Consider the following 115,343-nt stretch of genomic DNA (forward strand, 5'->3'; position numbering starts at 1 on the left):
AATATGCTGGATGCCAACTTCCGAAGAGAAAATTCCTTTTCAGAATTCATCGTTACCGATAGTCGTGTTTATCTACAACCAAGAACCGTTCTTTTGAAAATCGCTTATAAGCTGTAGCCCGTTGCGCTGTTAGATTTTAGGCATGAGACCGCTTCGCTTTTAGGTATTAGAGTCTAGACTAGAGAGAATAGATATTTTTTATGTTGAATTTTGATTACAAAAACTTGTCACTTCGAGTGATTGCGAGTTTAGGAGCAATTGTATCGAGAAGTGGATCTTAGTCAGAATTTCAAAAAGAATGAAATTCAAGATTATATAATTTAGAAGTTAATTTTCGCTGAAAGCTGAACGCTAATAGCTAAAAGCTGTCAACAGTAAACCGTGAACTTTTCGTCATCTCGACCAAGCCTCGCCGCAGGCAGGCGTAGTGGAGAGATCTTTTTCGAAACTATATCTAAATAGATTTCTCCATTGCGCTACGCTTCAGTCGAAATGACACTCTTCTTCAGGATAAAATCCAGCCAATAGCTGATCGCTTGAAGCTGACAGCTAAAATAACTGTAAACCGTGAACTGTTAACTCAAAACTATATTCAAAACAAAAGAAAAAACCGCTATAAATATTACGTTTTCTTTAATTCGGTTTTACCATTAGATTAAAATTCCTAAGAATGGGTAATTTAAGCAGATACCGACCGCTGTTTTAGCAAAATTCCTTATTTTCGCACATCATTAGAAATTTTGAGGAAATGAGCACAAAGTTCCCTGAATATAAAGGACTTGACTTGCCAAAAGTTGCAGAGGAGACATTAAAGTATTGGAAAGAAAACCAAATATTTGAAAAGAGCATAAATTCACGTGAAGGTGAAAAGCCATTCATATTTTTCGAAGGGCCACCATCGGCTAACGGATTGCCGGGGATTCACCACGTGATGGCAAGATCTATCAAAGATATTTTTTGTAGATATAAAACTCAAAAAGGATTTCAGGTAAAACGTAAAGCAGGTTGGGATACTCATGGTCTTCCGGTAGAGCTTGGCGTAGAAAAAGAACTTGGGATCACCAAAGAAGATATTGGCACTAAAATTAGTGTAGAGCAATATAACGAGGCTTGTAAAAATGCGGTAATGCGTTATACAGATATCTGGAACGACCTTACCGAGAAGATGGGATATTGGGTAGATATGGACGATCCTTATATTACCTACAAGCCAAAATATATGGAGACGGTTTGGTATCTTTTAAAAGAGATCTACAACAAAGGTCTTATTTATAAAGGCTATACCATCCAGCCATATTCTCCAAAAGCGGGGACAGGTTTAAGTTCTCACGAGCTTAACCAACCGGGGACGTATCAGGATGTTTCAGATACTACGGTTACCGCAATGTTTAAAACTAAAAAAGAAACATTGCCGGCTGGTTTAAGCGAGCATGCAGAAGATGTTTTCTTTATTGCCTGGACAACTACTCCTTGGACGCTTCCATCAAACACCGCACTTACTGTTGGGCCAAAGATCGAATATGTAACGGTTAAAACTTATAATCAATATACGTTTGAGCCTATTACGATTGTTGCGGCTAAGGAATTGGCACGTAAACAATTCGATAAGAAATTTAAAGAAGTAGAAAGCGAAGAAGAGCTGAAAGCTTATAAAGAAGGAGATAAACATATTCCGTTCTTAATCGGCGAAACTTATATTGGAAAAGATCTTGTAGGTATCCAGTATGAGCAATTATTGCCATATACCTTGCCTTTCGAGAATCCTGAAAATGCATTTAGAGTAATTTCCGGAGACTTTGTAACTACAGAAGATGGTACCGGGATCGTACATACTTCGCCAACTTTTGGTGCAGATGATGCTATGGTTGCAAAACAGGCAACACCGCCGGTTCCGCCAATGTTGGTGAAAGACGAGAACGATAATTTAGTGCCTTTAGTAGATCTTCAGGGGAAATTTAGACCAGAAATGGGCGAATTTGCCGGCAAATATGTGAAGAACGAATATTATGATGATGCTGAAGTTCCAGAGAAATCTGTAGATGTAGAAATCGCGATTAAGCTGAAGGAGGAAAACAGGGCTTTTAAAGTTGAAAAATACGTACACAGTTATCCAAACTGTTGGCGTACCGATAAGCCAATTTTATATTATCCATTAGATTCTTGGTTCATTAAGGTGACCGATGTTAAAGATCGTATGCACGAGCTGAATACCGGAATCAACTGGAAACCAAAATCTACGGGAGAAGGGCGTTTTGGAAACTGGCTTGCCAATGCGAACGACTGGAATTTATCCCGAAGCCGATATTGGGGAATTCCGTTACCAATTTGGAGAACCGAAGATGGTAGAGAAGAAAAGATCATTGGATCGGTAGAAGAATTAAAAGTAGAGATCACCAAAGCTGTTGAAGCCGGAGTGATGGAAAAAGATATTTTTGCCGATTTCAAAATCGGTGATATGAGTGAAGAAAATTACGCTAATGTAGATCTTCACAAAAATGTGGTAGACACGATCACGTTGGTTTCTGATGCCGGGAAGCCAATGAAGCGTGAAGCAGATCTTATCGATGTTTGGTTCGATTCTGGTTCTATGCCGTATGCACAATGGCACTACCCATTCGAAAATAAAGAAAAAGTAGAAAAAGACTGGCGTAAAGCCGATTTTATTGCTGAAGGTGTCGATCAAACCCGTGGATGGTTCTATACTCTTCACGCGATCGCGACCATGACCTTTGATGATGTTGCTTATAAAAATGTAGTTTCAAACGGACTGGTTTTAGACAAAAACGGGCAAAAAATGTCCAAACGTCTTGGAAACGCCGTAGATCCATTCGAAACTTTATCGGTTTATGGTCCAGATGCTACGCGTTGGTATATGATTTCTAACGCGAATCCCTGGGATAACCTAAAATTCGATATTGAAGGAATTGGTGAGGTAAGCCGTAAATTCTTCGGTACACTTTACAACACCTATTCGTTCTTTACATTATATGCAAACATCGATAACTTTACCTATGCTGAAGCAGATGTTGCTTTAGAAGAACGTCCGGAAATCGATCGTTGGATTCTTTCAGAATTACATACGCTAATTCAGAAAGTAGATAAGTTTTATGCTGAATACGAACCAACAAGAGCCACAAGAGCAATTTCAGAATTTGTTCAGGAAAACTTAAGTAACTGGTTCGTTAGATTAAGCCGAAGAAGATTCTGGAAAGGCGATTACGAGCAGGATAAGATTTCAGCATATCAAACTTTATACACTTGTTTGGAAACTGTAGCTAAGCTTGGTGCTCCTGTTGCTCCATTTTTTATGGATGCCTTGTATAAAGATTTGAATAACACGACGAAAAAAGAGAATTACGATTCGGTTCACACCGCTTTATTCCCAGTTTTCGACGAAAAATTTGTAGATAAATCTTTAGAGCGTAAGATGGAAAAGGCGCAAACAATTTCAAGTTTGGTGCTTTCTTTACGTAAAAAAGAAATGATAAAAGTAAGACAGCCACTGCAACGAATTATGATCCCAATCTTAGATAAAGAGCAGGGAGAAGAGATTTTAGCAGTACAGGATCTTATAAAATCTGAAGTAAACGTAAAAGAAGTCGAGTTAATCGACGATGCTTCAGGAATACTTGTTAAGCAGGTTAAACCTAACTTTAGGGTGCTTGGTCCACGTTTTGGAAAAGAAATGAAACCGGTGGTAAACAAGATCAATCAATTTGATGCGGGAGACATTGCTATCCTTGAGAAAGAGGGTAAAATAAATGTCGAAGTAAATGAAAAAATGATTATTTTGTCCATCGATGAAGTTGAAATTTCTTCTCAGGATATCGAAGGATGGCTTGTGGCAAGCAGTGGCAATATAACTGTTGCACTAGACGTTAATATCTCGCCAGAGCTCAAAAAAGAAGGAGTGGCGAGAGAATTGGTAAATCGAATCCAGAATATGAGAAAAGATAATGGATTTGAAGTGACAGATACTATTAATGTGACCCTACAAAAGGACGGCATTGTCGAGGATGCTGTGAATAACAATATAACCTATATCAAAACCGAAACTTTAACTGCAACGCTCGAACTTGCAGAGGTAGTAAAAGATGGAGTAGATGTCGAATTTGACGATGTTACTACAAAATTATTAATCACAAAAAACTAAGCAGCTTATGTCAACCGAAGTAAAAGAGCGTTTTAGCGATGCAGAATTGGCCGAATTTAAGGAGCTAATCCAGGGCAAGATCGCCAAAGCCAAAGAACAACTAGAGATTTACCAAAATGCTTATAAAAACGACGGGAACAACGGTACAGACGATACGTCCCCAACGTTCAAGGCATTTGAAGAAGGTAGTGAAACCATGAGTAAAGAAGCAAACTCTCAATTGGCAATTCGCCAGGAGAAATTTATTCGTGATCTTAAAAACGCTTTAATGCGTATAGAGAACAAAACTTATGGCGTATGCCGCGTTACCGGAAAATTAATTAATAAAGAGCGTTTAAAGCTGGTTCCCCATGCCACTTTAAGTATCGAGGCTAAAAATATGCAACGATAAAATATTTTACGCTTTAACCAGGCTTGTTTATTTATTAATAAATAAGCCCGGTGTAACAAGAAATTATTTAATCGAAAATTAAACGCTCCCATTTTAAGGAGCGTTTTTTGTTCTATAAATAGTATGAAAATAGCTAATCGATATTCGATGTTTTTAATGTGTTTTTTTATAGGCACGCTTTTTATGCTTGCTCAGAAAGACACGCAAAATATCTTAACTTCAGATTTTAATGAAGTTGTTATCGATGCAGATGAGGTTTTTAAAATCAATATCATTAGTGAAAATCGTGAGACTTTACAATACAAAACCCATTCTGAAGGTGAGTATTTTAATGACATTAGGTTAAAAACCAGCCTTAAAAATGATAAGCTTTTTATCGAAACTCAGTATCCAGAGCAATTAGTGGGAGGATTTGATAAACTAAGTGCTCATAAGGTGTTTTCGCTAGAATTAGATCTTTATTTGCCTGAAAATAAGTTACTGATTATTAGCTCTAATTCGGCTTCTTTGATTGTTTCTGGAAAATTCGAGAGTTTTTCAGCTAATTTGCAGCGTGGTTATTGTAATTTGAAGGATTTTGAAGGAAATGCAAGAATAAATACCTATAAAGGTGATATTGATGCTGAAGTTGTTTCCGGAGAAATAATAGCAAATAGCAGGCATGGTAAAGTTTTGGTGGATAAAAATCTCTACGGAATGCATCAAATTAAACTAACTTCAATTAATGGTGACATAAGCGTGCGAAAAACTAAATAATATTAGTATTTTTGGTGCGTTTTTAACAAAAAAAGAAATGTCTTTAAAGAAAGCAGGCCTAATAATATTTATAGTTCTTTTAATCGATCAGATTTCTAAAATTTACATCAAAACACATTTTAAACTTGGTGGCGAAGTTGAAGTTTTTGACTGGTTTAGAATCCTTTTTGTTGAAAACGAAGGTATGGCCTGGGGAACCAAAATTCCCGGACAATACGGTAAACTAGCGCTTACCCTTTTTAGATTAGTGGCAATTTTTGGTATTGGTTACTGGTTGGTAGATTCGGTTAAGAAAAATGGAAGCCGAATTTTAATTACCTCTATCGCGTTAATTTTTGCCGGTGCTTTTGGAAATATCATCGATTCTGTTTTCTACGGAATAACTTTTAGCGACAGTTATAACAAAATAGCGACCTTTTTACCTGAAGGTGGTGGCTACGGAACACTTTTTCACGGAAAAGTGGTAGATATGCTTTATTTCCCTTTATATGAAGGTTACTTGCCAGACTGGATTCCTTTTTGGGGCGGTAAATTCTTTACATTTTTTGAGCCCGTTTTTAATATTGCCGATTCTTCGATAAGTATTGGAGTGGTTTTACTACTGTTATTTAATAAAAGAGCTTTCCCGAAAGAAGAGAAAGAGTAGTTAGTTAGCATTGAGCGGTGAAGAGTTTACAGATATGCTAGTCTTACTAGCTGTAAGCTTTTAGCGGTCAGCTATCAGCCTTATGAAATGCTGAATTAAGCTTGCTGCCGGCTGCATGTTCGAAATGATAAGAATTCTTCATTAAAAATTTATATTGATATTTCAATCCTGATTTCTTCTGCTGTATCCTATTTTCTGAAAAGAAATTGATACAGAATAATAGCAATTATCAAATCATCACATTACCACATTTTCAAATTGAAGAATTCTAAAAGCGAAGCGGTCTATATTCTAAACTCTAAAATCTATACACCTGTTTGGGAGTAATGCAATAATCAAGCGGAATGTCACTGGTGTAAACATCTTCGAAAGCCTCTTCAGCTTCAAAAAATGAGAGTCCTATTTTAATAATATCGGGTTTGCAGGTGCTTAAAAATTTATCGTAATAACCTTTTCCGTAACCAATTCGATGGCCATTTTTATCGAAAGCAAGTAAAGGCACAAAAACCACGTCTATTTTTTCTGAAGGAATTTCAATGCCATCTACAGGTTCGGGAATATTCCACCTGTTTTTTTTGATTTTGGTAGTTTCGGTAAGTAAATAATTGATCAGGTTATTGTGTTCAATATCAGTTCTGGGAATTACCACATTTTTATCCTTCCCCTGAAGAATATGTAAAATAAATTCGGTGTCCACCTCTTTTTGTTCAGCAATACTTAAGAACAGGTGATAAAAATCACCCTCCCAAACATCTAATTTCAGCAGATTATTAGCGATCTCTAAACTGAATTCTTCAATAGCTTCCGTAGAAAGGGCGGTACGTAAAGCCTTGTATTTTTTACGCAGTTCGGTTTTATTCATCGGTCACTTTTGAAGCTGTTGAAATATGAAAAATAGCATCACCCTGATACACGATAGGAGCTTCGTTCACATTAATAATATAACCCTGGTTTCTGGACTTTATTTTATGCCTAAATTTTCCATAAGGATCTGTGATCGTTCCAATATATTCACCTTTTTCAACAAACTTTCCGCATGGAATTTTAAGATGTAATAGTCCACTATATTTTGCACGCATCCAGGTGGTATTCTCAATCAAAATTGGCTCGGTATGCGCATTTGGAAGTTCAAATCTAGACTTTAACATATCCAGGTGGTCCAAGATTCTCATAGTGCCTTCAACTCCCTGTCTTGCGATTTCTTTGTTGCTATCCTGAGATTTCCCACCTTCAAAAAGTAGAATAGGGATGCCCATTTTAGAACAGGTTTCACGATAGGATTTTGTAATCGTCGTAGAAACGATGGTAAACGGCGCTTTAAAGATATTCGCTAACTCGATACTATGTTTATCTCCTTTTTTAACGCGGATCTGCGCTACGTTAAAACGGCTTGCACCACCGGTATGAAAATCCAGACAAAAATCTGCAATTGGTAAAATTTCCTGAACGAACTGAAATGCAAATCTACCGGCAAGCGATCCGTTTTTTGTTCCCGGGAACATACGATTTAGGTCGCGACCATCGGGAAATTCTCGCGTCATATTTAAAAAACCAAAAACGTTCACCACCGGAATACAAATAGTGGTGCCGCATTTAGGTTTATTGATTTCTTTACTTATTAATTGTCTTACGATTTCTACCCCGTTAAGCTCGTCACCGTGAATACCCGCAGTAATTAAAACCACAGGTCCCGGATTTTTAGAGCGCTCTATAATCACAGGAACTTCAACAGAAGTTGTGGTATAAAGTTTCGCCATATTAAGGTTAATTGTGGCGCTTTTACCGGGTAGGATCTTTTTTCCCAGAATTTCCAGGACGTTGTCTTTGGTGATTTGAGGCATAAATTAAATTAGGCGTGTTTTTCGATATATCGAATAATGGTTTTAGCGATATCTTTTCCGGTAGCTTTTTCGATGCCTTCTAAACCTGGTGAAGAATTTACTTCAAGGATTAAAGGTCCACGAGAACTTTGTATCATATCTACCCCGGCAACACCAAGCCCCATGGCTTTAGTAGCTTTTACCGCTGCGATTTCTTCTTCGTCACTAAGCTCGATAGATTCTGCGCTACCACCACGATGCAGGTTAGAGCGGAATTCTCCTTCTTTACCCTGTCTTTTCATCGCGCCAACTACATGACCATCTACTACAAAAGCTCTAATATCTGCACCTTTCGCTTCTTTGATAAACTCTTGTACAATTACACGAGCCTGTAAACCATTAAATGCCTCGATAACAGATTCGGCTGCATTTTTGGTTTCAGCAAGAACAACACCAACACCTTGTGTTCCTTCTAGCAATTTAATAACTAATGGTGGCCCGCCAACCTGACTAATAACTCCTGAAACATCTCTGGAATAATTAGTAAATACTGTTTTTGGAAGACCAATTTTAGCGCGAGAAAGTACCTGTAAACTTCTTAATTTATCGCGACTTCTAACTAAAGCCTCGCTATCTGTGGTTGTAAATGCACCCATCATTTCGAACTGGCGAACTACCGCAGTACCATAAAAAGTAACCGAAGAACCAATTCTTGGGATAATAGCATCTACATCTTTTATATATTTTCCCTTAAAATAGATGTTAGGGTTTCTCCTTTCAATCACAATATCACACTTTAAAGGGTCTACAACCTCTACGGTGTGTTTGCGTTTCATGGCCGCTTCAACAAGTCGTTTTGTTGAGTATAGTTGCGAATTTCTGGAAAGGATTTTAATGTTCATTTGTTTGGTGTTGATTGTTAAATGATAAATCAATTAGTTGTGGATCCACAATAAATTTGTTGCTTAAAAATTTTCGTCCTAAAAGAACAGGGAAACGCATTTCCTGGCGTGAAGACAAAGAAAGCGAAATTTTATAAGTTTTATTAAAAAGCTTAATCTTAGAATCGATCTGGTAGCGCTTCTGGATCATCCCATTGCTGCTGCGAACAAAAATAATATCGTAGTCTTTAAAAATGAATTCTTTACCGTTGTATTGCTCGTGCTCTTCATCTAGAAATTTACAGTATAAAACTTCATCTTTTTCTACAATTTCGTCACAGTGAATCGAAGATGTGTAAGCGCCGGTATCGATTTTTACCGAAATTCCTTCGAGATCTAAAACAGGGAAATCTGCTTTATCAAAACGTCCAATAATTGTTTTTTTGCTCTCGCTCATATACCCAAGATAGCCAAAATAAATGTTTTATAGTTTTAAGGAATTATAAAATACCTTTAAAACTGCGAATTTCAGTAATACAATCGAGATTCAGAAATAAAAATTGATCGAACTAAGCGTATAAAAATTACCTCAATTTTTATCGAAAATCTTCTCATTAGCCCCAAAGATATTTTAAATTTGAAGTGATGGAAATACCTGCTCTGGATGTACAATTAAAGACTTTGCCCGATAGTCCCGGTGTTTATCAATATTTCGATAAAAACGGGAAGATTCTTTACGTGGGTAAAGCTAAAAACCTTAAAAAACGAGTAACTTCTTATTTTACAAAGCGCCACGATAGCCATCGTATTGGTGTGATGGTAAAAAAGATTCACGAAATACGGCATATCGTTGTTTCTTCGGAAACTGATGCGTTGCTGTTAGAGAATAACCTAATTAAAAAACTTCAGCCGCGTTTTAATGTAATGCTGAAGGATGATAAAACCTATCCTTGGATCTGTATAAAAAATGAGCGTTTTCCACGTGTTTTTCCTACCCGAAGATTAGTAAAAGATGGGAGTGAATATTATGGACCGTTTACCAGTTTTAAAACGGTAAACACTTTGCTGGATCTAATTAAAGGATTGTATAAACTGCGAACCTGTAATTATGATCTTGCTGAGGATAAAATTCGGGAAAACAAATTTAAGGTTTGCCTGGAATATCATTTAGGGAATTGCATGGGTCCTTGTGAAGGCTACCAGGGCGAAGCAGAGTATAACCGAAATATCGATCACATACGGCAAATCGTAAAAGGAAATTTTAAAGATTCGCTTAGCCAGTTTAGAGAGCAAATGCAGGAGCATGCTGCGAATATGGAGTTTGAAGATGCGCAGCGAATAAAAAATAAGATTGAAGTTTTAGAAAATTACCAGTCGCGATCTACGGTTGTAAATCCTAAGATTAATAACGTAGATGTGTTTTCTGTAATTAGTGATGAGGGTTATGGATATGTGAATTTTCTTCAGTTAATGCATGGTTCGATTATTAGGTCGCATACCATAGAAATGAAGAAGAAATTAGATGAAACAGACGAAGAATTACTGGAACTTGGTATTACTGAAATTAGGCAGCGGTTCAATTCAAAATCACCTGAAATTTACGTTCCTTTTAAAGTAGATGCCGGCGATGAAGTAAAAGTCACCGTGCCCAAGCTTGGTGATAAACGAAAGATTGTAGAGTTATCTGAGCGTAATGCCAAATATTACCGCCAGGAGCGATTTAAGCAGATGAAGATCGTAGATCCAGATCGTCATGTAAATCGCGTAATGGCACAAATGAAGGAAGATTTACGTTTAAGTGTAGAACCACGCCATATCGAATGTTTTGATAACTCGAATATCCAAGGGACAAATCCGGTGGCCGCCTGCGTAGTTTTCAAAAATGGGAAACCAAGTAAAAAAGATTATCGTAAATTTAATATCAAAACTGTTGAAGGTCCTAACGATTTTGCTTCGATGGAAGAAGTGGTGTTTAGGCGATACAAACGTCTTTTAAATGAAGGTGAAGAACTGCCGCAGCTTATTATTGTAGATGGAGGTAAAGGACAGTTAGGTAGTGGCGTGAAAGCCCTAGAAACTTTAGGATTGCGAGGCAAGATTGCGATAGTAGGTATTGCTAAACGTCTAGAAGAACTGTTTTATCCAGGAGATCCAATTCCATTGTATTTGGACAAAAGATCGGAAACCTTAAAGATCATTCAGCAGTTAAGAGATGAAGCGCATAGATTTGGAATCACTTTCCACCGAAATAAACGTAGTAAATCTGCGTTGAATACAGAGCTGGAGTCCATTAAAGGAATTGGAGAAAAAACGGTGGTAGAGTTGTTGAAGAGCTTCAGATCCTTAAAACGAGTAAAAGAAGCTTCAGAAAAATCACTGGCAGATGTTGTGGGAAGTGCTAAGGCTAAAATTGTTTACGATTATTATCATTCAGAATCTTCAGAATAAATGAAAAAAATCTTTTGCATCCTGTTCTTCTGTAGTTCACTTTTTAGTTTTTCTCAGGAAGAAAAATTAAAGGTTGGGCTTGTTTTGAGTGGAGGAGGAGCAAAAGGTTTAGCGCATATAGGTGCCATAAAAGCTATAGAAGAAGCCGGTGTGCATATCGATTATATTGCTGGTACCAGCATGGGAGCAATTATTGGTGGATTATACGCTTCAGGTTATACTGCGACCGAATTAGATTCGATCGTTAAAAATACCAATTTCAATATTCTTATTCAGGATGAAATTCCACGAAAATCGATGACGTTTTATGAAAAGGAGAATACAGAGCGGTATGCGCTTACGCTTCCTTTCGATCATTTTAAAGTAGGATTTCCTTCGGGATTAAGCAAAGGGCAAAATATTTATAATTTGATGTCTGGTTTAACCGTGCATCTGGAAGATGAAAAGGATTTTTCAAAATTACCCATTCCTTTTTTTTGTGTGGCTGCAGATGTAGAGACCGGTGAAGAAATTATTCTTGATAAAGGTTCGTTGGCAAAATCTGTCGCAGCCAGTGGTGCGATTCCGTCACTGTTTGCTCCCGTAAAAATTGATGGCAGGTTGCTTATCGATGGCGGAGTGGTAAATAATTACCCGGTAGAGGAGTTGCGCCGCCGCGGTGCCGATGTGGTGATTGGTGTAGATGTTCAGGATTCATTACTTAATCGTAAAGATCTAAAAGGAGTTTTCGATATTTTTACGCAGGTAAGTAACTTCAGGACGATCAATGATATGAAGCATAAGATTCCGCTTACCGATATTTATATTCGTCCCGATATTGGTCGTTTTTCGATCATGTCTTTTGAAGAAGGTGCGGCGATTATCGATTCTGGAAAAGTGGCCGGAAATAAGCGAATTTCAGCATTAAAACAACTTGCTTTAAAACAAAAATCGCATCCAAAACCTTATAAACGCAAAATTATTGATACGCTTAATTTAAGCCGAATTCAACTTGCCGGAAATACTAATTATCCACGCTCCTTTATTATTGGGAGGCTTAGATTACAAACCCCAGGAAAATTTAGCCTTTCACAAATTAATGAGGGTATCGATTTTTTATCGGCAACAGGAAATTTTGATAAAATCAATTACTTTCTTACTCAGGACGATGTAGAAACTTATGCTTTAAATATTAATTTGGATGAAAGCGAGAATAAAACTTTTTTAAAGCTGGCTTTGCATTACGATGAGTTGTATCGTAGTGCAGCACTGGTAAATTTAACCCGAAAAAGTTCGATTTTTACCAACGATGTTACGTCTCTAGATCTAATTGTAGGAGAAAATGTTCGGTATAACTTTCAGTATTATATCGATAAAGGATATTATTGGAGTATCGGTATAAAATCCAGGTTTAATTCTTTTGATACACCGGTAGATTATGCGCTGGTAGAAGATCAAATTAACGGGAATGATTTCAATATTAATCGAATAGATATCGATTTTAAGGATTTTACCAATCAATTTTATGTCGAGACTTTATTTAAGCAGGTAGCTTCATTGGGAATGGGAGCCGAACATAAGTATCTAAAAATTTCTTCGGAAACTATTAATAGTAGTGAAGAAGGTGTGGATGTTCCTGGAACCGAGTTCGAGAATAACCATTATTATAGTGCTTTTGGGTATTTAAAGTATGATTCTTTCGATAATAAATATTATCCCAAACGTGGATTTTATTTTCATGGGGATTTTCATATTTACCCATTTTCTTCTATCGACGATTTTACTGAATTCTCTATCGCAAAAGGAAAGATTGGATATGTTTTTACGCCAATTAGAAATCTTAGTTTCAGGCTTTTTTCTGAAACCGGTTTTAAAATTGGTCCAAGCGATCAGCGAACACTCGATTTTCTTTTAGGTGGCTACGGAAATAACCTTATTAATAACATGGTTCCTTTTTACGGGTACGATTTTATTAGTCTTGGCGGGGATAGTTATATAAAAGGTCTTGTTGAAGCAGATGTAGAAATTTTTAAAAATAATCACATCACTTTAAGCGGTAATATTGCGAATGTAGAGAACGATCTTTATTCTTCGGGAAACTGGTTGTCGATGCCAGATTATACGGGTTATGCTTTGGGTTACGGGATGGAAACCTTTCTTGGTCCTATGGAAGTGAAATACTCGTATTCACCAGAAATAAAAGAAAGTCAGTGGTTTTTTAGTTTAGGTTTCTGGTTCTAATGCGCTTCTCTCTAAAATACTTTCTAACTGCGTTGGCACTTTTTATAACCGAATTTTTAATCGCCAGGTTTATCAATGGTGGTTTTATACGGAATGTTCTTGGTGATTATCTGGTTGTTTTTTTGATCTATTATTTCCTGCTCAGCTTTTACAAGTGGCAAAAAATTAAACTTGCCGTTTTCGTTTTACTTGTAGCATATCTTATCGAGATCTTGCAATATGTACAAATTTTAAAGATTCTTGGAATCCCAAAATCTACATTTACAGATATGATTTTAGGATCTTCTTTCGATTGGCTGGATATGCTGGCCTATACTTTAGCATTTTTAAGTCTTGTTTTTATGCAAAGAATCTGGAAGAAAAAGAATGCTTCAAAAAAGGCTATTCATTGAAAAAGCTTCAGCAACCAACTCAAAACTTCGCAAGCGCAATTCTTTATTAAAACTCATCGTAGAAATAATTACTTCATCTACATCAAAATCCTTCGCTAAATTGACGATTTTTTCCTTTACACGATCTGGAGTTCCAGAAATAATTCGACCGGCATTATAATGTAAGCGCTGTTTTTCGAAAGAGGTGAACTGGTGATTTCGAATATCCTCGAAAGCTGGGAGATTTTGGTAATTTCCTTTATCGAATTGCAATAAAATATAATCGATATACTTGCGCATTTGGTTTGCTTCATCTTCGGTTTCACCACACATTACAAACGAAGAAATTAGCGCTTTGGGTTCTGGGCGATCTTCCGTAGGCGTAAAATGTTTTCGGTAACTTTCTACCACATTAGGAGAAACACTTCCGTTTATAAATTTGGCCACAGCAAGATTTAAACCTAAGTCGGCCGCGATTTTTGCACTCCCGCCACTACTGCTTAAAATCCATTGCTGCGGAATTGTTTTAACCTGCGGAATCGCATAAATAGGAGAAGCATTAACCTGCGCGTTATCCTTAAAAAAGTGATCTAAATGCTGAAGTTGCTTAATATAATCTTCCTCCTGAAATGTATTCGAAGGATTTAAAAGGCTGGCGCTAATGCCATCGCCACCGGGTGCGCGACCAATTCCAAGGTCTATCCTTCCCGGATAAAGCGCTTCTAACATTCTAAAATTTTCAGCCACCTTAAAAGCACTATGATTGGGCAGCATAATTCCGCCACTTCCTAGTCGAATTTGTGAAGTTTCAGCCCCTAATCTTGCCATTAAAACTTCTGGAGTAGAGCCGGCGATGAAGGTAGAGTTATGATGTTCAGAAATCCAAAAGCGATGATACCCTAGCTTTTCAGCAAGAATAGCAGTTTCGATGGTCTCCTGAACTGCTGAAATAGCAGAGGAATCTGTGCGAACAACAGATTGATCTAAGATTCCAAGTTTAATATCACTCATGCGATGGCTTTAATAAATTATTCGGAATTGGAGCTTAATGCTTACAGGCTAATTTAAGTTATTGGTGTTTAGTTTTACATTTCATTTAAGAAAGAATACGTTTATTTTCTATAAATTTATTATTAGTTAATTTTATATAGTTTTTATTGATAATTTTATAATTTTAACTACCAGAGAAGTAGTTTAATTAAATATTTAATTATGCCTTTTTATCATAAGTTAGGTAAGATTCCACATAAAAGACATACGATCTTCAAAAAGCCAGACGGAAGCCTTTATTACGAACAGGTTTTTGGAACTATTGGTTTTGATGGAATGTCTTCGATATCTTACCACGAGCAGCGACCTACGCAGGTTAAGGAAGTAAAAAAAAATTATAGCGTAAAACCTGTAATTTCAAAAGAAAATAATTTAAAATCTTATCGTCTAAAAGGTTTTCAGGTAATGCCAGAACGGGATTATTTAGAAAGTAGAAAAGTTATTCTAACTAATAGTGATGTCGATATTATTCTGGCAGCGCCACAAAAATCTACCGATAATTATTTTTATAAGAATGCCGATAGTGATGAGCTTTTGTTTATTCATAAAGGGAGCGGGAAATTAAGAACACATTTAGGGAATCTCGATTTTAAATACGGTGATTATTTGCTAATCCCGCGTGGTACGATCTATAAAATTGATTTTGATACTGAGGAAAACCGACTATTTATTGTGGAATCCAGGCGCCCAATTTACACGCCTAAAAGATATAGAAACTGGTTTGGGCAACTATTGGAACATTCGCCATTTTGTGAACGCGATCTTAGGCAGCCGTACGAGTTAGAAACCAATAACGAAAAAGGCGATTTTCTAATCAAGATCAAAAAGCAGGGCGATATTTTTGATACGGTTTACGCTACACATCCATTCGATGTGGTGGGTTACGATGGATATAACTATCCTTATGCGTTTTCAATCCACGATTTTGAACCTATTACAGGTAGAATTCACCAACCGCCACCGGTACATCAAACTTTCGAAACCGATGCTTTTGTAGTTTGCAGTTTTTGTCCGCGTAAATACGACTATCACCCAGAAAGTATTCCGGCGCCGTACAGCCATAGTAATATCGATAGTGATGAGGTGCTTTACTATGTAGATGGCGATTTTATGAGCCGAAATGATATTGAAGCGGGACATATTTCGCTGCACCCGGCTGGAATTCCGCATGGGCCGCACCCGGGAGCCGTAGAACGAAGTATTGGTAAAACCGAAACCGAAGAATTAGCAGTAATGGTAGATACGTTTAAGCCTTTACAACTTACCGAAGATGCGATGGCCATTGCAGATGAAACCTATTATAGATCCTGGCTAGAAGACCAGGAGAAATAAAAAACATTCAAAAAATAACGAATATTAAGATTATGTCTAAAGATAATTCATCCTTACAATTAGAAAAAGTAATTCCTGAAGCAGAAGATTTTCTTCCCATCTTGGGGACAGATTTTGTAGAGCTTTATGTTGGGAATGCAAAGCAGGCTGCATATTATTATCAGCATGCCTGGGGATTTCAGCCGGTGGCTTATTCTGGTTTAGAAACCGGAAGAAAGGATAGCGTATCCTATGTGTTGCAGCAGGGAAAAATCAGGATCGTACTTACTTCGCCGCTACAACCTTCCGGAGAAATAAATGCGCATATCGATAAACATGGTGACGGGGTAAAATTTGTGGCACTTTGGGTAGATGATGCAAGAAAAAGTTATGAAGAAACCACCAAAAGAGGAGCAGAAAGTTATGTAGAACCTTATGAGCTGGAAGATGAACATGGTAAAGTAGTGATCTCTGGAATTCATACTTATGGAGAGACTATTCATCTTTTTATTGAAAGAGGTGATTATGAAGGAGCTTTTTTGCCGGGTTATAGAACTTATGCTCCGCTTGCAAAATCTCCAGAAACCGGATTGAAGTATATCGACCACATGGTAGGTAATGTAGGTTGGAACGAGATGAATAAATGGTGCGAATTTTATGCAAAAGTGATGGGGTTTGCGCAAATGGTTTCTTTTGACGATAAAGACATCTCTACAGATTACACGGCTTTAATGAGTAAGGTAATGAGTAACGGGAATGGGCGAATTAAATTCCCTATAAACGAACCAGCAGAAGGAAAAAAGAAATCACAGATCGAAGAATATATTGATTTTTATAATGGCGCTGGGGTACAACATATCGCTTTAGCTACAGATAATATTATAGAAACAGTAACAGCTTTGCGTGATCGCGGGGTAGAATTTTTATATGTTCCAGAAACTTATTATGACGATCTGTTAGATCGTGTTGGTGAGATCGATGAAGATCTAGAACCGCTAAAGGAACTGGGAGTATTGGTAGATCGTGATGATGAAGGCTATTTATTACAGATCTTTACCAAGCCGGTTTTAGACAGGCCAACTATGTTTTTTGAAATAATACAAAGAAAAGGAGCGCAATCTTTTGGAAAAGGGAACTTTAAAGCCTTGTTTGAAGCTATCGAAAGAGAGCAGGATTTGCGAGGAACGCTAAATTAATTAGAATTTATTAAGGTTTACCGAAATTAAAAGCCTCTTCTTTGTCTAAAAATCAATGTTTTAGTTAAAGTTTATTTTTGGCTTTTTTTAATTGGATTAAATGCAGAATTTTGCGCTCGCATTTTTGGAGTGGTTACCAAATTTGTTTTTTCATAATTTAAGTTTTAGTTGGTTAATAAGACAAAAAACCTCGTCATTAATTTGATGGGGTTTTTTGTTTTGATACATTTGGAATAGTAATTGTAAATCTACTTAAAAGATAGTCATTTAAGAAACACTATTTCAAATTTAAACCAATGATTAAAAGACTTACGATTACATTAATTCTCTTCTTTTTTGCGCTTACTTCGCACGAAGCTCAAACTGCTTATGATGCGGGTGAGTGGTTTAAATTCAGGATTCATTACGGGCCTTTTAATGCAAGCTATGCGACACTTCAGGTAAATGAAGAATATTTAAATAGTAAGCCTGTATTTCATGTGGTGGGAGAAGGTAAATCTACCGGGATGTTGCATTGGTTTTTTAAAGTAAACGATAATTACGAAACTTACATTGATCGTAAAACCGGGCATCCTTATAAATTTATACGTCAAATCGACGAAGGTGGGCATACTAAGGATTTAGAGATCGATTTTGATCATAAATCGAATACGGCCTATGTTCATGATAGAAAGCATAATAAGAAAAAGACCTACTCTACGAAGGAAAATATCCACGATATGTTGTCTGCATTTTACTATCTTCGCAGCAATATAAATGAGGAGGCGCTGCAACCTGGTCACGAAATTTTCCTTAACCTTTTTATCGATGATGAAAATATGGATTTTAAGGTTAAATTTTTGGGTAGGGAAGTGATAAAAACCAAGTTTGGAAAAGTAAATGCGCTTAAGTTTAGGCCTTACGTGATGGCAGGTAGAGTTTTTAAAGAGCAGGAGAGCCTTACCTTTTGGGTAAGTGACGATAAAAATAAAGTGCCTTTAAAAATCGAAGCCGATCTTGCAGTAGGATCTCTCGATGCAGATCTTGATGCTTACAAAGGGCTAAAATATCCCTTCAGGATTATCGTAGATTAACATGGAAATTAAACCAGAAATAGCCGAGAGAATAGAATTACTGGAAGAGAAATTCAGAAATTCTGGTCAGGATATGGGTTCTTATCTGGATGGTTTGCTATACGATCGTTATTTAACCTACTGGGATTATATAAGTTTGGATACATTACTGAGTTTGCAAAAACCAGAAACACATTTTCCAGACGAAGAAATTTTTCTAACCTATCACCAGATAACCGAGTTATATTTTAAGCTCATTATACACGAGCAAAAGCAGGTAATCGAAAATCCTAATTTAACCGCTTCTTATTTTATTGAGAAGCTGAATAGGATGATTCGTTATTTTAGAGTACTTATCAATTCTTTTGATGTAATGATTAAAGGAATGGAGCGCGAACAGTTTTTGCAATTCCGAATGGCCTTATTACCGGCAAGCGGTTTCCAGTCGGCTCAGTTTAGAATGATCGAGTTTTATTCTACTCCGGTTGAAAATCTTGTAGAGCATAAGATTAGAAAACATTTCAATTTAGAAAATTCGGTAGAAGAGTTATTTGATAATATTTACTGGAAAAAAGGTGGTATAGACCTAAAAACCGGTGAAAAAACCTTAACCTTAAAACAATTCGAAAAAAGATATACGCCCCGCTTTTTAAGAATTGCTAACGAGGTTAAAGGAAAGACGTTGTATGGCCGTTATCAAAGCCTGGCTGCTTCAGAAAAAAACAATCCAAAATTAATTAAGGCATTACGTACTTTTGATAGTAGCGTTAACGTTAACTGGTTGTTGATGCATATTGGTGCAGCATACAGGCATCTTGATAAAGGAAACAAAACGATAAAAGCAACTGGAGGAACAAACTGGAAAGAGTTTTTACCACCAGGATTTCAAAAAATATCTTTTTTTCCTGAATTGTGGAGTGAAGAAGAGCACGAAGAATGGGGCAAAGAATGGGTAAACCACATGTTTAATACTGAAAATAAGAATTAGAAATTGAAGAAATTTAGTTTTTTATTCCTGCTGTTATTAGTTTTTGCGGGATGCAAGGAAGACACAAAAGAACAAGCTGTAGCAGAAACTAAGAAACCAGCACCTAAGCCGGTCGTAAAAGAATATGGCTTTGTTCTGGATGATTTTGATGTTGTTGTAGATACGATAGAGCGAGGGGATAATTTTGGGTACATCCTAGATCGTCACGGTGTAGATCGTGGTAAAGTTTTTGAAATTTCAGAAAAAGTAAAAGATACTTTTAATCCGGCTAGAATTACGGCTGGTAAGAAGTATCTTATTTTAAAAGCAAAAGATTCAGCCAAAACTCCGCTTCATTTTATATACCAAAATGATAAGATCAATTATACGGTTTTAAATATTGGCGATAGCATTTCAGCGTTTAAAGCTAAAAAGCCAGTTTCGATAAAAAGAAGGGAAGTTTCTGGAGTAGTAACTTCATCACTTTCTGAAGCCATGCAGGCACAGGGATTAAGTAATTTACTGGTTTATCAATTGTCAGATATTTATCAATGGAGTATCGATTTCTTTAAACTTCAGAAGGGAGATCAATTTAAAATGATCTATCACGAAAAATATATTGACGATACTATTTTTGCTGGAGTAGAAAGTGTAGAAGCAGCTGTTTTCAAACACTCAGATCGTCCTTTTTATGCGTTTAATTACGAAACTGATACGATAACCGGCCAGGCAAGTTTTTATGATGAAGAAGCAAAAGCTTTGCAGAGCTTTTTCTTAAAGGCTCCGCTTAATTATAGTAGAATTTCTTCCAGATATCAGCGAAGAAGATTTCATCCGGTACAAAAGAGATGGAAAGCGCATTTAGGAACAGATTATGCTGCACCCACCGGGACACCTATTAAAACTACGGCAGATGGTGTGGTAATAGCCTCAAGTTATACTTCTGGAAATGGTAATTATGTAAAAGTGCGCCATAATGGAAAATATACAACGCAATACCTTCACATGAGCAAACGAAATGTAAGAAATGGCCAGGCTGTTAAGCAGGGAGATGTGATAGGTTTTGTAGGGAGTACAGGATTGGCCACAGGGCCGCACGTATGTTATAGGTTTTGGGTAAATGGGAAACAGGTAGACCCTTATCGCCAAAACTTACCAACAGCTAAGAAAATTGAGGATGCTAAAAAAGATGATTATTATGCTTTTATAGAGCCGCTAAAAACAGAACTTGATAGTATACCTTATAAAAATATCTAAAACCAAGATTAATGTGTAAGATTTGGTGGTTTTTTCTACTAAGTTTTTCGCAATAAAAAATTGAAAAATGAAAAACATTAATCCAACCAAAACCGAAGCCTGGAAAAAATTAGAAGCTCATTATAACGAGACTAAAAACCAGTCTTTAAAATCACTTTTTGAGAACGATAGGGAGCGTGCTGCAAAATTCACCACTAAGTGGGAAGATTTTTATGTAGACTTTAGTAAGAATAAAATTACTGAAGAAACGAAGTCACTTCTTTTAGAACTTGCTAAAGAGTGTGGTTTAAAAGAAGCGATGGATGCTTATTTTGGCGGCGAGGCCATTAATCAAACTGAAGGAAGACCTGTTTTACATACTGCTTTAAGAGCTTCTAAGAATGCGGAAATTAAAGTGGATGGTGAAAATGTAATGACCGAAGTTGAAGAAGTGAAAGCAAAAATTAAAGCTTTTTCTTCTGAAGTTATTCAGGGAATTAGAAAAGGATATACAGATAAAGCATTTACAGATGTTGTAAATATTGGTATTGGAGGCTCAGACCTTGGGCCGGTAATGGTAACTGAAGCATTAGAGTTTTACAAGAACCATCTTAATGTTCATTTTGTTTCTAATGTAGATGGTGATCATGTTCACGAAACTATCAAGGATCTTAATCCTGAAACTACACTTTTTGTAATTGTTTCTAAGTCTTTTACTACTCAGGAAACTTTATCAAATTCAACCACAATAAGAAACTGGTTTATGAAAACTGCTCCAGAGGAAGCAGTTTCTAAACATTTTATAGCAGTGTCTAGTAACGTGCCAAAAGTAAAAGATTTTGGTATCGATGAAGACAATATTTTCCCAATGTGGGATTGGGTTGGTGGTCGTTTCTCACTTTGGAGTGCTGTTGGACTTTCTATTAGCTTAGCGATTGGATACCCTAATTTTGATGCTTTGCTAAGTGGAGCTCAAAAAATGGACGAACATTTTAAAGAAACTGAGTTCGAAAATAATATTCCGGTATTAGCTGGTCTTTTAAGTGTTTGGTATAATAACTTCTACAAAGCAGAAAGCGAAGCAATTATTCCTTATACACAATATCTGCATAGATTACCTGCATATTTACAGCAGGCAGTAATGGAAAGTAACGGTAAGAGTACAGATCGTAATGGCGATAAGGTAGATTACCAAACTGGTGCAATTATTTGGGGTGAACCTGGTACAAACTCTCAGCATGCTTTCTTCCAGTTAATTCACCAGGGAACTAAATTGATTCCTGCTGATTTTATAGGTTTTAAAGTGTCTTTATTTGATGACAAAGATCACCATAATAAACTAATGGCAAACTTCTTTGCGCAAACTGAAGCCTTGCTACAGGGAAAAACCGAGGAAGAAGTAAGAGAAGAACTTTCTGCTAAAGGGACAAGCGAAGAAGAGATTAAAGAATTATTGCCATTCAAATTGTTTGATGGAGATAAACCTACTACTTCTTTCCTTATAAATAAACTTACACCAGAGAGTTTAGGAAAGTTAGTGGCTATGTACGAACATAAGATTTTTGTACAGGGTGTTATCTGGAATATCTTTAGTTATGACCAATGGGGAGTAGAATTAGGAAAGCAATTAGCAAGTACTATTTTAAAAGATATCGATAGTAAAGAGGTAGATAATCATGATTCTTCAACAAGTAGTTTACTAAAGTTCTTCTTGGATAAGTAATTAACATATTTTTAAGATAATTTAAAAAGCACTTCATTTTGGGGTGCTTTTTTGTTTTTTTTGAAGAAATTGTGTTAAAATTTAAGTTTTGTTAACTATAACCTTTTCGTTATTTGCTGTTTATTTCATTCCTATTCAAATTATTATAATTTCGCCAGCGATTGTTAAAAGAATTAATTCTTAACATTGGGTTAAACCACTGCAATCAAGAATTAATTTCTTTTGCTTCATAACTCAAAATAAAAACAAACAAACTAACTCATGAGGAAATTATTTACCTTATTGACGCTGTTATTTGCAGCAACAGTTTTTGCACAGGGGACTATTACTGGAACGGTAATAGATGCTGAAATGAATTCTCCTTTGCCAGGAGCAACTGTAATGGTAGTAGGAACTAACAATGGTACAACTACCGATTTTGACGGAAACTTTTCTATTGATGCTGAAACAGCTACCGGAACTTTAAGAATTACCTTCGTTGGTTACGGAAGAAAGGATGTGAAATTTGATGTTTCCGGAGGGGATTTAGACCTTGGGAATCTTACCATTGCACCAGATGCAGATGCACTTTCAGAAGTAGTAGTTATTGGATCTGGAGTAATCGACTTAGAAGACGATAGACAAACTCCTATCGCTGTATCTACAGTAACCAGAGCTGAAATTCAGCAAAAATCTGTTGGTAACGTAGAATTTCCACAAGTATTAAAAAATACTCCAAACGTATATGTAACTGCTGAATCTGGAGGATTTGGTGATTCAGAAATGTTTGTACGTGGTTTCGATCAAAGTAACACTGCATTCCTTTTAAATGGTCAACCAATTAATGGAATGGAAGATGGTAACATGTACTGGTCTAACTGGTCTGGTATTACAGATATCGCTAATGCGGTACAGGTACAAAGAGGTTTAGGATCTTCTAAATTAGCAATTTCTTCAGTAGGAGGTACTGTAAACATCGTAACTAAAGCTACTAACAGAAAAGAAGGTGGTTTTGCACGTTTCTTAGTAGGTAACGGTAGTTTCGTAAAAGGTACTGCATCTTATGATACAGGAATGAATGATAATGGATGGGGATTCTCTTTCTTAGTTGATTACTGGAGAGCGCACAGCAAATGGGCAGATGGTACTAAAGGAGAAGGACAAAACTATTTCTTCTCTGTAGGTAAAAAAGCAGGAGATCATACGTTCAACTTCTTGATTACTGGTGCTCCTCAATGGCACGATCAAAACTACTCTAAAGACACAGAACTTTATGATGAGTATGGTTTAAAATACAATAATAACTACGGTTTTAGAAATGGTGAGTATTTATCATTTAGAAGAAACTACTATCATAAACCAGTTATCAACCTAAACTGGGATTGGGATATGAGTGAGGTTTCAAACCTTTCTACCGTATTATATGCTTCATTTGGACGTGGAGGAGGAACAGGAACTTACGGTAATGGTCCTGGATATATTGATAATGGAATTGATTCTATGCCAGAAGGAGCATATACAAGAAATGGTCTTGTAGATTGGGATTATATCGTAAACGAATCTAACGGGTCTGTAGCTGATGGTTACCAGTCTGGATACGATGGTACGATCCTACGTGCTTCTGTAAACAACCACGCATGGTATGGTGGTGTAACTAACTACGAATTTACAGGATTAGAAAACTTCACAATAAACGTAGGAGCAGATATTAGATTTTACAAAGGAGATCACTTCCGTCAAATCGTAGATCCTTTAGGATTAAACGGTGTTAGAGAAAACTTTGGTGGAAATGCAAACAATGTTGTAACAGCTACTTTTGATGCAAATCCATGGAGTGCTTTATTTGATTATGCAGATGAGGGTGAGCGTATCGATTATGATTATTCTGAAGATATCAACTACCAAGGTGTTTTTGGACAATTTGAATATGCAAACGACGTATTTTCTGTATTCGCTCAGGGAGCAATTTCAAATCAATCTTACAAACGTTACGATCGTGGAAACTTTGCTGCTGAAAGAGCGTCTGAAACTGAAAACAAATTTGGTTACAATGTAAAGGCTGGTGCTTCTTATACTTTTGCTGAAGGACATACTGTATTTGGTAATGCTGGTAAATATTCTAGACAACCATTCTTGGATAATATTTTCCCAAGTTATGATGATAATACAATGTTTGCTGATCCTGAAGTGGATAATGAAGAAATTACCGGTTTTGAAGCTGGATACCGTTTTGAAACTAATGACTTTACTGTTAGCTTTAATGCTTATCATACTACATGGGAAAATCGTTTCTTAAACTTTGGTGGTAATTATGAAGGAAACGGTAATAATATTGAAAATGCTGCTTTCTTATTTAGTGATATCGCACAGGTTCACCAGGGATTAGAATTAGATTTAAAATGGAAGCCAATTACAGATCTTACAATTCGCGGTTATGCAACAACTGGTAACTGGGAATATGATGGTTCTTCTCCTGTAAGAATCCGTAACAACGATAATTCAGAATTTGTAGATCAACTTAATGTAGATCTTTCTGGAACTAAAGTTGGAGGTGCTCCACAAAACTCTGCTGGTTTAGGAGTAGATTACGATGTGATTTCTAGAAAATTCAGTTTATCTGCTAACTGGAACTATTATGACAACTTATACGGTTTAGTAGATGTTGAAGATGTTGCAGAAACTTCTTTAGCTGGGGAAACTTATCAGCCAGAACAATTAAATTCTTACTCTTTAGTTGATTTTGGAGCAAGTTATACTTTCGATTTAGGAAGTGATAAAATCCAGGTGTTTGGTAACATTTATAATGTTTTAGATCACGAGTATATTACTCAAAGAGATAACTACGGTGTATTCTTTGGTAATGGTACAACTTGGAACATGGCTGTAAAATATAGCTTCTAAGAAATAAAAACATATTTTATTCTATAGAGCCCCCCTAAAAATAGGGGGGCTTTTTTTGTTAAAGCTAATGTCTGATAGTGAGAGAACAACAAAAATTTGTTAACATTGCGTTAACGTAAGATTAGGAGTTATTAACTTTTTTTGCGTCGAACTAAAATCAAATCAAACAAATTTAAAACATGAGGAAATTATTAGCTTTAGCGTTGTTTTTTGCAACGGCTACAATTTTTGCTCAGGGCACCATTACTGGTAAAGTAATGGATTCTGAAATGGATGGGCCGCTACCAGGAGCAAATGTTATGGTCGTTGGTTCTACTTCTGGTACAACTACCGATTTTGATGGGAATTTTTCATTAGATGTGAAAAGTTCAACAGGGACATTAAAAATTAGTTTTATTGGGTATATTACCAAAGAAGTACAATTTAGTCTTTCTGGAGGATCTCAGGATATAGGAGAGATTGTTCTTAATCCAGATAACAGTGCTTTAGATGAAATCGTTATTACAAGTTTTTCTCTCGCAATCGATAGAAAAACACCAGTTGCTGTCTCTACTGTAAAAGCTGAAACTATCGAAACTAAATTAGGAAACCAGGAATTCCCTGAGATTCTTAAAAGTACTCCTGGTATTTACGCTACTAAACAAGGTGGTGGATTTGGTGATGCGGAATTGAGAATGCGAGGTTTTAACTCTGAAAACATTGCGGTGATGATTAATGGTGTTCCAGTAAACGATATGGAAAATGGTCGTGTTTACTGGAGTAACTGGGCAGGACTTTCTGATGTTACCAGAACAATGCAGGTACAAAGAGGTCTTGGTGCTGCTAAAGTAGCTGTACCATCCATCGGGGGTACTGTTAACATTGTAACAAAGTCTACCGATATGGAAATGGGTGGTAACTTTATGGCAATGACCGGTAATGATGGACTTCAGAAATACGGTGCTACTGTTTCTACCGGAAAGTCTGAGAATGGCTGGGCCGCTACCGTTTCAGCATCTAAAACAAGCGGAAGTAGATTCGCAGATGGTCTTGAATTCGAGGGATATAACTACTTCCTTAATATCGCTAAAGAGATTAATGAGAATCATGAGATTTCTTTAACTGCTTTTGGTGCACCACAGGTACACGGACAAAGAGAAACTCGTCATAGATTAGAAGATTACGAAAGAAGTGATCGCGGAATTAAATTTAATGGTGACTGGGGTTACTTAAATGGAGAAGTTAAGCACGTTCAGGATAACTTTTACCATAAACCACAAATTTCATTGAATCACTATTGGACGATTAACGATAAAACAGATTTATCTACTGCTGCTTATGTATCTTTTGGTACTGGTGGAGGTGGAGGTTACTCTGGAGACGCTAACCTAAGAAGTGTAGATTCTCCTTACAGAGCTGCTCCTTACGAGCCACTAAACCTTGATATGGTAGTAGAAGAAAATGCTGCTAATGGAGCAGATGGTTCTGGAACTATTCTTTACAACTCTCGTAACGACCATTTCTGGACAGGATTGCTTTCAACTTTATCTTCAGAGGTTGCTGAAGGTTTAGAAGTAATGGGGGGTGTAGATTTAAGATACTATAAAGGAAAGCACTTTCAGGAAGTTAAAGATCTTTTAGGAGGTCAATACTGGGCAGATGATAGTAACGAAAATGATCCTACTAACTTAGCCAGAGTTGGCGATAAAATTAACTACTGGAATGATGGTTTAGTACTTTGGGAAGGAGCTTTTGCTCAGGCAGAGTATTCTAACGATATTATTTCGGCTTTTGTAAATGTTGCTGCATCCAACACTTCTTACAAAAGAATTGATTATTTTAACTATTTAGATAGTGATTCAGAGCAGGAAACTGACTGGCAAAACTTCTTTGGGTATAGTGCTAAAGGAGGTATCAACTATAACATTACAGAAAAGCATAATATTTTTGCTAACGTTGGATATTTTGAAAAAGCACCATTCTTTGATGCAGTTTTCCAGAACTATCAGAATGATATTAACGCAGATGCTGAAAACCAAAAGATCTTTAGTGCAGAGTTAGGATATGGTTTTAGAACTCAGCAATTAAGAGCAAACATCAACGTATATAGAACTTCTTGGCAGGATAGAACATTCGTTCAATCTTTTACAGATCAAGATGGTACCCCATTCTTTGCTAACATCTTAGGAGTTGATGCATTACACCAAGGGATTGAAGTAGATGTAGATTACCGTCCATTCGATAGACTTACTCTAACGGGTATGGTTTCTATTGGTGATTGGACATGGGATAACAATGTAGAAAATGTAGCCGTAGTTGATGAAAATCAAAATCAGGTAGACGAAGTGAATATTATAATCGATGGAGTTCCTGTAGGTGATGCTGCTCAAACTACAGCTGCTTTAGGAGCTAGTTTTGAAGCTTTTCCTGGAACTTTCTTAAGAGCAGATTATAACTATTACTCTAGATACTATGCAGATTTCGAACCAACTGAAAGAGGTGAAACTGGATTACCAGATCCATGGGAAATTCCAGATTATGGTCTTTTAGATCTTGGCTTAACTCATAATTTCCAATTTGGTCCTTTCGATGCTAGTATTAATGCTAACGTATTTAATGTGATCGATACAGAATACGTAAGTGATGCTCAGGATGGTTCAGGGTACAATGCAAGAACATCAACTGTATGGTATGGCTTTGGGCGTACCTATACTGTAGGAGCAAAAATTAAATTCTAAAAAAGTTAGAAAATGAAAAAATTAATATACTTATTTATAGCTTTTATTGGTCTTGCAATTACTGGTTGTGAGCCTATGGAAGATGTTCAGGATGAGATTAATGCAGAGCTGGACAGTGAAAGAGCAGTTGCCGATAGAGAATATACACTAACCGAAGATGACTATTCGGCTATAGGTCTTAATTTTCCCAACTTTAATAGCGAGGATGATGCCAGAGAGTTGATTCCTACTTTATTGGAAACACAATATCCAAATTATGGTGCCGGTTCTTCTGTAAGCGTAACTTTCGATATTTATGATCCTATGAATATCGATGAATATGCTGTAACATCACAGGATTATGAAGATGCCGGAGTAACTTATTTTCCTCAGACTTCAGCTATCAGTTCTTTTTTAGTATCTAAGTTCCCTTCTGCTGAGAGAGGAGATATTATAGAATTAACTTATCAAGGTGTAGCAGCTAACGACACTATTGAAATCACTAGTAGTAGTGATTATGATTTAATTGGTGAAGAATTCGCTGCAGATTATCCAGATCCAGCAGAAAATGTTGCAGATCACCATAGTTTCGAAATTCGAAGTGATCGTAACACTGGTTGGAGTGAAAGCATGATAAGAGAAGCTTTAACTTATATCTTATCTACTAAAGATGCCGGAGTTTCAGGTATGATCTACGAAGTAGTCTATAGAACTTATAATGGATCTTCAGGTAGTTCAAGTATGAGCTTTAGGTATGATGGTAATGCATATGTAGCGGTTACTTATGGTGAAGAGTATGTATTCCAGGAAAGTGATACAACTGCTGTTGAAGCAGCCTTAATTTCAGATTATCCAGATGCTGTGGGTAATTTAAATAGATATGGTAATTTTAACTTGAATAACTGGGATAAAGGAATGATAATAGAAGCAGCAGGTGCAGTTTTACTAGATAAATTCCCAGATACAGAGACTGGAGACAAGTATTTGTTTAGATACGAATATTACGATGGAGATTATGGAGACGATTTTGTTTCTGTAGTTTATGATGGAGAAGAGTTTGTAGAAGATATTGCAGTTTCTGTAATAGAAATGACAAACCCATTTTACTATAATAATAATGCCTGGATGATGCCATTAATACTAGAGTCTGAAGATTATACGGCAATGGGGCAACGTTATCCTAATTTCGATGATTCTGATGAAGCACTTTACAAAATAGCAATCTTTTTAGGATTAGAATATCCTTATGCTATGGAAGGCGATTTTGTATCTGTTTCTTACCAATTTTATAGTGGTTCAACTTCTACAAGATATACCAACTTCGAATTTGTTGATGGTGCTTTTAATCCAATTTCAAGTGTTAGAACATCTTCTCTTCAATTTGGTAATGTAGATGGTGAATGGGTTCCAGACAATACAATTAGATACAGTTTAGTAGGTTCTGATTATACTACTATTGCAGATGCATTAGAAGAATCGTATCCTGGTCCTGTAGATAGTATGGCTCGTTATAGCAACTTCGATCGTAGATCTAATAATAGTGCTTATTGGAGTGACGAGATGATCTTAGAAGCAATGCAAATTCTTTTAAATAGGATAGCTCCAAATGCAGAAGTTGGTCAGAAATATGTACTTACTTATGAAATTTACAACGGTTCTAATGGAACTGAAGATATTAGCTTAATTAAAAATGAAGCTGGAGAATGGGTTATTAATGAATAATCTTAATTCTTAGAATATGCTAAAACCTTCTGTCACAAAGCAGAAGGTTTTATTTTTTTAAGCTTTTTTATTTATGATATTTGTGAAACTAGAGTCAAATTAGAATTTAAATCAAGATTTAATGAAAAAGAATTTCTTTTTTGCATTCCTTTTGGGAAGTTTCTTCCTTGGATGTAGCAGTAGTGATGAGGGAACACCGAATGAACCTGGTAATTCTCAGGAAGAAAATCCAGTAGCCGTAGATGATAATTTTAGTACCATAGAGAATGTTGAAGTTACTTTTAGTGCAAACGATATCCTTCAAAACGATGAAATTGTAGATAATTCACGTATATTTTCTATAGATACAGAAAGTAGTGAAGGTGGTACAATTTCAGATAATCGTGATGGGACCTATACATATACGCCACCGGCAGATTTTCAGGGAGAAGATACTTTTATGTATTCACTTTGCGTTCCTGGGGATTCCGATAGATGTTCAGAAGCTACGATAACAGTTCAGGTAGATCAACCTGGTCCTCCAACAGCTAATGATGATAGTTATAATGTTACTGAAGATGGTACTTTAACAATTCGTAATTACGGTGAAAATGATGATCTGGTAGGTAATGCAATAATTACTGCCGTTGAATCTACAAGTGGTAATGCTACAGTTTCTATCGATAGTGAAAACAATATTGTATACGTTCCTAACGAAGGTTTTGCAGGATCAGATTCTTTCACTTATACGATCTGTAACGATGATGAGGAAACTTCTTGTGATACCGCAACCATTACCATTGAAGTGGAGGATGAAGGTAACCCTACAGCCAATGATGATGAGGTTCTTGCAAATACAGATGATGCTGAAACAATCTTTACAAATCTACTGGCTAATGATAATTTAATCGATGGTGCTACGCTTACCAGTGTAGATGATTCTTCAAGCGAAGGTACTGTAACATTAAATGACGATGGCACAGTAACCTATGTTCCGGCAGCTGGATTTACTGGCGAAGATACTTTTGAGTATTCGATTTGTGATGACGATCAGCCAGAAGCTTCCTGTAGTACCGCTACAGTAACTGTTCAGGTTGTAACTCCAATTGCCTTTAATATTCCTGCAGATTTACAGGATTATTATGCTGAAGTAACTTTTACTGAAAATTCAGATTTCTTAAAATTAGCGCTTTCCAACTTTACAGTAGCTGCACACGAAACGATCTTAGCGTATACAGATCGTCATAATTATCTGTACAGCGCAGATGCAGATCCAGACACTCCCGGAAATGTAATTTTAATGTATTCCGGAGAAAGTCGTCCAGATGACGAATATCAAACTCAGGAACCTCCAGGAGAAGGTGAAACTTTTAATACTGAGCATATTTATCCGCAATCCAGATTAAGCGCTGCAGATGCTATTACAGATCTACATCATTTAAGATCTGTAGATATTCAGGTAAACCAGGCAAGATCTAATTATTCATTTGCAGATGGAGATGGTGATTATGGAAGTGTTGGGGACGACGAGTGGTATCCTGGAGACGATTGGAAAGGTGATGTAGCCCGAATGGTTTTCTATCTTAATATTCGTTACGGAGAAAATATCGAAACGGTTGGTGACTTAGATCTTTTCCTTCAGTGGAATATAGAAGATCCGGTTTCAGCATTCGAAATGCAAAGAAATAATGTGATCGAAGCTGCACAAGGAGTACGAAACCCGTTTATCGATAATCCATATCTTGCAACACTTATTTGGGGTGGTAGTGATGCTGAAAATCGATGGGAATAACCTACTTTTGTAAAAAAAGAAAATTATGTACCAAACTGTTCAATTTATACATTCTTACTGGGCCTATTTAGTAGTTGTAATGCTAACAATTGCTGCAATAAGCGCAATTATTGGCTGGGTTTCTGGTAAAGAATATAGTGCCGGAAATTTTAGAATTTCACTTTTTACGCTTATAGTTTCTCACATTCAGTTACTTATCGGTATCGTTCTTTATTTTGTGGCTCCTTATTTTAAAATGTGGGGTGAAGTTGGAATGAGCGGAGTAATGGGCGACGATACGCTAAGATTGTATAATATGGAACATCCTCTTATGATGATTATCGCTATTGTTTTGATTACCGTAGGATATTCAAAGCACAAAAAGAAATTAACCTCTACGCCAAAATTTAAAACGCTGGCGATATTTTATACGATTGCTTTGGTGGTACTTCTTTCAAGAATTCCTTGGAATGCATGGCTATAAAAAATAGTCTTCAAAATATCAAAAATCCCCGTTTTTAGCGGGGATTTTTCTTTTTTATAAGATAAAGATATACCGGAAAATGATCGCTATAACCGCCTAAATAGCCATTATATCCATAACTTCGGAAGGGATATCCTTTATACTGTCCATTTGAAGTGATTAAATAGTCTTTTTTAAAAATCCCGGCTTTGTAATACTGAAAATGATTATAATTTTTAGTCGTCATAGTGCCTGAAACAAGGATTTGATCAAACAAATTCCAATTATCGCGATAGGCTAAACTTCCAATGCCATTTTTATACAATTTCAGCATAGGATTATAAAACTGAAATTGATTCGCTTTTTCTGAAGTTTTAAGCACATTCTTCACATTTTTGTTTTTAGGATCATCATTAAAATCTCCCATATTCACAATTTTTAAAGAAGGATCTATTGCCCAAAGAGAATCGCAAATTTTTCGGTTTACCGTTGCAGCCGATTTTCGATAATTTCGGCTTGCTTTTTCACCACCACTTCTAGATGGCCAATGATTTACTAAAAATGCAAAGTTTTCATCTTCAATTTTTCCTGTAGCCACCAAAATATCTCTAGTATAAATTCTTTTTCCTTCTTCATTCTGAATTAAGACGGCAATAGCTTTTGATGTTTGCGGTTGAAACACCTTGGGATTATAGAATAGGGCATTATCAATACCGCGGCGATCTGGCGAATCAAAATGAATAATTTCATAATTTTTATCTTTCAATTGTTCTGTATTCAAAAGATCTTCAAGTACAGTATAATTTTCAATTTCGCTTAAGCCAATAATTTCAGGACTATTGCCTGATAGATCAACTCCAATTTCTGAAATTACTTTACCGATATTGTTTAATTTCTGAAGGTATTTTTCTTCCGTCCAGGCATCTTTTCCATCAGGAGTACGATCATCATCGAAAGTGAAATCGTCATTTTCAGTATCAAAAAGATTCTCGGTATTATAAAATGCGATTGTCAAAACTTCGTAAGTAGCTTCATTTTGTCCAAATCCAATTCCGCAGTAAAAAAGAAAAATTAGTTGTAAGATTTTCATTATCAGAATCTTAAAATTGTTGTGAGTTTGCGTTAAAGTTATCCTATTCTTTCGGATAAAATAAACGGTTTCGAATGCTATTTTCTAAATTGAAGCTGTAATTTATTGATTTTCAATGAAAAGTGTGGTTTTTATTTGGGTGATTTCTATTTCCTCTGGTCTTTTGCAGGCGCAGGAAATCATTATATCCGGAAAAATACTACATGCTAATTCTCAAAATGTTATTGGTGGCGTTAGTGTTCGTTTAGAAGATCATTTTACGGAGGCCAGCACTAATGCCGAAGGAGTTTTCATACTAAGTTTTACAGATCTCGAAATGGGAAATTATATTTTAAATATTTCAAAACTTGGTTTTCAGTCACTGCGTTTACCAATTCTTATAGATCGCCCTACTTTAGATTTGGGTGTGATTACGCTAACGCCTGATATTGCAGAACAGCAGGCGCAATTAGGAAGCGTAAATCTTAGTGAAAATGAGTTGGATGACGATCAAATAGATGCCGGTTTTTCTTCGATTTTAAATGCTGGGAAGGATGCTTTTTTAAATGCAGCCGCTTACGATTTTAGTCAGACCTATTTTAAACCTCGTGGTTATGATAGTCAGTATGGTCTGGTAATGATCAACGGAATTGCGCTGAATAAAATCAATAATGGCCGGCCGCAATGGAGTAATTGGGGTGGTTTAAATGATGTGCAGCGCAATCAGGATTTTAATTTCGCCGTAAGCGCTGTAGATAATAACTTCGGAAGTCTTGCCGGTTCTACCAATTTCGTGATGCGTGCCTCAAAATTTTCTAAAGGTGGCAGGCTTACTTTATCGGCTGCCAATAGAAGTTATCGTTCCAGGATCATGGCCACTTATAGTTCAGGAGAATTAAAAAATGATTGGTTTTATACCGTTTCGCTCTCCGGAAGATTTGCTGAAGAAGGCTATATGGAAGGAACCTCGTACAACGCAAAATCGGCTTTTCTTTCCGTAGAAAAAAAGATAAATGAAGATCATAGTTTAAATTTTGCAGCAATTTATACACCCAATATTCGTGGAAAATCGGCGGCGATCACCGATGAAGTTTTTGAACTAAAAGGAAGAAAATATAATAGTTACTGGGGATATCAGGAAAATAAAATTAGAAATTCCCGGCAAAGACGGGTAGAAGAGCCTATCTTGATGTTGAATCATTTCTGGGAACTTTCAAAAGACATCCAAATAACAACCAATATCGCCTATCAGTTTGGAAGTATTGGCAATACCCGAATCGATTATGGGGGAACAAATTTAGTTCGGTTTAACGATCAGGTTTCTTACGATGGTGGCGGCCAAAATCCAGATCCCGCTTATTATCAAAATTTACCGAGTTATTTTTTACGATTTGAAGGGAGTGAAAATTATGAGGCCGCTTACCGAAGCGCCGCTGCATTTCGGGAAAATGGACAATTAAACTGGGATGCGATCTATGAAGCGAATATAACTGAAGCCAATGCCGGAAATAATGCCGTTTATGCTTTAACCGAAGATCGAAACGATGATCGTTCGGTTTTTTTGAATACGACTTTCGATCATAAGCTAAATTCAAATTTGAAGCTAAATGGCGGAATTAATTTTCAGCAGCTAAAAAGCCATAATTATGCAAAAATCGATGATCTTTTTGGTGGAAACCGGTTTCTGGATATCGATTTTTTCGCTGAACCAACCAATGATTATTCACTGGAACAAGTAGCGCAGAGTGATTTGCAAAACCCAAATCGGCTGGTGGGTGAAGATGAGATTTATAAATATAACTACGATCTAAATTCAACGAAATTTGAAGCATTTTCCCAGCTTCAGTTTATTGCCAAAAACATCGAAACTTACCTTTCAGCAAAGATCAGTTCAACAAATTATGATCGGTTTGGTAATTATCAAAATGGTTTATTTCCTGATAATTCACTTGGGAAAAGTGCAACATTGCATTTTATCGATTTTGGTTTAAAAACGGGGATAACTTATCATTTTACGGGGAGACATTCTATTTCTTCAAATTTATTTCTAGCCAGTAATCCGCCAACTTTGCAAAACAGTTTCGCAAATCCACGACAAAATAATACCCTGGTTCAGGATTTGGATAGTGAACAAATTTATAGTGCAGATGCCACGTATCGCTATCGTTCGCCGAATTTCAATTTAAAAATTAGCGGCTATTTTACACAATTTCGTAATGTAACCGACGTCTCTTTTTATTATGTTGACGGACTTTCAGGCCTAGGCAGAAATACAACCACTGCTTTTGTTCAAGAGATTTTATACGATGCCGAAAAGCAGCATTTGGGAATGGAATTTGGTGCTGAAGCGCAGGTAACTTCTACGATCAAATTAAAGTCAGCTTTAGCGCTTGGCCAATTTATTTTTTCCAATAATCCCAATTTGTATTTAACCAGCAATAGTTTTGCCGGCAATGTGAATTATGGGGAAACTCGTTTACAAAATTACCGTTTGGCAAACGGGCCGCAGCATGCAGCACAAGTAGGTTTTGAATATCGTGATCCCGATTATTGGTGGTTTGGTTTAACGGCTAACTATTTCGCGAACGCGTTTATTAATGTGAGTCCGTTACTACGAACTTCAAATTTTGCTACAGATACAGATGGATTACCGCTAGAAAATTATGATGCGCAAGTTGCCAGGGATTATCTAAAACAAGAGAATTTAGGCGACTATTTTTTGCTGAATGCCATAGGAGGGAAATCCTGGAAACTGGGAGATTATTATGTTGGGCTTTTTGTTAGCCTGAATAATATTCTGGATCAGCTTTACAAAACCGGCGGTTACGAACAATCCAGAAATGCCAATTTTACCAGTTTGCAGGAAGATCGCGAACGTGAAATGCCTGTTTTTGGCAATCGCTACTGGTACGGTTACGGCACCACTTATTTTGCTAATTTATATGTTCGGTTTTAATATGAAGAAATTTGTAGCCCTTTTAATTCTTATTTTGATCAGCTGTGTGACGGCAGACGATTATGATGTTCCACAAACTCAACTCCCGGCAAATGTGAGCATAGAAGGCACGCAAATTAGTCTAAGAGCCGTAAAAAATAATTATGATGAAGAAACCGGCGATATATTTACATTTTCGGGAGACCAGTATTTTGAAGCTTATGTGATTTCTTCAGATAGGGCAGGTAATTTTTATAATGAATTGATCCTTCAGGATCGTCCAGAAAACCCGGAAGCGGGGATACAAATTTTAATTGATGAAAATGCCCTTTATCAACGCTATAACTTCGGAAGAAAAGTGTTTGTGAAATTAAACGGATTGAGTATTTCAAAAAGCAATGGATTAATTCAGTTGGGAAAACAGAATAGGGGAGATCTTGATCCTATAACACCTTCAGAAATCGATGAATATCTGGTTCGTTCAGAAATTATAGAAGAGATCATTCCGCAGCAAATCGATATTGGTGATTTTTCACCTGAATTTTTATGCACTTATGTGCAGTTAGATAATATTCAGTTTAATCGAAATTTATTTACCCAAACCAACAGCACTTTTGCTGCTGAAACTTACGATCAATTTGATGGTTTTCGTCAAATCGAAGAATGTGGCAGCGATGATACGGCTTTGCTAAGCACCAGTACTTATGCCGATTTTAGGTCGGTTAATTTACCGGCAAGCTCAGGTACGATATTGGGTGTTTTAGGACGTGATTTTTATGATGATTTCTACGTGGTTCAGGTAAATTCAACTGAAGATCTTTCTTTTGGAAATGAGCGCTGTGACCCTGAGTTTTTTAACTGCGGAAATAATACTGAAGAAGGTGACACGATTTTGTTTGAAGAAAACTTTGCTGAAATCACCAATGAGAATCGATTAGATCCATTAGGCTGGACTAACGTCAATATAAATGGTGGCGAAGAGCGATTTGTTGATGCTACCTCCAACGGAAACAGAACACTAAGGATTTCGGCTTACAATACCGGGGAAAATCCTTTAGAAGCCTGGCTGGTGACGCCGCCCATCGATCTTTCGCAAACTCAAAATGAGGTTTTGTCTTTCGATATTCGGGCGTCTTATGATAATGGTACTATTTTGCAGGTATATATTAGCGAAGATTTTAATGGTGATCCAGAAACTGCAAACTGGCAATTGCTCGAGGCGAATATTCCCATGGGACCATCAAATCAAAATGCTACGATTTTTAGGAATTCAAAGATCGATATTTCCTGTTTTACTGCTGAAGTTTATGTAGGTTTTCGATACCAGGGAAGAGATCCTTCCCGAACCACAACTTATGATATTGATAACATAAAAGTCACAGCTGAATAATTATTTTCGTAAAACCTACTAACCAAATCTACTGTAAAATGAAGCTTAAATTATGCCTGATATTTGCTGTTTTTGGCAGCTGTTTTATGAGTGCCCAGGATCTCGAAGGTTCCTGGAGATGGACGTCTCCAGATGGATCTAAGCAATTTGAAATCCAACTTGAACAAATTAACGAAAAAGAATATCGTGGGAAGCATTGTGCTGTTTTTGATAATGGCGAGCAAATAGATTGTAAAAGCGAAAGCGACACCTTTTCTATTGTAATGCTTGAAATTACTGATGGTAATTTTGCCGGAACAATCGAAAGCAGCTACCAGCGATCACAAGGAAAAATAAAAATGCAATATCATACACAACAGGATTTGTTGCATTTTAATCTTACTAAAAATCCAGAGGGCGTTTTTTATTTACCTACAGAGGCTATTTTAACCCGATAATTATTAATCTGTAATAGTTTCTTCAGGTTTATAAGGAGACCATATTTCGTTGATTGGCTCTCCGGCAGAACTTTTGCCACGATGATTCCATTCCTTGTTCATTATTTGGTAATCGAAAGTTAAGCTGGCGCCTACGCGAAAATCGTCTTTAGAGAAAAACTCTATATTTTCTATATATCGGCCATATTTTGCAAGGTAAGAACCACCGCCAGTAGCAAAGAACTGCCCTGTGGCCGAGTTATATGCGATCCATTGAAAACGTGTGCCGCTAAGGATTTTTATTGTTTTACGATCTCCAATTTCCCGTCGTTGCATTTCGCCATTGCGCTCGCGACCTGTAATAATCCAAACGCCAGAAAGATCATCCTGAAAATCGCCAATCTTAAGCCAGATTTGTGAAATCTCATCATTCCATATTTTTAAGGTGTCTCCTTTAACACCAAAATCATAATTTACCGTAGTCCCTACTTTTAAAGAGTCATCAGAATTAAATTCAAATTTTTCGGTATAAATGGATTCTCCTTGTTTATAAAACCCGCCTTTTGCATTTTTAAAATCGTAGTCACCTTCTTTAGTTCCTTCAGCAAAAAAACCGTCCTGGTAAATCCTAACCGTAGTGAGTGATACAGGTGTTTCATTTTCTGAAATTAATTCCCAGGATCCTTCTAAACCTGCTAAACTTTGCGCATTTACAAGCTGAAATATACTGAACGCTATAAATGAAAAAAGTATCTTCATAACCTCGATTTTTAAAATGAAGATACTAATTTTAGTTCACAATCAAACTGAAGTTTATTATAGTTGAATCTTTATGGCAGTTCCAACAAATAAGAAAGAGTTAATAAACGATATCAAAACAACCTATTCTAAATTGAAAAAAGATTTAGAAGATATCCCATTGAAATCAACTAAAACTAAAGAGCTTGAAGGACATGCAAAACACACCAATATGAGTGTTTGTAACCTAGTCTCTTACTTAATTGGCTGGGGAGAACTTGTCTTGAAGTGGGATAGAAAAATGAAAAATAATAAACAGGTTGATTTTCCCGAAACTGGTTATAAGTGGAATGAATTAGGCAAATTAGCTAATAAATTTTATTTGGATTATGAGCATCTCTCGTATTTGGAACTGCTCGAAAAATTAGATAAAGTTTTTGTAGAGATTCTAGAAATTATCGAAAATGATTCGAATAAGGAATTATATCAAACAGCTTGGTATGGGAAATGGACAAAAGGAAAAATGATACAGTTTAATACCGCTTTACCTTATAAAAATGCAAGGACTAGAATAAGGCGTTGGAAGAAGTCTAAGGAAATTACATAATAAAAACAGCGAGTTAAAACGATAATTTACCCGCTGCTTTATATTGATGGAATAATTTTTAACTACTTCTCTTCGCCGTATTTATCGTATTCAGGATATAGAAAATTATTATATGGAAAACGTGTAATATGAATTTTACGCACCGCTTCGTATACTTTCTTTCTAAAGTGCTCCATATTTTCTTTTTCTAAAGCCGAGATAAACAATACTTTGTCGCCTAGACGATTCATCCAGGTTTGTTTCCACTCGGTTAATGTGTAATGGGCGCTGGTTTTTTCAGTAATAAGATCGTCTTCTGCAATTTCTTCAGGAACATATTGATCGATCTTGTTAAATACCATAATTGTTGGTTTATCGACACTTTTTATTTCATCCAGAATTTGATTCACGGAATCGATATGTTCTTCGAAATTAGGATGAGAAATATCAACAACATGCAATAACAAATCTGCTTCTCTAACTTCATCTAAAGTCGATTTAAAAGACTCTACCAACTGCGTAGGTAATTTTCTAATAAATCCTACCGTATCACTAAGTAGAAATGGCAGGTTGCGAATCACCACTTTTCTTACTGTCGTGTCCAGTGTAGCAAAAAGCTTGTTTTCAGCAAAAACTTCACTTTTACTAATCGTGTTCATTAGTGTAGATTTTCCCACGTTAGTATAACCTACCAAAGCAACTCTTACTAACTGCCCGCGATTGCCACGCTGTATTTCCATTTGTTTATCGATGGTCGCAAGTTTCTTCTTTAGCAAAGAAATTTTATCTCGAACGATACGACGGTCGGTTTCGATCTCTGTTTCCCCAGGACCACGCATACCAATACCACCACGCTGTCTTTCAAGGTGCGTCCACATCCCGGCAAGTCTTGGTAGTAAATACTCATATTGGGCAAGTTCTACCTGCGTTCTTGCATAACTGGTTTGAGCGCGCTGGGCGAAAATATCCAGAATAAGATTGGTTCTATCTAAAACTTTACATTTCAGGATCTTTTCAATATTCTTTTGTTGTGCAGGAGAAAGCTCATCGTCAAAAATGGCAGTACCAATTTCGTTATCAGATACGTAATTTCGTACCTCTTCCATCTTTCCAGTTCCGATGAAAGTTTTTGGATTTGGAAAGTCCATTTTTTGCGAAAAACGTTTTGCAACTTCTCCGCCAGCAGTATAGGTAAGGAATTCCAGCTCGTCTAGATATTCCTCTAATTTATCTTCGTTTTGATCCTTAGTGATGATCCCAATAAGAACCGCTTTTTCGTAACTTAAATCTGTTTTTTCAATCATAACTACAAAGGTACACAATAGATTAGTATTGTGATTTAGCGTGTTATTTTTTCAAATTATTTTAACCAAAAAAAGCCTGTAACTTAATTACAGGCTTTGGATTTTTATATTTTTTAGGTTTTAGAAGCTGTAATTAAATCCTAAACCAAAAACTTCTCTTACCTGAAATGCTCCTACGGCATTATCATCATAAATCGTCTGGAAAATGAAGTTTGTAGATAATAACTCATTAATTTTCATTTTAATGTTCATCGTGTAATCAATATCTACATTTTGTGGATCTTCCAGGTAGTTAGAGTATAGGTTAAGAATGTTCTCCATCTTTACGTTTTCGATGATATCGAATTTCGCATACGCTGAGAGTGAAGCACCAAGCTCGAATCTGGAAGAACTTCCTTGATCTACACCAAAATAATCACCGTCTTCATAACCTTCTACACTTGTAAAATAAGAATCTACAAAGATAAACCTTGCTGTAGCCGGGGCGATGTTTACATAAAAGTTTTCGTTTTTCTTCCAAAGCATACCAGGACCAAATTGCAGGTAGGCGGGAGAGAAAAAGCTGGTGCGTTCGGTACGAATAGTTTCGCCAGTTTCAGCATCTTCACTAAATGTATATCCTTTAGTAACCTGTGTTCTAAAATTAGTAAAGAATGAATAAAACCAGTTTGAATCTTCCACTTGTTTACCGGCAACCGAGTTAAATTCTAAACGGTCACTGGTCTTTCTTGGAAAATCATCACCATTTTGTTTTGTAAGTCCATAGTCTACCAAAACTTTGGAATCCCAAGTAAAATCGTCCTTCAGGTAATTAAAATCATAATTGAAGATTAAGTTTCCAGAGATGTTAGAAGTCCCTCCACCAGTCCATTCAGCATTAAAAGCCGATTGGTTAAAAAGGAGCTGGATGTTTCCTTCTGTTGTCCATCCTTCTTTTTGCTCATCGCCATCGTCTTCTTGTGCCTGTAGGCTAAATGCTCCTGCTAACGCAAGTAGGCTAAGTAAAATCTTTTTCATAGGTTAGTAGTTGTATTTGGGTTAGTTTTTTGGCTTTTTGTATAACGGAACTGAAGAGCAGGCCTCTCCATACATTATACTTTTTGCAATAGGTTGTAGTTTGTTTATTAATAGTAAATAAGCATTTTTAGGTACAGGTTTGTTTGCACAACCTTTAATGATTACCGGTTTATCTTCTAATTCTGAAAGATCCATTTGCTGAATAATTTCAGTATAAAGAATATTTTCTAAATCTTCCAGATTACCATTTACGGTTTTTTTAGCGAATGGCTGAAGATAAGTAGCAATAAGCATATAAGCCCAGGCCGGGATTATGGCATCTGTACTGCAATGTAAAGCCACGTAACAATCTTTGTACTGGCTCCAATCATGATTTTTGGCTTCTTCTCTAAATGTACCTTCTCGTAATACAAAACCTTCTAACAACCAGCTTGAAATATCAAAAGTCACTCTTTGGCCTTTTGGATAATAATCTTCCAGGTTAAAAGTGACTAATTTACTGTTTGCTACTCGATTTACAATTTCTCCTGTAGCCATACACTTTGTTTTATAATAGTCCTAATTCTAATTTTGCGCCTTCACTCATTAAGTCCTGGCTCCACGGTGGGTCAAATGTTATTTCAACCTCACAATCGTTCACAGCATCTAAAGATTTTACTTTTTCTTCAACTTCCTGAGGTAAAGTTTCAGCAACCGGGCAGTTAGGAGTAGTAAGTGTCATTAAGATTTTCACATCATAATCTGTACTTACCATTACATCGTAAATAAGTCCTAGCTCGTATATATCTACAGGGATTTCTGGGTCGTAAATAGTTTTAAGCACTTTTACGATTTTTTCTCCCAATTCCTGAGTGTCGATTTCCTGTTCCATTTATTTTAATTGGGTTTGATATGCTATTGCATACATTTTTAGTTGTTTGATCATACTTACCAATCCGTTTGCACGGGTAGGGGATAAGTGTTCTTTTAATCCAATTTCGTCTATAAACTGCGTGTCTGCTTCAAGAATATCTGAAGGATGATGTCCTGAAAAAGCTCTAATTAAAATAGCTACAATTCCTTTGGTGATAATTGCGTCACTATCTGCAGTAAATTCAAGTTTCTCACCGTTTAACTCGGCATGAACCCAAACTTTACTTTGGCATCCTTTAATTAGATTTTCTTCGATTTTATATTTTTCGTCGATTAAAGGAAGCGATTTTCCAAGTTCGATCATGTATTCATAACGTTGCATCCAATCGTCGAACATCGAAAATTCATCTATAATTTCCTCTTGTATTTCTTGTATAGATTTACTCACTTTTTTCGGTTTTTATAAGGCTAATTAACACCTGGTTATCCTTTGATAATAACTTAAGCTCTTTTTCAGAAAAATTGAATTTCTCTACTTTCCGTAATACTTTAGAGATGGTGTTTTCGTTATCCATCGCACCCTGGCAAAACTTCCTGGTACTTATGGTGTTAGAAAATGTAAGCGTATTTTCGCTAATCTTGTATTCGGCGCCAATAGAATTACAATCTGTTGTGACTGCAAGTCTTTTATTTTCTGAATTAAAGTCAAATATAAGATTCCCAAGATTTTCAGTGTTATTATTCAGTGTTTTAACCGAATATTTACCTGAAATTTCAGAATTATTTAACGTTTTTTGTTCACTTTCGCTAAGATTGGGTGTTTCTTTAGGCTTATTTTCCTCTTTACACGCGCTTAAAAAAATGAAGCTGAAAATTGCTAAAATCGCCAGTACTTTACGAGAGCATGGTTTTAGCTTTGATAACGGCTTTAATAAATGCATCTATTTCTTCTTTTGTATTATAAAACGAAAAAGAAGCGCGAACCGTACCCGGAATTTTATAAAAATCCATAATTGGCTGTGCACAATGGTGCCCGGTTCTCACTGCTATCCCCAGTTTGTCGAGAATTGTGCCAATATCATACGGATGCATTCCATTAATATTGAAAGAAATTACGGCTGTTTTTTCTTTTGAAACTCCGTAGATCTCCATCCCGTCGATTTCCAGAAGTTTTTTAGTGGCATAATGAAGCAATTCTTCTTCGTAGGCAGCGATCTTTTCGAAACCAAGTGCATTCATATAATCTAATGCTGCTCCAAAAGCGATCCCGCCGCAAATGTTAGGAGTTCCTGCTTCAAATTTATGCGGAAGATCGGCGTAAGTAGTTTTCTCGAAAGTTACCGTTGCAATCATCTCACCACCACCTTGATAGGGAGGTAATTTGTTAAGCCATTTTTCTTTTCCGTAGAGCATTCCAATACCAGTTGGTCCACACATTTTATGAGCAGATACTACATAAAAGTCTACATCTAAAGCCTGCACATCTGCTTTGATGTGCGGTGCTGCCTGAGCTCCATCAATTAAAACCGCTGCATCATATTCATGTGCTTTAGCGATAATTTTTTCGATGGGATTTACTGTGCCCAAAGCATTAGACACATGGTTTACAAATACGAGTTTGGTGTTTTCTGAAAGTAATTCTTCAAAAGCAGGATAGATTAATTCGCCTTCCTGATTCATTGGGATTACTTTTAAAATCGCCCCGGTTTTTTCAGCAAGAATTTGCCACGGCACAATATTAGAATGATGCTCTAAGGCAGAAACGATAATTTCGTCACCTTTTTTCAGCAATGAAGCAAAACCATTTGCTACCAGATTTATACCATGTGTTGTTCCAGAAGTAAAAATGATCTCGTGAGCCTTTTCTGCATTAAAATGCTTTTGAATTATATGGCGAGCCTGTTCGTATTTATCTGTAGCTTCTTGTGATAACGCATGTACACCACGATGAATATTGGCGTTATAGTTAGAATAATACTCTACAATCGTATCTATTACCTGTTGTGGTGTTTGCGACGTTGCAGCATTATCAAAATAAACGAGAGGATAACCGTTTACTTCTCGTTTAAGAATAGGGAAATCCTCTCTAATTTTTTCTACGTTATATTCTAATGCTTCAGTAGCTGTACTCATATCTTAAAATTTTTGCTGAATAAAATGTGCTACTTAAAAACTAGCTTTCTATAAGTTGAAACCTAATTCAACACCAAGTTTTTCAGCAATAAGATTGTTGATTCTTTTCTTGATCTCTGGGATCTTTACACTTTCTAATACGTTGTTGGCGAAAGCGTACATTAATAATCCACGTGCTTCTTTATGCGGAATTCCGCGTGATTGAAGATAAAATAAAGCATCTTCATCTAATTGTCCAATCGTGCACCCGTGGCTACAACGTACATCATCTGCAAAAATCTCTAGCTGAGGTTTGGAGTTGATGGTAGCTTTATCATCTACAAGAATGTTGTTGTTAGATTGATACGCATTTGTTTTTTGCGCCTCTTTTTCTACAACCACTTTCCCGTTAAAAACACCTACAGATTTATCTGAGAAAATTCCTTTATAATCCTGGTGGCTCTCACAATTTGGATAAATATGATGAACCAGTGTATTATGATCTACGTGTTGCTTTCCTTCAATAATGGTAACTCCTTTCATGGTAGAGTCGATTCGCTCTCCTCTTTGATAGAAGTTTAAATTATTTCTGGTAAGATTTCCACCTAAAGAAAATGTATGAACAGAACAATTACTTTCATCTTTTTGCTCGATAAAAGTATTATCGATTAAAGAAGAGGTTTCTTTATCATTCTGAATTTTATAATAATCTACAATCGCACGACGATCTGCAAAGATCTCGGTAACCGAATTGGTTAATACCGGGTGATCTGTTAAGCTTTGATGTCTTTCGATAATTTGAACATGAGAATTCTCATCAACCACCACAAGATTTCTAGGCTGAAGCAATAAAGAAGATTCATTTCCTGTAGAGAAATTAATAATCTGGATTGGCTTATCTGCCATGATATTCTTGTGAATATGAATATAAGCACCTTCTTTGGTAAATGCAGTATTTAAGGCATTAAGACCATTTTTTGGCGCAAGCTTATTAAAGTAATTATCGATTACCGGCTTATACTTGTCTTTGTTTAATGCTGAAGACATTAAGCATACATCGATTTTATCGTGAGTTGTAGTAGATAAATGAGAAGAATAAATACCGTCGATAAATACCAAATCGTAAGTATCAATATCATGAATAAGATATTTTTTGATTTGGCTATATTCTATAGCATCTTCTTTTTTAGGGAAAATGCTATAATCGTGTTTTAAAGCAGATTTTAATGAGGTATACTTCCAGGCTTCTTCTTTTTTACTTGGGAAACCAAAGGTTTCAAAGTCTTTTATCGCCTGACTTCTTATTTGCTGTACATCATCATCTACCTGATATTGCTCGTCGAAAGCTAAAAATGATGATACTAATTTATCTTTTAATTCCATTGTCTTCTGTTTATCAGTTGTAATACAAATTCTTCTTGAGTATTCTAAAAGACCACTCTTTTTTATCGAATTTTGATATTAAACTGCTTTTTCCTGCTTAATCCAGTCGTAACCTCTTTCTTCTAGTTCGTAAGCAAGTTCTTTACCACCAGTTTTAACGATTTTACCGTCTATTAATACGTGTACTACATCTGGTACGATATAGTTTAAAAGTCTTTGGTAGTGGGTAATAACAAGAACAGCGTTCTTTTCAGATCTTAGTTTGTTTACTCCGTTAGAAACGATTTTAAGTGCATCGATATCTAAACCAGAGTCAGTTTCATCTAAAATCGATAATTTAGGCTCTAACATTGCCATCTGGAAAATCTCATTTCTCTTTTTCTCACCACCAGAAAAGCCTTCGTTTAAAGATCTTGATAAGAATTTACGGTCTATTTCAAGTAGTTCAGATTTCTCACGAATAAGCTTAAGCATTTCGTTGGCAGGCATATCTTCTAAACCATTTGCTTTACGATGTGCGTTGATCGCAGTTTTCATAAAGTTGGTTACAGATACTCCTGGAATTTCCACTGGGTACTGAAAAGAAAGAAAAACACCTTTGTGAGCTCTTTCTTCAGGATCAAGTTCAGCAAGGTCTTCGTTTTCAAAGATGATTTCACCCTCTGTCATTTCGTATTCTTCTCTACCTGCAATAACAGAAGACAAAGTACTTTTTCCAGATCCGTTAGGACCCATTATAGCGTGTACTTCGCCTGGATTAATCTCAAGATCGATTCCTTTTAGGATTTCTTTTCCTTCAATATTAGCGTGTAAATTCTTTATCTTAAGCATAATTGTTTGGTATGCATTTAGGCTGTGCCCAAATTATGTTTGTTATTCCTATCTTTTAATTTTTGTGCTATCGGCAAGGATAGCTACAATTTCTTTTAATTCTATGTTTCTTTTGATGCCAGATTGTCTGGGGCTTTGCTTTAATTTCCCTCTTACTTTTACCGGAATCATTTCAAAATCATCAGTTTTATAAGCTTCAATTTGTTTTCCTAAAACTCGGCTTAAACTATCGATTTCTACATTATATATAAAGTCGTCACCTCTTAAAATGGCGTCATCTTCTGTGAAAACGAATTTCCCTATTACTGTAGGTAAAGTATCCTGTTCAGTTTCGTTTGCTTCAGGATTATCCTTAATCGCTTTTTGACTCTTCTCTTTACAGGAAGCGACCATGATAATCAGCAAAAATATGAACAGAATTTTCTTCATTTTCAAAAACTAAATAGCTTATCCTACAGATCCTTCTAAAGAAATTTCTAATAGTTTTTGAGCTTCAACAGCAAACTCCATAGGAAGTTTGTTTAATACTTCTTTACTAAAGCCATTTACAATTAATGCGATAGCTTTTTCAGTATCAATTCCTCTTTGGTTACAGTAAAAGATCTGGTCTTCACCAATTTTACTGGTTGTTGCCTCGTGCTCTACTTTTGCAGTTTTGTTTTTCGCTTCGATATACGGGAAAGTGTGTGCACCACATTCGTTACCCATTAAAAGAGAATCACATTGTGAAAAGTTTCTTGCGTTTTCTGCACGTGGGTTAATTTGTACTAAGCCACGATATGAGTTTTGAGATTTTCCTGCTGAAATACCTTTAGAAATGATCGTACTTTTAGTGTTTTTACCAAGGTGAATCATTTTTGTACCGGTATCTGCCTGTTGGAAATTATTAGTTACAGCGATTGAATAAAATTCTCCAACCGAGTTATCTCCTTTTAATACACAAGAAGGATACTTCCAGGTTACTGCAGATCCTGTTTCAACCTGTGTCCATGAAATTTTCGCATTTTTCTCACAAAGACCTCTTTTGGTTACAAAGTTGAAAACTCCACCTTTACCATCCTTTGTTCCAGGAAACCAGTTTTGTACGGTACTGTATTTAATTTCGGCATCATCTAAAGCGATAAGCTCTACAACGGCAGCATGTAGCTGGTTTTCATCTCTTGTTGGTGCAGTACAACCCTCAAGGTAGCTTACATAACTACCTTCATCAGCAACTACCAAAGTTCTTTCAAACTGGCCGGTCCCGGCCTGGTTAATCCTAAAGTATGTAGAAAGTTCCATAGGGCAGCGAACGCCTTTTGGAATGTAACAAAAAGATCCATCACTAAATACAGCCGAATTTAAAGCGGCGTAAAAGTTGTCTTTTTTAGGAACTACAGAACCAATATATTTCTTAACTAATTCTGGATGTTCTTTTATGGCTTCTGAAATTGAACAGAAAATAATTCCTTTTTCAGCTAAAGTCTTTTTAAAAGTTGTCGTTACAGAAACTGAATCCATTACCACATCTACAGCAACTCCGGCTAACTTTTTCTGCTCGTCGATAGAAATACCCAGTTTTTTGAAGGTATCCAATAATTCTGGATCAACCTCATCTAAACTATCGTATTTAGGTTTTTTGTTAGGAGCAGAGTAATAAGATATGTTTTGGAAGTTTGGCTTTTGGTAGTTAACATTAGCCCATTCTGGCTCTTCCATTTTTTCCCAAGCTCTGTATGCTTCCAATCTCCATTCTGTCATCCATTCTGGTTCCTCTTTCTTTTTAGAGATTGCTCTAACAATATCCTCGTTTAAACCAACAGGCAGTGTGTCAGATTCTATATCAGTATAAAATCCGTACTCATATTCTTTGGTTTCGAGTTCTTTTTTTAAATCGTCTTCAGTATATGCCATTTCAGTATTTTATAATTCAAGGTTCAAAATTCAAGCTTATTTAAATTTTGTTCCTTTAAAATCACTCTTTTGCAAATAATTTATAAAGCCATTTATTTGTTTGCTTAATGAAATAACTTTGCTTGTAAAGTTATCAAAATCGTCTTCATTTAAATATCCACGATCATAAGCTCTATAAATTTGTGATCGAGTTTCTCCACACGACGCTTTTGCAATAGAAAGAAATTGAATAAATTCCCTATTTCCATTTCTTTCAAATCCTTCTGCTATATTATACATTATTGAACCTGATGATCCATTTAATTGATTATATAGTTTAAAATCATTTTTAAGATTAGTGTTCTGTTTTGCATCATAAACCATTCTACAGATTTCTCTGGCACTTTGCCAAATTTCTAAATCTTCAAATTGTTTGATTTTTGTCAATTTTGAATCTTAAATCTCTAATTTTGAATTTATAATTTACAGCGAAAAACTTTCACCGCAACCACAGGTTCTTTGGGCGTTAGGATTATTAAAAACAAATCCTTTCCCGTTCAATCCGCCAGAATATTCTAAGATTGTTCCTGCCAGATATAAAACACTGCGCTTATCTACTACAATTTTAATATCGTTGTCTTCAAAAAGTTTATCATCTTCAGCCTTAGATTTATCGAATTTTAGCTCGTACGATAAACCAGAACAGCCGCCGCTCTTCACGCCAACACGCACATAATCCTGAAGGCTGTTAAAACCTTCGTCTTCCATTAGAGCAGAAATCTTTTTTCTTGCGTCTTCACTAACTTTTATCATAGCTTAAAAAGATCTTTTTAAATCGCGTACAAATATACATTAAAACAAGCGTTTTACCATAGCGGCAATATTTGTTTTAAAAATGTATAAATAAATGTATTCAATTGTTATTAAAAGCCTTTTTTTTACCGGGTTTCAAAAAGGCTAAGTTGTTTTTATTCAAAATCCTCCGGAGGATTTAATTTTTAATTGTTTCTATAGTATTAGTGGAATATTCTCGCAAACCTTTCAGTTTAAATGATAAAATTGATTTAGTGTATGTTGTTGAGATAATATTCATTTATTTTGCATAAAATTTATTTGTGATGTTTGATAATAGTGAGCCTACCAAAACAAGTTTGTCTGAATTAGGAGAGTTTGGATTAATCGATCATTTAACCAAAAACTTTTCTCCAAAGCATTCTTCTACAATAAAAGCCATTGGTGACGATGCTGCGGTCTTAGATTTTAAAGATAAACAAACCCTCGTGAGCACAGATATGTTGGTAGAAGGCGTTCATTTTGATCTTGCTTATATGCCATTAAAACATTTAGGTTATAAATCTGTAATGGTTAACGCATCAGATATTTATGCCATGAATGGGAAAGCTACGCACATCACAGTGTCTATTGCTCCTTCTAATCGATTTCCTGTAGAGGCTTTAGAAGAACTTTATGCAGGTATACAATTAGCAGCAGATTTATATAATATCGATGTGATTGGGGGCGATACTACATCTTCAACCTCTGGATTATTTATAAGTATTTCGGTTTTTGGTGAAGCTGAAAAAGACGATGTTGTGTATAGAAGCGGTGCAAAACCCAATGATCTTTTAGTGGTGACCGGTGATCTTGGGGCAGCCTATATGGGATTGCAGGTTCTAGAACGTGAAAAACAGGTTTTTAAAGCCAACCCAAATGCACAGCCAGATCTAGATCAATATACTTATTTAATAGAGCGTCAATTAAAGCCTGAAGCACGTAAAGATATCCCACCTTTGCTTAAAGAGCTTGGTGTAAAACCAACCTCGATGATAGACGTTAGTGATGGTCTTTCTTCTGAAGTGATACATCTTTGCAAAAACTCTAAAACCGGAGTTAATCTATTTGAAGAAAAAGTACCACTGGATCCTGCCGTAATTTCTGTTTGTGAAGAATTTGAATTAGATAGCACAATGATCGCTTTAAGCGGTGGCGAAGATTACGAATTATTGTTCACCATTGCACAATCAGACTTTGATAAAATAAAAGGGAATCCAAATCTTACAATTATTGGCCACATGACCGAAGAAAGCGCAGGGATGCATCTTATCACACGTGCTAACCAGGCAATTCCATTAGTTGCTCGTGGATGGAACTCTATGAGTAGCGAAGAGTAAAGCCTAAGAAGCTTTGGCGTAATGACGAACGCGACGGTTTTTTCGCCTTCTGTGTATTTTGGCGATGTAGTTATTAGTTTCCTTGAATTTTTTAGTTAGGGGAGCTAAAAATCCATTTGCTGTATCTGTCATTTCCTGTCCGCAGTTTGCACATTTGTACTCATGCACATGGTCAGTAACATGTTTGGTGACTTTTAATTTATGCCCAAAAACATTACAGAATACTTTAGCGAAAGAAAAATTATTGGGGGTGTCTTCCATAAAAGCTTGATTTTTAATTTTTTGACAGCTTAAAGTTAAAAAAGCCTTATGAAATTCCCAAAAAATAGCTAATTTTTTGTTAAAAGTTAATTTTTAAGATTTTGATTGAAATATTTATAATTTCAGATGTCATATTTCATCAAATAATCAGTGTTTTGCGGAAATTAGATATTTTTTATTCTGAATCTTTTCTTGATCTGTAACGTTTTAGCTGATTTTTAGTAGAATTTTCTTCAGAAGCAAGCTTAATTTTCTAATTTTCAGGATTTATTTGGCATATAATATCAACTTTTTCATCTCAAATTTGCTTTTTCAGGTATTTAGGTTGTTTTGGGTGGGGTTATTTGTTTGTGTGCCCTATAAAATTGGGGGTTGAAGTGTTTTCAAATATGAAATTTGATAAAATTTCAATCAATTTATGGCGGTTATATATTTTCTGAAAATTTGTATAAACTACGAAGCCGATTTTAGTGCTTTTGAAACTATATTTTTAAACTTCTGAAGTTTCAGAAAAAGCATTTTTAATATTTCCCTGTGGTAAGATGTTAATAAAAGAATAGTCCTGAATCTACGAGTGAATTTATTATAGACTCAGGACTGAAAACTAACTAAAACTAGCCTGCATTTCTGTTTTTTGCAAATACTTGGATTACTTATTCTTGTTCTCCTTCAAGTTCTTGCGCTTCTTCTAGGGCTATTTTACGAAAGCGGTGATTGGATTTATCGCCAATATAAAATGCTTTTTCTTCTTCGTTATAGGCAATTCCGGTTGGCTGATCAAAACGAGCTTCTTCTCTAAGGTCACCGTTTACGTAGCCCCAAGGATCAGGGTTTATACTGGAACTTCCTCTGCCGGCAAATGTGGTAACGCTACCTTCAGGAGTTAACTTTCTAATATCATGGTTGTGTTGTTCAGTAAAATAAAAGTCGTATTCATCTGGTTTACCAGCTTCAACATAATCTTCATTCTTTACAAAGACTCCTTGGTAAGGATTTCTTAACCTAACGCTAGATCCTACCCCGTCTTGATAGCCAGGGCTTTTAAGTTGTCCACAAACTAAGTAGGGTTGGTTAAATTGTTCTTTTTCCCAGTTGTAATCTACCCGTAAGATATAATGCTGATTTATAACGATAATATATGCGTAGTTACCTGATGGATGTATAAAGGTTTTGTATTCCCATTGTGGATCGTGAACTACAAATAAGGTTTCGAATTCTTTATCGCCAAGACCTTCTTCAAAATATTTGTTTAGATCGAACCTAAAAAACTGGCCTTTCTCATAGCTGTTAAAATACATTTCTCCATTTACCGGATGTATCGATGCACCATTAGATTGTTTATATCTGGTTAAAACTTCTCTATCCTGCCAGTCTTTGTCACGCGATAAGCGATAGGTGGCACGATCGTTTTCACCTCCTCGATCTTCAGCGATAATCATGTATTCACCGTCAAGCGTGAAATCGATACTTCTTGGACGATCAAAGTCAGATCGTACTTTAACAACTGTACTATCGGCAAAATCTATTTTATAAAGTCCGTTATTAAAATCGAAAACAACCCATAGGTGGTTAGAGTTTACCGGGTCGAACTTCATAAAAGAAGGTTCCCAAAATCCACTAGCCCTGTCATTTGGATTATCGGCTTTAAATTTACCGTCCTTCCATGGCTCATCTCCACGATCGTTTTTATAGCCAATTAATGTAGAAACAACCATTTTACGTTGGTAATCGAAAGCATTTTCAGAATAACCACTAACTTCTCTTTCTTCTCCTCCAATACGTACTTCAATATCACCGCCAAAAGCCTGTTGTGGTACTAAGCAATAAAGGGATTCTCCATTAACATTAATTACTTTTGCTTCTTTGCCTCCTATTAAAACCTTTACAATACTGGGATCTGTTCCAAAGTTTTTTCCGTAGATAACAAGGCGTTGTCCTGCACCACCAGACTCTGGTGTAAAGCCAGAAACTTCTACAGGTTTTGAAGGATCAAATGCCTGGGAAATGATATCTTCTTCATCATTATCCTGGCAGCTGTAAAAACCAACACTTAAAAACGCTAATATCAAATAAAGGATATTTAGCCTCCTTTTATTATATAGTATATTTGAATACATAGTTTTATATTTTAAAATTCGAGATTTTTGTTTTTTATATTAAATGGTGTCATTTACCATTCTATTTGCTGATCTTCATCTGGAATCTGGGTATTTAATTGACGTTCTAAGATTAGTGATCCAGATACCTTATAGTTAATATCTACATTTGGAACCATTGTGTAATCTGAAAATTGATAATCGATATTATTAATGGTTAAATATCTGTGTAGAAGATAAGGTCTAAGTTCGTCCATTTGTTCTGTGATGGTGTAGCTGGCACTTTTATTTACCTGAAATTCCATTTCTGGATTATCTGCGCTAAAAGTTACGCCACCATTGCCATCAAAGCTTGCGTACACTTTATAATTACGGCGATCCTGGCGATCTTCATCTATATTCCCTGCATAGAAAAATATAGTGTTCTCGTCTACTACGTAAGATTTTATTTCTGAATTTACGATTGGCGTTTCATCTTCGTAGCCTTCCATAACTGTTTTTAAAGCAGTACCACTGTACGTCCCAGAATAATCATTAAATGGATTAATACGTAAAAGCGCTTTTCTATAATTTTTTCTAGGATTTGGCGTGTAAGATGGACCGTCTAATATTGTTAATGGAAGCACCCACTTTTCTACCATATCGATATCTCTTAGAGTAAAGTCGATGTTCATTAAAGAGGTGTTTTCTCCTGCTTTAATTTCTACTTCTGAAGGAAAAGAATAGTATTTACTCTCTAATTCTTTGTAATAGAAATCTTCTCGGGTTTGAAATCTTTCATAGTTTAATACCTCTAGTGTGTCTGGATCTAATGCTACATTTATCATCGCGTTTTGCGAATTAGTTTTAGATCCGCTTACAATTAAAGGAAGCTGATATGTTGTTTCTTCTTCGCTTTTATAGCGCACATAAATATCTGTAACACCTTCAGAATTGGTGATTGGCGCTTTAAAGGAGATATAATTTTCAAATTGTTCTTCGGTCCACTCATCATTACATGAGGTGAAAATTATAAGCAGCAGTATAATAGGTATAAATAGTTTATTCATAATCATGATTATTAGTCGTTATAATTCCATCCTGGGTTTTGTGTAAGACGCTTATTACGTTTAAGTTCGGTATGTCCAATTGGCCAAAACCACATTTTGTCAGAAAAAGTTGTTTCAAGCGCCCAAATAGCAACGGGTTGATGAAAAAGCTCTCTTTCTTCTCTATTCATAAGAATATTGCAACCATAAATTGGTAGGGATTCTTCTTCTGCAGCATCCATCCATCTACGAAGATCGTAGTAGCGTTGGCCTTCTGCCAGTAGCTCGATATAGCGTTCTCTCTTTAGTCTTTTTCTAAGTTCATCTTTGTCGTTATATACATTGGCAGGATAATCTGGGACACCACCGCGTATGCGAACCGGATGAATTCCTCTTTGCATTTCAGGAATACTACGAGAGATACTATGGCTGCCACCATTCCAGCCATCAATATTGTAAGAGCCATCTAGTTCGTTTAATGCTTCTGCGTACATAAGTAAGATATCTGCATATCGAATTGCAGGCTCTGGCTTAAATACGATATTGCTCATATCTCCACCTTCGTAAGTGTCACTTGGGTGAACATATTTTTTCATACCAATTCCTGTTCTTAGCCAATAAGCATTAGAAGAATTGAATCCGTTTCCGTTTGGATTGTCACGGTAGTAAAATACCTGTTGATTACGATTACGTTCCTGTGACTCGTTAAGTAAAGGCCAAAAACTTCCATTAAAAGCTACAGATGCGTAGAATCTAGGCTCTCTATTAGCATATTGTAAAGAAACGCCTGGCATTAATGGTTTGTAAAGTCCTGCTTCATAGTCTTCTTGAGTAACAAACCCCTCTACGCGGTTGGAGCCGTTGCCACGACCAATTTCTAAATCTTTTCCAGGTACATCTTCGCCGTCGTTCATATAGTAAGCGTCAACAAGTTTTTGAGTTAACCCGTGTGTATTCCATCCGGTAGCAGACCTTGGTAATTGATGCGCTACCATTGCCCGTATACTTTCGTCGTTTTGGTTGTTTCCTCTGGTAAAGATTAATTCTGGATTACCGGAAGCTGGTAGTGTACCATCAAAAACCTGAGCATAAGATTTCTCTGGATCTATATCTGCCCAACCATCTGGCCATGATTTTTCTGAAAAATTATTATCTGCAGGAGGGGTAATTGTAGCGTTATCTCCTGTTTCCTGAACTGGCACGGTATATAATTCATATATCCCAAGATCTATAACGTCTTTAGCAGCAGCGGCGGCTTTTGCCCATTTTTCTTCCTGATAATCTGAAGATAATAATTGATTCCCCTGGTCGTCTACCAATTGTGCGGCATAGCCAGAAGTGTTTCCGTTTGCTAAGGGACTGGCTGCATAAATTAGCACTTTAGCTCTAGTCGCTAAGGCTGCGCCAACAGATGGTCTTGCTGAACCATCTTGCCCACGAACCATTCCTAAAGCTTCCATTTCCTGTGCAGCAAGTAATAATTCATTGCTAATAAAATCTGCACATTCTTCGTAAGAACTGCGGGGAATTGCCAGGTCGTCGTAGCTATCAGCATAATCCAGGCCATCGTCTGGTAATAGTGGAATAGGGCCGTATTTACGAAGTAATAACCAGTAAAGGTAAGCTCTTGCAAAACGAGCCTGCCCGCGATAATCGTTAATTTCCTGCTCAGACATTTCTGTATTCATGTGGATATTGTGAATAAAGGTCGAAGCATTTCGAATTCCGCGATAGCTTTGCGTCCAGGTACCCTGCTTATCATTCTCGTTATATTGTCCCATTTTGAACATGTTATAGGAGAGTTCATTTTTAGAGGGATCATAGTCACTGTCCCTATCTCCATAATACATGTCATCGGCAAAATTGTGAGGTGTTACACCTTTACTGGCAACATCTGCATTAATGCCTCTAAATTCTTCAAATACATTAGCAAGCCATTCTTCAGAATATACTTTGCTTTGAAATACTTTTTCTTCTGTTAGACGATCTTTAAAATATCTACTAGAATCTAGATAGTCGTCACTACAAGAGGAAATGATTGCTGAGAGAAACACAAGTAATAATGTGTTATATAGTATATTTTTATTCATTTCTTTTTGATTTACAGGTTAAGACTAATTCCTAATGTTATAGATTTAGCAGGCGGGTAATCCTCTCCGCGAGGAGTTGCCAGTTCTGGATCCCATAGTTTGAATTTAGACCATGTTACCAGGTTAGTCCCTACCAAATACAGTCGTATGTTTTCCATTCGAACTTTGCTTGTTAAGCTTTTTGGAAGGTTATATCCAAAATCAAGCGTTTTAAGACGTAAATATCTTCCGTCTCTTAGCCAGAATGTAGATTCTCTAAAATTGTTTGGGTTCTCTCCATAACTTAAACGAGGATAGGAGGCATTTGGATCTTCAGTAGAAGGATCGCCAGAAATATCTGCGTCTATCCATCGATTATCACCCATAACACCTTTCATAACCTGTCCCCATTCGCCTTCGCTAAAAGCATAAACGGTTTTTCCGTAGGTAGAAAAAGTTGATTTTCCGGCACCCTGAAAGTGTACTCCAAGACCAAATCCCCGCCAGTTAACAGAAGCTCCTAAACCATAAATTAAGTTAGGGCGTCTGGTAGCACCTATAGCTACACGGTCGCCGTCATTAATAACCCCGTCCCCATTTACATCTTTGTATTTAATGTCTCCTGGTTGATATGTACCAAAAGTTTGAGTAGGGCTGTTGCGTATATCATCGTAATCTTCAAATAAGCCCAAAGCAATCAAACCTCGTGATTGGCCTACCCTAAAGCCTTCTTCATTTTGATAGGGATAGACATTGTTTTCTTCGTCTCTTTCAACAATTTCATTTTTGCTATAGGTGATGTTACTTCTGGCGCTAACTGTAAATTCTCCAAGTTGTTTTGTGTATTGAAAACGTCCATCAAATCCTCTAGATTTAACCTCACCAACATTTGCCCTTGGAGTACTTTCTAAACCAACCATAGCTGGTAGAAAATTTCTAGCCATATAAATACCTGTTCTTTCCTCGCTGAAGAAATCGATATTTGCGGTTATGGATTTAGTTTCTATATCAAAACCGAGATTTTGTTTTGTAGCAACTTCCCAGGTAACATAAGAAGAGGCAACCTGAGAGTAAATCATTCCTCCAAAGTATCTGTCTGAACCAAAATCTGCCCATTGATAACCTCCGGTAGGGCCAATGATGTTCCCGTCCTCGTCATAACTAAATAGTTCAGATATGGTGTATAAATAAGGAAAGCGTTCACCATTCATTAATTGATCGTTACCGGCTTTACCATAAGAGTATCTTATTTTGAATAATCTTAGCCATTTAAGATGCTCTTTAAAGAATCGTTCTCCGGCAATGTTCCATGCGCCTGAGATAGCAGGGAAAAAGCCGTATTGTTCTCCTGGAGCAAAGTTTTCTGAACCGGTATATCCAAAATTGAAATTGACAAAATATTTGTTTTTCCAGTTATAAAATACACGTCCTGCCAGGGCTTGATTTCTTCTGGAAATACCATTTTTAATATCTCCTCCTAGATCTACCGTTTGTACAAATGCATCACGAGTTAATCGTATTGCTCCACCAAGATTATGATCTTTTATATTTCTATCATAATTAAGCATAAGGTCGTAAAACTCAAGTCGGTTTCCAGAAGACGAACTAGATTGAAATAATTCACTGGGATCTGAAATATGAGTAAACACTAAATCACCATTTGCATCACGTGCGCGTGCAGCTCTCCACTGTTCTGGCCATTTACGACGTTCAATGTTATTAGAATTCTCGATATCGTAACCAACAATACCTCGCATACGAAGACCTTTTGTGATAAAGCCAAAATCCTGTTCTATCGTAACATTAGTTTGTACTTTGTTAACCCAGTTTTCGTTAAATCCAGTTTGGGTTGCCATTACCCATGGATTGGTTTGATTCCCTGTTCCTACAGAAGGTACATAGCCATTGGAATAAAGAATAGGAGTACGAATGGGAGAATAGCCAAACAGTGAACCCCAAAAATCTGCATCACCTAAACCAGGGCTGTTTCTTTTACTAAGGGAACCGGCAACACCAACTTTGGCAATAGTTGTTTTACTAATATTAAAGTCGGCATTAAGACGATAATTCCAACGTTTATAATTCGCGTTAGTATTGTAATCATCTTTAAGTGTTTGGTCTATTTCATACATTCCGCCTTCGTTAATGTAGCTTCCAGATACATAATAACGGGAAGTCTCACCACCGCCACTCATATTTAAATTGGCACGGTATGTCATAGCGCCATCTCGTAGTAATTGGTCTTTCCAGTCTACATTAGGATATAGATCTGGGTCTAACCCTAATCTTAAAATCTCTAATTCTTCTGGTTGATAAATAGGAGCTTCATTACGGGTAATTCTGGCTTCGTTTAAAAGATTAGCATAGGTAACCCCATCTACAAAATCTGGAGTGATCGTCCTGGTGTTGTAAATAAATTCATCTTTAAAATTGATATTTATTTTTCCGGCACTACCTCTTTTGGTGGTGATCAAAATAACTCCGTTTGCGCCACGGGATCCATACATTGCAGTTTCTGCAGCATCTTTTAAAACAGAGATAGACTTAATGTCCTCTATGTTCAATTCGTTTAAGTCTCGTTCTATATTATCTACTAAAACTAAAGGGTTAGTACCACCACCAAAGGTGGATATTCCACGAATCCAGAATTCTGAGATGTTTCTTCCTGGTTGCCCAGATTGCATCATTCCCATAATTCCTGCTACATTTCCTGCAAGCGCGTTAGAAATACTAGATGTTGGGTTTTGCTTCATATCTTCAACATCTACTGTAGATACCGCACCGGTAACAGATATTTTTTTCTGCCTACCAAAGCCTACAATAACAACCTCTTCTAAACTGTCTGTATCTTCTTCCAAAACAATATTAAAATCTGTTTGGCTGGATACTTCAATTTCTTTTGTTGCGTAACCAACATAAGAAATAACCAGGATAGCGTTTTTGTTGGTGACATTTATAGAAAATTCACCATCAAAATTGGTGACTACACCATTCATGGTTCCTTTTTCGATAATACTCGCGCCGGGTAAAGGCAAATTATCGCCGGCTGTGATAACCTTACCTTTAATCTCGGTTTGCTGCGTTTGCACTATTACATTTGGAGTATTTTTTTTCCTAATTGTAATGGTATTATCGACATTTTTATGAATGAAAACGTTTGAGTTTTTACTAATACGATTTAGCAAAATGTCAATGTTTATCTCTCCTTTTTGTAGTTGAATTTCAGGTGTATCCTTAAAAAGTTTTTTCGAATAGATAAAGGTATAATCGGTTTGCGCCCTAATGATATGAAAAACATCATCTACGCTAGCCAGTTGGTCTTGTGAGATCACTATATTTTCCTGAGAGAAAGAAGTTTTTGTAGAAAACCCGAATACCGTGGTACAAAGTAAAAATATTAATGTTTTCATAAGTAAGAGCAACAGGTCCCGATATCGGAAGCCTGAGTTGAGTAATTTAATTTTCATAAATTTGTTAGGTATTTGTTAGTTAAATTATCTAATATTTACGCCTAAGAGAGACGAAGTTGAGTCCATCGCCAAATGTTTCACTTCGCTCTCTTTCTTTTTTTATTCTATAGTTATTTCATTGTTCTTTATTTTATAGTTATTTATTATTCCAGAATTCTTTATTTGTTCCAATATATTTTCGATGTCTTGATTTTTGCTAAGAATGCCAATAAATTGTTCTTCCTTTAATTCTTGGTTAGAGAAACTAAACTCAACATCATACCATCTAGATAAAACTTTCATGATATCACTAAGCGGCTTATTATCGAAACTGAAAATGCCGTCTTTCCAGGAAGTTTCATTATAAATATCAATCGTTTTCGTAAGGATACTGTTCTCTTCGAAATTATATAAAGCTTGTTGGCCTGGAGACAGGATTTTCTTATGATCCTGATATTTTAAAGATATTTTGCCTTCTACTAAAGTAGTAAAAGTATTTATTTCATCTTTATAAGCCTTTAGGTTAAATTCAGTTCCCAACACCTTAACTTCCTGCTCTTTATTAAGAACACTAAAATCTGCGCCTTTATTTTTATTGGCAGGAGAAACATCAAAATAAGCTTCTCCGTAAACAAGTTCTACCTTTCGGGAATCACCTTTCTTAAATTTACTTGGGTATTTTAATTTACTATCTGAATTAAGCCAAACCTGTGTGCCATCAGATAATACGATTGTAAATTTTCCGCCGCGAGGAACGGTTAAATAGTGATATTCTATATCTTCAGAATTTTTAGCGTCATCGTTTTTAAAATATTCAAGTATACTTCCGTTGCTGCTAAATTCATCTTCTTCATATTTCTCTTGCGCTCCTAATTGAATTTCAGCGCCATTGGCAAGAGTTAATATCGCTTTATCTGTTCCTACTTTAATTTCTTTAGTGATTTCCTGAGATAAATCTTGCTGAAAAATATTTTCTCTAAACAGGTAAACTCCCGTTAAAATTACCGCCGCGATAATGGCGGCCACATATTTAAATGAATAATTTGGCTTTTTAGGGATAGTTAGTTCTTTTCGTTTTTTGATAGATGATAATAATTTATTCACCGCAAGATCTGTGTGAGAATCGTTAATGCTATACTCAATTGCATAATAATCTTTAATAAAAGCTTCTAATTCTTCTTTGTTAGATTGTTTTTTTATCCAGTTAGAAAGCATAGTAAGATCCTTGGCCGTTGCAGTGCCAGTCATATATTTTACTATGGCTTCTTCAATATTCTTGGTCATAATTTAAAGGGGGTATTTATAATAATTACAACTAAAATTTATAAACCCCTTGTTTTATTTTATATTTTATTTAGTATTTATTAAATTTAAGTCGGTTTTTTTGACTATTATAGAATTTATGTACAAGGATAACTACGATCTTATAGAAAGCCTGAAAAATGGAGAAGAGTCGGCCTATTCTTATTTATTAAGATTGTACCATAAGCAATTATTAGTGTATGTGATAACATTAACGCACAATCGTAATCTAGCAGAAGATATTATACAGAATGTATTTTTGAAGCTTTGGGAATATAGAAATAGGCTTAATCCAGATTATTCTATTAAAAATTTTTTATACCGAAGTTGTTATAACGAATTTGTAAATAATTACAAGAAAAATAAAGGCATTACCTATTTTGATAAAGTTTTTTTAGAAACTACAGAAGCTGTTGCGCTTAATAACGATTTTGGTGTTCTTGAGCGAAAAATGGAGATCGTTTTTAAAGGAGTCTCTTTATTACCCGATAAATGTGCAGAGGTTTTTTTGCTTAGTAAAAGAGAAGGCTTAACCAATGTTGAAATTGCAGATTATTTACATATTTCTTTAAAAACCGTAGAAGGGCATCTTACAAAAGCCTATTCGATTTTGCGGGAGCGCTTAGGAGCTAAAATAGAAAGTTTTCTTCTTCTGCTTTTTCAATAATCATTACTACTGAAAAAAACTAAAGCTAATATTATATAAATTAAGACCTGTTTTTTATACTGAAAGCGGACTTTTAAACTTTAGATTTTCGATTGAAGAAACTGTAGCAATAAATCCCTATTTTCAATAAAGGATAGATGCCCATCTGGAAATTCGATGATTTTCGAGTCTGTTTTTTCCCCAATTTCTATAGTGTTTTCTACATCCAGCACCGGATCTTGCATTCCTAAAATTATAAATTTATCGCCTTTAAAGCTTTTTAGTGTTTCAACACGGTCTAATCTATTTTTCATTCCTAAAGTGGCAGCAATAATACTTTCTGAAGTCATTTTTTGAGCTTCATTTTTAAGAATCTCGATTTCAGGCTTAAATTTTTTATTGTTTTCGCTAGTTAAGAGGTTCGAGATTGCCATACTTACAAAAGCCGATTTGTTTTTTGCCACCAAACTGGCAACACGATCACGATTTTCTTTCTTTTCTGGAGTATCTTCAGCAGGGGTAGAATTTATAAGGCCGATTTTGGTTATTTTTTCGGGATATTTTTTTAGAATTTCCATAATTACATAACCACCCATAGAATGTCCTGCGAAACTTGCTTTTTCTATTTTAAGGTGGTTAAGAACTTCAATAACCCCATCTGCCATATTTTCCATAGAGTGGACTTCAGAAATGTTACCAGTTTCTCCATGTCCCAAAAGATCTATAGTAACCACCTGTCTTTTTTGGGAAAGTAATTGCTGGTAGTCCCTCCAAATTTGCTCAGTTTCTAAAAATCCATGTAAAAGGATCAAAGGATTGTTTTTTCCCTTTGTTATAAACTTTATTTGTGTATTTTTATGCTGTATTTTCATAAGCATTACATTAAAAAAGGCCGCAAAATCGATTTAAAATCAATTTCTGTGGCCTTTTTATATTTTTTTATGAATTCATAATCTCCTCAATCTCATCAGCTTCGATTGGGATGTTACGCATTAAGTTAAAAGGTTCTCCTTTTTCCTGAATTACAACATCGTCTTCTAATCGAATTCCAAAACCTTCTTCTGGCAAATAAATTCCTGGTTCTACAGTAAAAACCTGGTTCGCTTTCATAGGTTCGGTTAAAATTCCGTAGTCGTGAGTATCCAACCCAATATTATGCGCTGTTCCGTGCATAAAATATTTCTTATAAGCCGGCCAATCTGGATTTTCATTTTGTACATCGGCTTTATCAAGTAGGCCAAGATCTAACAATTCAGAAGTCATTAATTTTCCAACCTCTTTATGAAATTCGTCCCACATCGTTCCCGGAATTAGCCATTTTGTAGCTTCGGTTTTTACTCTGTTTACGGCATTATAAACCTGTTTTTGGCGATCTGTGAATTTCCCAGAGGCCGGGATGGTTCGGGTCATATCACTAGAGTAGTTTGCATATTCAGCCCCAGTATCCAATAAAATTAAGTCGCCTGGTTTACATTGTTGGTTATTTTCAGTGTAATGTAAAACGTTGGCACTGTTTCCGCTGGCGATAATTGGTGTGTATGCAAAACCTTTTGAGCGATTTCTAATCATTTCGTGCCAGTATTCGGCTTCAATTTCATATTCCCAAACACCAGGTTTGGTGAATTTTAGCACTCTTCTAAATGCTTTTTCGGTAATATCACAAGCCTTTTGCATAAGATCCAGTTCAATAGGATCTTTTACAGCACGTAATCTTTGTAATATAGGATTACTTTTTGCAACGCGGTGGGCAGGATATTTTTCTTTACACCATTTTATAAAACGATCGTCACGAGTTTCTGTTTGGATACTTCCCTGAACTCGATAATGTTCATTTTTGTTGAAATAAATTGTTTCTGCCTGGGCCATAATTTCAAAAAACTTTTTTTCAAAATCCTGTAGCCAGTAAACAGTTTTTATTCCGCTAACCTCAAAAGCTTTTTCTTTTGTAAGTTTTTCACCTTCCCAAACGGCAATGTGAGGATTGGTTTCAGTAAGAAAAAGAATTTCACGATGTTCTGGTTTTGGTGCTTCTGGAAATAAAACTAAAATAGCTTCTTCCTGGTCTACACCACTTAGATAAAATAAATCTCGATTTTGCTGAAATGGCATTGTACTATCGGCGCCAATAGGAAAAACATCATTGGCATTAAAAACAGCTAGGCCTCCGGGAACCATTCGTTCCATGAAGTTTTTACGGTTTTTAATGAATAATTTTCTGTCTATTTGATCGTATTTCATAATTGTAATTTCAAAATTATCCCCAAAACTAAAAAACAGTCTTTACAAAGCCTGTTAATCCAAGGCTAATATTTAATAAACAGGCAATGCTTAGTAAAGGCACAATGAATAATTACGGAAGCTTTACTGCTGAAAAAAATTCGTTATATTTATACTTCGTAAATTTGATTATTTAATCTTATTTTCAAAAAATTATTTACAAATGTAACTGAAATAGATGTTGTGACTTTTTTAATGAAATGTTTATTCGATATTTGTTTCATCTTTAATACTTAAAATTTTAAAACTGTGTGTGGAATTGTTTGTGCGTTCGATTTAAAAGAGAAGTCTGATGATTTAAGACCTCAATTATTAGAAATGGCCAGATGTTTAAGACATCGTGGTCCGGACTGGAGTGGGATTTACAGTAATGATAATGCAATTATGGCGCACGAGCGTCTTGCCATTGTAGACCCAATTTCAGGAGGACAGCCTTTATTGTCTAAAGATGGAAAATTAGTTCTTGCCGCTAATGGCGAAATATATAATCATAAGAAATTAAGAGAGCAGTGCCCAGATTACGAATTTCAAACGGCATCAGATTGTGAAGTTATTCTTGCTTTATACAAACAAAAAGGAGCAAAGTTCCTTGATGATCTAAACGGAATCTTTGGTTTTGCTATTTATGATGTAGAGAATGATGAATATCTAATTGCCAGAGATCATATTGGTATTATTCCTTTATATATTGGATGGGATCATAACGGAACTTTTTATGTAGCATCAGAGCTTAAAGCTTTAGAAGGAAAATGTTCTAAAATTGAATTATTCCCTCCTGGTCACTATCTTTCTAGTAAAGAAGAAGGTTTCCAGAAATGGTATGAGCGTGACTGGATGGAGTATGATGCAGTAAAAGATAACGCTACCAGTATCGAAGAACTTAGAGAAGCTTTAGAAAAAGCGGTACACCGCCAGTTAATGAGTGACGTTCCTTACGGGGTATTACTTTCAGGTGGGCTGGATTCTTCAATTACTTCAGCAGTAGCTAAAAAATATTCAGAAAAAAGAATAGAAAGTGATGATAAAGATGCTGCATGGTGGCCAAGATTGCATTCTTTTGCGATTGGTTTAGAAGGTTCTCCAGATCTTGCAGCAGCGCAAAAAGTAGCCGATCATTTAGATACGGTACATCACGAAATTAAATTTACTATTCAGGAAGGTTTAGATGCGATAAAAGATGTGATCTATCATTTAGAAACTTATGATGTGACCACGATTAGAGCTTCAACACCTATGTATTTAATGGCCAGAACCATCAAGTCTTTAGGGATAAAAATGGTACTGTCAGGAGAAGGCTCAGATGAACTTTTTGGAGGATATCTTTATTTCCATAAAGCGCCAAACGCTAAAGAGTTTCATGAAGAAACAGTACGTAAATTGGATAAATTGCACCAGTACGATTGTTTAAGAGCAAACAAATCGCTTTGTGCTTGGGGTATAGAAGGTCGTGTGCCATTCTTAGATAAAGAATTTATGGATGTAGCGATGCGTATTAACCCGCAGGACAAAATGATTAACGGCGAGCGTATCGAAAAATGGGTACTTAGAAAAGCCTTTGAGGATTACCTGCCAGAAAGTGTAGCCTGGAGACAAAAAGAGCAATTCTCTGATGGTGTAGGATATAGTTGGATTGATACTTTAAAGCAACTTGTAAATTCTGAAGTTACAGATGAGCAACTTAAAAATGCTCACTTTAAATTCCCAATTCAGCCTCCAACAAGTAAAGAAGAATACTATTATAGAACGATCTTCTCTCAGCATTTCCCAAGTGATGCAGCAGCATTGTCTGTACCATCAGTTCCTTCAGTGGCTTGTAGTACACCAACTGCTTTAGAATGGGATGAGTCTTTTAAGAATATGAACGATCCATCTGGTAGAGCAGTAGCAAATGTTCATTCAGATGCATATAAAAAAGATCTTGTAGAAGGTTAATTCTGAATAAAAATAAATGAAAGAGCTATCTGAAATTCGATATTTTGGGTAGCTTTTTTTATGGTATAAAAATGGTGCGAATTTTTTATAATTTGTAGAATTTCAATCGATTGAAAATTTTTTTAATTCCTTCGTTTTTCTTCTTTGAAGTATGATAAATAAAGGCTTTTAGCTATTTTCTGCTTAAATTTTTAAATTATTTGAGATTAAACAAAATTGCGGCTTACTTATACTTATTCTAAATAGCCTTATAAAGAAGCATTAAAGTTTGTCCATAAGTTAATTGGAGTGTATTTTTGCTGTTAAAATTCTATAAATAATCAAACCAATGGGTGGATTTTTAAAATCATCTATCGCAAAAAAAGTTGCGATGGCCTTGTCGGGACTGTTCCTGGTCTTATTTTTACTTCAACACTTTACTATCAATTTAACTTCAGTTTTTAGTGAAGATTTATTTAATGAACTTTCTCATTTTATGGGAACCAATTTTCTGGTACAGGCGGTACTTCAGCCAGTACTAATTTTTGGAGTAATCTTCCATTTTGTTATGGGATTTGTTCTTGAAGCTAAAAACCGTGGGGCTAGAAATGTAAAGTATGTAAAGTACAATGGTGGCGCTAATTCCAGCTGGATGTCTAGAAACATGATTTATTCTGGATTGGTAGTTTTAGCCTTTTTAGCACTACATTTTTATGATTTTTGGGTGCCAGAAATTGTACATAAATATGTAGAATCTCATCCAGAAGATGCTTCAAGATATTATAGTGAAATGATCGTGAAGTTTGAGGATCCAATTAGGGTAGCAGCATACTGTTTATCTTTTGTATTCTTAAGTTTACACCTTCTTCATGGTTTTTCTTCATCGTTCCAATCTATGGGATGGAATAATAAGTACGCTAAAGGAGTAAGAGGCCTTACAGTGGCTTATGCTATAATCATTCCGTTAGGCTTTATTTTTATAGCATTGTTTCACTATATCAATAACCTTTAATTCGCAAGATCTATGTCAATTTTAGAATCAAAGATACCAGAAGGGCCGCTTAAAGATAAGTGGACTAAGCATAAGAATGATATTAACCTGGTAAACCCCGCCAATAAGAGAAATATCGACATTATTATTGTAGGTACTGGTCTTGCAGGAGGTGCAGCTGCAGCTACACTGGCAGAGTTAGGGTATAATGTAAAAACATTTTGTTATCAGGATTCTCCTAGACGTGCACATTCTATCGCTGCACAGGGAGGTATAAACGCTTCAAAAAATTATCAGGGAGATGGTGATTCAGATTACCGTCTTTTTTATGATACTGTAAAAGGAGGAGATTATCGTTCGCGTGAAGCGAATGTTTATCGACTTGCTGAGGTATCTGGAAATATTATCGACCAGTGTGTGGCACAAGGTGTGCCTTTTGCACGTGAATATGGTGGATATTTAGATAACCGTTCTTTTGGTGGAGTTTTGGTTTCCAGAACTTTTTATGCGAAAGGACAAACTGGTCAGCAGTTATTATTAGGAGCATACTCTGCAATGAACCGCCAAATAAATCGTGGTAAGATTCAATCTTTTAACCGCCACGAAATGATGGATCTTGTTTTAGTTGATGGTAAAGCGAGAGGTATTATTGCCAGAGATATGGTTACAGGGGAGTTAGAGAGACACTCTGCTCACGCTGTAGTTTTAGCTTCTGGAGGTTACGGTAACGTATTTTTCCTTTCAACAAATGCGATGGGAAGTAACGTGATGGCAGCATGGAGAGCTCACCGTAGAGGAGCTTATTTTGCTAACCCTTGTTACACGCAAATTCACCCAACGTGTATTCCGGTTACAGGAGATCATCAGTCTAAATTAACTTTGATGTCTGAATCTTTACGTAATGATGGTCGTATTTGGGTTCCGAAGAAAAAAGAAGATGCAATTGCGATTAGAGAAGGAAAGAAAAAACCTACTGAACTTTCTGAAGAAGAAAGAGATTATTATTTAGAAAGAAGATATCCTTCATTTGGTAACCTTGTACCTCGTGATGTAGCATCACGTGCAGCAAAAGAGCGTTGTGATGCAGGTTTTGGAGTAAACAAAACAGGGCAGGCAGTTTATCTGGATTTTGCAAGTGCAATTAAGCGCTACGGGAAAGAAGCTGCTTTTACATCTGGTCACAAAAACCCATCTGAAGCTGAAATTATTAAATTAGGTAAAGAGGTTGTAGAGTCTAAATATGGTAACCTTTTCCAGATGTATGAAAAGATTACAGATCAAAACCCTTACGAAACTCCAATGATGATCTATCCTGCGGTGCACTATACTATGGGAGGTCTTTGGGTAGATTATAATTTACAAACAACCATTCCTGGATGTTACGCAGCAGGAGAAGCTAACTTCTCAGATCACGGTGCTAACAGATTAGGTGCATCTGCTTTAATGCAGGGACTTGCAGATGGTTATTTTGTATTGCCTTACACTATTGGAGATTACCTTTCAAAAGATATTAGAACAGGAAAGATTCCAACAGATTCTCCAGAGTTCGAAGCAACCGAGAAAGAAGTGAAAGACAAGATCGATCGCTTAATGAATGCGGGTGGAAAACATTCTGTAGATACTTACCATAAGAAATTAGGTAAGATTATGTGGGAGAAGTGTGGTATGGCACGTAACGAACAGGGACTTAGAGAAGCTATCGAAGAGATTAAAGCTTTAAGAGAAGATTTCTGGAAAAACGTTAAGGTTACAGGAAGCGCTACTGCAAAGAATGCTGAATTAGAAAAAGCTGGTCGTGTGGCTGATTTCCTTGAATTAGGAGAGCTTTTTGCTAAAGATGCATTGCATAGAAATGAGTCTTGTGGAGGTCACTTTAGAGAAGAATATCAAACCGAAGAAGGTGAAGCTTTAAGAGATGATGAAAACTTTAGATATGTGGCTGCCTGGGAGTATAAAGGAGAACCTAGCGATGCTGCTCTTCACAAAGAAGAACTTATTTTCAATAATATCGAATTAAAAACAAGAAGTTATAAATAGATGCAAGTGTTGAGATATGAGCTGTTACAAATTAGCGACTCAAGACTCAATACTCAATACTAAAATCTAAAGAATATGAAACTTACATTAAAAATATGGCGACAAGAAAACGCTAAGGCTACTGGAAAGATGGTGTCTTATCCAATCGATGGAATCGAAGGAGATATGTCTTTTCTTGAAATGTTAGACGTTTTAAATGAAGAACTTGTTGCTAAGGGTGAAGATCCGGTAGAGTTTGATCATGATTGTCGTGAAGGGATTTGTGGAACTTGTTCGCTTCAAATTAATGGTGAGCCACATGGCCCAGATAGATTGATCACTACCTGCCAGCTACACATGAGAAAGTTTAACGATGGTGATACTATCGTTATAGAGCCTTTTAGAGCCAATGCTTTCCCGGTGGTAAAAGATCTTATTGTAGATAGAAGTGCTTTCGATCGTATTCAACAAGCAGGTGGATATGTTTCCGTAAATACTTCAGGAAACACCATCGATGCAAATAGTATTCCTGTAAATAAACACGATGCAGACGATTCTTTCGCTGCAGCAACCTGTATTGGTTGTGGTGCGTGTGTTGCAGCTTGTAAAAATGCAAGTGCCATGTTATTTACTTCAGCAAAAGTTTCACAATATGCATTACTTCCGCAGGGACAGGTAGAAGCTACAGATCGTGTTATGAATATGGTTCGCCAAATGGATTTAGAAGGATTTGGTAACTGTACTAACACTGGTGCTTGTGAAATTGAGTGTCCTAAAGGAATTTCTTTAGAGAATATCGCTCGTATGAACCGTGAATATTTATCTGCAAGCACAAAAGGATAAAAAATATTTTTTCTGAATAAAACTGATCCCGATTTCTTTTTAGATTTCGGGATTTTTTATGCATATTATTTAAAAATTTTTATGGCTTTTTCTGAATCTCATGTATCCAAACTTCCTGGCTCACCTGAAAACATTTTTTCTAAAATGAGCGGTATGGCAAATCGATATAATACCATAAATATGTCTCAGGGATTTCCCGGTTTTCAAACAGACGATTATCTAAAAGAATTGGTGTATAAAGCCATGAAAGATGGTTATAATCAATATGCGCCTTTAGCAGGAGTTCCAGAGCTTCGAGAAGAAATTGTAAAAAAAATCGAAGCGCTTCACGGTAAAAAATATCATCCAGATTCAGAAATTACTTTAACTGCGGGAGCATCCCAGGCAATTTATTGCGCAATCTCAGCCTTTGTGCATCCTGGTGACGAGGTTATCATTTTTAAACCGGCTTATGATATTTATGAACCCATTGTAAAAACAAATGGAGGAATTCCGGTTCATATTCAGCTTAAAGGAAAGGAATATACAGTAGATTGGAACGAAGTAAAAGCTAAAATTAGCGATAAAACGAGGATGATTGTGATTAACACACCTCACAATCCCAGCGGAACTATTTTGTCTAAAGCAGATATGCTGCAATTAGAAAACTTGCTTAAAAACACCAATATCATCCTTTTAAGTGACGAAGTTTATGAGCATATTATCTTCGATGGAGAAAAGCATCAAAGTGCTTCATCTTTTCCAGAATTATCTGAAAGAGCAATCGTTTGTGCTTCTTTCGGTAAGACTTTTCATAATACGGGTTGGAAAATGGGCTATTGCGTAGCGCCAGATGTTTTGATGAAAGAAATCTGGAAATTTCAGGAGATTATTGTTTTCTGTGTGAATCATCCAATTCAGCGTGCTTTTGCTGAGTATCTTAAGGATTCGGAAACTTACTTGAGTTTGCCTAAATTCTATCAAGAAAAAAGAGATTATTTTCTTGAACAGATTAAAGACACAAAATTTAAGATTATTCCATCTGCTGGAACTTATTTTCAACTTTTGGATTATTCTGAAATTACAAGCGAATCTGATATCCTCTTTGCTGAAAAATTAGTGAAAGAATATCAATTAGCATCGATTCCGGTGTCGGTTTTTAATATCAATAATCAGGATCTAAAGCAATTGCGTTTTTGTTTTGCGAAGGAAAATGAAACTTTAGATAAAGCAGCTGAAATATTACTCAAAATTGGTTAATTTCGACCTTCTTTTTTTGAGTTCTAAAAATGAAAATCACAATCCAAAATAACCATTTTCAGCTGGCGTGTAGCGGCGTTTCCTATTGGGAAGAGCAAAAAGCTTTGCTGGTGGCCGATGTGCATTTGGGAAAGATCTCTCATTTTAGAAAATACGGTAGCGCGGTGCCACAATCGGCAATTCAGACAAATTTTGATCGGTTAGATGAAGCGGTAACCGAGTTCCAACCGCAAAAGATCATCTTTTTAGGTGATCTTTTTCATAGTGCATTGAATGCTGAATGGAATTTATTCGAAAACTGGCTTCAAAAGCAACAAGCTGAAATTATTTTAATTGCCGGGAATCACGATATCATTTCTCCGATTCATTATGAAGAACTAGGAGTGAAAATTCATCAGGAATTACAGATCGGGAACTTCCGTTTAACGCACCATCCTGAAGAAAAAGAAAGTGATTTTAATATCTGTGGGCATATTCATCCCGGTTATCGATTGGTTGGTTTGGCAAAACAACATTTAAAGCTGAAATGTTTCTTCCGAAGGAAAAATCAATTGATTTTACCCGCTTTTGGTGAATTTACCGGAGCATTTTTAATGAAACCTGAAGAAGAAGATCAGGTATTCGTTTGTGCACAATCTGAAGTAATTCGAGTAAACTAAAATTAACTCCATTTTCATACAAAATCAAACTTTAACCTAACACTAACGTTGGTTTATTCAGGCGTTTGGTAATTTCATTTGAAATTTGCATCATCCTGAACCTGTCCATCCGGCAGAATCAGAATGACAACTTAGCTCAAATACTATGAAACCAAAAATACTTGCTGTTCTCAATTTTATTTCCGTAGTGATCACACTTTTTGTGAGTTACTATACGCAGGCCGTAAAACTCAACGGAAATACGATGGGAAGTCTAAGTCACGAATACTTCAATTTATTTACGCCGGCAGATTATGCTTTTGCGATCTGGGGAATTATTTACCTGGGATTGCTGGCATTTTCAGGCTATCAAATTTATCAAGCCTTTGGCCCTAAAAAGGATTTGAAATTTCTTCAGCAAACAAAATTCTGGTTCATTTTAGCGAATCTCTCCAATGCCGCCTGGGTTGTGGTTTGGTTATACGAATACACCGGTTTATCGATCTTTTTGATGCTGCTGATTCTCTTTTCACTTATCAAGATCATTCTAAATACCAATATGGAACGTTGGGACGCGCCTTTTAAGATCATTGCGTTTAGCTGGTGGCCAATTTGTTTATATTCAGGTTGGATTGCGGTAGCAACTATCGCCAATATTGCCGCTTATTTAGCCAAGATAGGATGGAATGGAGGTATTTTTTCTGAAGTACAATGGACGATCATTATGATTGTGATTGTTGCAATTTTGAATATTGTAATGATTTATACCCGAAATATGCGCGAGTTCGCTGCCGTTGGAATTTGGGCCTTATTTGCGATCTATATGCGACATTCTGAAGATCAAACTTTAATTGCTTATGTCGCTCTTGGCGCTGCAATTTTAATCGGAATCAACACCGCTTATCACGGTTTCATCAACCGAAAACAAAACCCAATGTATCGAATGATGAAGTAGTAGTTAGACCGGCTTCGCCTGTTAGATAATAGATTTTTGATCGCTTCGCTTTTGGAGTTTTGAAAATTGAGTTGTCTTATTTCGTCATCCCGGACTTGATCCGGGATCTCATCACTCCTATGAGATTCTGAAACAAAATTCACCAACCAAAGTCAAAGTCTATTCTCTACAATCTAGATTCTAATATCTCAAATCTCACCTCTCAAATCTCAATTCTAAAACCTAAAACCTGATAAATATCATATTTTAAACGGTGGCTACTTTTCATCTTTGGTGATTAAACCTAAAACAAATGAAAAACGCCATATCCCCACATCAATTTCATATTCCGGTGATGGGCATTGCTTATACTATCGATACGCCGGTGAAAGTGGCGCATTTTGGGATAAATTCTTCCATTTCGATTATCGAAGATCACCTTATCGAAAAAATGCGCGAGTATTATTATAAACTCAACAACGAGACTTTTCAGCCTATAACCAAAAAAGAACCAAACTTCAGGGCCAAGCGAATTACAGATTATCTTAATTTGATTAGCGAGGAAGTGAAAAAGAAAGTAGAAGAGGTGAAAACCGCTGCTTTTTCTAGCACTTCAGAGATTACCAAGTATTTCGAAATGCTCCCTGAAGTTTCAGAATTAAAACAGAAATACCTTAAATTTCTTCAGCTTAATGATTCTTCGGAAAAAGAAAATCTGGAATCTGAACTTCGCGAGGAAGTAAAACCCGGTGCAATCGAAGTCAATATTATGACGAAGATTGATAACGATCAGCTTGACGAAAACAAAGAACCGGTAGAGAATGGTTCTGATGCTTTGCAGGCGTTAAAAGGTTATGCTGAAAGTGATTTAGAAAATTCAACTTTGGTATTTTCTGCTGGGATGAATCCAAGATTGTTTAATTATCTGTCTTCTTTTAAAACCTTCAGTCCAGATAAAAACGGAAATTTTCAGAAGGCAATTGCTATCAAAGTCAGCGATTATCGTTCGGCATTAATTCAGGGAAAATACCTCGCAAAACGTGGAATCTGGGTTAGTGAATTCAGAATCGAATCTGGCTTGAATTGCGGCGGACACGCTTTCGCGACCGATGGTTATTTGCTGGGGCCGATTATGGAAGAATTTAAGCAGAAAAAAGACGAATTACAGTCAGAATTAGCTTCTTTATACCGAAGTGCTGTTGCTGAAGAAACCGAAATTTCAGCATTACCAGAAATTAAGATCACCGTTCAGGGCGGGATTGGTACGTTTGAAGAAGACACTTTGCTAAAAGACTATTTCCAGGCCGATGCAACCGGTTGGGGTTCGCCATTTTTGTTGTGTCCTGAGGCAACCAATGTCGATAAAGAAACCCTCGAAAAACTTCAAAAAGCTAAAGAAAAAGACATTATTTTAAGTCATAGTTCGCCGCTTGGCGTTCGGTTTAATTATTTGAAAGGCGCGAGCGGAGAAGAATTCCGAAGAAAAAATCTTTTGCGCAATAAACCCGGCAGCTCGTGTCCAGAGAAACTTTTAGAATCGAATACCGAATTTACCGAAAAGCCTATTTGCACCGCTTCGCATAAATATCAAAAATTAAAACTGAAGCAAATTCAGCATTCAGATTTATCAAATGAAGAAAAAGCGAAGGAAGCCGAAAAGTTGTTTCAGAAAGAATGTTTATGTACCGGTTTGTGCAATAGTGCCGCTAAAAATTACAATTTCAGCTTTGTAAAGAAAATGGATTTTGTGACCGTTTGTCCCGGGCCAAATTTGGCGTATTTCGATGGTGAATATTCTTTGCAGGAACTTACAGATCATATTTATGGGCGTAAAAATGTGTTGGATGGTTACCGCCCGCATATGTTTATTAAAGAGTTGCAGTTGTACATCGACTATTTGAAGGAATTGTTAGATACCACAGATTTTTCGAATAAGAGAGAGGCAAAAAAATTTACACGATTTTCACAGAATTTGGATGAGGGAATCAATTATTACAAGAATCTTTTCTTCGGGAATGTGATAAAAGAGCATCAATTTTTAACGGATTTATTGATCTGCGAAAGCAGAATTTTAGAAATCACTCATCAGGCGGAAGTGGCTTAATTTGATAGATCGCTAAGCTGTTAGATTTGAGATTTTATATCGGCTTCGCCTTTTAGATAAAAAAAACTAAGGTTGAAAATGTTGAATTTTGAATGCTGAAATTTGAATTTAAAAGTGATGTCATCTCGACCGAAGTGGAGAGATCTCTCGTGTTCCGTATTTTTGAATATTAAGATTTCTCCATTCCGCTACACTTCAGTCGAAATGACATTGTTCCCAAATAGGTTTTCTATTGATTTCTCGATACCATTTCTCCTCCCGATTGTTATCTAGAGGAGAAATCAATCGAAGTGATAATTCTTGGTTTTTGTCTCTCTAGTCAATATTTTATTTCCTCATTTCTTGCCAAAGACTTGTTTCGAAAAATCTAAAAGCGCGAGCGATCTAAATTCTAAAAGCGAAGCGGTCTAAAATCTAAAATCACGTCATTCCTTTAATATCATTGCTCCAGGTCGGGTAGGCAAAGATCATTGCTTTTAGATCCTTACAGGAAAGTCCGCCACACATTGCCATCACAAACATATTGATCATTTCTCCGGCTTCGGGACCAACCAAATGGGCACCGAGAATTTTTTCGGTTTTTTTATCTTTAATCACTTTAAAAGCATAATGCCGATTGGCAATGCGTTTAGAATTAAACCAGTTTGGAGCCGACTTGTGTTTTACCACATAATCGAAACCTTTTTCCTTAGCCTGCTGTTCTGAAAGTCCTACGGAAGCCACATTGGGAAGCGTAAAAACTACCGAAGGTTGCGGCGGATAATGGGCTTCGGTTTTATTGTATTTGCCTATAAGATTTGCTGAAACCACGCGCGATTCTTGGGAGGAAAGAGGCGTAAGCGGCAAACCTTCACTATCTGAAACATCTCCGCAGGCATACACATTTTTATTGGTGGTATTTTGCAAATGCTCGTCGACAGCAATTCCTTTATTACTATAAGCAACATTTCCTTTTTCTAAATCTAATTCATCTATCGAAGGAATGCGCCCGGCGGTATTAAAAACCAATTCGGCTTTTGCTGAAACTTCTTCTCCGTCTTTGGTTTCCGCAGTTACTCGAAGATATTTTCGAAGCTTTTCAACTTTAGAAGCTTTCGCATTGAAGATGAATTTAATTCCGATTTTCTCGGAAGCTTCAGTTAGATGAGCTACCATATCTTCATCAAAATTAGATAGCGGTCTTGGTTCTGTATCGATCATTGTGACTTCAACGCCAAGACGAGCAGCAATGTGCGCAAATTCCATCCCGATGTAACCGGCGCCGATAAATATCATTGATTCTGGTAGTTTTTCCAATTCCAGGAAATCATCACTATTCAGCATTAATTCTGCTCCCGGAATTTTTAGCGGCATTGGTTTATTTCCGGTAGCGATCACGATTTTTTTCGCTTTTACCGTTTTTCCTTCTACTGAAAGTGTGTTTTCGTCTAAAAACTTAGGGGACTGGTGGTACATTTTAATACCAAGTTCTGCCAGATCTTTTTCGGTAGCTGCGGGAATCGCTCCAGTGAATTTAAGCTTGAATTTCTGGAGATCTTGCCAGTTAACTTCCGGCATTTTTGAAATTCCCAGTCCCATCATATTTTGGGAACGCTCGATAATTTCTGTAATACCAACCAAAACTTTTTTAGGATCACAACCGCGATTTGGACAGGTGCCACCGTATTCCCGATTATCGGCAATGGCAACTTTACAGCCTGCTTCAGCACAGTCTTTTGCCACGCCTTTTCCGGCAGTTCCGGTACCGATTACAAAAACATCAAATTCTTCTATTCCCATATTTTGTTTTTTAGATTTTAAATCGCTTCGTTTGTTCGATTCTAGAATTTAGACAGTTTCACTTTTAGAGATTAGAGCATAGATTTTGTGAATTAATCTCTCGTCATCCCGGACCTGACTGCCGTCGAGGCAGGCTTGCCCCGGGATCTCATCACTCATATGAGACCCTGAAACAAGTTCAGGGTGACGATCGTCTAATTTGTTCTAATATCTCACATCTAACGTCTCAATTCTAACTACTCACTACTCTTCTTTACTGCCCAAACTTCGTATTCCAGATTTTTCAGTAGAAAAAAGATGAATAGCGCATACAACATTTGTGTCCCTACTGCGCCCCAATCTTCTTTAAAAGCACAGCCGGTAATGAGCATCATTACAAAAATGGCCGTTGCCGCGAATGATTTTTTACTAGCAATCCCGAAAATGATAAACCCACCCAAAATCACTTCAATGAAAGGAATCGCGTAAGCAATCATTTCAACTAACGCCAAAGGAAGCATAGTGCCTTCAAAACCCTGTGTGAGTCCACTGGCAAAAGCTTCCAACTTCGGGATTCTAACAAATCCGTGCAGAAAAAAGTTGATTCCCAAAGTGATTCTGGCGAGCAGAAAAGCGAGTTGGTGGTTAGACATTGCAATTTTTCTTTGAAATTACATTCTTTGAGACGGAATCGCTGTTATGAAAATTGTAAAATATTTATACGATGTTTTGCTAATTTGTGGCGTGAAATTAAAAGTTAGACCGCTAAAGTTGCTAGAGAATGAATTTTAGACAGAAAAGAAGAGTTGTAAGAATTTCACATTTAAAATAAAGCGAATGCTAATTCATACGTTAAAAATTTCATAGCCAGTTGTGAAGCTTTTTTTTAGCAATTATCTTTGCAGCAATGAGTACATCTACAATCGCCCAAAGTTTTGCACAATCCCCGCAACAGCAGGAATTGCGGGACGCTATTGCCGTTTCTGAAAAAAATACCGATAAAATTCATCTAAAAGGCCTTGTTGGCTCCTCACTTTCTTTTGTGGTAGCCAATGCTTTTAAAGACGCCAAGCGCCCGTTTTTGATGGTTTTAAATGATAAGGAAGAAGCTGCTTATCACTTAAACGACCTCGAACAGTTAGTTGGCGAGGACAATGTATTGTTCTATCCCGGTAGTTACCGTAGGCCTTACCAGATCGAAGAAACCGATAATGCGAATGTACTTTTACGTGCTGAAGTTTTAAACCGAATCAATTCTTCGGAACCTGCCGGCCGGCAGGCAGGAAAACCGGCCGTGATCGTAACCTATCCCGATGCGCTTTTTGAAAAAGTCGTTACGCGGAAGGAACTCGACAGAAGTACGCTAAAGATCAAGGTGAATGACGAACTTTCGATCGATTTTGTAAACGAAGTTTTGTTTGAATACAAATTTAAACGAGTTGATTTTGTGACCGAACCGGGCGAATTTTCAGTACGTGGTGGGATTATCGATGTGTTTTCTTTTAGTAATGACGAGCCCTACCGAATCGAATTTTTTGGGGATGAAGTAGATAGTATTCGGAGTTTCGATGTAGAGTCGCAATTGTCTACCGATAAGGTGAACAAGATTTCCATAATGCCGAATGTCGAGAATAAAAAGCTAGATGAGGTTCGGGAGAGTTTCTTAAAATACGTCGCCGATAATACATTGATATTCGTTAAAAATCTCGACCTTTTTTCAGCGCAGATCGATAAGCTCTTCAGTAAAGCAGAAGAAGCTTTCGAAAAAATTTCAGGAGAAATTAAACAAAGTGAGCCAAAGGAACTTTTTTGTACTTCAGAATTAATAAAAAAACAACTTCTTGACTTTTCGGTAGCCGAATTAAGCAATCAGGCATATTTAAAACCGAAGAAGGAGATCGTATTTTTTGTGACTCCGCAGCCATCTTTCAATAAGCAGTTCGATTTATTAATTACTAATTTAATTGAAAATCAGGAAAGAGGATATTCCAATTATATTTTCTGCGGAAGTGAGCAGCAGGCAAAGCGTTTCCACGATATTTTTAAAGATCAGGAGAAAGAGGTAAAATACAAGACGGTGGTACTTTCCCTATTTCAGGGATTTATTGACGAACAGGCCAAAAATGTTTGTTATACAGATCATCAGATCTTTGAACGTTACCATAAATTCAGCTTAAAAAATGGTTATGCGAAAAAACAGGCGATAACGCTAAAAGAATTGACCAATCTTACGGTTGGCGATTATGTAACCCATATCGACCACGGGATTGGAAAGTTTGGCGGACTGCAAAAAATAGATGTTGAAGGTAAAAAGCAGGAAGCGATCAAATTGATCTATGGCGAGCGCGATATCCTGTATTTAAGCATTCATTCGCTACATAAGATTTCAAAATATAACGGAAAAGACGGGAAGGAACCGAAGATCTTTAAGCTGGGTAGCAATGCCTGGAAAAACCTAAAGAAAAAGACTAAAGCCCGCGTTAAACACATCGCTTATAATTTAATTGAATTATACGCAAAACGCCGTTTACAGAAAGGTTTTGCTTATGGGCCAGATTCGTATTTGCAGCACGAGTTGGAAGCTTCGTTTATTTATGAAGACACGCCAGATCAAAGCACCGCGACCGAAGCGGTTAAAAAAGATATGGAAAACGAACGCCCAATGGATCGATTGGTTTGTGGGGATGTTGGTTTCGGGAAGACAGAAGTTGCGATTCGTGCAGCTTTTAAAGCGGTAGATAACGGCAAACAGGTAGCAGTTTTAGTGCCGACTACGATTTTAGCTTTTCAGCATCATCAAACTTTTTCTGAACGTTTAAAAGATTTGCCGGTAACGGTCGATTATTTAAACAGGTTTAGAACTGCCAAAGAACGTCGTGAAACCCTTGCTGATCTTGAAAAAGGAACTGTAGATATTATTATTGGGACGCATCAATTGGTGAATAAATCGGTTAAATTTAAGGATCTTGGATTGCTAATTGTTGATGAAGAACAGAAGTTTGGAGTAGCGGTAAAAGATAAGCTGAAAACCATCAAAGAAAACGTCGATACGTTAACCTTAACGGCAACGCCAATTCCGCGTACGCTTCAGTTTAGTTTAATGGCAGCGCGAGATTTATCGACGATTACAACGCCTCCGCCAAACCGTTACCCGATCGAATCGAATGTGATTCGTTTTTCCGAAGAAACCATTCGTGATGCCGTTTTATATGAAATTCAGCGTGGCGGGCAGGTATTTTTTATTCATAACCGAATCGAAAATATTAAGGAAGTTGCCGGAATGATTCAGCGTCTCGTTCCCGATGCGAAAGTGGGCATTGGTCACGGCCAAATGGACGGGAAGAAATTGGAGAAATTAATGCTAAGTTTTATTAACGGAGAATTTGACGTTTTGGTTTCGACTACGATTATTGAAAGTGGATTAGATGTCACCAATGCGAATACGATCTTTATTAATAACGCGAATAATTTCGGACTATCAGATCTGCACCAAATGCGTGGTCGGGTAGGGCGAAGCAACAAAAAGGCGTTCTGTTATTTTATCACGCCACCATATTCTGCAATGACCGAAGAAGCGCGCAAACGAATGACAGCTTTGGAGCAGTTCTCAGACCTGGGAAGCGGATTTAATATCGCAATGAAAGATTTGGAAATTCGTGGTGCGGGAGATCTTTTAGGTGGTGAACAAAGCGGATTTATTAACGAAATTGGGTTTGATACTTATCAGAAAATTCTGAATGAAGCCATCGAAGAGCTGAAAGAAAACGAGTTTAAAGATTTATATGCCGATCAGGAAAATGCAGAAGAAAAAGATTACGTAAAAGAAACGCAGATCGATACCGATTTTGAAATTCTGTTCCCAGATGATTATATCAATAATATCGCAGAACGACTGAATTTATATACGAAGCTGAATGAGCTGAAAACCGAAGAAGAGTTAGAGAAATATGAAGCTGAATTAGTCGATCGTTTTGGAGAATTACCAATTCCGGCGGTTGATCTATTAAACAGCGTTCGTATAAAATGGATCGCTTCGAAAATAGGACTCGAGAGGATCATTATGAAACAAAATAAACTGATTGGTTACTTTATTGCCGATCAGCAATCAAGTTTCTACCAAACCAATACGTTTACCAAAGTCTTGCAATACGTGCAAACGCATCCTAATGCCTGCAAGATGAAGGAAAAGAAAACCCGAAACGGTTTACGTTTATTGCTGACTTTTGAAAGAATTAATTCTATCGAAAAAGCTTTAAAAGCTTTACAGCCTTTGGATTTTAGAAAAAAAACCGCTGAGGCGGAAGCTTAAAATTTATATAATTCGCTTTAATAATGTCATGCTGAACTTGATTCAGCATCTCATGCTGCTTAGGATGAGACCCTGAATCAAGTTCAGGGTGACGGAAATACAAGAATTATGATAAAGCGGATATACAATGTGCTTAAGATTAATAACATCTAAAACCTCAAATCTGATATTTAAACTCAAAACCAATTTCAGCTAAATTCTTCGAAGAAATTATTTTCCCTTTAGAAGGTCGATTTTGGTCATATTCTGGGGCTTTTATATTTCTTGATTTCGCTTCTTTGGCGTAGTATTCAGATTTTTTTGGATGTTCGGGATAGGCGGCATTAAAAACAGTCCCGAATTCATCATTTTCGATGATTTTGGATAATAATTCGATGCAATCTTCACGCTGAATCAAATTTGCAGGCGCATCTGCATTTTTGAGTCCGCTTTTATTACTTAGCATCGTTACCGGATGGCGATCTTTGCTAATTAAACCTCCAAATCTTACGATCGTAGCATCAAAATTAGGATTATCGATCAATAAATTTTCGCAGGCGATAAGTTGTTTTGCAGCTGCAGATATTCCGTTGGGTTTGCTTTTTTCAGTATATTCAGGGAAGCTTTCCTGATCCTCAAAAACACTCGTAGAACTAACGAATATTAGCTTTTGAATACCAGATTTTTCGATAAATGAGATGATATTGGTGATTTTTCCGGTAAAATCTGCTTCTGGATTTCTTCGTAGCCCAGGCGGAATATCAATGATCAAAACATCTGAATTCGATAAAAAAGAACTCATATCACCCTGAACTCCGTTATCATAAAGTTCGAGTTTATACGGCGTGATACCTTCCGAAGAAAGTTCTTGCATTTTGCTGGCTGTGGTGGTAGATCCTTTTACAGAATAACCGTCTTCGACCAGCTTTTTTGCCAGTGGAAAACCTAACCATCCACATCCTAATATTGAGATTTGCATATTTAATATGGTTTACAGTTTACAGTTTACAGTTTACAGTTTACGGAAGAGCTCTAATCTTTCAGCAGTCAGGGATTATTTGAATTCAAAATTCAGCATTTAAAATTCAATATTTTTATTTTTAAAACTGCTCACTGCGACTGCCTACTGATTCAACTTAATCTTTTTCTTGTAGATCACTGCATCGTTTAAAACAAAAGGTTTTGGCATCATGTTTTCTGCTCGTTTTGGGACGTTTAGTTCTTCATTTTCCAAAAGATCGTAGCTAGATTCGTATAAAATGAATTCGGCCGACTTTGATTTGTCTAAACTGAAATTCATTCGCAGCGTGTCTTTACTCGAAATGTAATAACTTAATAGTCGGTTGCGCCATCTTCGGGTAAACATATTAAAAGATTCTTCGCCAAGCTTTACATCTTCAGGAGTACGACCATTAACTTCAAATTTGCTGAAATCTGTTAAGTTTTCAGTATAAATTTCCATGCGTTTTGCGTCGCGATTTGGTGCGATTTTTAATGAATATTGATATTCGTTATTTGAGCTATCAATTTTTTGAAGTACAATCCCGGGTGCGTCGATATTAATCTTTGGTGCATCACTTCGCCAGGTAAAACCAGAATTATATTTACTGCTGAATTTTGTTTCAGAAGTTGCTAATTTCATCGGTTCTTCTCCAAAATATTCCGCGGTCCATTCATCGATCACGCTGTCGTAAGAAAACCAGTTGGCTTTATCTTCATCGGCATCAAATAAATAAACCAGACTGTTGGGTTTTGGTTTTTCAGAAGTGAATTCTGATGTAAAATGGGCGTAAAATATCGTTATGTTGAATCCTAAAAATAGAAATACTGCGAGAGTATTTTTTTTACTGAAATAACCGAAAACAGGTAAAAATAGCGTAAATAATAAAATGCTGAGAATAGCTGCAACAAAAAGGATTTTTAATCCTAAAGCCACCGGAAACATTTGAATAAATGGAAATAAAATAAATAAAGCCGGTAAGCTTAGAATAGTGTTTAAAATCAAATTTGGTTGCTTTTGGCGAAGCATTAAGAATAATTGGATGATGCCAAAATAAGCTGGAATGATAAAGTAGGCCGCTCCTTTTAAACCAATAGCCAGAAGTGCACAAATAAGGATCCAGAAAAATAGCGGCGCTACAAATTGGGAAGCCGGATGTTCTTCAGAATAAAACTTGTGATAAACAAAAAAAGCTACACTTAAACCAAGTAATATTGCTGCAGTGATATAGCTGTAACCATTGTAAGTAAAGCCGTGCAACATTTCAGGATATTCAGGATAGATAAAGAGACAAAATTTCCAAAGCCCAAAAACTAAAAGTCCGCCAACAATAAGACTTAAAAAATAAGGCCCAAAACCTTTGAATATCGCCTTAATATTGAGTTGCCTTTTAAAGATCCCAAACCCAACAACAATGAAAAATAATATGAACGCCAAGACAAGCATGGGCGTGATCCAGCTAAAAGGATAAGTTATAAACTGGCCAAAAGGCAAATTGAAGTATAAAAGATCTCGATCTGAATTTAGTTGATTTAGATCTGTATCTTTAAAATAGTGGAGTAGCGGCATTAAATAATCTCCCTGATGTGCCAGCGTTTCTAAATCTAGATTTTTAGGAAGGTCGTTAGCGGTATGATAATCGAAATGATCTCCAATAAATGCGAAATTAAAGCCATTGATATTTCCAAATTCTCTAAGAACTGTGAGATCTGTATCGTTTGGTAAAAGCTTGTAAACACTATAGGCTAAAGAATTTGTGGTAGGGAAAGGCACGTTAGCCTCTTTAAAAGCTTTAATAAGCTTGGCGTTTCCGGCATTGGTTTCTAACAGCATAAATGAGCTGCCACCGCTGCCACGAGCTTCAAAATTTAAAGCAAGTTTTGCGTCTTTCGCCCAGGGATGTTCTTTGATGAATAGTTCGGCTCCCATAAGTCCAATTTCTTCAGCATCTGTAAATAAGATGATAATATCGTTTTTAGGAGTATTTCCTTCAGCAATAAAGGCGCGTAAACCTTCAAGAATAGTTGCAACACCGCTACCAGCATCGCTGGCCCCGTGCGAAGAATGTGGCTGGCTGTCGTAATGAGACATTAGAACGAGGGCATCTCCGTTGCCACTCCCTTTGATTCGAGTTAAAATATTTTGTGGACGGCTAAGAATTGCGGCATCATTTAGCACGAAATCCTCTTGGGTTTGTACTTCTAAGCCTAGGTTTTGAAGCTCGTTAACGATATAATTTCTTACAGAGCTATGTGCGGCACTACCTAGGTAATGTGCCGACTCTCCAATTTTTTCTACATGCTGAAAAGCTCTGTTTACTGAAAATTCGTATTCTGGAACTTCCTCAGGAATACTGGATGGTTTTAGGCTATGATAGCTTAGCCAGCAACTAAAACTTATAAGAAGTAAAGCAATTAAAGCTTGAAGATTTTTAGACATTAATGCGCATTTAATCCCTCATTGAGGGGTTAATTCCCCGAGGCTCGCCTCGAAACTTAAAAAAAGCTTTTTATTCACACTTCCCGAGCGTACTCCGAGGTTCTAATTTTTCTGAAAAATAAAGATACTATAGTTCTAAAAACTAACCAGCTAAAATAGCTTTTTTCAAAAGATATATAAATTTGTTATATTTAAGTTATTAGTAATCAAAATTTTACAATTATGGGAATCAAAAGTTTTCAAGGGAGGCGTGCGGCTCCCGTTAAAGTTGAAAGCGCACCAATTTTAGTAGAGGATTATATGGCAAGCACTTTAATCACTTTTAAAAAAGAGCAATCTGTAGCCGAAGTTATGGAAGCTATGATCAAAAATAAAATATCTGGAGCCCCAGTGGTGAATGATTTTGGAGAATTAGAAGGAATAATTTCAGATGGAGATTGCATGAAGCAAATTTCTGAAAGTCGTTATTTTAATATGCCTATTGGAGATATGAAGATCGAAAATTATATGGAAACCAATGTGGCTGTTATCGATCGTAAGCTTAGTATTTTTGATTGCGCGCAATTATTTTATAACCATCATTGCAGGAGATTTCCGGTAATCGAAAATGGAAAACTAATAGGTTTAATTAGCCGAAAAGACATCCTTTGTGCTGCTTTAAGATTAAGAGGGCATTATTGGAATTGTTAATTGCGTTTAACCAGTGCATAAAACTCCTCATTCTCTAAAGGTAAATACCCCTGATTGTAAATAAAAAAATACGTTTTCCCCGCCTGAGTGGTATAAATACTGGTAAAATATTGAAAATTGAAACCTTCAGCCAGCAACTTTGTTTTGCTGGTTTTTGTTTTCTCATCGGGATTTAATTTTTCGAGAATCCTATAGTTTTTGCGCAAAATGTTATTAATGTTACGCATTAAATTTTTGCTGTCTTTATTCAGTTTATTGTGATAAGAGTTTCTGCAGTGATCACTACAAAATTTCTTATCGATTCTCCCAACAAGCTTTTCGCCACATTCTAAACAAAACTTATCCATTTTTTAAGTTATTGAAAAGATTAAGAAGTTAAAAATCAATAGCTTAATTTTTATTGCTAAAAGGAATAAGCGTCTTAGATTTTAACTTTGTAATAAAGATTCTACAGTAGTTTGGGTGTTAGAATTGTATATTCCGTCTACAGTTAACTGATTATTTGCCTGAAGCATTTTCAAGGCATTTTCAGTTTTGGGTCCAAAATCACCATCAACATCTCCGCAGTTATATCCTAGGAAGTTGAGTAATTTTTGAAGTTTTATGACCTCGTTTCCTTTATCTCTTCGTTTTAAAGTAGGTTGGGGTACACTTAATGTCTCTACTTGCGATATTCGGCGATAAGAAAGCACTTTTTTAGCATCATAGCCTAAAATGCTTACCGCATTATTTTGGTTGCCTCCAAGACAATAAACGATACTGGCATCATTATTAAAACCGGTAAAAAAGCCAACATGGCCTTTCCAGCTAAGCGGGTCTTCGCGCCAAAAGACAACAATATCTCCAGGTTTAGGATCTGTAACCGCAATACCAACATTTGTCCATGATCTTGCAGCTGCACTCCCAGAGGTCTGGAGTCCGGCCTTTTTGGCACACCAATTCACAAAAGTGCTACACCAGGCAATTTCGTCGTTTGTTATGCCTGTTATACCAGATTCTTCTGCGTATTTTACGATTTGAGGATTATCCTCGCTGCCGCTAATTTCCTTTGTTCCTAATTGCGATGCAGCAATTTTCAACAAGTCCATAAAACTTAAATTTAAGTCTTTTGGTCGGCTAAGTTTTTGGGTAGCTTAAAGTTACGTAAAATAACTGCATAAAAAATACCCCAAGGCGGGGTATTTTATCAATATTTTAGTAAAATTTAGTAAGATTTGTCAAGTTCAGCTTGTCTCATAGGCATGCTATCAATTTTTTCGAAGATTTCGTTAGCAGGAGTGTATTTTATTTTGCGCAATTTTGTGCCACCGTCTAAGCCAATAAGTATAAGTTCAAACCCAGAATTCGAACTTTTAAATTTTTCATAGAAATTATCACCTTTATTCCAATCTGGCTTATCACTTGTACCAGTAGCATACTTTTTTGGAGTTACCTGGTAAACTACAATTTTACGATCTTCCAGGTCTTTTTCCTGATTTCTAAATTCGCCTAATTGTTGCTTAAAATCACTATTATCGATAGAATTTGTAAGCAATAAGACCAATCTGTTTTCCCATTGGTGAGCCTCTTTTTCTTGTGCATCTATATTTCCTAAAGCCATAATACTAAAAAATGTGATTACTAATAATTTCATGCTCAAATGTAGAAATGAATTCAAAAAAGCAGTTTTAATTAGTTGTTAAAGAGTCCTTTATTTAACTAATTTTAAAGGTGAATCTCTTTCAATTTTATTTTATTTAACGAGAATTCTTTAAAATTATAAGTTGATTTTATTGAAATTACGGTGTGAATTTTGTGATTAGGTTTTGACGATTTTCTTCTAAATTTAAGCTTATGAGAAAACTAAAACTTTTAATTTTTGTAGTTCCCGTAGTAGTATTATCCTGTTATCAGGATATGGATGATAATATGCCAAGGCAGGAAAACACTCCAGATCCTATAAATGATAACCAGTTTATTACTGAAGATGGTGAAGTTTTCTCAACCGGGTTGGAATGTACAGGAACTGGTGATTTCACTACAGGGAATACACAGGTTTTAAACGATCTGGAAATCCCTGAAGATCTACCAGAAGAATTTGATCTTTCAGAATTTTTACCGCCAATTGGCGACCAGGGGCAATTAGGATCCTGTTCTTCTTGGGCGGTAAGTTATTATTTAAAGTCGTTTCAGGAGTTTTTAGAAAGTGGGGAAGAATATTCCGAAGCAACAACATTTAGTCCGTCATATACTTACAACCAGTTAACAATGGGCGAATGTGGCGGTACCAGCATTGCAGAAACTTTAAATCTTGTGCTAGAGCAGGGTGTAAGTTCCTTAGAAGATTTTCCTTACGATGAAAGTGGATGTTCAGAGCAGCCAAATGAAGCGCAGATTGCAGCTGCAGCCGCAGCCAGAATTTCAGAATTTATGAGCTTAAGTGGTGAAAATATGTTAGCCGAAATGAAAGCTTTAATTACCCAGCAACAACCTATTGTGATTGGAGCATTTTTGTCTACCGAATTTGGAACGACAGATAGTTTTGGGCTCACCGCTTATCGTGAGCACGTGGTAGATTATGGTGCTGGCGGTTGTCACGCGATGTTGGTTGTAGGATATTCAGACGAATATAATGCGTTTAAAGTTGTGAATTCCTGGGGAGAAAATTGGGGCTCAGGCGGGTTTGTATGGATCGACTATGCTGCTTTCGAAAATGTGAACGATCAAAGCGCCAACTTCAGAGTAATTAATAATGCGTATATCGCTTATGATGCTGTTGATGAGGTTGACCTTATATTTTAATTTTTTTGCTGAACTAATTAATACTGAAATTATTGAATTGGGATCCAAATTTTTTCTTCGGAAGTAGGATCGTTGTTCTTATACTTCTCTCCCATGATTGCAAGATGTGGCCTGTTGTCTAACAGAAATCCGGAAGATGGTAACCATTGCTGAAATATTCGCTGATAAAATTGTGGCGCTTCACTGCTACTTCCTTTGTAATTAAAAATTGCGTATTTCCCTTTAGGGATTTCTAATATTTCAAATTCTGAAGGTACTTTTTCAACTTCCTCCTTTCTAATGGCAGCCCATTTTGTAAAGTTTGCGGTAGGATTAAAATTCGAGAAAAACGATAGATCTTTATAAACTTCAACAGAAAATAAATCGATCTGTTTTTTGCCCAAAATCGACATTTTTAGAGGGATAAATTTTTGCCATAACTGGCCGGTTTTATTTTCAGCAAAAGACATTTCCGTAGAAATTCCGATTAAAGAAAAACCTTCAGAAATAAGGATTTTAGGTTCAGGTAGTAGCATTATAAGAGAATTAAGCTCCTGCGGCAGCGGCAGCTTTTAAACGATTATTAATTAGAAAAGTGCTTATGGCGATAAGAAGATTTAAATCTTCATTTTCCTCGTTGTTTTCTATGTGTAGTAGAAAATCTGGATGAAATTTTCTCCAGTTACTTTTTGCATGGATTCTAAGAACCTCATTTTCGCCAGATTTTACCAAATATTTAGAGTGCCAGATAGTTTCCTGCTCTAGCTGATAAGGTTTTTCTTTAGATTTTAGGATGATTACTGCATCTTGTTTCCAATTCAGTTTAATATTCCCAATTTCTCGATGATTCGAAGTAATAATAAAGTTGTTTTGCCAAAAGCCTTTTGCTTTAATTTCAAATTGTTTGCCCAGATATCGAAATTCGGCATTATTAGACCACCATTTTGGATAAGAAAGTTCCAAGATGATTTTATGATTTTCAAGAATCTGAAATTTACGCTGATTGATGACTTTTATTTCCATAGTTTAAAATTGATAAGTTGCGGCATGCCGAATGGGAAAATTACAAGAATTTGCGATAAAACAGAATTTATTTGCTTCTTTATGTAGATTTTCGGCTTTTTCGAGCATGGTTTTATCAGCCAGCCTTATTTGTGGATAAAGCGTAACTTCAGTAAATTTTCCACTACCATCTTTGTTTTCAATCATTTCACCGCTTGGTTGATCCTGATACTCTAAAACAATGATTTTGTTGGAAGCACATAGATGAAGATACCAAAGCATGTGGCAGGAAGCGATCGAAGCGAGCAGAAGTTCTTCAGGATTATAGAGTTCAGGATTTCCCAGAAAAGCGGGATCTGAAGAACCCTGAATCACAGCTTTATCTTTTGCCTGTATCGTATAATCGCGAGTGTAATCTTTGTAAGTTTTTGTGCCAACACCTTTGTTGCCAGTCCAATTAAGGTTAATGGTGTAATTATGAGTTTTCATTTTAGGAGTTAATTTTGGTCACTTGGTTTAGTTGAATGTAAATGCCTATAAATAAGTATATAATTAAGAAAGGAATAGCAAAATAAGTGATTAGAAGAAATGGGAATATCCAGATTATCGAAGTGATTAGAAATATGATCGTAACCCATTTATTAATAGACTTTTCAATTGCATAATAAATATTAGTGACTGCATTTAGAATTCCGAAAAACCAAAAAACATATAGCATATAATCTTTCGTTTCATAAGCATTGCTGTCCATCAATAGATAAAAAACTAATATAATGTAGGCGATTGCCAGCGAAAAACCAGCTGTGATTTTGAGTTTACCCATTTCACTAAACTTAGCTTTAAAAATACAAAAAGCCGGTAAATCTTAGATCTACCGGCTTTTCTATTTTTTAATTCAGAAGAAATTATCTTCTTCTTGGCATTTCAATTTTAAAGTTTTTTGGATGCTCTGCGCCCATAAGGTTTTCTACAAAATAATCCCATCTTCTTCTGGTCATATAATAACTATCCATTCCGTAGCCGTGGCGTGCATTTGGGAAAATGATCAAATCGAAATCTTTATTCGCTTTAATTAGCGCATCAATCACCAGATACGAATTGTAAGGAGGTACATTATCATCTAAATTACCATGCGCAATTAACAAATCTCCCTGTAGGTTTGCAGCATTGTATTGATTGGCTTGTAGCTCGTAGTTGGTTTTTCCATTTTCGGTTTCTTCAATTAAACCAATGTATCTTTCTCCCCAATCATCTTCATAGTTTCTGTTATCGTGGTTTCCAGATTCAGAAATTCCAACTTTATAAAATTCAGGATAAGAGAACATCGCATCTGCAGTCGCAAAGCCACCACCGGAATGTCCCCAAATTCCGACTTTATCTAAATCCATATACGAATATTTTTCAGCTAATTGCTTAATTCCGCTTATCTGATCTTCCAGCGTGTTGTCGCCCATATTACCATAGCAGGCATCGTGGAAAGATTTAGATCTTCCCGGGTTACAGCTACCGTCAATCACCACAACGATAAATCCAAGTTCTGCTAAAGCCTGGTGATCACTACGTGAAGGTGAAAAATAACGACCGCCAACACCACCACCCTGCGGGCCTGGATAGATATAGTTCACTACCGGGTATTTTTTAGATTCATCAAGATCTGTAGGCGTAAACATTAGTCCGTATAAATCCCATTTCTTATCTGCAGATTTAACTTTAATTGGTTTTGGTGCCTGCCAGCCAATAGCTTCTAAATGAGAAATATCTGCTTTTTCAAGATCCATTATTTTTCGGCCTTTAATGTCTCTAAGCACGGCAACATTAGGAACATCTGGTTGTGAGTAGTTATCTACAAAATATTTGTTGTCTGGAGATGGTGAAACGCTGTGCATTCCGTTTTCTGGCGTTAATAGTTTAAGTCCTCTACCATTAAATTTTATGCTGTAAAAATGTCTAAAATAAGGATCGCGACCATCTTCTTTTCCCTGCGCATAGAAGTAAAGCATTTTTTTGTCTTCGTCTACTTTGGTTAAGCTGGTCACTACAAAATCACCTTTGGTAATTTGGTTTTTTAGTTTTCCGCTTTCAAGATCATAAAGGTATAAATGTCCCCAGTCGTCACGCTCAGAATACCAGATAATTTCGTCTGATTCTGGTAAATAATGCCAGTTTATAGAGCCTTGTCCAGATTCGAATTGCGTCTCTGTTTCTTCAGTAAAAATATCTCTTACTTCGCCGGTTTCAGCATTCGCAACACGAAGGGTAACTTTTTTATGATCCCGGGAAACCGAAGCAAAAGCCAAAGTCTCTGAGTCTGGCCCCCATTCGTTATCACCAAATGTGCCATCGCAGGCAATATCGTCGCAAAGTGTACCACGTCTTGCATCTGCCGGAATATTAAGTTTGGTGATCTCATTATCTTCAGTATCGATAATTACACGCTCGATTTTAATAATAGCTGAATCCTGCGGAATTGGATATTTCCATTCCTGAAGTTTTGGTTCACCAACTTTGGTTTCTACCAAATACATATCGCTTACATGACGTTGATCTTGTTTAAACGTAGCGATCTTTTTAGAATCCGGACTCCAAAGTACGATTGGCTTATCACTATGTTTCCAACCTGCATTATCTGTTGCGTAGCCATAATTTTTTTCTCCGTCCTTGGTAAGTTGAGTTTCCTCGCCAGTTTCATTATCACGCATCCAAAGATTCCAGTCTTTAATATAAACTGTTTTAGAACCATCTGGAGAAGCAACTTCTGTCCAGGATCTTCTTTGGCCACCTTCAGGTTTTTCGCCCAGTAATTCTTCAAGGGAAGTAGAGGTTTCTTTCGACTTTTTCTTTGGATCTACAAGTACGTATTGGCGTTCTCCATCAACCGAAATTTCATACCAAAAACTTCCGTTATCTAACCAATTAGGGCTTACGTTAGCTTTGTCTACCAAAGAATATGTATTGAAGCCTAAAAATTTTGCGGCTTGCTCATAATCTTCAGTAGTTAATTTTTTTGGGGACTGTTGTGCCATTCCTGAAACAGAAATTGCCGCGGCACATAACAGCGTAAATACTTTTTTCATCATGAATAGTTGCTTTAGCGGGTAATTTAGTAAGAATTTTTAAATGCTTGATTTTTTTAAAAGTTCAATTTTTAAAGTATTGCCTAAAGCTTTTTAAAATTGAAAAATTAGATTTAGCCGATATTGTATAAATTAAGGAGCAATTTTATAAAAGATAAATCGATTAAACTCCCTGGCTCTTATAGTTAGGGGTAGAAATAAAATTTTTACATCAGGACAAAAAAGTGAAATGCCAGGGAAGTTAATCTGGTTTTTAGACTAGCAAAAAGCTAAATGGTTTAATTCGGTTTGTTTTTTAACATTTCAGCCTCAGTAATAATCTGTTTTGGAAAGTCGTAAAGTGCCAAGATCTTTATTGCATTTTTGGTTTTAAGCGGTCCTTTTTTTAATTTGTGATTAAAATTTAATTCCTGATTTTGGATACTTTCACTAAAATGATACAGGTCAAAATCGTTTTGCGTTAGCATTTCGGTAAGTTCGATATCGTGGGTAGAAACCATCACAATATTTTGCGTGGTATTTAGATAGGACAAAATGGATTTTCCGGCAGCGATGCGTTCTTCAGTATTTGTTCCTTTAAAAATTTCATCTAAAACAAACAATTTGGGTGTATCTTCTTTTGAAAAATCCAACAGCTTTTTGATCTGTAAGACTTCTTCCAGATAATAACTGGTATTTTTACTTAGATTGTCGGTAATTCTTATTGAAGAATATAGTTTTAGAAAGGGAGCAGTAAAATCTTCAGCAAAACAAATATTTAGGGTTTGTGCTAGCAGCGTATTTATAGCGACCGTTCTTATAAATGTACTTTTTCCAGACATATTGCTACCGGTAAGGAGCATGCTTTTTTCTGAAAGATCTAAATTATTAGTAACACAGTCTTTGATTAATGGATGCCGAATTTCGCTAAATCTAATCTCCTTTTTATTGCTGAAATAAGGTTGGCAGATGCGATCTTGATATTCGGTTTTAATAGAAGCCACTGCAATAGCCGTATCGATCTCTCCTAAAAACCGAAATAACTTTTCTATATCATTTCGTTTATGCTGAATGTCTTCAAGAAAGTTAAAAAACAATAAAATTTCGATATTAAATGTAATTTTAAGCACCTCGAAGAAAAACCAGCCAAAAAATGCAAACTCATCATTCATCTTATTCTCGAAGCCAATAAGTGAGGTTTTAAACTGAATTTTCCTTACAGATCCAAGAAAGCTTAAGTCCTTGAAATAGGTTCTAATATTGCCGAAATTCGATATTTTATTGCCGGCTTTTATTGCGATACTAAGTTGATGAACCGCATTTAGATAATAGTTGAGGTTATTTTTATTGCGATAATGCAAAACCATATTGGTCATAAAAACCGGAAGCATGATTAGGAATAAAACTGGATAAAAGAAACCACCAAGGAGGCTAAAAATAGATAAAAAACTAAGAATATATACCCAAACAATCCATTTTGGACGTTTCATGGGCTCATCTGTAATCAAGCGAACAAAATCGTACGCATTGTAATGATTCAGTTTCGATAATTGCGACTGAATTTTTAAGCGTTCGTTTTCAGCTTCTAAAAATGTATCTGAAAATGTCGAAAATCGCTTTAATTGATTTTCAGTATTAATATTCCGTAGGTGATTGTAGAAATATTGTTGTCCGGGTTTGGAAGTTGTTCGATCTAAAAACGCGAAAAGCGCTGAGAAATCCAGGTCTTTTGCCGATTGATCATTTATTTGATGAAAATCGCCAAGATGAAGTTGGGCGGCATAATAGCTTTTAATCTGGTCGAAGTTAAATTTTTCGGTTTTAGCTTTAGCCCAATTATTTTTGAGTTCTTCAAAATGTCTTTTGGCCGACCTTTTCTTTAAAAGTCTAAAAAGTAAATAGAGAACGATCCCAATTATGGCAAGATAAGAATACAGCTGCATCAAGAAAATTTAATTGCAAGATAGCCAATAATCGCAGCCAGACCTATCCAAAAAATTATCCCGAAAATGATGAGTTGATTGGCTTGTTTTAGTTTGGTGTCGTAGCCGTACTTTTTAAAACGGTCCAGCTGAGATTCGCTAAAATCATCTAACGATTTATGTCGCGCTCTTGGAGTAATGAATGGTAAAATGAAAAACTCTAAACTTTCCATTTTACTTAGCGTCGCTTTTGCACGTTTCCTTCTATTTTCCTCTTCTAGATCCATTTAATAGAATTGCCTAATCTAATAGGCTTATAAATTCTTCCTGTTTAGATGGTTGTGGCGAATTGGTAGAAAGAATAATACTATCGTTCTTAATAACAGTGTATTTAGGGATAGAATATCTGTATTTGGTTTTACCTAATTGCAGGAAAACACGAGCTAAATTTGATTTTTTAAAGTCGGCAAAACGATAATGTTGTTCTTTATTCGTATAGTTTTCAAGCTGGTTTACTGTTTCTTCCCATTTTTCCAAATCCTCGTCGACAGAGATATACACGCTAGAAATATCATTTTCCTTAAGCATCGGGTTGTATTCATCAGACTTTTGCATTTCAGCAATACAAGGGCCGCACCAACTTGCCCAATTATCTATTAATTTAAATTTTGATGGATCATTTTTAAAAATATCTCTCAGTTTTATCGAATCTCCCTTTATGTTGATCAATTTTTCATCGAGAAGTTCTGCGTTAAATTTAAAATCCATGCTGTTTAGATCGAAGATAATTTCATTCACTTTGCTTACGTAATCTTCTTTTTTAGAGAAATCTTCGCGATAATCGTTAATTAAATCTTCAATTAAAGCTTTTCCTTTTTGTCCAAATGCCAGTCCGGCTTCATGATAATTGTAAATAAGTTTAGCTATAGCAAAGTTTTCGAGTTCATTATCAAGATTGCTTTTTATAAAGTCACGTTCGTTTATAAAATTATCGATGGAATATCCAGGAACTTCAGCATTTGCAAAAACACTGTGTATATATTTTGAAAGAGATCTCTTAAAGTAATCGTTATATATTAATTCTGGCCTGTTAAAATCATCTTCAAAATTTATCGTGTCAAAATATTCTTGCGCATCAAACATTGCTATTTCACCATCAAACTGCATTTTGTTAATAACTTGATCCAATTCAGATCCCTGATAGGTGCCATTTGAGAGTTGATGATCTCTGGGGGTAATTAAATGGAAAAGATATTCGTATTTTAAGGCCGCATAGGTTTGCTGCTTAAAATCTTCGCTTACTTCTGGATGAGCTTTTGTGTAATTCTCGAGTATTTTCTTTTTCTGATTATAAAACTTAGTATTATCGTTTTTGTATTGATCGAAATTGCCTTCAAAAATGCCCCATTTTTCATGTAGGGGATCATTTAATTCCTGAAAAAAATTATAATGAGCCGCATTTTCACCAGAAAATCTAATTTTATGATTTTTAATTTCCATAAAAATACGGTCTCCGGGAGTAATGTAAAATCGCGAAAAAAGTGGAGGTAAACCACCTTCCTCAAAAGCTATAAGGTCGATTATTTGTGGCTTATCTAATTTCTGGATTTCGACATAAAGCGAATCTCCATGATTTTCTTTTTCGATGTTTGAAATTTCGTTAGATAGACCGGTATGAACTAAAAGATTAAAATATTTAAAGTTATAGGGAGAATCTGTTTTACCAATTAAAATAGCTTTAGCGTTAATGGTATCAATTGGGGTGTATTGCAGAGTAGGAATCGGTTCTTCTTCTACGGAAGCGCTTTCAGCTAAATTTTTATCTGAATTTTTGCAGGAAATACTAATAAATATAATTAATGCGATGAGGTAATGATACTTTTTGAAAGACATATTTCAGTTTTATTTTATGTCTAAAAGTTAGTTTTTTTATACAAGAATGTTGAGATTTCCAATAGATTTTTATTCAATTCGATTTCAAGACTTTTTTGTAAAAGGAGGAGGTTATTAAAGTTTGGAGTTTCGATTAAAACTACTTCTAAAACTGAATATTTTGGCATTTCTACGCGATTTTTATTCCATTTTGTTTCCTTCAAAAATGTCCAGTATTTTTTCTGAATTTCAGCAGTATTACCCAAAAGCCATAGTTCGAATCGCATTTCGAGGTGATTTAAGACCAATCCGAATTTTAGTTTTTTGCTTTTCAGAAAATCATTAGAAAAGTAGAAATAGGTATAATCCAGATAACCATGTAAAATTCCGGTAACCGAATAATCAAAAGAAGGATTTCGCTTAAGATCAGTTCTCAGTTTCATGACGAATGAAACCAGTTCTTTGTAAGCAATAAGAATATCGCCTTCTTGAAGTTGAGCCTGATAAACGGCAACATAATCGTTTAGATTTTTCATAAAAAGGGAAATTGTCCTGCTAAAATAATCTTTTGAAAAAGTAGCCAACTCGTCTAAACACATTCATTTTCTTTACGATAACAACTTCCCCCATTAGTACAGTTTCCATTTTTAATTTAATATCCAAATTTGTAGATTTTTCGTTGATATCTAGAGTACTGGTTTCATAACTAATGGATTGAAGTTCTAATTTGAGATTTTTTGCGGTATTTTTTTCCGGGAGAACAATCTTGAAATTCCCATCAAAATCGGTTTGCGTTACAATTTTAGAATCTATGAGCTTAATGTGTACGCCAGGAATAGGAAGATTCTCTTCATCGGTCACGGTGCCAGAAATTACAATACTATCTTTAGCCGAAATTGGATGTTTTTCTTCGGAATTTTTTTCTGAAGTTTTCTCTAGTTGTTCGGTTTTAGTTGAAGTTTTTTGGGCATTTGCCGGCGTAGCGATTGCCAAAACTGAAGTGAATCCTGCAGCTACAGCTAGTTGTTTCCAGTTGCTTTTAGAGTTGTTAGGTTTTAAATCTCGAGAAAGCTGAGATTGTTTAAAACGGCCGCAAATTTTTTGTCCGCTTTTTATTTTCTCAAGTAATTCGGCATCTGTAGTTTTAGTGAAATCGATCACTTCTTTTTCACAAACCTGGCAAAATTTTCCCTGCTGTGAAGTGGTCATTTTTTCCCAGCTTTCGCCACAGGTTTCAGGAATGTGTACGCTATACTTCATAAATTTCGAGTTTTCTAGTTGTACCAGGGTTTTTTAGCGCAAAAATTGGCAAACCATATTAAAATGATACAAACCAGAGTTACAATTATGGGTAAAATCAATGCCTGATTTCCGTAGACTTTTAAAGCGTTTGCAACAAAAAGGCTATGTCCCATTTGTATAATTACAGCCAAAAGCGAAACAATAAATAATGTTCTTGCCCAGCCTGTTTTTAAAAGTAAACCTAAACTGCCTAAAAAACCTGCAATTACAGCTATAAAATAAACAAGATATGTCCAGCTGGGGTAAGAGTCATATAATTCTCTTTCGGCTTTTGGGAGCGCTTCAAGAGCTTCCGGCGTCATTAAAACCTGGGCAGCAAACGAGCCAATTCCCATTAAATTCCACAACAAAAAAATGATGCTTAAAATCCAAAACCATAGTGGTGTTTTTGTTTCCATAGAAATAAGATTAAAAATAGATAAAATCGCCCGGCATTCTATAAAAACTATATTTCTCTTGCTTAGTTAAGATAAGCAAATAATCTGGAATTTAGTAGTTTGCAAGTGCACCAAAATTTTTAGATTGCATAACTTCGCTATGTTCTATATCTTCAAGCTTAATTTGGTAGACGCTATTTCTTGGTAAAAAGTTGTAATTGTAGCTACTTACGCCACCTATTAAAATAAGTTTATTCTCGTAAATATGCATAGCAGAAGCTTGTCGCTTCACCGGGATGTGATATTCCTTCAGGCTTTTGGTAATAAGATTGTAGGTGCAAAGTTTACCCTCGTCGTATACGTAAAGTAAATCACCAGCACTGGCTAAAGCCGGTTGCGCCATTCCCTGAAAAAGTACCGCTTCACGTTGCCATTTTCTGGTATTTAGATCGTAAGATTCTATGCCCGTAAGTTTTTCACCAGCAAAGCCTCCCACCATGTAAAATTTATTATCTACTAGGATTCCCTGGGTTTCCTTTGCTTCTGGCATATTGCCAAGTTCGTACCATAAACCGGTTTCCAGATCCTGTAAATGAACTTTGTTGGTGTACTCTTTGGTATCTCGTTCTCTATTCTTTTTAACCGAGCCGCCCATAATTACCAAATTGTTTTGGTAAACAAAAGAAGCCGCATTAACCGCCATGTGAGGATTGGTTTCGTCTACCAGAATACTGTCGGTTTTGGGATCATAGATCTCGATGGTGTTATCTAGATATTCGAATTTGCCATTTCTGGATAAAGTTTTTCCTCCAAAAACATAGAATTTCTCCTTGTAAGCAAGCATACCATTCATAGCACGTTCAGCAAACGTATTTTTTAATTTCTTAGTCCATTGATCTGCTTCTATGTCGTAAACCAAAAGGTCACCTCTAAAATCATCAAAATTAATGGAGAAACTGTTTTTAGAAAGCTGTTTTAGCATCGCATTGGGATCAGACATGTTTTCGTTATTAATCGATAATCTATGGTTTAGATCGTCTGTACGAGTGGTGGCATTCCCTGCGATGATATAAATTTTGCCATCTTTTAAGACTGAACCGAACTCAAACAATCCATAAGGCAGGTTTTCTAATTTTTTATACGGAACATTTTTGAAATGCTTGGTCTGGCTAGAGATGGTTACTTCGGTTAAAGATTCTGTAGTTTGTTCGAGTAGAATCGGACTTTTTCTTGATATTAAATCCCGAAGGCTTATCGCTGTTTTTTTATAGTTCAGAATAGAAAAATGAATGCTATCATCAAGATGCTCTTTTCTATATTTTATGCTGAAGTTCCCTTGTTTATCGGTTATTTCTACTGCTTCTTGTTTGTTATAATAGATATGAACACCTTCTAAAGGATTATTAGTATCTGCATCCAGAACCTTTCCTTCTAATTGCTGAGCAAAACTCTGGCTGCAAAAAATGATGACTAAAGAAAAGAAAATGAAGTTTTTCACGATACGAATTTTTGATGAATGGCTATAACTAGACTAATGAATCTTTAAAATAAACATAAATACTAAGAATCTTAGGTTTTTAATATTAATTTTTGAGTATCGGTTGCGTATATAAGGTTTTAAGGGAATAGAGAAATCTTCTTTTAAACTAAAATTTACTAGAACTTATTTGTTGATTTTTGCCTCTTTTTTCAAATGAAATAATTGTGGTTTTCTAATAAATGAAGCAAATATTGTAGCCATTACAATCAAAATCGTTACTTCGTAGGCTTTGCCTTTGTACAGATGAATAAGCACAATAAAAGTCATATAAAGCGCTAGGAGAGAAGTGCCAATAAGTATTGTCTTGTGGTAAAGAAATAATCCGGTTGCGATTAAAAGAAATATTCCTGTAGCGATCATTATCGCGCTATTGGCGAAAATTTTTTCTGTTTGATTTGAGTTTAAAATTTTGTCTAAAGCATTCGGAATATAAAACAATGTAATGATCGCAGATGGCATCCATCTTAGCAAAGAGATTAAAGTTTTGTGCATATCATAATTGTTTTTCGGATTTAAATTGCTTCCGAAGTCTCTAATTATATAAATTATTCAAATAATCTTCTTTTTCTGTCAATCTCTTTAAATCGATCATCGCAGGAATCGAATCATTCATCACGCCATTAATTGTTAAATTTTCTTTATCCAGACGCCCAATGATCGAATTGATTTTGTTTACGGGAGGATCAAAATACATTCTAATTTCTCTTTTATAAATTGAATATCTTCCGTAGTAAATAGAATCATTCATAGAAATTATTGCCTGGTGAGTGTGTTCTAAAAATAACATTGGGCTAGATCCCAATTTTCCTTTGGTAATTTCAAGATCTTTATCGTCAATCTTAAATTCTTCAATCGTATAACTTCCTGTCACCGTATCGTCTACTGTAGATTTTAGGTTGTATGAAAATATGCCATAACCAATAGGAAGTATTAAAACATATAGAAAGGGCAGTTTATGTAAAAATCCCTTTTTCTGCGGAAGTAAGGATCGTTTAATTCTGCCACTATTCAGAATAAAAAATTGATAGAGATCTTTCCTATATTCTAAAAGCAATAGAAAGCTTAGAACGAAATCTAAAATAATATGAGAAAGCGCAAAGTAGATCTCAAATTCGATATTTAAAATCAAAATATTTAGACAAACTCCTATTGAAATTAATAAAGCAATTAATCGCGTTCTTTTAAAAACGATTAAAATTCCTATCAAAAGTTCAGCAAGGCCAATAAAAATATTGTAGTTGTAAGATCTTCCAAAGAAAGACCACATGTGTTGGTATTTGGATATTTCGGCTAAAGGTAAAAATGATTCGTAATGCAGAATTCTAAACTGCATAAACAGCAATTTTGGAATTCCGAAGCAAATCATTTTGATAGAAAGATAATAAATGGCCAGGTACTTAATAATAGAAAGTAGCCTCTTAGTGATGTTTGATTTCAATTGAAAATAAAATGGTTGATGGGAATAAAACGCATTTATGTTAAAACTATTGTTAAGTAAATGGAATACTGTTGTTTATAATGGAAGTAAGCAGAATATTATCAATTCTAAATATTGAATGTTTTGTGTTTTTAAACGATTACAATCATTTACAAACGAATTTATACGAAAACAATTAGTTTACAGACGAATAAGGCTTTTTTGGCGCTCTATGTTTGCAGCGTTGAAATGAACGAATGATTTTCAATTACAATTAAATTCTATAGTTATGAGTACTTTACGAAACAGCGTTAAATTGATTGGCCATGTAGGCACAGAGCCCGAAATTGTAAATTTAGAATCAGGTAAAAAACTGGCAAAATTCTCTATTGCAACCAACGAATTTTACAAAAATTCCAAAGGAGAAAAAGTTTCTGAAACGCAATGGCATAATTTGGTGGCCTGGGGCAAGACGGCAGATATTGTAGAGAATTATGTGCCTAAGGGAAAAGAAATCGCAGTAGACGGAAAACTTACCAGTAGAAGTTACGAAGATAAAGCAGGAAATAAACGTTATATAACCGAAATCATTTGCAACGAAATTCTGCTTTTAGGCAAGTAATTTTTTCGCTGAGGTTTTATATAATGCTGAAAAACTCCGTTTCCTATGTTTTAAGAAAACGGAGTTTTTTGTTTTTTATTGGCATCGCCAGAGGATATAATACCTCGAAATTAAAAATTTACTTTTAACGAATGCCTTTCAGGCTTGTCCAAAAGTACTTTACTTAAGGCTGAAATTCGATAATTTGAACCTAAATTTTTAGTGCATTTGAGCTTCACCAGCACCGCTTGGGATTCTAATATCTTCAACGATTTGCTGCACATTCTCTGGTGGAGCAGGAGTAAGTCTTGAAATTACTATTGCCAGGATAAAATTAATGAGCATAGCGATAACGCCAAAACCTTCAGGTGAAGTGCCAAACCACCATTCACTTTCCGGTAACGGATCCATAATGCCTATTAATCCGGTTTTAAACCTAATCATATAAAATAGCATTAAGCTTATTCCCGCGATCATTCCGGTAACGGCTCCCTGGCGATTCATTCTTTTATCAAAAATCCCCAAAACGATTGCCGGGAAAAACGAAGCCGCGGCTAAACCAAATGCCAGTGCGACGACGGCGGCAACAAAACCAGGTGGATAAATTCCGAAGAAACCTGCAACAATAATAGCGACTAAAATGCTTATTCTCGCAATTAAAAGTTCACCTTTGTCTGAAATGTTAGGTTTTAATTGCTTTTTTACAAGGTCGTGAGAAACAGAAGTAGAAATTACCAAAAGCAAACCTGCGGCAGTAGATAATGCAGCAGCCAAACCTCCGGCAGCCACCAAACCAATGACCCAATTTGGTAATTGCGCGATCTCTGGATTGGCCAAAACCATAATGTCTTTGTCTACATATAATTCATTTTCAGCAGTGCTGGGATTACTAATAATTCGTTCGCCATTTTTACCTCTTTCCTCTGTAAAAACTGGTTTTCCGTTTACAGCATCTGAATTTCGATATTGGATCTTTCCGTCGTTATTTTTATCGGTCCAGGAAATTAATCCGGTATTTTCCCAGTTTTTAAACCAGTCGGGCAAATCGGTATAAGCCGTTTCATTTACGGTAGTGATCAAATTTGTTCTGGCAAAAACCGAAACTGCCGGAGCCGTAGTGTATAAAATAGCGATTAGTAATAAAGCATAACCGGCAGATTTTCTGGCATCTTTTACCTTAGGTACCGTAAAGAACCGAACGATAACATGAGGCAAACCAGAAGTGCCCGCCATTAATGCAAAAGTAATTGCAAAAATATCCCAGGTAGATTTTGTACCGCTTGTATATTCTTTAAAGCCTAATTGTGTATGTAATTCGTCTAATTTATCTAAAAGAAAAGTGCCATCTTCAACTCTGGCGCCCATCCCGATTTGTGGAAAGGGATTTCCGGTCATTTGGATAGAAATAAAAATAGCAGGAACCATAAAGGCAAAGATCAGTACGCAATATTGGGCTACCTGGGTGTATGTGATTCCTTTCATTCCGCCTAAAAAAGCAAAAACCAAAACTACCGCCATCCCAATTAAAACACCTTTGGTAATATCTACCTGCAAAAACTGAGAAAATACAATTCCTACGCCACGCATTTGCCCGGCCACATACGTAAACGAAACAATTAAAGCACAAATAATGGCAATAGTTCGAGCCGAGTTAGAATAGTAACGGTCGCCGATAAAATCTGGAACTGTAAATTTCCCAAACTTTCTAAGATAGGGAGCAAGCAAAAGCGCGAGAAGTACATAACCGCCCGTCCAGCCCATCAAATAAACCGAACCATCGTAACCGCTAAATGAGATAAGTCCTGCCATAGATATGAAGGAAGCTGCGCTCATCCAATCGGCTGCGGTTGCCATTCCATTGGCCAACGGAGAAACGCCGCCACCAGCGATATAAAAATCTTTAGTTGAGGAAGCCCGGGCCCAAATTGCTATACCAAAATACAGCGTAAAGCTAATGCCGACTAAAATCCAGGTCCATAATTGAACATCCATAAGTATAATCTTAAAAGTGAGTGAGTTTTAAAAGTGTAGGTTTTGATTATTGAGCATAACCATATTTTTTATCCAGTTTATTCATTAAGTGTATGTAAATGAAAATTAGGATCACAAAAACATAAATTGAACCTTGCTGTGCAAACCAAAATCCCAGCTTAAAACCACCAAGTTTAAATTGATTTAGAAAATCCTTGAATAAAATTCCTGCTCCAAAGGAGACAATAAACCATACGCTTAAAAGGATAAAGAGATATTTGAGGTTTTCGCGCCAGTATTTTTTTGCTTTGTTTTTCAAAATGCTATTATTGATAAATAAATTGTCAGAATTTAATAAATATAATTTAAATATATCAATAAAATTATTTATTAATTGTGATTTACGTATCCTGCTGTATAGGCTTAATTTTTATTCGTGTTGAAAGAATAGATGTAAGCTATCAAAAATGTTAGTGAATCTATTTTAAAAAAATACCGCCTTAGTTTTAGGATGTGGTAATTTGCATAAAAAAGAAAATGGCAAAGAAAGCTAATGTTTACCGACTTAAGTTAGAGACAGTATCTACTCTAAAAGAAGATGTAAAGCATCAAAATATCGAATTTGAATTTGGAAATCATGATGAGATTTTCGGAATTATAGATGCTGTAAAATCTAAAGAACTTTTTGAAACCGAAGCCGAAGCAACCGAATTTGCTCTGGGTTTAAAATTGTTTAGCGAAGTAATGCTGAAAAATAAAAAGCATCCTTTATTTGAAGAATTTCAGCCAGAATTCGTCAAATTCATGAAGAAATTGAAAGCCAGCTAAAAATAGATATGTTGCGTTAAGCGATAGGTGTTGGCGTGAGCTTCGATAATTACTTTAATCTCTGGAGAATAGCCGCCACCCATGCTACATTGTACCGGGATTTTTAGGTCGTGACAGGTTTGCAAAACAAATCGGTCACGTTCCTTGCATCCTGCGATACTACAGGAAAGTCGGCCAAGTTTGTCGGTTTCCAGAATGTCTACTCCGCATAGATAAAAGATAAAGTCGGGTTGTACTTTTTCAATAAGACCGGGTAGCGTTTCCTTTAAAGTTTTTAGATAATATTCATCTTTGGAGCCATCGGGAACTTCAATATCGAGATCTGAAATTTCTTTTCTGAAAGGATAATTTCCTTTTCCGTGCATCGAAAATGTAAAAACTGAATCATCATTCTGAAAAATTTCAGCCGTACCATTTCCCTGATGAACATCAAGATCGATAATGAGTATTTTTTCAGCTAATTTTTTCTTCTGAAGGTACCTCGCAGCAATCGCCTGGTCGTGCAACAGGCAAAAGGCTTCACCGTGATCGCTATAGGCGTGATGCGTACCGCCGGCAATATTCATAGAAATTCCGTGTTCTAAAGAATAATGGCAGCCTTCAATCGTACCACCGGCAATAATAATCTCACGATCTACAAGCTCCTGCGATAGCGGAAAACCGGTTTTTCTAATCGCCCTGCGATCTAAGCTAAGATTCGTTAAATTCTCGACGTATTCTTTGGTGTGAACCGCAAGAATATTTTCTAAATCTGCCGGTTTCGGACTAAAAAAATGTTGCTCTTCACAAGTGCCTTCATGTAGAAGTTGTTTAGGTAACAACTCATATTTCTCCATCGGGAAACGATGTTTTTCTGGCAACGGATGCTTGTAAATGGGGTGAAAGGCAATTTTGAGCATAGTGTAAATAAAAAACGGCTGAAATTATTTTCAGCCGTTTCAATTTTTAATTTATCGTTGCACCATTGGTAACACCATCTTCATCTGGGTTTACAAATACCAGTTTGCCTTCAGCATTTTCGGTAAGTAAGATCATTCCCTCACTTTCAACGCCACGTAATTTTCTTGGGGCAAGATTCGCTAAAACGGTCACCTTTTTTCCAATTAATTCTTCAGCTTTAAAATGCTCTGCGATACCAGAAACGATAGTTCGTTTATCCAATCCTGTATCTACTTTTAAAACCATTAGTTTTTTGGTTTTAGGCATTTTATTGGCTTCAATTATGGTTCCTACACGAAGATCCATTTTGGTGAAATCTTCAAAAGTAGCAGTGTCTTTTTGTGGTTCTACACTTTCATCAGCTTTAGCATTCGCAGCTTTAGAAGCTTCTAATTTCTGAAGTTGTAATTCGATCTTTTCATCTTCAATTTTAGCGAAAAGTAATTCGGCTTTACCAATTATATGACCTGCCGGTAAAAGAGCTTCACGAGTGGTGATTTTATCCCACTGCGAAAGTTCACCTTCATTCAGGTTTCTTTCTTCTGCGCTAAACTTCAGAATTTCTTTTAGTTTGTTAGAAGTAAAAGGTAAGAAAGGTTCACTAAGTGTTGCCAGTGCAGATGCGATTTGTAGCGCCACATACATAACTGTTTTGGTGCGTTCTTCATCGGTTTTTACCAGTTTCCACGGCTCTTCGTCAGCCAGGTATTTGTTTCCTAAGCGAGCCAGATTCATTAATTCGCTTTGCGCTTCTCTAAATCTATATTTTTCGATAGAACTGGCAATTACTGCCGGGTAAGCTTTTAAAGCGGCAATGGTTTCTTCATCTACCATAGAATATTCTGCCGGAGTAGGAACTTCACCTTTGTAGTATTTATTGGTTAAAACCACCACGCGGTTAATAAAGTTTCCAAAAATAGCTACTAACTCGTTGTTATTTCTAGCCTGAAAATCTTTCCAGGTAAAGTCGTTGTCTTTAGCCTCTGGTGCATTTGCCGTTAACGCATAACGCAATACATCCTGCTGGCCTGGGAAATCTTCTAAATATTCATGCAACCAAACTGCCCAGTTTTTAGAAGTCGATAATTTTTTACCTTCTAAATTTAAAAACTCGTTGGCAGGTACATTGTCTGGTAAAATATAATCGCCGTGTGCTTTAAGCATCGCCGGGAAAATGATACAGTGAAAAACGATATTATCTTTCCCAATAAAATGTACCAATTTGGTGTCTTTATCTTTCCAGTATGGTTCCCAGTCTTTGCCTTCGCGCTCTGCCCATTCTTTAGTTGAAGAAATGTAGCCAATTGGCGCATCAAACCAAACATAAAGTACTTTACCTTCGCCACCTTCAACTGGTACCGGGATTCCCCAGTCAAGATCTCGGGTTACGGCTCTGGCACGTAAACCATCATCGATCCAGGATTTTACCTGTCCGTATACATTGGGTTTCCAATCAGATTTATGACCTTCAAGAATCCATTCTTTTAACCAGTCTTCATATTGATCTAAAGGTAAAAACCAGTGTTTTGTTTCTTTTAAAGTTGGTGTAGCACCGGTAATTGCCGATTTTGGGTTAATAAGATCTGTGGCATTTAGCGAAGTTCCGCAGCTTTCACACTGGTCGCCATAAGCTTCTTCGTTACCACATTTTGGGCAGGTACCGGTTACAAAACGATCGGCAAGAAATTGTTTCGCTTCAGCATCATAAAGTTGTTCTGTGGTTTCTTCAATAAACTTACCATCTTCATAAAGTTTTTTGAAGAATGCTGAAGCTGTTTTATGATGAATTTCAGCTGAAGTTCTTGAATAATTATCAAAAGAAATTCCGAAGTTATTAAACGAATCTTTAATGATTCCGTCGTATTTATCTACAATATCCTGCGGAGTAACTCCTTCTTTTTTCGCCTTAATGGTAATAGGCACACCGTGCTCGTCGCTACCGCAAACAAAAGCCACATCGTGTCCCTGCATTCTTAAAAATCGAGAATAGATATCTGCCGGAACGTAAACTCCCGATAGATGCCCAATATGTATTGGCCCATTAGTGTAAGGCAAAGCTGCCGTAATTGTATATCTTTTTGGCGTGTTACTCATTTTCTGTTTTAACTTTTACTCGATAATCGAGATTATATGCTTCGAGACATCGCTCGAAATAAAAATAATTTTCTAATTTGTACCTCACGAACTTGCCCTGAGGTAGTTTACTCGGCCACCCGAGATTTTCTCAATCGTCCCCATTTTAGTGGGGTTAATATTGTATAAAATTCATCCTCATTTTTATAGGGATAAATTTTAAAGGCGTAAAGGTAAGCAACTGCGTTATAATACGCGTTAAATTCTTGCAAAACACCATGTCGCCTTTCAATTTGTTTCTAATTTAGTATCTCGATATTGTACGAAAATCGATGTGATTTTTTACAAATTTCAGAAACTAATCATTTGAACATAAATTGTCCTTTAATCGGACTGCAAATTTCAGGAAAAACTAACCAAAATGAAAAAACTACTTTTATTATTCATAAGTATAAGTCTTGTGGCTTGCGGCGGAAGTAAAAAAGCGGTAAAAAGCGATAAATATACGATCGAATCTCTTCAGAATAAGAACTACGAACAGGTTTTGGGGATGTACAGCGATGCCAATCCTAAAAATGGTAGCGAAATGATGGAAGAAGGAACGGTAGAACGTCCTTACACGATTTTATATCCAGGAACTGAAGATGAAATTTTGATCACCTGGAAAAATGAGTCTAAAACATCGATTTTCGATATTAGTTATTCTGAAGAGGGAAAATGGAGTTCGGCAAAAGGAATCAAAATAGGAACTACTTACGACGAGCTTACCAAGATTAACGGAAAAGAAGTAAAATTCTACGGATTTGGCTGGGATTATAGTGGTGCTGTAGATTGGAACGGCGGAAAGCTAGAAGATTCAAACATCCGTGTGTTTTTAAACCCTCAAGGCAAAGTAGCCGATAAATTTTATGGTGACCGAATGATCGATGCTACTCCTGAAGAGATCGAAGCTTTGAATCTAAAGGTTTCGACGATCATGTATCGCGATTAAACTTCTGTATGCTTTTGTTAGGTAAGAAATACCTTTTTAGCCTCTATGATTGCTGAAAAAACTTCAAATAAAATTTTAAAACTATGGCTGGTCACAACGAACTTGGTAAAAAAGGGGAAGGGCTGGCCATTGCTTTTTTAAAGGAGAACGGCTATAAGATTTTGGAAAAAAATTATCGATTTCAGAAAGCTGAAGTCGATATTATCGCTTTTAAAGATGAAATTTTAGTCGGTGTAGAGGTAAAGACCAGAAGTACGGCACATTTTGGGAATCCGCAGGAATTTGTAAAATCTGGGCAAATTCAGCGATTGGTTTTGGCGATGAATCACTATGCTGAGGTTAAAAATATTGATGCTGAAATTAGATTTGATATCGTTGCCATTGTCAAAAATGCTTCCGGAACCAAAATCGAACTTATTGAAGATGCTTTTTTCTATTTCTGATCTACTCAATAATTAAGATCAAATGTCCCTTTCCTTTTATTCTTCGGGAGGACTCCAGTATAGATTTTATTTTAATAAATGTTTAGTGATACCTCTCTAAGGTTACTCCTGAATTTTCACAAATTCAAAATCAACATCAAATTCACTTGTAGAAACATTCGCTTTTAAAGTGTCATTGTCAAGCTTGTAAATGATCTTTTTTGGGAATTCGTTCGTGTCATTTTCAGCAATAAAATATTCAGGTTTTAATTCTGAAAGCACAAATGGAGTTGGTGCTTCGTTTACTCCGGTAACTTCAAGCGTCCAAAGATCGTTTTCTTTATAAAGTCTTAGATCTTCCTGGAAAATGGTATCGTTTTCTAGCATTGTATAGCCAAAACCAGCATATTCTTTCTTATTTTTTTGCCAGCTTTCGAAGGTTTTGAACTCTTTTTCAGCATTTACACGTTTCCAGTCGCCCACCAGCCAATCAAAATTTTCAGCTTCATTAGTACATGACATTAAAAAGAAAAAGCTGCAAATGCCTAAAAAGAAACGTTTCATAAGATGCTTTAAATTAGATCGTGAAATTAAACAATTTTAATAACAAAAGCCTGAAGATAACTTTAGGCTTTTGTTTAAAATTTTAAAATCTTTCCAGGTTTTTATACAATTTCCCGTTCTAATGTATATCAAGTCTTCTATTTATTATTGAATATACCTTAGCACCTATGTTTTTAAATGAAAACAAAGGCGTTAATTTTTTTTGGAATGTTACTTAAGTTCTGGCTTAAAAGACATTACTATTATGCGTTAGTAAGCCAAACAGTTGCCTAGAATATAGGGACGTTGATCTAAAGTAAATTCGTCTTAAACTCTGTTAGTCTTTTTCAATCAAGCTTAATGTGCTTTTATTTAACGAAAAAAGAAGGCTAATTTTTATAATCTTAAACTGTATAAAGTGGCTGGATATAATGGCAGGCGTTAAAAAAAGCCGTAATTTTAAGGCGCTTTAGATAACTGGTGATCAATTGCGAGTTAAAGCAAAAACGATTTTACAATTTTAGAATTACAACTTACCCACGTTATTACGTAAATCTATATTAACACTATTAATTGAACATTGAAATTTATAGAACAATGGATCAAACAACGATGCTCGAAAAAGAAGGATTTTTAAATTTTCCTGTCGATAGAAATTTAAATTTAATTGAAGAAATTAAAAGATTAAAGAAGGAGAAAAATGCAGTAATATTAGGGCATTTTTACATCACCGGAGATCTTCAGGATATTTCAGATTATACGGGTGATAGTCTGGGTTTAGCGCAAAAGGCCGCGAATACAGATGCCGATATTATTGTTTTTTTAGGAGTGCATTTTATGGCAGAAACAGCTAAAATTCTAAATCCGAATAAAAAAGTAATTATCCCAGATTTAAAAGCAAGCTGCTCGTTGGCTGAATCGGCTCCTAAAAATAAGTTTGCTGCTTTTAAAGCTAAATATCCAGATCATAAAGTAATATCATACATTAACTGTACAGCCGATATTAAAACGCTTTCTGATGTGATTTGTACTTCGAGTAATGCAGAAGCTATTGTAAATAGTTTTCCTAAAGAGCAGCCTTTAATATTTGCGCCAGATAAGAATTTAGGAAATTACATTAATAGTGTAACCGGAAGAGATATGGTACTTTGGGATGGCGCTTGTATGGTACATGAAAAATATTCTTTAGAAAAAATATTAAAACTGAAAGAGGAAAATCCAGGGGCGTCGATAATCGCGCATCCAGAGTGTGAAAAACCAATTTTAATAGTAGCCGATTTTGTAGGTTCTACCACTGCTTTATTAAAACACGTAGAAAAAAGCGAAAAGCAAACTTTTATTGTGGTTACTGAAAGCGGTATTTTACACCAAATGGGAAAAGATAATCCTGAAAAAACATTAATTCCGGCTCCTCCAAACGATTCTACTTGTGCTTGTAACGATTGTGCTTATATGAAATTGAATACAATGGAAAAGCTATTTTTATGCTTAGAGCATGAGCAGCCTGAACTTCATTTAGCACAGGAACAAATCGAACAAGCGAGAAAGCCGATTGAAAAAATGCTAGAAATCTCTGCTAAACTTAATTTATAGATTTACTGCATTGGAAAATATATATACTTCAGATTTTCTGGTAATTGGTAGCGGAATTGCCGGATTAACGTATGCTTTAAAGGTTGCAGATTTTGGAACGGTGAACATTGTAACTAAAACCGATGGTTCTGAAAGTAATACAAAATATGCGCAGGGCGGGATTGCTGCTGTTTGGGATAAAGAGGATAATTTCGAGAAGCATATTAAAGACACTCATGTAGCCGGAGCTGGGCTTTGCCATGAGGATGCGGTGGAAGTTTTAATTAAAGAAGGCGCTGAGCGAATTGCAGAACTTATTGAATTAGGAGTTAATTTTGATAAAAAGGCAAATAATAAAGATTATGATTTAGCCCGGGAAGGTGGGCATTCAGAACATCGAATTTTGCATGTTCGGGATTTAACCGGTGCCGCGGTACAAAATGTGCTTCTGGAAAAAGCAAAAAAGCACCCAAATATTTCGATTTTCGAAGATCATTATGCGTTAGATCTAATTACAGAACATCAGGTATTAAATAATTTACAATCTGCTTTTAATATTTGTTTTGGAGCTTATGTGCTTAATGCAAAAGAAGAGCATGTGTTTCCATTTCAGGCTAAATTTACAATGTTAGCCACTGGTGGTGCTTCCAGAGCCTTTTTGCATAGTACTAACCCAAAAATTGCTACTGGAGACGGTGTTGCTATGGCCAATAGAGCGGGAGTTCGTATTGCTAATATGGAGTTTATACAATTTCATCCAACAGCACTTTATAACCCCGGAAGTGAATCTTTTTTAATTTCTGAAGCATTACGCGGTCATGGTGGTTTGCTTCGAAATGGTGATGGAGAGCGTTTTATGAAAAAGTATGATGAGCGTTTAGAATTAGCACCAAGAGATGTGGTAGCCAGAAGTATTGATTCTGAAATGAAAGAACGCAGAGAAGAATGTGTGTATTTAGATATGACGCATTTTCCTAAAGAAGAGTTGCAAACACGTTTTCCTCATATTTATAAAAACTGTTTAGAGAATATTAATTTAGATATTTCAGAAAAACCTATTCCAGTAGTGCCAGCTGCACATTATAGTTGTGGAGGTGTAATGACGTCACTTTCTGGGCAAACATCCATGCAAAACTTATATGCTTGTGGCGAAGTAGCGCATACAGGTGTTCATGGAGCAAATAGATTAGCAAGTAATAGTTTATTAGAAGGATTGGTTTTTGCCCATAGAGCTGCAGAAAAAGCTAAACGAAAACAATTACGACCATTTAGAGATATTGTAATACCGCAATGGGACGAAAGCGGAGTTTACAGCCAATACGAATGGTATTTGATTAAACATAATTTTGGAGAAATACGAAATATTATGTGGAACTACGTGGGGATTGTACGTTCTAAAGAGCAATTACATCGCGCAGCAAGGAGGATGTCTGTTATTTATGAAGAAGTAGAATCTTACTATAGTAAATCTAAAATCACAAAAGATTTATTAGAACTTCGAAATCTTACTACAGTGGCTTATATGATTATAAAATCGGCTTTACGTAGAAATGAAAGTAGAGGCTTGCATTATATGATCGATCATCCTGAAAAGAAAGAACAATTTTTAAAGGATACGATTATTTAGAGAGTACTAAATATTCAAGAATATAAAAAAAACCGATGCTTTTTAAAAAGCATCGGTTTTTTTATAATATCGGTTATAATTACAATTACCAGATTTTTACACGATCATCTGGTGCAACATACATCGAATCTCCTTCTTTAATATTAAATGCCTCGTAAAACGCATCAATATTTTGTAATGGAACGTAAGCTCTGTACATTCCAGGAGAGTGAGGATCTGTTTTAATTCGGCTTTTTAAAGCTTCATCACGCATTTTAGTACGCCAAACAGTAGCCCAAGATAAGAAGAAACGTTGCTCTGGAGTAAACCCGTCAATTTTTCCTGGATCTCCATGTTCTGCTAAGTGCATTTGTAAACCATCGTAAGCAGCGTTTACACCACCAAGATCACCAATATTTTCACCTAAGGTAAATTCACCATTAATAAAGGTGCTGTCTAAAACTTCGATAGCGCTGTATTGATCTGCAAGATCCTGTCCAAGGCCTTCAAACTGAGAAAGATCTTCGTCTGTCCACCAGTTGTTAAGGTTTCCTTCAGCATCAAAACGAGCACCGCTATCATCAAATCCGTGAGAAATTTCGTGACCAATTACGGCTCCAATTCCACCATAGTTTACAGCAGCATCTGCTTTGTAATCGTAGAAAGGTGGTTGTAAAATTGCAGCTGGGAACACGATCTCGTTATAACTTGGGTTGTAATAAGCATTAACCGTTTGTGGAGACATATACCATTCAGATTTGTCTACAGACTCGCCTAATTTTGCAATATTTTCGGCAGTTCTCCATTTACGGGCGTTCATTACGTTTTGGAAATAAGAACCATCTTCAGATCCTGTGATTTCTAAGTCACCGTAATCTTCCCATTCATCTGGATATCCAACTTTAATAGTTGTGGTTCCTAATTTTTCGATAGCTTTATTCTTAGTGTCTTCACTCATCCAGCTAAGGTTATTGATACGCTTTTCGTAAGCTTTTATTACGTTAGCAATCATTTCCTGAGCCTTTTCTTTAGCTTCTGGAGGGAAGTGTTTTTCAACATAAAGCTTTCCTAAAGCTTCACCAACCATACCGTTTACGGTTCCTAAAGCTCTTTCGTCTCTAGGACGTTGTTCTTTAGCTCCACTAAGAGTTTTACTATAAAAGTCCCAGTTAGCAGTTTCAATTTCAGTAGAAAGCATTCCTGCAGCAGCATCAAAACTTGTCCATTTTAAATAAGCTTTCCAGGTATCTACATCATTTTCAGCTAAAAGATCCTGCATAGCTTTCATATATTTTGGCTGAGATACGATAATAGTATCTAATTTACCTGCGCCAATTTCTTCGAAATAACTATCCCAATTAATTGCTGGTACCATTTCCTGTAGTTCAGCAACCGTCATAGGATTGTAAGTTTTACGTGCATCACGACGCTCTACTTTATCCAATCTTGGCTCTGCCAGTTTAGTTTCAAATTCAACTACAGTTTTGGCAAATTTTTGCGCATCATCTTCAGAGTAGTCTAAAAACTGCATCATACGTGCAATATGCTCTTCATATTTTGCTTTTTTCTCTTTAGAATCTGAATCATCTGCAACGTAATAATCACGATCTGGTAAACCTAAGCTACCTGGGTAAAGGTAAGCTGCGTTTTGACTACTGTTTTTAGCATCTGCACGAACGCCAAAAGAGAAGAAGCCACCACCGCCATATTTAGAAGCTTCAGTTAAATAAGCCTGAAGATCTTCTTTGCTAGAAATTTCATCTACTTTTTCTAAATAAGGTAAAACTGGTTTTACTCCCTGCTCGTTACGAGCAACGGTATCCATAATAGTTTTATAAAGATTTACAGCTTTAGCCTGGTCGCTACTGGCATCTAAGTTTGGATCGTTAGAAGCTTCATTTAATAATGCCAGGGCATCATTATCTGTGTTTTCACGAAGTTCATTAAAACTACCCCAGGTTGTCTGGTCACCAGGAATTTCAGTTTCATCCAGCCAGGTTCCGTTAACATAACGAAAGAAGTCGCTTTTAGGGCTGGTGGTAGTATCCATGTAAGCCAGGTTGATACCATGGATTTCTTCTTGTTCAGATTCGGAAGATTTATCCTTGTCTTGGCAGCCAATCATTGCAGCGCCAATTAAGGATAAACAAACCGCATTAGTTATTTTTTTCATTTGAATGTTGATGTGTTTTTAAAATTGTTGCTAATGTAATAAAACAGACGCATTTTTAAGATTTATGTTACAGGATCACCAATATCGCTAATTTTTTGTTTTAAGCTGCTGTAACATTTTGCTGTCAAAATCTTTTTTGATGCTGGTTATTTCGTTTACATTTTCGTTAGGTATTTCTATGGAAAGTACATAATGAGCTATTTTCCATTCGTCTTCAACATATTTCATCACTCCAGAACCTCGGCAAATTCCCATATGTGTATCCAGTAATTCATCAAACCATGCAATTCCTTTTTGGTCGGTTAGATAAATATTTCTTTCTATAGCAGTAAAGTCCCAGGCTCGTCCTTTGTCGAAATGAGGTTTTGCATAAGCTTTAAACTCGTCGATTTGCCAGTTTTCAGTAGCATCTGTGCCAATGAATACGGCGTCTTTGCTCATTAAATCAAAGTAATTTTTAAAGTTGGCTTCACCAGCGGCCTTGTGCCAGGCATCTATCACTTTAGTGATTTCGGTTTTAGCCTGATCGTTGTTAGATTGATAGGGCATGGTTTGGGAAAAACCTAAGATGCCCAAAAAACAGAAGATAAGAGAGAATACTTGTTTTTTCATGAGATTTATTTTTGCTGAAGATACAATAAATCTCTAAGTGCTAATCCTGATTTTCAGCTTCCAGGCTATCTCTTTTTTGTTCCTGTCTTAAACGGTTTTCTTCTACAAGGCGGTCTAACTCTGCTTCAAAATCTTCAATGGTTTCAATAAATAATTCATTAAGCTGAATATTAAGATTGTTGAATTCCATAGGGATATCTTGAGCAACTTCTTTTATTTCTTCTGGATTTATACTTTGTAAGTGAGCTTTTTGTTCTAAAACTTTAGCTTTAGTAGTAAGCACACGTAAACGAGATTGTACAGGTGTAGATCTTAAAGAATCTGGTAAGGAGCTTTGTAAACTTTCTGTAAGTTGCGCAATTGCTGAGGAGTTATCGATTAATTTATTAACAGATGTTGTTTCTAATTGCTGCACTTCGTTATTTAAAACAATATAAGGCGCCCAGGTAAGAGCGTATTTTTTCGCAGAACTTTCTAATGGCAAAATAGCCGTTTTGATCTTAAATTCTTTGGTGAAAGCTTCAGTTTCCCTTGGTTTTATCTGGGGTTTGTCTTTTTCCGAATCCTGAACACAGGAGGCCAAAATCATCAATAGTATTCCGAAAATTGCTCGCTTCATTATCAAATTTTGATATTACAAATGTAAACGATTAAAATACTAAAGCCATATAATTTCTTCAATCTTAAAAATTACATAATTACTCGCTTTGATTAAACGATTTAGCAAATTATATTCGCAATAAATAAATATATTTGCAAAAAATTTTTAAGCGTATGCCCACAAAAATCTTGATTATTGGCGCAAGTGGCCAGATAGGAACTGAATTAAGCTTAAAACTCCGTGAAATTCATGGTAGCGATGCTGTAATCGCCAGTGATATTCGAGAGGGAAGTGAAGAACTTATGGCAAGCGGACCTTTTGAGATCGCCAACGCAATGGATTATGAGCAGATTGCCGGCCTGGTAGAAAAGCACCAAATCGAGGATGTTTATTTAATGGCTGCAATGTTAAGTGCTACTGGAGAAAAAGCGCCAATGAAAGCCTGGGGTTTAAATATGGATTCTTTGTTCCATGTATTAAATCTAGCTAAGGATAAGAAGATTAAAAGGGTTTTCTGGCCATCGAGTATCGCTGTTTTTGGCCCGTCAACTCCAAAAGAAAATACACCACAAACTACTATTATGGAACCTACTACCGTTTACGGTATAAGTAAGCAAACAGGAGAGCGTTGGTGTAGTTATTATAATAAAAAATATGGCGTGGATGTTCGTAGTATTCGTTATCCGGGTATTATAAGTTATAAAACTTTACCTGGTGGTGGAACTACAGATTATGCTGTAGAGATTTTTCATGAAGCTATTAAAGATGGGAAGTATACT

98 protein-coding genes (1 of these 98 running past the window's edge) are annotated in these 115,343 nt (G+C 36.1%); 42 read left to right on the top strand and 56 right to left on the bottom strand.

Annotated features, from left to right (window positions below):
- The first annotated feature begins 748 nt into the window (after positions 1-748).
- The 4 genes from ileS (at position 749) to IIF7_RS07295 (ending at position 5,946) form a co-directional block, all read left to right on the top strand.
- The gene (gene ileS, locus IIF7_RS07280; RefSeq protein ID WP_084841030.1) at positions 749-4,153 is read left to right on the top strand and encodes an isoleucine--tRNA ligase; all 3,405 of its coding nucleotides are present in this window, start codon (positions 749-751) and stop codon (positions 4,151-4,153) included.
- 7 nt (positions 4,154-4,160) lie between these two features.
- On the top strand, positions 4,161-4,544 hold the full coding sequence (locus tag IIF7_RS07285; protein ID WP_013069690.1) for a TraR/DksA family transcriptional regulator: 384 nt from the start codon (positions 4,161-4,163) through the stop codon (positions 4,542-4,544).
- 123 nt (positions 4,545-4,667) lie between these two features.
- Complete coding sequence (locus tag IIF7_RS07290; protein WP_139801286.1) at positions 4,668-5,300, top strand: DUF4097 family beta strand repeat-containing protein; 633 nt, start codon at positions 4,668-4,670, stop codon at positions 5,298-5,300.
- A gap of 37 nt (positions 5,301-5,337) precedes the next feature.
- Positions 5,338-5,946 carry a lipoprotein signal peptidase gene (locus tag IIF7_RS07295; protein ID WP_084841032.1) on the top strand — a complete coding sequence of 203 codons (609 nt, stop codon included), beginning with the start codon at positions 5,338-5,340 and terminating at the stop codon, positions 5,944-5,946.
- A gap of 298 nt (positions 5,947-6,244) precedes the next feature.
- Here IIF7_RS07295 and IIF7_RS07300 read toward each other — a convergent pair whose 3' ends face one another.
- Genes IIF7_RS07300 through IIF7_RS07315 form a run of 4 tightly spaced genes read right to left on the bottom strand, consistent with a single transcriptional unit; the run spans position 6,245 to position 9,104 of the window.
- Entirely contained in the window at positions 6,245-6,808 is a 564-nt protein-coding gene (locus IIF7_RS07300) for a 5-formyltetrahydrofolate cyclo-ligase (protein ID WP_084841033.1), read from the bottom strand.
- Positions 6,801-7,787 carry a succinylglutamate desuccinylase/aspartoacylase family protein gene (locus IIF7_RS07305; RefSeq protein ID WP_084841034.1) on the bottom strand — a complete coding sequence of 329 codons (987 nt, stop codon included), beginning with the start codon at positions 7,785-7,787 and terminating at the stop codon, positions 6,801-6,803. Before IIF7_RS07305 ends, IIF7_RS07300 begins: the two co-directional genes overlap by 8 nt.
- 8 nt (positions 7,788-7,795) lie before the next feature.
- On the bottom strand, positions 7,796-8,668 hold the full coding sequence (rimK, locus tag IIF7_RS07310) for a 30S ribosomal protein S6--L-glutamate ligase (RefSeq protein WP_084841035.1): 873 nt from the start codon (positions 8,666-8,668) through the stop codon (positions 7,796-7,798).
- Entirely contained in the window at positions 8,658-9,104 is a 447-nt protein-coding gene (locus IIF7_RS07315) for an ATP-dependent zinc protease family protein (protein ID WP_084841036.1), read from the bottom strand. The genes rimK and IIF7_RS07315 overlap by 11 nt, the downstream gene beginning before the upstream one ends.
- A gap of 188 nt (positions 9,105-9,292) precedes the next feature.
- Here IIF7_RS07315 and uvrC point away from each other — a divergent pair, with 188 nt between their 5' ends.
- Genes uvrC through IIF7_RS07330 form a run of 3 tightly spaced genes read left to right on the top strand, consistent with a single transcriptional unit; the run spans position 9,293 to position 13,707 of the window.
- A complete protein-coding gene (gene uvrC, locus IIF7_RS07320) occupies positions 9,293-11,095 on the top strand; it encodes an excinuclease ABC subunit UvrC (RefSeq protein ID WP_084841037.1) in 1,803 nt (600 codons plus the stop codon).
- The gene (locus tag IIF7_RS07325) at positions 11,096-13,315 is read left to right on the top strand and encodes a patatin-like phospholipase family protein (RefSeq protein ID WP_084841038.1); all 2,220 of its coding nucleotides are present in this window, start codon (positions 11,096-11,098) and stop codon (positions 13,313-13,315) included.
- A 32-nt stretch (positions 13,316-13,347) separates the two neighbouring features.
- Positions 13,348-13,707 (top strand): ribosomal maturation YjgA family protein, encoded by a 360-nt coding sequence (locus IIF7_RS07330; RefSeq protein WP_176218919.1) that lies wholly within the window; start codon positions 13,348-13,350, stop codon positions 13,705-13,707.
- On the opposite strand, the gene IIF7_RS07335 is transcribed toward IIF7_RS07330, so the two are convergent.
- On the bottom strand, positions 13,687-14,697 hold the full coding sequence (locus IIF7_RS07335) for an LLM class flavin-dependent oxidoreductase (RefSeq protein ID WP_084841040.1): 1,011 nt from the start codon (positions 14,695-14,697) through the stop codon (positions 13,687-13,689). The genes IIF7_RS07330 and IIF7_RS07335 overlap by 21 nt on opposite strands.
- 201 nt (positions 14,698-14,898) lie before the next feature.
- Between IIF7_RS07335 and IIF7_RS07340 the strand changes: the two genes are divergently transcribed.
- The 11 genes from IIF7_RS07340 to IIF7_RS07390 all read left to right on the top strand — a co-directional run bounded on the left by IIF7_RS07340 (position 14,899) and on the right by IIF7_RS07390 (position 31,753).
- Positions 14,899-16,068 carry a homogentisate 1,2-dioxygenase gene (locus tag IIF7_RS07340; RefSeq protein WP_084841041.1) on the top strand — a complete coding sequence of 390 codons (1,170 nt, stop codon included), beginning with the start codon at positions 14,899-14,901 and terminating at the stop codon, positions 16,066-16,068.
- A 32-nt stretch (positions 16,069-16,100) separates the two neighbouring features.
- Positions 16,101-17,243, top strand: coding sequence for a 4-hydroxyphenylpyruvate dioxygenase (hppD, locus tag IIF7_RS07345; protein ID WP_084841042.1), 1,143 nt, complete (start codon positions 16,101-16,103; stop codon positions 17,241-17,243).
- A gap of 296 nt (positions 17,244-17,539) precedes the next feature.
- Positions 17,540-18,316, top strand: coding sequence for a DUF3108 domain-containing protein (locus IIF7_RS07350; protein ID WP_084841043.1), 777 nt, complete (start codon positions 17,540-17,542; stop codon positions 18,314-18,316).
- A 1-nt stretch (position 18,317) separates the two neighbouring features.
- Complete coding sequence (locus IIF7_RS07355; RefSeq protein ID WP_084841044.1) at positions 18,318-19,283, top strand: tryptophan 2,3-dioxygenase family protein; 966 nt, start codon at positions 18,318-18,320, stop codon at positions 19,281-19,283.
- Between the two features lie 3 nt (positions 19,284-19,286).
- Entirely contained in the window at positions 19,287-20,519 is a 1,233-nt protein-coding gene (locus IIF7_RS07360; RefSeq protein WP_084841045.1) for a peptidoglycan DD-metalloendopeptidase family protein, read from the top strand.
- 67 nt (positions 20,520-20,586) lie between these two features.
- On the top strand, positions 20,587-22,221 hold the full coding sequence (pgi, locus tag IIF7_RS07365; protein WP_084841046.1) for a glucose-6-phosphate isomerase: 1,635 nt from the start codon (positions 20,587-20,589) through the stop codon (positions 22,219-22,221).
- A gap of 261 nt (positions 22,222-22,482) precedes the next feature.
- On the top strand, positions 22,483-25,101 hold the full coding sequence (locus IIF7_RS07370) for a TonB-dependent receptor (protein WP_084841047.1): 2,619 nt from the start codon (positions 22,483-22,485) through the stop codon (positions 25,099-25,101).
- Between the two features lie 179 nt (positions 25,102-25,280).
- Complete coding sequence (locus IIF7_RS07375; protein WP_084841048.1) at positions 25,281-27,818, top strand: TonB-dependent receptor; 2,538 nt, start codon at positions 25,281-25,283, stop codon at positions 27,816-27,818.
- A gap of 12 nt (positions 27,819-27,830) precedes the next feature.
- Entirely contained in the window at positions 27,831-29,519 is a 1,689-nt protein-coding gene (locus IIF7_RS07380) for a nuclear transport factor 2 family protein (protein WP_084841049.1), read from the top strand.
- Between the two features lie 121 nt (positions 29,520-29,640).
- Positions 29,641-31,290: an Ig-like domain-containing protein gene (locus tag IIF7_RS07385; RefSeq protein ID WP_084841050.1), complete on the top strand. Its 1,650-nt coding sequence runs from the start codon at positions 29,641-29,643 to the stop codon at positions 31,288-31,290.
- A 25-nt stretch (positions 31,291-31,315) separates the two neighbouring features.
- Entirely contained in the window at positions 31,316-31,753 is a 438-nt protein-coding gene (locus IIF7_RS07390; RefSeq protein ID WP_084841051.1) for a hypothetical protein, read from the top strand.
- 34 nt (positions 31,754-31,787) lie between these two features.
- Here the strand turns inward: IIF7_RS07390 and IIF7_RS07395 are convergent, their stop codons facing one another.
- Positions 31,788-32,822 carry an endonuclease/exonuclease/phosphatase family protein gene (locus IIF7_RS07395; RefSeq protein WP_084841052.1) on the bottom strand — a complete coding sequence of 345 codons (1,035 nt, stop codon included), beginning with the start codon at positions 32,820-32,822 and terminating at the stop codon, positions 31,788-31,790.
- 115 nt (positions 32,823-32,937) lie between these two features.
- Here IIF7_RS07395 and IIF7_RS07400 point away from each other — a divergent pair, with 115 nt between their 5' ends.
- From IIF7_RS07400 to IIF7_RS07410, 3 genes are read left to right on the top strand one after another with little or no spacing between them, the layout of a single operon-like run.
- Complete coding sequence (locus IIF7_RS07400) at positions 32,938-35,757, top strand: TonB-dependent receptor (protein ID WP_084841053.1); 2,820 nt, start codon at positions 32,938-32,940, stop codon at positions 35,755-35,757.
- 1 nt (position 35,758) lies between these two features.
- Positions 35,759-37,126: a DUF5689 domain-containing protein gene (locus IIF7_RS07405; protein WP_084841235.1), complete on the top strand. Its 1,368-nt coding sequence runs from the start codon at positions 35,759-35,761 to the stop codon at positions 37,124-37,126.
- Between the two features lie 38 nt (positions 37,127-37,164).
- Positions 37,165-37,563 carry a hypothetical protein gene (locus IIF7_RS07410; protein ID WP_084841054.1) on the top strand — a complete coding sequence of 133 codons (399 nt, stop codon included), beginning with the start codon at positions 37,165-37,167 and terminating at the stop codon, positions 37,561-37,563.
- A 3-nt stretch (positions 37,564-37,566) separates the two neighbouring features.
- On the opposite strand, the gene IIF7_RS07415 is transcribed toward IIF7_RS07410, so the two are convergent.
- Positions 37,567-38,301 (bottom strand): hypothetical protein, encoded by a 735-nt coding sequence (locus tag IIF7_RS07415; protein ID WP_139801288.1) that lies wholly within the window; start codon positions 38,299-38,301, stop codon positions 37,567-37,569.
- 73 nt (positions 38,302-38,374) lie between these two features.
- On the opposite strand from IIF7_RS07415, the gene IIF7_RS07420 reads away from it, so the two are divergent.
- The gene (locus tag IIF7_RS07420) at positions 38,375-38,887 is read left to right on the top strand and encodes a ClbS/DfsB family four-helix bundle protein (RefSeq protein WP_084841055.1); all 513 of its coding nucleotides are present in this window, start codon (positions 38,375-38,377) and stop codon (positions 38,885-38,887) included.
- Between the two features lie 62 nt (positions 38,888-38,949).
- Here IIF7_RS07420 and hflX read toward each other — a convergent pair whose 3' ends face one another.
- The 13 genes from hflX to IIF7_RS07485 all read right to left on the bottom strand — a co-directional run bounded on the left by hflX (position 38,950) and on the right by IIF7_RS07485 (position 49,050).
- Positions 38,950-40,170 (bottom strand): GTPase HflX, encoded by a 1,221-nt coding sequence (gene hflX, locus IIF7_RS07425; protein WP_084841056.1) that lies wholly within the window; start codon positions 40,168-40,170, stop codon positions 38,950-38,952.
- A gap of 120 nt (positions 40,171-40,290) precedes the next feature.
- Positions 40,291-41,187, bottom strand: coding sequence for a DUF3078 domain-containing protein (locus IIF7_RS07430; protein ID WP_084841057.1), 897 nt, complete (start codon positions 41,185-41,187; stop codon positions 40,291-40,293).
- 21 nt (positions 41,188-41,208) lie between these two features.
- Positions 41,209-41,724 carry a DUF2480 family protein gene (locus IIF7_RS07435; protein ID WP_084841058.1) on the bottom strand — a complete coding sequence of 172 codons (516 nt, stop codon included), beginning with the start codon at positions 41,722-41,724 and terminating at the stop codon, positions 41,209-41,211.
- A gap of 10 nt (positions 41,725-41,734) precedes the next feature.
- Positions 41,735-42,058 (bottom strand): SUF system Fe-S cluster assembly protein, encoded by a 324-nt coding sequence (locus tag IIF7_RS07440; protein WP_084841059.1) that lies wholly within the window; start codon positions 42,056-42,058, stop codon positions 41,735-41,737.
- Positions 42,059-42,436 (bottom strand): SufE family protein, encoded by a 378-nt coding sequence (locus IIF7_RS07445; protein WP_084841237.1) that lies wholly within the window; start codon positions 42,434-42,436, stop codon positions 42,059-42,061.
- Between the two features lie 43 nt (positions 42,437-42,479).
- Positions 42,480-42,980, bottom strand: coding sequence for an META domain-containing protein (locus IIF7_RS07450; protein WP_084841060.1), 501 nt, complete (start codon positions 42,978-42,980; stop codon positions 42,480-42,482).
- Complete coding sequence (locus IIF7_RS07455) at positions 42,934-44,172, bottom strand: aminotransferase class V-fold PLP-dependent enzyme (RefSeq protein WP_084841061.1); 1,239 nt, start codon at positions 44,170-44,172, stop codon at positions 42,934-42,936. The genes IIF7_RS07450 and IIF7_RS07455 overlap by 47 nt, the downstream gene beginning before the upstream one ends.
- A gap of 48 nt (positions 44,173-44,220) precedes the next feature.
- A complete protein-coding gene (sufD, locus tag IIF7_RS07460) occupies positions 44,221-45,534 on the bottom strand; it encodes a Fe-S cluster assembly protein SufD (RefSeq protein WP_084841062.1) in 1,314 nt (437 codons plus the stop codon).
- Between the two features lie 78 nt (positions 45,535-45,612).
- Entirely contained in the window at positions 45,613-46,365 is a 753-nt protein-coding gene (gene sufC / locus IIF7_RS07465; RefSeq protein ID WP_084841063.1) for a Fe-S cluster assembly ATPase SufC, read from the bottom strand.
- A 48-nt stretch (positions 46,366-46,413) separates the two neighbouring features.
- Positions 46,414-46,794, bottom strand: a complete 381-nt coding sequence (locus IIF7_RS07470) for a hypothetical protein (protein WP_084841064.1) — start codon at positions 46,792-46,794, stop codon at positions 46,414-46,416.
- An 18-nt stretch (positions 46,795-46,812) separates the two neighbouring features.
- Positions 46,813-48,258: a Fe-S cluster assembly protein SufB gene (gene sufB / locus IIF7_RS07475; protein WP_084841065.1), complete on the bottom strand. Its 1,446-nt coding sequence runs from the start codon at positions 48,256-48,258 to the stop codon at positions 46,813-46,815.
- 36 nt (positions 48,259-48,294) lie between these two features.
- Positions 48,295-48,684 carry a four helix bundle protein gene (locus tag IIF7_RS07480; protein WP_084841066.1) on the bottom strand — a complete coding sequence of 130 codons (390 nt, stop codon included), beginning with the start codon at positions 48,682-48,684 and terminating at the stop codon, positions 48,295-48,297.
- A gap of 36 nt (positions 48,685-48,720) precedes the next feature.
- Positions 48,721-49,050, bottom strand: coding sequence for a HesB/IscA family protein (locus IIF7_RS07485; RefSeq protein WP_084841067.1), 330 nt, complete (start codon positions 49,048-49,050; stop codon positions 48,721-48,723).
- A 305-nt stretch (positions 49,051-49,355) separates the two neighbouring features.
- On the opposite strand from IIF7_RS07485, the gene thiL reads away from it, so the two are divergent.
- On the top strand, positions 49,356-50,408 hold the full coding sequence (thiL, locus tag IIF7_RS07490) for a thiamine-phosphate kinase (RefSeq protein WP_084841068.1): 1,053 nt from the start codon (positions 49,356-49,358) through the stop codon (positions 50,406-50,408).
- 3 nt (positions 50,409-50,411) lie between these two features.
- Here thiL and IIF7_RS07495 read toward each other — a convergent pair whose 3' ends face one another.
- The 6 genes from IIF7_RS07495 to IIF7_RS07520 all read right to left on the bottom strand — a co-directional run bounded on the left by IIF7_RS07495 (position 50,412) and on the right by IIF7_RS07520 (position 60,595).
- The gene (locus IIF7_RS07495) at positions 50,412-50,669 is read right to left on the bottom strand and encodes a hypothetical protein (protein WP_084841069.1); all 258 of its coding nucleotides are present in this window, start codon (positions 50,667-50,669) and stop codon (positions 50,412-50,414) included.
- Positions 50,670-51,322: 653 nt separating this feature from the next.
- Positions 51,323-52,738 carry an IPT/TIG domain-containing protein gene (locus IIF7_RS07500; protein WP_217806680.1) on the bottom strand — a complete coding sequence of 472 codons (1,416 nt, stop codon included), beginning with the start codon at positions 52,736-52,738 and terminating at the stop codon, positions 51,323-51,325.
- Between the two features lie 101 nt (positions 52,739-52,839).
- Positions 52,840-53,814 carry a DUF4973 domain-containing protein gene (locus IIF7_RS07505; protein WP_084841238.1) on the bottom strand — a complete coding sequence of 325 codons (975 nt, stop codon included), beginning with the start codon at positions 53,812-53,814 and terminating at the stop codon, positions 52,840-52,842.
- A gap of 11 nt (positions 53,815-53,825) precedes the next feature.
- Positions 53,826-55,883: a RagB/SusD family nutrient uptake outer membrane protein gene (locus IIF7_RS07510; protein ID WP_084841071.1), complete on the bottom strand. Its 2,058-nt coding sequence runs from the start codon at positions 55,881-55,883 to the stop codon at positions 53,826-53,828.
- Between the two features lie 11 nt (positions 55,884-55,894).
- A complete protein-coding gene (locus IIF7_RS07515) occupies positions 55,895-59,272 on the bottom strand; it encodes a SusC/RagA family TonB-linked outer membrane protein (protein WP_084841072.1) in 3,378 nt (1,125 codons plus the stop codon).
- A 159-nt stretch (positions 59,273-59,431) separates the two neighbouring features.
- The gene (locus tag IIF7_RS07520) at positions 59,432-60,595 is read right to left on the bottom strand and encodes a FecR family protein (protein WP_084841073.1); all 1,164 of its coding nucleotides are present in this window, start codon (positions 60,593-60,595) and stop codon (positions 59,432-59,434) included.
- 100 nt (positions 60,596-60,695) lie between these two features.
- On the opposite strand from IIF7_RS07520, the gene IIF7_RS07525 reads away from it, so the two are divergent.
- The gene (locus IIF7_RS07525) at positions 60,696-61,280 is read left to right on the top strand and encodes an RNA polymerase sigma factor (RefSeq protein WP_245801573.1); all 585 of its coding nucleotides are present in this window, start codon (positions 60,696-60,698) and stop codon (positions 61,278-61,280) included.
- Between the two features lie 80 nt (positions 61,281-61,360).
- On the opposite strand, the gene IIF7_RS07530 is transcribed toward IIF7_RS07525, so the two are convergent.
- Both IIF7_RS07530 and IIF7_RS07535 read right to left on the bottom strand, forming a co-directional pair.
- Positions 61,361-62,131 (bottom strand): alpha/beta fold hydrolase, encoded by a 771-nt coding sequence (locus tag IIF7_RS07530; RefSeq protein ID WP_245801575.1) that lies wholly within the window; start codon positions 62,129-62,131, stop codon positions 61,361-61,363.
- Between the two features lie 67 nt (positions 62,132-62,198).
- A complete protein-coding gene (locus IIF7_RS07535; RefSeq protein ID WP_084841075.1) occupies positions 62,199-63,497 on the bottom strand; it encodes an aminopeptidase P family protein in 1,299 nt (432 codons plus the stop codon).
- Positions 63,498-63,785: 288 nt separating this feature from the next.
- Between IIF7_RS07535 and asnB the strand changes: the two genes are divergently transcribed.
- The 8 genes from asnB to IIF7_RS07575 all read left to right on the top strand — a co-directional run bounded on the left by asnB (position 63,786) and on the right by IIF7_RS07575 (position 74,212).
- Positions 63,786-65,468: an asparagine synthase B gene (asnB, locus tag IIF7_RS07540; protein WP_084841076.1), complete on the top strand. Its 1,683-nt coding sequence runs from the start codon at positions 63,786-63,788 to the stop codon at positions 65,466-65,468.
- 328 nt (positions 65,469-65,796) lie between these two features.
- Complete coding sequence (locus tag IIF7_RS07545) at positions 65,797-66,459, top strand: succinate dehydrogenase cytochrome b subunit (protein WP_084841077.1); 663 nt, start codon at positions 65,797-65,799, stop codon at positions 66,457-66,459.
- Between the two features lie 12 nt (positions 66,460-66,471).
- Positions 66,472-68,475, top strand: a complete 2,004-nt coding sequence (locus IIF7_RS07550) for a fumarate reductase/succinate dehydrogenase flavoprotein subunit (protein ID WP_084841078.1) — start codon at positions 66,472-66,474, stop codon at positions 68,473-68,475.
- Positions 68,476-68,550: 75 nt separating this feature from the next.
- A complete protein-coding gene (locus tag IIF7_RS07555; protein WP_084841079.1) occupies positions 68,551-69,297 on the top strand; it encodes a succinate dehydrogenase/fumarate reductase iron-sulfur subunit in 747 nt (248 codons plus the stop codon).
- An 81-nt stretch (positions 69,298-69,378) separates the two neighbouring features.
- Positions 69,379-70,536, top strand: coding sequence for a methionine aminotransferase (locus IIF7_RS07560; RefSeq protein ID WP_084841080.1), 1,158 nt, complete (start codon positions 69,379-69,381; stop codon positions 70,534-70,536).
- A gap of 29 nt (positions 70,537-70,565) precedes the next feature.
- Positions 70,566-71,195 carry a ligase-associated DNA damage response endonuclease PdeM gene (pdeM, locus tag IIF7_RS07565; protein WP_084841081.1) on the top strand — a complete coding sequence of 210 codons (630 nt, stop codon included), beginning with the start codon at positions 70,566-70,568 and terminating at the stop codon, positions 71,193-71,195.
- Positions 71,196-71,340: 145 nt separating this feature from the next.
- The gene (locus IIF7_RS07570; protein ID WP_084841082.1) at positions 71,341-72,129 is read left to right on the top strand and encodes a hypothetical protein; all 789 of its coding nucleotides are present in this window, start codon (positions 71,341-71,343) and stop codon (positions 72,127-72,129) included.
- Between the two features lie 292 nt (positions 72,130-72,421).
- Positions 72,422-74,212: a hypothetical protein gene (locus IIF7_RS07575; protein WP_084841083.1), complete on the top strand. Its 1,791-nt coding sequence runs from the start codon at positions 72,422-72,424 to the stop codon at positions 74,210-74,212.
- Positions 74,213-74,632: 420 nt separating this feature from the next.
- On the opposite strand, the gene IIF7_RS07580 is transcribed toward IIF7_RS07575, so the two are convergent.
- Both IIF7_RS07580 and IIF7_RS07585 read right to left on the bottom strand, forming a co-directional pair.
- Positions 74,633-75,991, bottom strand: a complete 1,359-nt coding sequence (locus IIF7_RS07580) for a dihydrolipoyl dehydrogenase family protein (RefSeq protein WP_084841084.1) — start codon at positions 75,989-75,991, stop codon at positions 74,633-74,635.
- 236 nt (positions 75,992-76,227) lie between these two features.
- Positions 76,228-76,623 (bottom strand): DoxX family protein, encoded by a 396-nt coding sequence (locus IIF7_RS07585; RefSeq protein WP_084841085.1) that lies wholly within the window; start codon positions 76,621-76,623, stop codon positions 76,228-76,230.
- A 254-nt stretch (positions 76,624-76,877) separates the two neighbouring features.
- Between IIF7_RS07585 and mfd the strand changes: the two genes are divergently transcribed.
- A complete protein-coding gene (gene mfd, locus IIF7_RS07590; protein ID WP_084841086.1) occupies positions 76,878-80,279 on the top strand; it encodes a transcription-repair coupling factor in 3,402 nt (1,133 codons plus the stop codon).
- 157 nt (positions 80,280-80,436) lie between these two features.
- Here the strand turns inward: mfd and IIF7_RS07595 are convergent, their stop codons facing one another.
- Both IIF7_RS07595 and IIF7_RS07600 read right to left on the bottom strand, forming a co-directional pair.
- The gene (locus IIF7_RS07595; protein ID WP_084841087.1) at positions 80,437-81,237 is read right to left on the bottom strand and encodes an NAD(P)H-binding protein; all 801 of its coding nucleotides are present in this window, start codon (positions 81,235-81,237) and stop codon (positions 80,437-80,439) included.
- Between the two features lie 144 nt (positions 81,238-81,381).
- The gene (locus IIF7_RS07600; RefSeq protein ID WP_084841088.1) at positions 81,382-83,697 is read right to left on the bottom strand and encodes a M20/M25/M40 family metallo-hydrolase; all 2,316 of its coding nucleotides are present in this window, start codon (positions 83,695-83,697) and stop codon (positions 81,382-81,384) included.
- A 222-nt stretch (positions 83,698-83,919) separates the two neighbouring features.
- On the opposite strand from IIF7_RS07600, the gene IIF7_RS07605 reads away from it, so the two are divergent.
- Positions 83,920-84,387 (top strand): CBS domain-containing protein, encoded by a 468-nt coding sequence (locus tag IIF7_RS07605; RefSeq protein ID WP_084841089.1) that lies wholly within the window; start codon positions 83,920-83,922, stop codon positions 84,385-84,387.
- Here the strand turns inward: IIF7_RS07605 and IIF7_RS07610 are convergent.
- The 3 genes from IIF7_RS07610 to IIF7_RS07620 form a co-directional block, all read right to left on the bottom strand.
- Positions 84,384-84,734 carry a hypothetical protein gene (locus IIF7_RS07610; protein ID WP_084841090.1) on the bottom strand — a complete coding sequence of 117 codons (351 nt, stop codon included), beginning with the start codon at positions 84,732-84,734 and terminating at the stop codon, positions 84,384-84,386. The two genes, IIF7_RS07605 and IIF7_RS07610, sit on opposite strands and share 4 nt — an antisense overlap.
- A gap of 81 nt (positions 84,735-84,815) precedes the next feature.
- Positions 84,816-85,475 (bottom strand): C40 family peptidase, encoded by a 660-nt coding sequence (locus IIF7_RS07615; protein WP_084841091.1) that lies wholly within the window; start codon positions 85,473-85,475, stop codon positions 84,816-84,818.
- 116 nt (positions 85,476-85,591) lie between these two features.
- Positions 85,592-86,020, bottom strand: coding sequence for a DUF4174 domain-containing protein (locus IIF7_RS07620; protein WP_084841092.1), 429 nt, complete (start codon positions 86,018-86,020; stop codon positions 85,592-85,594).
- Between the two features lie 200 nt (positions 86,021-86,220).
- Between IIF7_RS07620 and IIF7_RS07625 the strand changes: the two genes are divergently transcribed.
- Positions 86,221-87,168 carry a C1 family peptidase gene (locus IIF7_RS07625; protein WP_084841093.1) on the top strand — a complete coding sequence of 316 codons (948 nt, stop codon included), beginning with the start codon at positions 86,221-86,223 and terminating at the stop codon, positions 87,166-87,168.
- Between the two features lie 29 nt (positions 87,169-87,197).
- Here the strand turns inward: IIF7_RS07625 and IIF7_RS07630 are convergent, their stop codons facing one another.
- The 13 genes from IIF7_RS07630 to IIF7_RS07695 form a co-directional block, all read right to left on the bottom strand.
- Positions 87,198-87,683 (bottom strand): GyrI-like domain-containing protein, encoded by a 486-nt coding sequence (locus IIF7_RS07630; RefSeq protein ID WP_084841094.1) that lies wholly within the window; start codon positions 87,681-87,683, stop codon positions 87,198-87,200.
- Positions 87,684-87,693: 10 nt separating this feature from the next.
- The gene (locus tag IIF7_RS07635) at positions 87,694-88,170 is read right to left on the bottom strand and encodes a hypothetical protein (RefSeq protein ID WP_084841095.1); all 477 of its coding nucleotides are present in this window, start codon (positions 88,168-88,170) and stop codon (positions 87,694-87,696) included.
- Between the two features lie 3 nt (positions 88,171-88,173).
- The gene (locus IIF7_RS07640) at positions 88,174-88,638 is read right to left on the bottom strand and encodes an OsmC family protein (protein WP_084841096.1); all 465 of its coding nucleotides are present in this window, start codon (positions 88,636-88,638) and stop codon (positions 88,174-88,176) included.
- Positions 88,639-89,054: 416 nt separating this feature from the next.
- Positions 89,055-91,226, bottom strand: coding sequence for a S9 family peptidase (locus IIF7_RS07650; protein ID WP_084841098.1), 2,172 nt, complete (start codon positions 91,224-91,226; stop codon positions 89,055-89,057).
- A 275-nt stretch (positions 91,227-91,501) separates the two neighbouring features.
- Positions 91,502-93,145, bottom strand: coding sequence for a MutS-related protein (locus tag IIF7_RS07655; RefSeq protein ID WP_084841099.1), 1,644 nt, complete (start codon positions 93,143-93,145; stop codon positions 91,502-91,504).
- Entirely contained in the window at positions 93,145-93,411 is a 267-nt protein-coding gene (locus IIF7_RS07660; RefSeq protein ID WP_084841100.1) for a hypothetical protein, read from the bottom strand. Before IIF7_RS07660 ends, IIF7_RS07655 begins: the two co-directional genes overlap by 1 nt.
- A 13-nt stretch (positions 93,412-93,424) precedes the next feature.
- Positions 93,425-95,017 (bottom strand): TlpA family protein disulfide reductase, encoded by a 1,593-nt coding sequence (locus tag IIF7_RS07665; RefSeq protein WP_139801289.1) that lies wholly within the window; start codon positions 95,015-95,017, stop codon positions 93,425-93,427.
- Positions 95,018-95,037: 20 nt separating this feature from the next.
- The gene (locus IIF7_RS07670) at positions 95,038-95,532 is read right to left on the bottom strand and encodes a DUF7000 family protein (protein WP_084841241.1); all 495 of its coding nucleotides are present in this window, start codon (positions 95,530-95,532) and stop codon (positions 95,038-95,040) included.
- A 19-nt stretch (positions 95,533-95,551) separates the two neighbouring features.
- Positions 95,552-96,256: a carboxypeptidase-like regulatory domain-containing protein gene (locus tag IIF7_RS07675; protein ID WP_084841101.1), complete on the bottom strand. Its 705-nt coding sequence runs from the start codon at positions 96,254-96,256 to the stop codon at positions 95,552-95,554.
- A gap of 14 nt (positions 96,257-96,270) precedes the next feature.
- Complete coding sequence (locus IIF7_RS07680) at positions 96,271-96,696, bottom strand: hypothetical protein (protein ID WP_084841102.1); 426 nt, start codon at positions 96,694-96,696, stop codon at positions 96,271-96,273.
- 91 nt (positions 96,697-96,787) lie between these two features.
- Positions 96,788-98,173 (bottom strand): Kelch repeat-containing protein, encoded by a 1,386-nt coding sequence (locus IIF7_RS07685; RefSeq protein ID WP_176218920.1) that lies wholly within the window; start codon positions 98,171-98,173, stop codon positions 96,788-96,790.
- Positions 98,174-98,338: 165 nt separating this feature from the next.
- Complete coding sequence (locus IIF7_RS07690) at positions 98,339-98,707, bottom strand: hypothetical protein (protein ID WP_084841104.1); 369 nt, start codon at positions 98,705-98,707, stop codon at positions 98,339-98,341.
- A gap of 40 nt (positions 98,708-98,747) precedes the next feature.
- Entirely contained in the window at positions 98,748-99,548 is an 801-nt protein-coding gene (locus IIF7_RS07695) for a hypothetical protein (RefSeq protein WP_245801576.1), read from the bottom strand.
- Between the two features lie 373 nt (positions 99,549-99,921).
- On the opposite strand from IIF7_RS07695, the gene IIF7_RS07700 reads away from it, so the two are divergent.
- Positions 99,922-100,254 (top strand): single-stranded DNA-binding protein, encoded by a 333-nt coding sequence (locus IIF7_RS07700; protein ID WP_084841106.1) that lies wholly within the window; start codon positions 99,922-99,924, stop codon positions 100,252-100,254.
- A 198-nt stretch (positions 100,255-100,452) separates the two neighbouring features.
- On the opposite strand, the gene IIF7_RS07705 is transcribed toward IIF7_RS07700, so the two are convergent.
- Positions 100,453-102,225 (bottom strand): sodium:solute symporter family protein, encoded by a 1,773-nt coding sequence (locus tag IIF7_RS07705; RefSeq protein ID WP_084841107.1) that lies wholly within the window; start codon positions 102,223-102,225, stop codon positions 100,453-100,455.
- Between the two features lie 46 nt (positions 102,226-102,271).
- Positions 102,272-102,526 carry a DUF4212 domain-containing protein gene (locus IIF7_RS07710; protein WP_139801290.1) on the bottom strand — a complete coding sequence of 85 codons (255 nt, stop codon included), beginning with the start codon at positions 102,524-102,526 and terminating at the stop codon, positions 102,272-102,274.
- Positions 102,527-102,741: 215 nt separating this feature from the next.
- Here IIF7_RS07710 and IIF7_RS07715 point away from each other — a divergent pair, with 215 nt between their 5' ends.
- A complete protein-coding gene (locus IIF7_RS07715) occupies positions 102,742-103,032 on the top strand; it encodes a DUF3861 domain-containing protein (protein WP_084841109.1) in 291 nt (96 codons plus the stop codon).
- On the opposite strand, the gene IIF7_RS07720 is transcribed toward IIF7_RS07715, so the two are convergent.
- Positions 103,029-103,931, bottom strand: a complete 903-nt coding sequence (locus tag IIF7_RS07720) for a histone deacetylase family protein (protein ID WP_084841110.1) — start codon at positions 103,929-103,931, stop codon at positions 103,029-103,031. The genes IIF7_RS07715 and IIF7_RS07720 overlap by 4 nt on opposite strands.
- A 46-nt stretch (positions 103,932-103,977) precedes the next feature.
- Entirely contained in the window at positions 103,978-106,065 is a 2,088-nt protein-coding gene (metG, locus tag IIF7_RS07725) for a methionine--tRNA ligase (protein WP_084841111.1), read from the bottom strand.
- A 400-nt stretch (positions 106,066-106,465) separates the two neighbouring features.
- Between metG and IIF7_RS07730 the strand changes: the two genes are divergently transcribed.
- Both IIF7_RS07730 and IIF7_RS07735 read left to right on the top strand, forming a co-directional pair.
- Positions 106,466-107,035, top strand: coding sequence for a hypothetical protein (locus tag IIF7_RS07730; RefSeq protein ID WP_084841112.1), 570 nt, complete (start codon positions 106,466-106,468; stop codon positions 107,033-107,035).
- Positions 107,036-107,118: 83 nt separating this feature from the next.
- The gene (locus tag IIF7_RS07735; protein ID WP_084841113.1) at positions 107,119-107,478 is read left to right on the top strand and encodes a YraN family protein; all 360 of its coding nucleotides are present in this window, start codon (positions 107,119-107,121) and stop codon (positions 107,476-107,478) included.
- Positions 107,479-107,580: 102 nt separating this feature from the next.
- Here IIF7_RS07735 and IIF7_RS20820 read toward each other — a convergent pair whose 3' ends face one another.
- Entirely contained in the window at positions 107,581-108,021 is a 441-nt protein-coding gene (locus tag IIF7_RS20820) for a hypothetical protein (protein ID WP_084841114.1), read from the bottom strand.
- 576 nt (positions 108,022-108,597) lie between these two features.
- On the opposite strand from IIF7_RS20820, the gene nadA reads away from it, so the two are divergent.
- On the top strand, positions 108,598-109,593 hold the full coding sequence (gene nadA, locus IIF7_RS07745) for a quinolinate synthase NadA (protein WP_084841115.1): 996 nt from the start codon (positions 108,598-108,600) through the stop codon (positions 109,591-109,593).
- 10 nt (positions 109,594-109,603) lie between these two features.
- The gene (nadB, locus tag IIF7_RS07750; protein WP_084841116.1) at positions 109,604-111,199 is read left to right on the top strand and encodes an L-aspartate oxidase; all 1,596 of its coding nucleotides are present in this window, start codon (positions 109,604-109,606) and stop codon (positions 111,197-111,199) included.
- An 85-nt stretch (positions 111,200-111,284) separates the two neighbouring features.
- Here the strand turns inward: nadB and IIF7_RS07755 are convergent, their stop codons facing one another.
- The 3 genes from IIF7_RS07755 to IIF7_RS07765 all read right to left on the bottom strand — a co-directional run bounded on the left by IIF7_RS07755 (position 111,285) and on the right by IIF7_RS07765 (position 114,582).
- Entirely contained in the window at positions 111,285-113,351 is a 2,067-nt protein-coding gene (locus IIF7_RS07755; protein ID WP_084841117.1) for a M13 family metallopeptidase, read from the bottom strand.
- 87 nt (positions 113,352-113,438) lie between these two features.
- The gene (locus IIF7_RS07760; RefSeq protein ID WP_084841118.1) at positions 113,439-113,963 is read right to left on the bottom strand and encodes a nuclear transport factor 2 family protein; all 525 of its coding nucleotides are present in this window, start codon (positions 113,961-113,963) and stop codon (positions 113,439-113,441) included.
- 40 nt (positions 113,964-114,003) lie between these two features.
- Positions 114,004-114,582 (bottom strand): hypothetical protein, encoded by a 579-nt coding sequence (locus IIF7_RS07765; protein ID WP_084841119.1) that lies wholly within the window; start codon positions 114,580-114,582, stop codon positions 114,004-114,006.
- A 155-nt stretch (positions 114,583-114,737) separates the two neighbouring features.
- Between IIF7_RS07765 and IIF7_RS07770 the strand changes: the two genes are divergently transcribed.
- Positions 114,738-115,343 carry the 5' portion of an NAD-dependent epimerase/dehydratase family protein gene (locus tag IIF7_RS07770; protein WP_084841120.1) on the top strand. 351 nt of this gene lie beyond the right edge of the window, so the window shows 606 of its 957 coding nt (coding positions 1-606); its start codon is at positions 114,738-114,740; the stop codon falls past the right edge of the window.

The sequence above is a fragment of the Zunongwangia atlantica 22II14-10F7 genome, from assembly GCF_002094855.1.
Lineage (GTDB): Bacteria > Bacteroidota > Bacteroidia > Flavobacteriales > Flavobacteriaceae > Zunongwangia > Zunongwangia atlantica.

Excerpts from the sequence above, each read along its gene's own strand:
- IIF7_RS07705 (WP_084841107.1), bottom strand. The coding sequence starts at position 102,225 with ATGGATGTTCAATTATGGACCTGGATTTTAGTCGGCATTAGCTTTACG.
- hflX (WP_084841056.1), bottom strand. The coding sequence starts at position 40,170 with ATGATTGAAAAAACAGATTTAAGTTACGAAAAAGCGGTTCTTATTGGG.
- IIF7_RS07630 (WP_084841094.1), bottom strand. The coding sequence starts at position 87,683 with ATGCTACTACCTGAACCTAAAATCCTTATTTCTGAAGGTTTTTCTTTA.
- IIF7_RS07380 (WP_084841049.1), top strand. The coding sequence starts at position 27,831 with ATGAAAAAATTAATATACTTATTTATAGCTTTTATTGGTCTTGCAATT.
- IIF7_RS07765 (WP_084841119.1), bottom strand. The coding sequence starts at position 114,582 with ATGAAGCGAGCAATTTTCGGAATACTATTGATGATTTTGGCCTCCTGT.
- IIF7_RS07505 (WP_084841238.1), bottom strand. The coding sequence starts at position 53,814 with ATGAATAAACTATTTATACCTATTATACTGCTGCTTATAATTTTCACC.
- IIF7_RS07325 (WP_084841038.1), top strand. The coding sequence starts at position 11,096 with ATGAAAAAAATCTTTTGCATCCTGTTCTTCTGTAGTTCACTTTTTAGT.
- IIF7_RS07405 (WP_084841235.1), top strand. The coding sequence starts at position 35,759 with ATGAAGAAATTTGTAGCCCTTTTAATTCTTATTTTGATCAGCTGTGTG.
- nadA (WP_084841115.1), top strand. The coding sequence starts at position 108,598 with ATGGATCAAACAACGATGCTCGAAAAAGAAGGATTTTTAAATTTTCCT.
- IIF7_RS07620 (WP_084841092.1), bottom strand. The coding sequence starts at position 86,020 with ATGAAATTATTAGTAATCACATTTTTTAGTATTATGGCTTTAGGAAAT.
- sufD (WP_084841062.1), bottom strand. The coding sequence starts at position 45,534 with ATGGAATTAAAAGATAAATTAGTATCATCATTTTTAGCTTTCGACGAG.
- IIF7_RS07755 (WP_084841117.1), bottom strand. The coding sequence starts at position 113,351 with ATGAAAAAAATAACTAATGCGGTTTGTTTATCCTTAATTGGCGCTGCA.
- IIF7_RS07295 (WP_084841032.1), top strand. The coding sequence starts at position 5,338 with ATGTCTTTAAAGAAAGCAGGCCTAATAATATTTATAGTTCTTTTAATC.
- IIF7_RS07285 (WP_013069690.1), top strand. The coding sequence starts at position 4,161 with ATGTCAACCGAAGTAAAAGAGCGTTTTAGCGATGCAGAATTGGCCGAA.
- IIF7_RS07290 (WP_139801286.1), top strand. The coding sequence starts at position 4,668 with ATGAAAATAGCTAATCGATATTCGATGTTTTTAATGTGTTTTTTTATA.
- IIF7_RS07390 (WP_084841051.1), top strand. The coding sequence starts at position 31,316 with ATGTACCAAACTGTTCAATTTATACATTCTTACTGGGCCTATTTAGTA.
- IIF7_RS07555 (WP_084841079.1), top strand. The coding sequence starts at position 68,551 with ATGAAACTTACATTAAAAATATGGCGACAAGAAAACGCTAAGGCTACT.
- IIF7_RS07455 (WP_084841061.1), bottom strand. The coding sequence starts at position 44,172 with ATGAGTACAGCTACTGAAGCATTAGAATATAACGTAGAAAAAATTAGA.
- IIF7_RS07535 (WP_084841075.1), bottom strand. The coding sequence starts at position 63,497 with ATGAAATACGATCAAATAGACAGAAAATTATTCATTAAAAACCGTAAA.
- IIF7_RS07395 (WP_084841052.1), bottom strand. The coding sequence starts at position 32,822 with ATGAAAATCTTACAACTAATTTTTCTTTTTTACTGCGGAATTGGATTT.
- IIF7_RS07690 (WP_084841104.1), bottom strand. The coding sequence starts at position 98,707 with ATGCACAAAACTTTAATCTCTTTGCTAAGATGGATGCCATCTGCGATC.
- IIF7_RS07580 (WP_084841084.1), bottom strand. The coding sequence starts at position 75,991 with ATGGGAATAGAAGAATTTGATGTTTTTGTAATCGGTACCGGAACTGCC.
- IIF7_RS07635 (WP_084841095.1), bottom strand. The coding sequence starts at position 88,170 with ATGGAAATAAAAGTCATCAATCAGCGTAAATTTCAGATTCTTGAAAAT.
- IIF7_RS07435 (WP_084841058.1), bottom strand. The coding sequence starts at position 41,724 with ATGGCTACAGGAGAAATTGTAAATCGAGTAGCAAACAGTAAATTAGTC.
- uvrC (WP_084841037.1), top strand. The coding sequence starts at position 9,293 with ATGGAAATACCTGCTCTGGATGTACAATTAAAGACTTTGCCCGATAGT.
- IIF7_RS07370 (WP_084841047.1), top strand. The coding sequence starts at position 22,483 with ATGAGGAAATTATTTACCTTATTGACGCTGTTATTTGCAGCAACAGTT.
- IIF7_RS07675 (WP_084841101.1), bottom strand. The coding sequence starts at position 96,256 with ATGAAGTATAGCGTACACATTCCTGAAACCTGTGGCGAAAGCTGGGAA.
- IIF7_RS07575 (WP_084841083.1), top strand. The coding sequence starts at position 72,422 with ATGAAAAACGCCATATCCCCACATCAATTTCATATTCCGGTGATGGGC.
- IIF7_RS07595 (WP_084841087.1), bottom strand. The coding sequence starts at position 81,237 with ATGCAAATCTCAATATTAGGATGTGGATGGTTAGGTTTTCCACTGGCA.
- IIF7_RS07655 (WP_084841099.1), bottom strand. The coding sequence starts at position 93,145 with ATGCAGCTGTATTCTTATCTTGCCATAATTGGGATCGTTCTCTATTTA.
- IIF7_RS07735 (WP_084841113.1), top strand. The coding sequence starts at position 107,119 with ATGGCTGGTCACAACGAACTTGGTAAAAAAGGGGAAGGGCTGGCCATT.
- pgi (WP_084841046.1), top strand. The coding sequence starts at position 20,587 with ATGAAAAACATTAATCCAACCAAAACCGAAGCCTGGAAAAAATTAGAA.
- IIF7_RS07510 (WP_084841071.1), bottom strand. The coding sequence starts at position 55,883 with ATGAATAAAAATATACTATATAACACATTATTACTTGTGTTTCTCTCA.
- IIF7_RS07470 (WP_084841064.1), bottom strand. The coding sequence starts at position 46,794 with ATGAAGAAAATTCTGTTCATATTTTTGCTGATTATCATGGTCGCTTCC.
- IIF7_RS07560 (WP_084841080.1), top strand. The coding sequence starts at position 69,379 with ATGGCTTTTTCTGAATCTCATGTATCCAAACTTCCTGGCTCACCTGAA.
- IIF7_RS07720 (WP_084841110.1), bottom strand. The coding sequence starts at position 103,931 with ATGCTCAAAATTGCCTTTCACCCCATTTACAAGCATCCGTTGCCAGAA.
- IIF7_RS07305 (WP_084841034.1), bottom strand. The coding sequence starts at position 7,787 with ATGCCTCAAATCACCAAAGACAACGTCCTGGAAATTCTGGGAAAAAAG.
- IIF7_RS07340 (WP_084841041.1), top strand. The coding sequence starts at position 14,899 with ATGCCTTTTTATCATAAGTTAGGTAAGATTCCACATAAAAGACATACG.
- IIF7_RS07650 (WP_084841098.1), bottom strand. The coding sequence starts at position 91,226 with ATGATGAAAAAAGTATTTACGCTGTTATGTGCCGCGGCAATTTCTGTT.
- IIF7_RS07355 (WP_084841044.1), top strand. The coding sequence starts at position 18,318 with ATGGAAATTAAACCAGAAATAGCCGAGAGAATAGAATTACTGGAAGAG.
- IIF7_RS07730 (WP_084841112.1), top strand. The coding sequence starts at position 106,466 with ATGAAAAAACTACTTTTATTATTCATAAGTATAAGTCTTGTGGCTTGC.
- IIF7_RS07605 (WP_084841089.1), top strand. The coding sequence starts at position 83,920 with ATGGGAATCAAAAGTTTTCAAGGGAGGCGTGCGGCTCCCGTTAAAGTT.
- IIF7_RS07300 (WP_084841033.1), bottom strand. The coding sequence starts at position 6,808 with ATGAATAAAACCGAACTGCGTAAAAAATACAAGGCTTTACGTACCGCC.
- mfd (WP_084841086.1), top strand. The coding sequence starts at position 76,878 with ATGAGTACATCTACAATCGCCCAAAGTTTTGCACAATCCCCGCAACAG.
- IIF7_RS07375 (WP_084841048.1), top strand. The coding sequence starts at position 25,281 with ATGAGGAAATTATTAGCTTTAGCGTTGTTTTTTGCAACGGCTACAATT.
- rimK (WP_084841035.1), bottom strand. The coding sequence starts at position 8,668 with ATGAACATTAAAATCCTTTCCAGAAATTCGCAACTATACTCAACAAAA.
- hppD (WP_084841042.1), top strand. The coding sequence starts at position 16,101 with ATGTCTAAAGATAATTCATCCTTACAATTAGAAAAAGTAATTCCTGAA.
- IIF7_RS07680 (WP_084841102.1), bottom strand. The coding sequence starts at position 96,696 with ATGGAAACAAAAACACCACTATGGTTTTGGATTTTAAGCATCATTTTT.
- IIF7_RS07700 (WP_084841106.1), top strand. The coding sequence starts at position 99,922 with ATGAGTACTTTACGAAACAGCGTTAAATTGATTGGCCATGTAGGCACA.
- IIF7_RS07315 (WP_084841036.1), bottom strand. The coding sequence starts at position 9,104 with ATGAGCGAGAGCAAAAAAACAATTATTGGACGTTTTGATAAAGCAGAT.
- IIF7_RS07350 (WP_084841043.1), top strand. The coding sequence starts at position 17,540 with ATGATTAAAAGACTTACGATTACATTAATTCTCTTCTTTTTTGCGCTT.
- IIF7_RS07445 (WP_084841237.1), bottom strand. The coding sequence starts at position 42,436 with ATGTTCGACGATTGGATGCAACGTTATGAATACATGATCGAACTTGGA.
- IIF7_RS07600 (WP_084841088.1), bottom strand. The coding sequence starts at position 83,697 with ATGTCTAAAAATCTTCAAGCTTTAATTGCTTTACTTCTTATAAGTTTT.
- IIF7_RS07495 (WP_084841069.1), bottom strand. The coding sequence starts at position 50,669 with ATGGAAGACACCCCCAATAATTTTTCTTTCGCTAAAGTATTCTGTAAT.
- IIF7_RS07420 (WP_084841055.1), top strand. The coding sequence starts at position 38,375 with ATGGCAGTTCCAACAAATAAGAAAGAGTTAATAAACGATATCAAAACA.
- IIF7_RS07640 (WP_084841096.1), bottom strand. The coding sequence starts at position 88,638 with ATGAAAACTCATAATTACACCATTAACCTTAATTGGACTGGCAACAAA.
- thiL (WP_084841068.1), top strand. The coding sequence starts at position 49,356 with ATGTTTGATAATAGTGAGCCTACCAAAACAAGTTTGTCTGAATTAGGA.
- IIF7_RS07430 (WP_084841057.1), bottom strand. The coding sequence starts at position 41,187 with ATGAAAAAGATTTTACTTAGCCTACTTGCGTTAGCAGGAGCATTTAGC.
- ileS (WP_084841030.1), top strand. The coding sequence starts at position 749 with ATGAGCACAAAGTTCCCTGAATATAAAGGACTTGACTTGCCAAAAGTT.
- pdeM (WP_084841081.1), top strand. The coding sequence starts at position 70,566 with ATGAAAATCACAATCCAAAATAACCATTTTCAGCTGGCGTGTAGCGGC.
- IIF7_RS07335 (WP_084841040.1), bottom strand. The coding sequence starts at position 14,697 with ATGAGTGATATTAAACTTGGAATCTTAGATCAATCTGTTGTTCGCACA.
- sufB (WP_084841065.1), bottom strand. The coding sequence starts at position 48,258 with ATGGCATATACTGAAGACGATTTAAAAAAAGAACTCGAAACCAAAGAA.
- IIF7_RS07695 (WP_245801576.1), bottom strand. The coding sequence starts at position 99,548 with ATGCAGTTTAGAATTCTGCATTACGAATCATTTTTACCTTTAGCCGAA.
- IIF7_RS07610 (WP_084841090.1), bottom strand. The coding sequence starts at position 84,734 with ATGGATAAGTTTTGTTTAGAATGTGGCGAAAAGCTTGTTGGGAGAATC.
- IIF7_RS07485 (WP_084841067.1), bottom strand. The coding sequence starts at position 49,050 with ATGATAAAAGTTAGTGAAGACGCAAGAAAAAAGATTTCTGCTCTAATG.
- IIF7_RS07415 (WP_139801288.1), bottom strand. The coding sequence starts at position 38,301 with ATGAAGATACTTTTTTCATTTATAGCGTTCAGTATATTTCAGCTTGTA.
- IIF7_RS07440 (WP_084841059.1), bottom strand. The coding sequence starts at position 42,058 with ATGGAACAGGAAATCGACACTCAGGAATTGGGAGAAAAAATCGTAAAA.
- IIF7_RS07760 (WP_084841118.1), bottom strand. The coding sequence starts at position 113,963 with ATGAAAAAACAAGTATTCTCTCTTATCTTCTGTTTTTTGGGCATCTTA.
- IIF7_RS07570 (WP_084841082.1), top strand. The coding sequence starts at position 71,341 with ATGAAACCAAAAATACTTGCTGTTCTCAATTTTATTTCCGTAGTGATC.
- IIF7_RS07660 (WP_084841100.1), bottom strand. The coding sequence starts at position 93,411 with ATGGATCTAGAAGAGGAAAATAGAAGGAAACGTGCAAAAGCGACGCTA.
- IIF7_RS07410 (WP_084841054.1), top strand. The coding sequence starts at position 37,165 with ATGAAGCTTAAATTATGCCTGATATTTGCTGTTTTTGGCAGCTGTTTT.
- metG (WP_084841111.1), bottom strand. The coding sequence starts at position 106,065 with ATGAGTAACACGCCAAAAAGATATACAATTACGGCAGCTTTGCCTTAC.
- IIF7_RS07715 (WP_084841109.1), top strand. The coding sequence starts at position 102,742 with ATGGCAAAGAAAGCTAATGTTTACCGACTTAAGTTAGAGACAGTATCT.
- sufC (WP_084841063.1), bottom strand. The coding sequence starts at position 46,365 with ATGCTTAAGATAAAGAATTTACACGCTAATATTGAAGGAAAAGAAATC.
- IIF7_RS07585 (WP_084841085.1), bottom strand. The coding sequence starts at position 76,623 with ATGTCTAACCACCAACTCGCTTTTCTGCTCGCCAGAATCACTTTGGGA.
- IIF7_RS07625 (WP_084841093.1), top strand. The coding sequence starts at position 86,221 with ATGAGAAAACTAAAACTTTTAATTTTTGTAGTTCCCGTAGTAGTATTA.
- IIF7_RS07665 (WP_139801289.1), bottom strand. The coding sequence starts at position 95,017 with ATGTCTTTCAAAAAGTATCATTACCTCATCGCATTAATTATATTTATT.
- IIF7_RS07550 (WP_084841078.1), top strand. The coding sequence starts at position 66,472 with ATGTCAATTTTAGAATCAAAGATACCAGAAGGGCCGCTTAAAGATAAG.
- IIF7_RS07545 (WP_084841077.1), top strand. The coding sequence starts at position 65,797 with ATGGGTGGATTTTTAAAATCATCTATCGCAAAAAAAGTTGCGATGGCC.
- IIF7_RS20820 (WP_084841114.1), bottom strand. The coding sequence starts at position 108,021 with ATGAAACGTTTCTTTTTAGGCATTTGCAGCTTTTTCTTTTTAATGTCA.
- IIF7_RS07385 (WP_084841050.1), top strand. The coding sequence starts at position 29,641 with ATGAAAAAGAATTTCTTTTTTGCATTCCTTTTGGGAAGTTTCTTCCTT.
- IIF7_RS07530 (WP_245801575.1), bottom strand. The coding sequence starts at position 62,131 with ATGAAAATACAGCATAAAAATACACAAATAAAGTTTATAACAAAGGGA.
- IIF7_RS07450 (WP_084841060.1), bottom strand. The coding sequence starts at position 42,980 with ATGCATTTATTAAAGCCGTTATCAAAGCTAAAACCATGCTCTCGTAAA.
- IIF7_RS07400 (WP_084841053.1), top strand. The coding sequence starts at position 32,938 with ATGAAAAGTGTGGTTTTTATTTGGGTGATTTCTATTTCCTCTGGTCTT.
- IIF7_RS07670 (WP_084841241.1), bottom strand. The coding sequence starts at position 95,532 with ATGAAAAATCTAAACGATTATGTTGCCGTTTATCAGGCTCAACTTCAA.
- IIF7_RS07520 (WP_084841073.1), bottom strand. The coding sequence starts at position 60,595 with ATGACCAAGAATATTGAAGAAGCCATAGTAAAATATATGACTGGCACT.
- IIF7_RS07515 (WP_084841072.1), bottom strand. The coding sequence starts at position 59,272 with ATGAAAACATTAATATTTTTACTTTGTACCACGGTATTCGGGTTTTCT.
- IIF7_RS07615 (WP_084841091.1), bottom strand. The coding sequence starts at position 85,475 with ATGGACTTGTTGAAAATTGCTGCATCGCAATTAGGAACAAAGGAAATT.